Annotated in this window: 87 protein-coding genes, 1 tRNA gene and 3 rRNA genes (1 of these 91 running past the window's edge); 49 read left to right on the plus strand and 42 right to left on the minus strand. The window is 51.5% G+C overall.

What is annotated here, in order from left to right; translation table 11 throughout:
* The first annotated feature begins 248 nt into the window (after nt 1–248).
* From AC0IWZ_RS00005 to aceK, 8 genes are all read left to right on the plus strand, one after another.
* Nucleotides 249–1,788: ribosomal RNA gene (locus AC0IWZ_RS00005) — 16S ribosomal RNA — on the plus strand.
* Nucleotides 1,789–1,878: 90 nt separating this feature from the next.
* Nucleotides 1,879–1,954 (plus strand) — tRNA-Glu (locus AC0IWZ_RS00010).
* Nucleotides 1,955–2,172: 218 nt separating this feature from the next.
* A 23S ribosomal RNA gene (locus tag AC0IWZ_RS00015) occupies nt 2,173–5,081 on the plus strand.
* A 113-nt stretch (nt 5,082–5,194) separates the two neighbouring features.
* Nucleotides 5,195–5,310 (plus strand): 5S ribosomal RNA (gene rrf, locus AC0IWZ_RS00020).
* The 16S, 23S and 5S rRNA genes sit together here with 1 tRNA gene alongside, the layout of an rRNA operon.
* A 279-nt stretch (nt 5,311–5,589) precedes the next feature.
* The gene (metA, locus tag AC0IWZ_RS00025; RefSeq protein ID WP_034492341.1) at nt 5,590–6,519 is read left to right on the plus strand and encodes a homoserine O-acetyltransferase MetA; all 930 of its coding nucleotides are present in this window, start codon (nt 5,590–5,592) and stop codon (nt 6,517–6,519) included.
* A 259-nt stretch (nt 6,520–6,778) separates the two neighbouring features.
* Nucleotides 6,779–8,377: a malate synthase A gene (gene aceB, locus AC0IWZ_RS00030; protein WP_471678446.1), complete on the plus strand. Its 1,599-nt coding sequence runs from the start codon at nt 6,779–6,781 to the stop codon at nt 8,375–8,377.
* A 34-nt stretch (nt 8,378–8,411) separates the two neighbouring features.
* Nucleotides 8,412–9,719: an isocitrate lyase gene (aceA, locus tag AC0IWZ_RS00035; protein ID WP_034492345.1), complete on the plus strand. Its 1,308-nt coding sequence runs from the start codon at nt 8,412–8,414 to the stop codon at nt 9,717–9,719.
* 158 nt (nt 9,720–9,877) lie between these two features.
* Complete coding sequence (gene aceK / locus AC0IWZ_RS00040) at nt 9,878–11,620, plus strand: bifunctional isocitrate dehydrogenase kinase/phosphatase (protein ID WP_471678445.1); 1,743 nt, start codon at nt 9,878–9,880, stop codon at nt 11,618–11,620.
* On the opposite strand, the gene iclR is transcribed toward aceK, so the two are convergent.
* The 3 genes from iclR to AC0IWZ_RS00055 all read right to left on the minus strand — a co-directional run bounded on the left by iclR (nt 11,617) and on the right by AC0IWZ_RS00055 (nt 13,685).
* Nucleotides 11,617–12,450 carry a glyoxylate bypass operon transcriptional repressor IclR gene (gene iclR, locus AC0IWZ_RS00045; RefSeq protein WP_471678444.1) on the minus strand — a complete coding sequence of 278 codons (834 nt, stop codon included), beginning with the start codon at nt 12,448–12,450 and terminating at the stop codon, nt 11,617–11,619. The genes aceK and iclR overlap by 4 nt on opposite strands.
* Nucleotides 12,451–12,560: 110 nt before the next feature.
* Nucleotides 12,561–12,974: a hypothetical protein gene (locus AC0IWZ_RS00050; protein ID WP_471678443.1), complete on the minus strand. Its 414-nt coding sequence runs from the start codon at nt 12,972–12,974 to the stop codon at nt 12,561–12,563.
* Between the two features lie 63 nt (nt 12,975–13,037).
* Complete coding sequence (locus tag AC0IWZ_RS00055; RefSeq protein WP_471678442.1) at nt 13,038–13,685, minus strand: hypothetical protein; 648 nt, start codon at nt 13,683–13,685, stop codon at nt 13,038–13,040.
* A 335-nt stretch (nt 13,686–14,020) separates the two neighbouring features.
* Between AC0IWZ_RS00055 and metH the strand changes: the two genes are divergently transcribed.
* The 3 genes from metH to AC0IWZ_RS00070 all read left to right on the plus strand — a co-directional run bounded on the left by metH (nt 14,021) and on the right by AC0IWZ_RS00070 (nt 20,018).
* A complete protein-coding gene (metH, locus tag AC0IWZ_RS00060; RefSeq protein WP_471678441.1) occupies nt 14,021–17,704 on the plus strand; it encodes a methionine synthase in 3,684 nt (1,227 codons plus the stop codon).
* A 216-nt stretch (nt 17,705–17,920) separates the two neighbouring features.
* Entirely contained in the window at nt 17,921–19,549 is a 1,629-nt protein-coding gene (locus tag AC0IWZ_RS00065; protein WP_034492358.1) for a Na/Pi cotransporter family protein, read from the plus strand.
* Between the two features lie 61 nt (nt 19,550–19,610).
* Complete coding sequence (locus AC0IWZ_RS00070) at nt 19,611–20,018, plus strand: hypothetical protein (RefSeq protein WP_172895859.1); 408 nt, start codon at nt 19,611–19,613, stop codon at nt 20,016–20,018.
* A gap of 43 nt (nt 20,019–20,061) precedes the next feature.
* On the opposite strand, the gene AC0IWZ_RS00075 is transcribed toward AC0IWZ_RS00070, so the two are convergent.
* Together AC0IWZ_RS00075 and AC0IWZ_RS00080 are read right to left on the minus strand one after the other, a co-directional pair.
* Nucleotides 20,062–20,355, minus strand: coding sequence for an addiction module antidote protein (locus tag AC0IWZ_RS00075; RefSeq protein WP_034492363.1), 294 nt, complete (start codon nt 20,353–20,355; stop codon nt 20,062–20,064).
* Nucleotides 20,342–20,656, minus strand: a complete 315-nt coding sequence (locus tag AC0IWZ_RS00080) for a type II toxin-antitoxin system RelE/ParE family toxin (RefSeq protein ID WP_471679105.1) — start codon at nt 20,654–20,656, stop codon at nt 20,342–20,344. Before AC0IWZ_RS00080 ends, AC0IWZ_RS00075 begins: the two co-directional genes overlap by 14 nt.
* 219 nt (nt 20,657–20,875) lie before the next feature.
* On the opposite strand from AC0IWZ_RS00080, the gene rluF reads away from it, so the two are divergent.
* Nucleotides 20,876–21,754 carry a 23S rRNA pseudouridine(2604) synthase RluF gene (rluF, locus tag AC0IWZ_RS00085; protein WP_471678440.1) on the plus strand — a complete coding sequence of 293 codons (879 nt, stop codon included), beginning with the start codon at nt 20,876–20,878 and terminating at the stop codon, nt 21,752–21,754.
* 1 nt (nt 21,755) lies between these two features.
* Here rluF and AC0IWZ_RS00090 read toward each other — a convergent pair whose 3' ends face one another.
* Nucleotides 21,756–22,028: a YjbD family protein gene (locus tag AC0IWZ_RS00090; RefSeq protein WP_034492372.1), complete on the minus strand. Its 273-nt coding sequence runs from the start codon at nt 22,026–22,028 to the stop codon at nt 21,756–21,758.
* A 207-nt stretch (nt 22,029–22,235) separates the two neighbouring features.
* Here AC0IWZ_RS00090 and psiE point away from each other — a divergent pair, with 207 nt between their 5' ends.
* Complete coding sequence (psiE, locus tag AC0IWZ_RS00095; RefSeq protein ID WP_034492374.1) at nt 22,236–22,643, plus strand: phosphate-starvation-inducible protein PsiE; 408 nt, start codon at nt 22,236–22,238, stop codon at nt 22,641–22,643.
* Between the two features lie 92 nt (nt 22,644–22,735).
* On the opposite strand, the gene malG is transcribed toward psiE, so the two are convergent.
* The 3 genes from malG to malE form a co-directional block, all read right to left on the minus strand.
* A complete protein-coding gene (gene malG / locus AC0IWZ_RS00100; protein WP_471678439.1) occupies nt 22,736–23,626 on the minus strand; it encodes a maltose ABC transporter permease MalG in 891 nt (296 codons plus the stop codon).
* Between the two features lie 12 nt (nt 23,627–23,638).
* Entirely contained in the window at nt 23,639–25,183 is a 1,545-nt protein-coding gene (malF, locus tag AC0IWZ_RS00105) for a maltose ABC transporter permease MalF (RefSeq protein WP_471678438.1), read from the minus strand.
* Nucleotides 25,184–25,285: 102 nt separating this feature from the next.
* Complete coding sequence (gene malE, locus AC0IWZ_RS00110; protein WP_034492387.1) at nt 25,286–26,476, minus strand: maltose/maltodextrin ABC transporter substrate-binding protein MalE; 1,191 nt, start codon at nt 26,474–26,476, stop codon at nt 25,286–25,288.
* A 363-nt stretch (nt 26,477–26,839) separates the two neighbouring features.
* Here malE and malK point away from each other — a divergent pair, with 363 nt between their 5' ends.
* The 5 genes from malK to ubiA all read left to right on the plus strand — a co-directional run bounded on the left by malK (nt 26,840) and on the right by ubiA (nt 31,953).
* A complete protein-coding gene (malK, locus tag AC0IWZ_RS00115; protein ID WP_034456987.1) occupies nt 26,840–27,949 on the plus strand; it encodes a maltose/maltodextrin ABC transporter ATP-binding protein MalK in 1,110 nt (369 codons plus the stop codon).
* 45 nt (nt 27,950–27,994) lie between these two features.
* Entirely contained in the window at nt 27,995–29,305 is a 1,311-nt protein-coding gene (locus tag AC0IWZ_RS00120; protein ID WP_034492393.1) for a maltoporin, read from the plus strand.
* Between the two features lie 145 nt (nt 29,306–29,450).
* On the plus strand, nt 29,451–30,398 hold the full coding sequence (malM, locus tag AC0IWZ_RS00125) for a maltose operon protein MalM (protein WP_471678437.1): 948 nt from the start codon (nt 29,451–29,453) through the stop codon (nt 30,396–30,398).
* Nucleotides 30,399–30,571: 173 nt separating this feature from the next.
* On the plus strand, nt 30,572–31,081 hold the full coding sequence (ubiC, locus tag AC0IWZ_RS00130) for a chorismate lyase (protein ID WP_034492397.1): 510 nt from the start codon (nt 30,572–30,574) through the stop codon (nt 31,079–31,081).
* Complete coding sequence (ubiA, locus tag AC0IWZ_RS00135; RefSeq protein ID WP_034492399.1) at nt 31,081–31,953, plus strand: 4-hydroxybenzoate octaprenyltransferase; 873 nt, start codon at nt 31,081–31,083, stop codon at nt 31,951–31,953. Before ubiC ends, ubiA begins: the two co-directional genes overlap by 1 nt.
* Before the next feature lie 89 nt (nt 31,954–32,042).
* On the opposite strand, the gene plsB is transcribed toward ubiA, so the two are convergent.
* Entirely contained in the window at nt 32,043–34,472 is a 2,430-nt protein-coding gene (gene plsB, locus AC0IWZ_RS00140; RefSeq protein ID WP_259268608.1) for a glycerol-3-phosphate 1-O-acyltransferase PlsB, read from the minus strand.
* Nucleotides 34,473–34,598: 126 nt separating this feature from the next.
* Between plsB and AC0IWZ_RS00145 the strand changes: the two genes are divergently transcribed.
* The 4 genes from AC0IWZ_RS00145 (at nt 34,599) to AC0IWZ_RS00160 (ending at nt 37,456) form a co-directional block, all read left to right on the plus strand.
* Nucleotides 34,599–34,967, plus strand: coding sequence for a diacylglycerol kinase (locus AC0IWZ_RS00145; RefSeq protein ID WP_034492402.1), 369 nt, complete (start codon nt 34,599–34,601; stop codon nt 34,965–34,967).
* 108 nt (nt 34,968–35,075) lie between these two features.
* Entirely contained in the window at nt 35,076–35,684 is a 609-nt protein-coding gene (lexA, locus tag AC0IWZ_RS00150) for a transcriptional repressor LexA (RefSeq protein ID WP_034492403.1), read from the plus strand.
* Nucleotides 35,685–35,757: 73 nt separating this feature from the next.
* Complete coding sequence (dinF, locus tag AC0IWZ_RS00155; protein ID WP_034492404.1) at nt 35,758–37,089, plus strand: MATE family efflux transporter DinF; 1,332 nt, start codon at nt 35,758–35,760, stop codon at nt 37,087–37,089.
* Nucleotides 37,090–37,246: 157 nt separating this feature from the next.
* Nucleotides 37,247–37,456 carry a CsbD family protein gene (locus tag AC0IWZ_RS00160; protein WP_034492637.1) on the plus strand — a complete coding sequence of 70 codons (210 nt, stop codon included), beginning with the start codon at nt 37,247–37,249 and terminating at the stop codon, nt 37,454–37,456.
* A gap of 62 nt (nt 37,457–37,518) precedes the next feature.
* On the opposite strand, the gene zur is transcribed toward AC0IWZ_RS00160, so the two are convergent.
* Complete coding sequence (gene zur, locus AC0IWZ_RS00165; RefSeq protein WP_034492406.1) at nt 37,519–38,034, minus strand: zinc uptake transcriptional repressor Zur; 516 nt, start codon at nt 38,032–38,034, stop codon at nt 37,519–37,521.
* A gap of 109 nt (nt 38,035–38,143) precedes the next feature.
* Between zur and AC0IWZ_RS00170 the strand changes: the two genes are divergently transcribed.
* The 3 genes from AC0IWZ_RS00170 to dusA all read left to right on the plus strand — a co-directional run bounded on the left by AC0IWZ_RS00170 (nt 38,144) and on the right by dusA (nt 41,216).
* Nucleotides 38,144–38,647 (plus strand): cupin domain-containing protein, encoded by a 504-nt coding sequence (locus AC0IWZ_RS00170; protein WP_034492408.1) that lies wholly within the window; start codon nt 38,144–38,146, stop codon nt 38,645–38,647.
* A 168-nt stretch (nt 38,648–38,815) separates the two neighbouring features.
* Nucleotides 38,816–40,123, plus strand: a complete 1,308-nt coding sequence (locus AC0IWZ_RS00175; protein ID WP_471678436.1) for a conjugal transfer protein TraF — start codon at nt 38,816–38,818, stop codon at nt 40,121–40,123.
* A gap of 94 nt (nt 40,124–40,217) precedes the next feature.
* Nucleotides 40,218–41,216, plus strand: coding sequence for a tRNA dihydrouridine(20/20a) synthase DusA (gene dusA, locus AC0IWZ_RS00180; RefSeq protein ID WP_471678435.1), 999 nt, complete (start codon nt 40,218–40,220; stop codon nt 41,214–41,216).
* A gap of 214 nt (nt 41,217–41,430) precedes the next feature.
* Here the strand turns inward: dusA and AC0IWZ_RS00185 are convergent, their stop codons facing one another.
* On the minus strand, nt 41,431–42,414 hold the full coding sequence (locus AC0IWZ_RS00185) for an NADPH:quinone reductase (protein WP_471678434.1): 984 nt from the start codon (nt 42,412–42,414) through the stop codon (nt 41,431–41,433).
* Between the two features lie 78 nt (nt 42,415–42,492).
* Between AC0IWZ_RS00185 and dnaB the strand changes: the two genes are divergently transcribed.
* From dnaB to AC0IWZ_RS00210, 5 genes are all read left to right on the plus strand, one after another.
* Nucleotides 42,493–43,899: a replicative DNA helicase gene (gene dnaB / locus AC0IWZ_RS00190; RefSeq protein WP_034492420.1), complete on the plus strand. Its 1,407-nt coding sequence runs from the start codon at nt 42,493–42,495 to the stop codon at nt 43,897–43,899.
* A 170-nt stretch (nt 43,900–44,069) separates the two neighbouring features.
* Complete coding sequence (alr, locus tag AC0IWZ_RS00195; protein ID WP_471678433.1) at nt 44,070–45,149, plus strand: alanine racemase; 1,080 nt, start codon at nt 44,070–44,072, stop codon at nt 45,147–45,149.
* A gap of 59 nt (nt 45,150–45,208) precedes the next feature.
* A complete protein-coding gene (gene tyrB, locus AC0IWZ_RS00200) occupies nt 45,209–46,402 on the plus strand; it encodes an aromatic amino acid transaminase (protein WP_471678432.1) in 1,194 nt (397 codons plus the stop codon).
* 170 nt (nt 46,403–46,572) lie between these two features.
* On the plus strand, nt 46,573–47,286 hold the full coding sequence (gene aphA, locus AC0IWZ_RS00205) for an acid phosphatase AphA (RefSeq protein WP_471678431.1): 714 nt from the start codon (nt 46,573–46,575) through the stop codon (nt 47,284–47,286).
* 288 nt (nt 47,287–47,574) lie between these two features.
* Nucleotides 47,575–47,928, plus strand: a complete 354-nt coding sequence (locus AC0IWZ_RS00210; RefSeq protein ID WP_034492428.1) for an MmcQ/YjbR family DNA-binding protein — start codon at nt 47,575–47,577, stop codon at nt 47,926–47,928.
* Here the strand turns inward: AC0IWZ_RS00210 and uvrA are convergent, their stop codons facing one another.
* Nucleotides 47,929–50,760, minus strand: coding sequence for an excinuclease ABC subunit UvrA (gene uvrA / locus AC0IWZ_RS00215; protein ID WP_471678430.1), 2,832 nt, complete (start codon nt 50,758–50,760; stop codon nt 47,929–47,931).
* 227 nt (nt 50,761–50,987) lie between these two features.
* Here uvrA and ssb1 point away from each other — a divergent pair, with 227 nt between their 5' ends.
* The 11 genes from ssb1 (at nt 50,988) to AC0IWZ_RS00270 (ending at nt 63,277) form a co-directional block, all read left to right on the plus strand.
* Nucleotides 50,988–51,524, plus strand: coding sequence for a single-stranded DNA-binding protein SSB1 (gene ssb1 / locus AC0IWZ_RS00220; protein WP_115631525.1), 537 nt, complete (start codon nt 50,988–50,990; stop codon nt 51,522–51,524).
* A gap of 202 nt (nt 51,525–51,726) precedes the next feature.
* Entirely contained in the window at nt 51,727–52,905 is a 1,179-nt protein-coding gene (locus tag AC0IWZ_RS00225) for a M20 aminoacylase family protein (protein ID WP_471678429.1), read from the plus strand.
* A 15-nt stretch (nt 52,906–52,920) separates the two neighbouring features.
* Nucleotides 52,921–53,697, plus strand: coding sequence for an ABC transporter substrate-binding protein (locus AC0IWZ_RS00230; RefSeq protein WP_471678428.1), 777 nt, complete (start codon nt 52,921–52,923; stop codon nt 53,695–53,697).
* Nucleotides 53,698–53,943: 246 nt separating this feature from the next.
* Nucleotides 53,944–55,539: an FGGY-family carbohydrate kinase gene (locus tag AC0IWZ_RS00235; RefSeq protein WP_471678427.1), complete on the plus strand. Its 1,596-nt coding sequence runs from the start codon at nt 53,944–53,946 to the stop codon at nt 55,537–55,539.
* A gap of 21 nt (nt 55,540–55,560) precedes the next feature.
* Complete coding sequence (locus tag AC0IWZ_RS00240) at nt 55,561–57,207, plus strand: signal transduction protein (RefSeq protein ID WP_471678426.1); 1,647 nt, start codon at nt 55,561–55,563, stop codon at nt 57,205–57,207.
* 12 nt (nt 57,208–57,219) lie between these two features.
* Nucleotides 57,220–58,146: a dihydrodipicolinate synthase family protein gene (locus AC0IWZ_RS00245; protein WP_471678425.1), complete on the plus strand. Its 927-nt coding sequence runs from the start codon at nt 57,220–57,222 to the stop codon at nt 58,144–58,146.
* A gap of 11 nt (nt 58,147–58,157) precedes the next feature.
* Entirely contained in the window at nt 58,158–59,207 is a 1,050-nt protein-coding gene (locus AC0IWZ_RS00250) for a sialidase family protein (protein ID WP_471678424.1), read from the plus strand.
* Nucleotides 59,208–59,223: 16 nt separating this feature from the next.
* Complete coding sequence (locus AC0IWZ_RS00255) at nt 59,224–60,195, plus strand: tripartite tricarboxylate transporter substrate binding protein (RefSeq protein WP_471678423.1); 972 nt, start codon at nt 59,224–59,226, stop codon at nt 60,193–60,195.
* Nucleotides 60,196–60,253: 58 nt separating this feature from the next.
* Nucleotides 60,254–60,721 carry a tripartite tricarboxylate transporter TctB family protein gene (locus AC0IWZ_RS00260; protein ID WP_471678422.1) on the plus strand — a complete coding sequence of 156 codons (468 nt, stop codon included), beginning with the start codon at nt 60,254–60,256 and terminating at the stop codon, nt 60,719–60,721.
* Nucleotides 60,722–60,730: 9 nt separating this feature from the next.
* Nucleotides 60,731–62,239 carry a tripartite tricarboxylate transporter permease gene (locus tag AC0IWZ_RS00265; protein ID WP_034492458.1) on the plus strand — a complete coding sequence of 503 codons (1,509 nt, stop codon included), beginning with the start codon at nt 60,731–60,733 and terminating at the stop codon, nt 62,237–62,239.
* A 12-nt stretch (nt 62,240–62,251) separates the two neighbouring features.
* Nucleotides 62,252–63,277, plus strand: coding sequence for a LacI family DNA-binding transcriptional regulator (locus AC0IWZ_RS00270; RefSeq protein ID WP_471678421.1), 1,026 nt, complete (start codon nt 62,252–62,254; stop codon nt 63,275–63,277).
* Nucleotides 63,278–63,338: 61 nt separating this feature from the next.
* Here the strand turns inward: AC0IWZ_RS00270 and AC0IWZ_RS00275 are convergent, their stop codons facing one another.
* Both AC0IWZ_RS00275 and soxS read right to left on the minus strand, forming a co-directional pair.
* Nucleotides 63,339–63,620, minus strand: coding sequence for a YjcB family protein (locus AC0IWZ_RS00275; protein ID WP_034492460.1), 282 nt, complete (start codon nt 63,618–63,620; stop codon nt 63,339–63,341).
* Between the two features lie 236 nt (nt 63,621–63,856).
* Nucleotides 63,857–64,180: a superoxide response transcriptional regulator SoxS gene (gene soxS, locus AC0IWZ_RS00280; RefSeq protein WP_034492462.1), complete on the minus strand. Its 324-nt coding sequence runs from the start codon at nt 64,178–64,180 to the stop codon at nt 63,857–63,859.
* Nucleotides 64,181–64,266: 86 nt separating this feature from the next.
* On the opposite strand from soxS, the gene soxR reads away from it, so the two are divergent.
* From soxR to AC0IWZ_RS00300, 4 genes are all read left to right on the plus strand, one after another.
* Nucleotides 64,267–64,725 carry a redox-sensitive transcriptional activator SoxR gene (soxR, locus tag AC0IWZ_RS00285; protein WP_115631514.1) on the plus strand — a complete coding sequence of 153 codons (459 nt, stop codon included), beginning with the start codon at nt 64,267–64,269 and terminating at the stop codon, nt 64,723–64,725.
* A 284-nt stretch (nt 64,726–65,009) separates the two neighbouring features.
* Nucleotides 65,010–65,672, plus strand: a complete 663-nt coding sequence (locus AC0IWZ_RS00290) for a glutathione S-transferase family protein (protein ID WP_471678420.1) — start codon at nt 65,010–65,012, stop codon at nt 65,670–65,672.
* 376 nt (nt 65,673–66,048) lie between these two features.
* On the plus strand, nt 66,049–67,398 hold the full coding sequence (locus AC0IWZ_RS00295; RefSeq protein WP_034492470.1) for an NCS2 family permease: 1,350 nt from the start codon (nt 66,049–66,051) through the stop codon (nt 67,396–67,398).
* Between the two features lie 373 nt (nt 67,399–67,771).
* Nucleotides 67,772–69,418 carry a Na+/H+ antiporter gene (locus AC0IWZ_RS00300; RefSeq protein ID WP_410373537.1) on the plus strand — a complete coding sequence of 549 codons (1,647 nt, stop codon included), beginning with the start codon at nt 67,772–67,774 and terminating at the stop codon, nt 69,416–69,418.
* 50 nt (nt 69,419–69,468) lie between these two features.
* Here AC0IWZ_RS00300 and AC0IWZ_RS00305 read toward each other — a convergent pair whose 3' ends face one another.
* Nucleotides 69,469–70,356, minus strand: coding sequence for a LysR family transcriptional regulator (locus tag AC0IWZ_RS00305; protein WP_034492474.1), 888 nt, complete (start codon nt 70,354–70,356; stop codon nt 69,469–69,471).
* Between the two features lie 103 nt (nt 70,357–70,459).
* On the opposite strand from AC0IWZ_RS00305, the gene AC0IWZ_RS00310 reads away from it, so the two are divergent.
* Both AC0IWZ_RS00310 and AC0IWZ_RS00315 read left to right on the plus strand, forming a co-directional pair.
* A complete protein-coding gene (locus tag AC0IWZ_RS00310; RefSeq protein WP_034492476.1) occupies nt 70,460–70,885 on the plus strand; it encodes a CidA/LrgA family protein in 426 nt (141 codons plus the stop codon).
* On the plus strand, nt 70,878–71,567 hold the full coding sequence (locus tag AC0IWZ_RS00315; RefSeq protein WP_471678419.1) for an LrgB family protein: 690 nt from the start codon (nt 70,878–70,880) through the stop codon (nt 71,565–71,567). The genes AC0IWZ_RS00310 and AC0IWZ_RS00315 overlap by 8 nt, the downstream gene beginning before the upstream one ends.
* Here AC0IWZ_RS00315 and AC0IWZ_RS00320 read toward each other — a convergent pair whose 3' ends face one another.
* The 5 genes from AC0IWZ_RS00320 to fdhF all read right to left on the minus strand — a co-directional run bounded on the left by AC0IWZ_RS00320 (nt 71,568) and on the right by fdhF (nt 79,490).
* Nucleotides 71,568–72,860 (minus strand): Gfo/Idh/MocA family protein, encoded by a 1,293-nt coding sequence (locus AC0IWZ_RS00320; protein ID WP_471678418.1) that lies wholly within the window; start codon nt 72,858–72,860, stop codon nt 71,568–71,570.
* A gap of 134 nt (nt 72,861–72,994) precedes the next feature.
* A complete protein-coding gene (actP, locus tag AC0IWZ_RS00325; RefSeq protein ID WP_034492480.1) occupies nt 72,995–74,653 on the minus strand; it encodes a cation/acetate symporter ActP in 1,659 nt (552 codons plus the stop codon).
* Nucleotides 74,650–74,964: a DUF485 domain-containing protein gene (locus AC0IWZ_RS00330; RefSeq protein WP_034492482.1), complete on the minus strand. Its 315-nt coding sequence runs from the start codon at nt 74,962–74,964 to the stop codon at nt 74,650–74,652. Before AC0IWZ_RS00330 ends, actP begins: the two co-directional genes overlap by 4 nt.
* Before the next feature lie 213 nt (nt 74,965–75,177).
* Entirely contained in the window at nt 75,178–77,136 is a 1,959-nt protein-coding gene (acs, locus tag AC0IWZ_RS00335) for an acetate--CoA ligase (RefSeq protein WP_471678417.1), read from the minus strand.
* A 206-nt stretch (nt 77,137–77,342) separates the two neighbouring features.
* Nucleotides 77,343–79,490, minus strand: coding sequence for a formate dehydrogenase subunit alpha (gene fdhF / locus AC0IWZ_RS00340; RefSeq protein ID WP_081908361.1), 2,148 nt, complete (start codon nt 79,488–79,490; stop codon nt 77,343–77,345).
* Between the two features lie 271 nt (nt 79,491–79,761).
* Between fdhF and AC0IWZ_RS00345 the strand changes: the two genes are divergently transcribed.
* Entirely contained in the window at nt 79,762–80,496 is a 735-nt protein-coding gene (locus tag AC0IWZ_RS00345) for a response regulator (protein ID WP_034492491.1), read from the plus strand.
* A gap of 85 nt (nt 80,497–80,581) precedes the next feature.
* Here AC0IWZ_RS00345 and AC0IWZ_RS00350 read toward each other — a convergent pair whose 3' ends face one another.
* From AC0IWZ_RS00350 to AC0IWZ_RS00425, 16 genes are all read right to left on the minus strand, one after another.
* Entirely contained in the window at nt 80,582–80,731 is a 150-nt protein-coding gene (locus AC0IWZ_RS00350; protein ID WP_072011121.1) for a Hok/Gef family protein, read from the minus strand.
* Between the two features lie 341 nt (nt 80,732–81,072).
* Entirely contained in the window at nt 81,073–81,558 is a 486-nt protein-coding gene (locus tag AC0IWZ_RS00355) for a GNAT family N-acetyltransferase (RefSeq protein ID WP_058675171.1), read from the minus strand.
* Nucleotides 81,546–81,812 (minus strand): type II toxin-antitoxin system TacA family antitoxin, encoded by a 267-nt coding sequence (locus AC0IWZ_RS00360; protein ID WP_032611697.1) that lies wholly within the window; start codon nt 81,810–81,812, stop codon nt 81,546–81,548. The genes AC0IWZ_RS00355 and AC0IWZ_RS00360 overlap by 13 nt, the downstream gene beginning before the upstream one ends.
* A gap of 172 nt (nt 81,813–81,984) precedes the next feature.
* On the minus strand, nt 81,985–83,742 hold the full coding sequence (locus tag AC0IWZ_RS00365; RefSeq protein WP_471678416.1) for a hypothetical protein: 1,758 nt from the start codon (nt 83,740–83,742) through the stop codon (nt 81,985–81,987).
* A 770-nt stretch (nt 83,743–84,512) separates the two neighbouring features.
* On the minus strand, nt 84,513–85,592 hold the full coding sequence (locus tag AC0IWZ_RS00370) for an MBL fold metallo-hydrolase (protein WP_471678415.1): 1,080 nt from the start codon (nt 85,590–85,592) through the stop codon (nt 84,513–84,515).
* A 327-nt stretch (nt 85,593–85,919) separates the two neighbouring features.
* Complete coding sequence (locus tag AC0IWZ_RS00375) at nt 85,920–86,210, minus strand: hypothetical protein (protein WP_471678414.1); 291 nt, start codon at nt 86,208–86,210, stop codon at nt 85,920–85,922.
* A 340-nt stretch (nt 86,211–86,550) separates the two neighbouring features.
* A protein-coding gene (locus tag AC0IWZ_RS00380; RefSeq protein ID WP_471678413.1) for an IS3 family transposase occupies nt 86,551–87,920 on the minus strand; the annotation gives its coding sequence in 2 pieces (ribosomal slippage) (nt 86,551–87,440 and nt 87,440–87,920; 1,371 coding nt in all).
* A 271-nt stretch (nt 87,921–88,191) separates the two neighbouring features.
* Nucleotides 88,192–89,199, minus strand: a complete 1,008-nt coding sequence (locus AC0IWZ_RS00385; protein WP_471678412.1) for a carbohydrate kinase family protein — start codon at nt 89,197–89,199, stop codon at nt 88,192–88,194.
* Between the two features lie 9 nt (nt 89,200–89,208).
* The gene (locus tag AC0IWZ_RS00390; RefSeq protein ID WP_034492507.1) at nt 89,209–90,069 is read right to left on the minus strand and encodes a ketose 1,6-bisphosphate aldolase; all 861 of its coding nucleotides are present in this window, start codon (nt 90,067–90,069) and stop codon (nt 89,209–89,211) included.
* 38 nt (nt 90,070–90,107) lie between these two features.
* Nucleotides 90,108–90,791, minus strand: coding sequence for a D-lyxose/D-mannose isomerase (locus AC0IWZ_RS00395; RefSeq protein ID WP_471678411.1), 684 nt, complete (start codon nt 90,789–90,791; stop codon nt 90,108–90,110).
* Between the two features lie 188 nt (nt 90,792–90,979).
* The gene (locus AC0IWZ_RS00400) at nt 90,980–91,912 is read right to left on the minus strand and encodes an ABC transporter substrate-binding protein (protein ID WP_172895793.1); all 933 of its coding nucleotides are present in this window, start codon (nt 91,910–91,912) and stop codon (nt 90,980–90,982) included.
* 76 nt (nt 91,913–91,988) lie between these two features.
* Complete coding sequence (locus AC0IWZ_RS00405; protein ID WP_471678410.1) at nt 91,989–92,984, minus strand: ABC transporter permease subunit; 996 nt, start codon at nt 92,982–92,984, stop codon at nt 91,989–91,991.
* On the minus strand, nt 92,977–94,500 hold the full coding sequence (locus AC0IWZ_RS00410; protein ID WP_471678409.1) for a sugar ABC transporter ATP-binding protein: 1,524 nt from the start codon (nt 94,498–94,500) through the stop codon (nt 92,977–92,979). The genes AC0IWZ_RS00405 and AC0IWZ_RS00410 overlap by 8 nt, the downstream gene beginning before the upstream one ends.
* 424 nt (nt 94,501–94,924) lie before the next feature.
* Nucleotides 94,925–95,281 carry a putative T6SS immunity periplasmic lipoprotein gene (locus AC0IWZ_RS00415; RefSeq protein ID WP_471678408.1) on the minus strand — a complete coding sequence of 119 codons (357 nt, stop codon included), beginning with the start codon at nt 95,279–95,281 and terminating at the stop codon, nt 94,925–94,927.
* Nucleotides 95,278–95,826 carry a type IV secretion protein Rhs gene (locus AC0IWZ_RS00420; protein ID WP_471680482.1) on the minus strand — a complete coding sequence of 183 codons (549 nt, stop codon included), beginning with the start codon at nt 95,824–95,826 and terminating at the stop codon, nt 95,278–95,280. Before AC0IWZ_RS00420 ends, AC0IWZ_RS00415 begins: the two co-directional genes overlap by 4 nt.
* A 78-nt stretch (nt 95,827–95,904) precedes the next feature.
* Nucleotides 95,905–96,336, minus strand: a complete 432-nt coding sequence (locus AC0IWZ_RS00425; RefSeq protein ID WP_246864843.1) for an Hcp family type VI secretion system effector — start codon at nt 96,334–96,336, stop codon at nt 95,905–95,907.
* A 273-nt stretch (nt 96,337–96,609) separates the two neighbouring features.
* On the opposite strand from AC0IWZ_RS00425, the gene AC0IWZ_RS00430 reads away from it, so the two are divergent.
* Complete coding sequence (locus AC0IWZ_RS00430) at nt 96,610–99,174, plus strand: ATP-binding protein (protein ID WP_471678406.1); 2,565 nt, start codon at nt 96,610–96,612, stop codon at nt 99,172–99,174.
* A gap of 212 nt (nt 99,175–99,386) precedes the next feature.
* On the opposite strand, the gene AC0IWZ_RS00435 is transcribed toward AC0IWZ_RS00430, so the two are convergent.
* The 5 genes in view from AC0IWZ_RS00435 to AC0IWZ_RS00455 are tightly spaced (at most 25 nt apart) and all read right to left on the minus strand, a layout consistent with a single transcriptional unit that may run on beyond the window.
* The gene (locus AC0IWZ_RS00435; RefSeq protein WP_471678405.1) at nt 99,387–101,492 is read right to left on the minus strand and encodes a site-2 protease family protein; all 2,106 of its coding nucleotides are present in this window, start codon (nt 101,490–101,492) and stop codon (nt 99,387–99,389) included.
* A complete protein-coding gene (locus tag AC0IWZ_RS00440) occupies nt 101,489–102,841 on the minus strand; it encodes an efflux RND transporter periplasmic adaptor subunit (RefSeq protein WP_034492525.1) in 1,353 nt (450 codons plus the stop codon). Before AC0IWZ_RS00440 ends, AC0IWZ_RS00435 begins: the two co-directional genes overlap by 4 nt.
* Entirely contained in the window at nt 102,838–103,734 is an 897-nt protein-coding gene (locus AC0IWZ_RS00445; protein ID WP_471678404.1) for an efflux RND transporter periplasmic adaptor subunit, read from the minus strand. The genes AC0IWZ_RS00440 and AC0IWZ_RS00445 overlap by 4 nt, the downstream gene beginning before the upstream one ends.
* Nucleotides 103,735–103,741: 7 nt before the next feature.
* On the minus strand, nt 103,742–105,649 hold the full coding sequence (locus tag AC0IWZ_RS00450) for a TolC family protein (RefSeq protein WP_471678403.1): 1,908 nt from the start codon (nt 105,647–105,649) through the stop codon (nt 103,742–103,744).
* 25 nt (nt 105,650–105,674) lie between these two features.
* Nucleotides 105,675–115,343, minus strand: partial view of an Ig-like domain-containing protein gene (locus AC0IWZ_RS00455; protein WP_471678402.1) — the 3' portion only. The gene runs 3,054 nt beyond the window's last position; only the last 9,669 of its 12,723 coding nucleotides appear in the window; its start codon lies off the right edge, out of view; the stop codon is at nt 105,675–105,677.

Genomic DNA, 115,343 nt, shown 5'->3' on the forward strand with positions numbered 1-115,343 from the left:
TGACTCTGAAAGAGGAAAGCGTAATATACGCCACCTCGAGTTAGCAAGCGAAAGCGCGTAACTCACTGCTCTTTAACAATTTATCAGACAATCTGTGTGGGCACTCGCAGGATTGATATCTCAGATACCTTCGGGTATCAAAAAAATATCAAGTCTTGAAGAGTGACCAAGCAGTAATTCATTTAGTTGAATTATTACGAAAGTTAATTTTTGAGCACCGCTTCACGAGTTGAAGCAAATCAAGCTTTTAATTGAAGAGTTTGATCATGGCTCAGATTGAACGCTGGCGGCAGGCCTAACACATGCAAGTCGAGCGGTAGCACAGGGAGCTTGCTCCTGGGTGACGAGCGGCGGACGGGTGAGTAATGTCTGGGAAACTGCCTGATGGAGGGGGATAACTACTGGAAACGGTAGCTAATACCGCATAACGTCTTCGGACCAAAGAGGGGGACCTTCGGGCCTCTTGCCATCAGATGTGCCCAGATGGGATTAGCTAGTAGGTGAGGTAATGGCTCACCTAGGCGACGATCCCTAGCTGGTCTGAGAGGATGACCAGCCACACTGGAACTGAGACACGGTCCAGACTCCTACGGGAGGCAGCAGTGGGGAATATTGCACAATGGGCGCAAGCCTGATGCAGCCATGCCGCGTGTATGAAGAAGGCCTTCGGGTTGTAAAGTACTTTCAGCGAGGAGGAAGGCATTGTGGTTAATAACCGCAGTGATTGACGTTACTCGCAGAAGAAGCACCGGCTAACTCCGTGCCAGCAGCCGCGGTAATACGGAGGGTGCAAGCGTTAATCGGAATTACTGGGCGTAAAGCGCACGCAGGCGGTCTGTCAAGTCGGATGTGAAATCCCCGGGCTCAACCTGGGAACTGCATTCGAAACTGGCAGGCTAGAGTCTTGTAGAGGGGGGTAGAATTCCAGGTGTAGCGGTGAAATGCGTAGAGATCTGGAGGAATACCGGTGGCGAAGGCGGCCCCCTGGACAAAGACTGACGCTCAGGTGCGAAAGCGTGGGGAGCAAACAGGATTAGATACCCTGGTAGTCCACGCCGTAAACGATGTCGACTTGGAGGTTGTTCCCTTGAGGAGTGGCTTCCGGAGCTAACGCGTTAAGTCGACCGCCTGGGGAGTACGGCCGCAAGGTTAAAACTCAAATGAATTGACGGGGGCCCGCACAAGCGGTGGAGCATGTGGTTTAATTCGATGCAACGCGAAGAACCTTACCTACTCTTGACATCCACGGAATTCGGCAGAGATGCCTTAGTGCCTTCGGGAACCGTGAGACAGGTGCTGCATGGCTGTCGTCAGCTCGTGTTGTGAAATGTTGGGTTAAGTCCCGCAACGAGCGCAACCCTTATCCTTTGTTGCCAGCGGTTCGGCCGGGAACTCAAAGGAGACTGCCAGTGATAAACTGGAGGAAGGTGGGGATGACGTCAAGTCATCATGGCCCTTACGAGTAGGGCTACACACGTGCTACAATGGCGCATACAAAGAGAAGCGACCTCGCGAGAGCAAGCGGACCTCATAAAGTGCGTCGTAGTCCGGATCGGAGTCTGCAACTCGACTCCGTGAAGTCGGAATCGCTAGTAATCGTAGATCAGAATGCTACGGTGAATACGTTCCCGGGCCTTGTACACACCGCCCGTCACACCATGGGAGTGGGTTGCAAAAGAAGTAGGTAGCTTAACCTTCGGGAGGGCGCTTACCACTTTGTGATTCATGACTGGGGTGAAGTCGTAACAAGGTAACCGTAGGGGAACCTGCGGTTGGATCACCTCCTTACCTGAAAGATACGAACTTGCGTAGTGCTCACACAGATTGTCTGATAGAAGTAAATGAGCAAAAAGCGATATCCTGCAAAGGATCATTCGTGTCCCCATCGTCTAGAGGCCCAGGACACTGCCCTTTCACGGCTGTAACAGGGGTTCGAATCCCCTTGGGGACGCCATCTTCGATAATGATGTGAAAGACATTATCAATAAATATCTCAAAACTGACTTTCGAGTCACGTTTGAGATATTGCTCTTTAAAAATCCGGAACAAGCTGAAAATTGAAACGACATGTCGTCTCATTCCTCCGTAATAAGGAATGGGAATACGATATGTTCGAGTCTCTCAAATTTTCACAACATCGATTGTGTCTCACGAGACATCTTCGGGTTGTGAGGTTAAGCGACTAAGCGTACACGGTGGATGCCCTGGCAGTCAGAGGCGATGAAGGACGTGCTAATCTGCGATAAGCGTCGGTAAGGTGATATGAACCGTTATAACCGACGATTTCCGAATGGGGAAACCCAGTGCAATTCGTTGCACTATCGTTAAGTGAATACATAGCTTAACGAAGCGAACCGGGGGAACTGAAACATCTAAGTACCCCGAGGAAAAGAAATCAACCGAGATTCCCCCAGTAGCGGCGAGCGAACGGGGAGCAGCCCAGAGTCTGAATCAGTTTGTGTATTAGTGGAAGCGTCTGGAAAGTCGCAGGGTACAGGGTGATACTCCCGTACACAAAAATGCACATGCTGTGAACTCGAAGAGTAGGGCGGGACACGTGGTATCCTGTCTGAATATGGGGGGACCATCCTCCAAGGCTAAATACTCCTGACTGACCGATAGTGAACCAGTACCGTGAGGGAAAGGCGAAAAGAACCCCGGCGAGGGGAGTGAAACAGAACCTGAAACCGTGTACGTACAAGCAGTGGGAGCCTCTTTTATGGGGTGACTGCGTACCTTTTGTATAATGGGTCAGCGACTTATATTCTGTAGCAAGGTTAACCGTATAGGGGAGCCGCAGGGAAACCGAGTCTTAACTGGGCGTTAAGTTGCAGGGTATAGACCCGAAACCCGGTGATCTAGCCATGGGCAGGTTGAAGGTTGGGTAACACTAACTGGAGGACCGAACCGACTAATGTTGAAAAATTAGCGGATGACTTGTGGCTGGGGGTGAAAGGCCAATCAAACCGGGAGATAGCTGGTTCTCCCCGAAAGCTATTTAGGTAGCGCCTCGTGAACTCATCTTCGGGGGTAGAGCACTGTTTCGGCTAGGGGGCCATCCCGGCTTACCAACCCGATGCAAACTACGAATACCGAAGAATGTTATCACGGGAGACACACGGCGGGTGCTAACGTCCGTCGTGAAGAGGGAAACAACCCAGACCGCCAGCTAAGGTCCCAAAGTCATGGTTAAGTGGGAAACGATGTGGGAAGGCACAGACAGCCAGGATGTTGGCTTAGAAGCAGCCATCATTTAAAGAAAGCGTAATAGCTCACTGGTCGAGTCGGCCTGCGCGGAAGATGTAACGGGGCTAAACCATGCACCGAAGCTGCGGCAGCGACGCTTATGCGTTGTTGGGTAGGGGAGCGTTCTGTAAGCCGTTGAAGCTGGACTGTGAGGTCTGGTGGAGGTATCAGAAGTGCGAATGCTGACATAAGTAACGATAAAGCGGGTGAAAAACCCGCTCGCCGGAAGACCAAGGGTTCCTGTCCAACGTTAATCGGGGCAGGGTGAGTCGACCCCTAAGGCGAGGCCGAAAGGCGTAGTCGATGGGAAACAGGTTAATATTCCTGTACTCGGTGTTACTGCGAAGGGGGGACGGAGAGGGCTATGTTAGCCGGGCGACGGTTGTCCCGGTTTAAGCATGTAGGCGGAGAGTTTAGGTAAATCCGGACTCTTATCTAACGCTGAGGTGTGATGACGAGGCACTACGGTGCTGAAGTAACAAATGCCGCACTTCCAGGAAAAGCCTCTAAGCATCAGGTAACAACGAATCGTACCCCAAACCGACACAGGTGGTCAGGTAGAGAATACCAAGGCGCTTGAGAGAACTCGGGTGAAGGAACTAGGCAAAATGGTGCCGTAACTTCGGGAGAAGGCACGCTGTCGGTAGGTGAAGTCCCTCGCGGATGGAGCTGAAGGCAGTCGAAGATACCAGCTGGCTGCAACTGTTTATTAAAAACACAGCACTGTGCAAACACGAAAGTGGACGTATACGGTGTGACGCCTGCCCGGTGCCGGAAGGTTAATTGATGGGGTTAAGCGCAAGCTGAAGCTCTTGATCGAAGCCCCGGTAAACGGCGGCCGTAACTATAACGGTCCTAAGGTAGCGAAATTCCTTGTCGGGTAAGTTCCGACCTGCACGAATGGCGTAATGATGGCCAGGCTGTCTCCACCCGAGACTCAGTGAAATTGAAATCGCTGTGAAGATGCAGTGTACCCGCGGCAAGACGGAAAGACCCCGTGAACCTTTACTATAGCTTGACACTGAACATTGAGCCTTGATGTGTAGGATAGGTGGGAGGCTTTGAAGTGTGGACGCCAGTCTGCATGGAGCCAACCTTGAAATACCACCCTTTAATGTTTGATGTTCTAACGTAGACCCGTGATCCGGGTTGCGGACAGTGTCTGGTGGGTAGTTTGACTGGGGCGGTCTCCTCCTAAAGCGTAACGGAGGAGCACGAAGGTTAGCTAATCACGGTCGGACATCGTGAGGTTAGTGCAAAGGCATAAGCTAGCTTGACTGCGAGAGTGACGGCTCGAGCAGGTGCGAAAGCAGGTCTTAGTGATCCGGTGGTTCTGAATGGAAGGGCCATCGCTCAACGGATAAAAGGTACTCCGGGGATAACAGGCTGATACCGCCCAAGAGTTCATATCGACGGCGGTGTTTGGCACCTCGATGTCGGCTCATCACATCCTGGGGCTGAAGTAGGTCCCAAGGGTATGGCTGTTCGCCATTTAAAGTGGTACGCGAGCTGGGTTTAGAACGTCGTGAGACAGTTCGGTCCCTATCTGCCGTGGGCGCTGGAGAATTGAGGGGGGCTGCTCCTAGTACGAGAGGACCGGAGTGGACGCATCACTGGTGTTCGGGTTGTCATGCCAATGGCATTGCCCGGTAGCTAAATGCGGAAAAGATAAGCGCTGAAAGCATCTAAGCGCGAAACTTGCCCCGAGATGAGTTCTCCCTGACCCTTTAAGGGTCCTGAAGGAACGTTGAAGACTACGACGTTGATAGGCTGGGTGTGTAAGCGTAGCGATACGTTGAGCTAACCAGTACTAATGATCCGTGAGGCTTAACCTTACAACACCGAAGGTGTTTTGGTTGAGAGACTAAGATATTTAATTTTCAGCTTGAACCGAGATTTTAAGTCAATGGTTGTGTGAACAGCATAACGGTTGATGAAACAGAATATGCCTGGCGGCAGTAGCGCGGTGGTCCCACCTGACCCCATGCCGAACTCAGAAGTGAAACGCCGTAGCGCCGATGGTAGTGTGGGGTCTCCCCATGCGAGAGTAGGGAACTGCCAGGCTCCAAATAAGTGTAAAGCCCTGTACTGACGTACAGGGCTTTTTGCTGTCTGCGATTTATGCGATCACCCTTCATAATCCCCTCTCTGCAAGTCAACTTCAGCCTTATAATTCACTGCAAAACAAGCTATTACCCAGTCTATTCCACTGCCCGTAAAATCTGTGCTTAAATGAAACATTTTCAACTATCTTATGAATACTCGACATTTGACAGGCGGCGAGTTATCTTCAGCTATCTGGATGTCTAAACGTTTATACGTATGCTGTGAGGATAAAAGGTTATGCCAATTCGGGTACTGGATGAGTTACCAGCCGTCAATTTCCTGCGTGATGAGAATGTTTTTGTCATGACAACATCGCGCGCAAGCAATCAGGAAATCCGTCCGCTAAAAGTGCTCATACTTAATCTGATGCCGAAAAAGATTGAGACGGAGAACCAGTTTTTACGTCTGCTTTCTAACTCTCCTCTACAGGTTGATGTCCAGCTGTTGCGCATTGATTCTCGTGAATCCCGTAATACACCGACTGAACACCTCAACAACTTCTACTGTAATTTCGAAGATATACAGGATGAAAATTTTGATGGCTTGATCGTGACCGGCGCGCCATTGGGTCTGGTGGAATTTAATGATGTGGCTTATTGGCCGCAAATAGAACAGGTCATTCACTGGGCAAAAGATCACGTTACCTCAACGCTATTTGTGTGTTGGGCTGTGCAGGCAGCGCTAAATATCCTCTACGGGATTCCGAAGCAAACGCGTAAAGATAAGCTCTCTGGCGTATATGAACACAATCTCACTTATCCACACGCCCTGTTAACACGCGGCTTTGATGACTCCTTCCTGGCACCACATTCACGTTATGCAGATTTCCCGGCATCTTTGATTCGAGACTATACCGATCTCGAAGTTCTGGCTGAGTCAGAAGAAGGGGATGCTTACCTTTTTGGTAGCAAAGATAAACGCATTGCTTTTGTCACGGGCCATCCGGAATATGATGCACACACGCTGTCAGGCGAATATTTCCGTGACGTCGAAGCAGGCCTAAATCCTGATGTGCCGTACAATTACTTCCCGAATAACGATCCGCAGAGAAAGCCGCATGCTACCTGGCGTAGCCATGGGAATTTACTGTTCACAAACTGGCTAAATTACTACGTTTACCAGATCACGCCATTCGATCTGCGCCATATGAACCCAACGCTCGATTAAGCGTTTCAGCATCCCATCAGCACTGAGATCAAGGCACCTTCGGGTGCCTTTTTTGTTTTCTAAAAACACATTCCCCAAATGAATAAATTTTAATCTCATATATATCAATGTGATAAACGATTTTCATTTCAAAAATGGAAATAGTTTTTGATTTTAGAAAATCATGAAGTAGTCTTAAACCTGTTGAGTGAAAACACCGCACTGGACGTACCAGATAAAATCGGTTTTAGCGACGGGATGAGATGAGGGGATAAATCCAATGACACAACAGACAGTTAGCGAAGAGTTGGCCTTTAGCCAGCCGTTTGGTGAACAAGAGCGGCAGGTTCTGACGCCCGATGCAGTAGAGTTTCTCAGTGAACTCGTCACCCGGTTTACCCCACAACGTAATAAGCTGCTGGCGGCACGCACCGTTCAGCAGGCAGAAATCGACGGCGGTAAACTTCCAGGTTTTATTTCGGAAACAAGTTCCATTCGAGAATCTGAATGGACTATTCGTGGAGTGCCGAACGATTTACTGGATCGACGGGTCGAGATCACAGGGCCGGTCGAACGCAAGATGGTGATTAACGCGCTGAATGCTAACGTCAAAGTGTTTATGGCTGACTTTGAAGATTCGCTCGCACCCAGTTGGAGCAAAGTTATCGATGGGCAAATCAACCTGCGCGATGCCATCAACGGCACCATTAGCTGGACCAACGAAGCCGGCAAAATATACCAGTTGAAGCCAGACCCAGCGGTGTTGGTTTGTCGCGTCCGTGGTCTTCACTTGCCGGAAAAACACGTGACCTGGCGTAATGAGCCGATCCCTGGCAGCCTGTTTGATTTTGCGCTCTACTTCTTCCACAACGTGGATGATTTGCTGGCAAAAGGAAGCGGCCCCTATTTCTACCTGCCTAAAACCCAATCCTGGCAAGAAGCAGCCTGGTGGAGTGAAGTATTCAGTTTTACCGAAGATCATTTCTCCCTTCCGCGCGGCACCATCAAAGCGACGCTGTTGATTGAAACGCTGCCTGCGGTATTCCAGATGGATGAGATCCTGCACGCACTGCGCGATCACATCGTTGGGCTGAACTGTGGTCGCTGGGACTATATTTTCAGCTACATCAAAACGTTAAAAAACCATCCGGATCGCGTTCTGCCAGATCGTCAGTCAGTCACCATGGACAAGCCTTTCCTGAACGCTTATTCACGCCTGCTGATCAAAACGTGTCATCGCCGTGGGGCTTTTGCCATGGGCGGCATGGCGGCATTCATTCCGAGTAAAGAAAGTGCCCGCAACGAATGGGTGCTCAATAAAGTTAAAACAGACAAGCAAATGGAAGCGACCAACGGCCACGATGGCACCTGGATTGCGCATCCAGGGCTTGCTGACACGGTAGTGGAAGTTTTTGATAAAGCGCTGGGTGACAATAAAAACCAGCTACATGTTTTACGTGAGGAAGATGCACCGATTACTGCGGCACAACTGCTGGAGCCTTGCCCAGGTGAGCGCACAGAAGCAGGCATGCGTGCCAATATCCGCGTTGCTGTGCAATACATCGAAGCATGGATTTCGGGCAATGGTTGCGTGCCGATTTACGGCTTGATGGAAGATGCCGCGACGGCAGAAATTTCCCGTACCTCTATCTGGCAGTGGATTCACCATCAAAAAACGTTGAGTAACGGCGAAACGGTCACTAAGGCGCTGTTCCGCAAGATGCTGGCCGAAGAAATGTTCGTTATTCAGGAAGAACTCGGCGACAAGCGTTTCAGTCAGGGACGCTTTGATGAAGCGGCTCGCCTGATGGAGCAAATCACCACTTCCGAGACGTTAATCGACTTCCTGACGCTGCCGGGCTACCGCCTGCTTGCTTAAACCCTACGACATAAAAAAATATGGAGCATCTGCTATGAAAACCTCACGCAACCAACAAATTCAACAATTACAAGAAGACTGGACGCAAGCTCGCTGGGACGGTATCAAGCGCCCATACAGCGCGGAAGAGGTCGTGAAATTGCGTGGTTCTGTGAACCCGGAATGTACGCTAGCGCAAAATGGCGCGGCCAGAATGTGGCGCTTGCTGCATGGTGAATCGAAAAAGGGTTACATCAACAGCCTTGGCGCGTTAACTGGCGGGCAAGCGTTGCAACAAGCGAAAGCGGGTATTGAAGCCATTTATCTGTCTGGCTGGCAGGTGGCGGCAGATGCCAACCTCGCATCCAGCATGTACCCGGATCAATCGTTATATCCGGCAAATTCCGTACCGGCGGTGGTCGATCGGATCAACAACACATTCCGTCGCGCCGATCAGATCCAATGGGCATCCAACATTGAGGAAGGTGATCCGCGCTATGTCGATTACTACCTGCCGATCGTAGCTGATGCGGAAGCCGGTTTTGGTGGCGTACTGAACGCATTTGAGCTGATGAAATCGATGATTCAGGCCGGTGCAGCAGCGGTACACTTTGAAGACCAACTGGCATCCGTGAAGAAATGCGGACACATGGGCGGCAAGGTGCTGGTGCCGACTCAGGAAGCCATTCAGAAACTTGTCGCTGCCCGCCTGGCTGCGGACGTGATGGGTGTTCCAACACTGGTCATTGCCCGAACCGATGCCGATGCTGCGGATTTAATCACCTCGGATTGCGACGAATACGACCGCGAATTTGTAACGGGCGAGCGCACGCAAGAAGGTTTCTACCGTACTCGTGCTGGCATTGAGCAGGCTATCAGCCGTGGCCTGGCTTACGCGCCATATGCCGATTTGGTGTGGTGCGAAACGTCCAAACCTGACCTTGAACAGGCGCGTCGCTTTGCTGATGCCATCCATGCTCGCTTCCCAGGAAAACTGCTGGCCTACAACTGCTCGCCATCGTTTAACTGGAAGAAAAACCTCGACGACAAAACCATTGCTTCGTTCCAGGAAGAGTTATCAGCAATGGGCTACAAATATCAATTCATTACGCTCGCTGGCATTCACAGCATGTGGTTCAACATGTTCGATCTGGCGCACGCTTACGCGCAGGGTGAAGGGATGCGCCATTACGTGGAAAAAGTGCAGCAGCCAGAATTTGCCGCAGCACCTGAAGGCTACACCTTCGTTTCCCATCAACAGGAAGTGGGCACCGGTTACTTCGACCGTGTGACGACGATTATTCAGGGTGGTGCTTCTTCAGTGACTGCATTAACGGGTTCAACGGAAGAAGAGCAGTTCTAAAACAACCCTCATCCCAACCTTCTCCCTGAGGGAGAAGGAGAAAAATACGATCAATCCTTTCTTCCTCAGTTCACAGGGAGAAGGAGAAAAACTCGATCAGTCCCCTCTCCCTCAGGGAGAGGGCCAGGGTGAGGGGGAAATTCGCGACGGAGAAACCTATGACGCGACGGCTGGAATTGTTAATCGCCCACACCATCCTGCAAGGTTTTGACGCGCAGTATGGCCGCTTTCTTGAAGTCACCTCCGGAGCGCAGCAGCGCTTCGAACAAGCCGACTGGCATGCGGTACAGCGGGCGATGAAAAGCCGTATCCATCTCTACGATCACCACGTCGGTCTGGTGGTCGAACAATTGCGCTGCATTACCGACGGCCAGCATACGGACGACGAATTTTTATTGCGTGTCAAAGCGCAGTACACCCAGTTATTGCCCGATTACCCTCGCTTTGAAATTGCCGAAAGCTTTTTCAATTCAGTTTATTGTCGGCTCTTCGATCACCGCTCGTTATCTCCCGAGCGGCTTTTTATTTTCAGCTCTCAGGATGAAACGCGCTTTCGCGCCATTCCTCGCCCGCTGTCAAAAACCTTTACCCCAGCTTTAGGCTGGCAGCCGCTTTTGCGCTCAGTACTGCGGGATTTGCCTTTGCGCCTGCCGTGGCAAGATCTAGCCCGAGACGCCGGTTACATCATTGCGCATCTGACTGAAACCTTTGGTAATGAAGCTTTGCAGCAAGCATCTCTCGAAATTGCCAACGAATTATTTTATCGGAATAAAGCCGCCTGGCTGGTTGGGAAGCTGGTTCTTCCGACGGGCAAGGTGCCTTTTTTGTTGCCGATACATCGCACCGATGACGGACATTTAGTGGTAGATACCTGCTTAACCAGCAGCGCTGAAGCCAGCATAGTTTTTGGTTTTGCCCGCTCATATTTCATGGTTTACGCCCCGCAACCTGCGGCATTAGTCGAATGGTTACGTGAACTCTTGCCCGGAAAAACCACAGCTGAGCTGTACATGGCGATTGGTTGTCAAAAACACGGTAAAACAGAAAGTTATCGTGAATATCTGACGTATATCTCAGCCACTGATGAGCAGTTTATTGAAGCGCCGGGTATTCGCGGCATGGTGATGCTGGTATTTACACTTCCTGGTTTTGACCGGGTTTTCAAGGTGATTAAAGATAAGTTTGCCCCGCAAAAAGAAGTCACTGCCGAGCGCGTTCGCGAATGCTATCAACTGGTGAAGGAACACGATCGTGTCGGGCGTATGGCTGATACTCAGGAGTTTGAAAATTTTGTGCTGTCTAAACATCAAATAAGCCAGCCGCTGCTCGAGCTGCTAAAGCAGGAAGTACCTGAAAAACTCACCGATCTTGGTGACAGTATTGCCATTAGCCATCTGTATATTGAACGCAGGATGGTGCCGCTGAATCTGTGGCTGGAACAGGTGGAAGGCCAGCAATTACGCGATGCCGTTGAAGAATATGGCAACGCTATCCGCCAGCTTGCGGCGGCGAATATTTTCCCCGGCGACATGCTATTTAAAAACTTTGGCGTCACCCGTCACGGGCGCGTGGTGTTCTACGATTACGATGAAATTTGCTATATGACCGAAGTGAATTTCCGTAACGTTCCTCCGCCGCGTTACCCGGAGGACGAACTCTCAGCCGAACCGTGGTACAGCGTGGCGCAAGGCGATGTTTTCCCGGAGGAGTTTCGCCACTATTTATGCGCCGACCCGCGTATTCGCCTGATATTCGATGAAATGCACGGCGACTTATTCCGTGCTGATTACTGGCGCGCGTTGCAGGAGAGAATCCGCAACGGGCATGTGGAGGATGTTTTTGCCTACCGCAAACGGCAGCGTTTTTGCTCTCGTTTTGGCGATTTAAAGCAGGCGGGTTAGCGCCCGCCGCCGTAAGCCTGAGTAATCTCTTTCGCCGCTTTGATCACTAACGCGCCCAACTCAGTAACGCGGTCATCTGTCACGCGTGAAATTGGGCCGGAAATCGAAATCGCGGCGAACGCTTCATGGTGCTCGTCATAAATACACGCCGCCACACAACGCAGCCCCAGCGCATGTTCTTCATCATCAAACGAGTAACCGCGCTTGCGAGTCTGCGCCAAATCTTCTTTCAGATGTAGCGGAGAAGTGAGCGTTGCAGGCGTGTAACTGTGCAGCCCTTTGCGATGCAGTAAAGTCGCGACCTGATCGTCACTCAGATTTGCCAGAAACACCTTCCCGGCACCTGAAGCGTGCATCGGTAGCTTGCCGCCAATCGGCGCTGACATACGCATCAGCTGCGCGCATTGTACCTGGTCAATGATAATCGCCTGGTGATCGCTATGGTCGAGCACCGCAAGATTCACGGTTTCACCGGAATCTTCCATTAGTTTGCACAGGATAGGGTGAACAATGGCGAGCAGGTTGCGGCTTTGCAGGAAGCTACTGCCGACGACAAACGCATGTGCGCCAATTGTCCAGTGGCCGAGATCGCCAATCTGGCGAACAAAGCCGAGTTGCTGCATGGTAGTGAGCAGTCGGTGGGTGGTGGAGTTAGGTAAACCAGCTTGTTGTGCCAGCTCGGTGAGCGCAACGCTACCATGCGATTCGGCAATCCATTCAAGCAGTTTCAGGCCACGCGTAAGTGACTGAACTTGCCCGGTTGGCTGAGGTGCAGCCACTGTGGCAGCGCGTGGTTTTTTTCCACGTTTGGCGGGAACGGCAGCAACCATAACTGACTCCTGTTTTCGTATCGTGGAAATCATTTTCGTTTTATTTGGCGATAATGCAACCAGCATCAGACTCATCGGAGCAGTCAGGGAGTGAATTCAATAATGGTGATTTAAAATTGAATAAGCCAATTCAACCCAATTAGCAGTTCATCAATATTTAACTCACCTAAAGTGGTCTCACCCTCAATAAATGTGCTGGATCGTATTTCGGTATAAAATTTGTATTTGAGATAATAAGTGCTGCCGTTTTTATGTTTATGGAATAATAATGTAATCATTCCTTCGTTAGGGCTGAATTTTATTTCTGAGTGACTTGTGTTGTTTTTTAATGCTAATAACGACTGTTTCAATTCATTAAGTTCAGATGAATAACATCCCCAGTTAGCTTGATACGTGAGGCCTTTGGATTTAAATTCGACATACATATTCAGCCATTCATGATAAAAATTTGGTTCCGGAGTGTTGATTACTTTTTCTATCGGAGTTATTTCTAGTTCAATATCACTATTAATTATTTTTAACATGTAAACCTCAAGATTTGTAGGCGAAATGAGTAATTGTCCATGTTATTTCATCAACAATGACTTCTAAAGTATAGTCTTTTTTTCAAATGATTCAGTATTCTTATTATACCTGGAACGGAGAATCTTTATTTCATAGCGTTTAAGTATTCGCCCAGAATTCCCTTTTAAATCTGGCAATCTTTTACCATAACGTATTGCCTTTTCAAGAATGTAAACAGGAACATATCTGCCCGATTCGCTCATGTGAAGAGCTGGATTAGGTGTGAATTTTAACACTTTTGCAGATAAGCCGGCCTTTAGCCGTCCACGAAGCATGCCGATAATCTGCTCGGTAAATGCTGATGAGAATTTAACGGCGATCCCACGTTTTGTTAATGCTTCAAAAGTGTGAAACCCCAGGCGGATACCTTTATATAATAGTGCGCCTAATATTAAAATATCTGTGGGGTCAATGAGTGGTGATTCTAAAGGTAACTCATGGTAGGTAACAAGTTTCCCTTCTGCGTCAAAAATATCATAAAGACCGCCTCCGTGCTTACGTGCGTAACCAAGACAAATGCCACTCTCATTATCAATAATAGGTGCTGAAAATGGAGGTAGTGGAGTATCAGGTTCGGTCCAAAAGTACTCACCAGGCAATAAAGGTGAAGTGAAGGTATATTCCTTTGCATTGGATAAGGAAACAAAGAGTTCATCAGTAGAGTAAGTCATCTTTTTCCACTTTCGATATAAAAGAAAAGATGTTATTCCCTTCGCTTGAAGACAAGTTGATTTCAATCACGAAAAAGATGTTGATAATGTCAGAAATAAAAGAGAGTAACCATATAAATAATTTGTATAGTTCAGTGCTATTGAAAGGATATAAATATAATTCGAGGGGTTATTAACTGCTGAAGCACTCCATTTTACCCTTCTAGTCACCCTGAAAAACTCTCAAGCAGACCTCGAAGGCACCTGTGATAGGATGAAACTACCTCCGCCAACAAAGACGATGTGTGGATGAGGTGCACACAATGCTGGTATGTAGCGCGCAATAGGAGCCTGAGTTGAGCAATAAATTAGAAAAACTGCATCAGCAGTTGCAACAACGCATTTTGGTACTGGATGGTGGCATGGGAACCATGATTCAGAGCTACCGTCTTGATGAGAGCGATTTCCGGGGTGAGCGCTTTGCTGACTGGCCGTGTGACCTGAAAGGGAACAACGACTTGCTGGTGCTGAGCAAACCGGAAACGATTGCCGCCATTCACTACGCCTACTTTGAAGCCGGTGCCGACATTGTCGAAACCAACACCTTCAACTCAACGACCATCGCGATGGCGGATTACCAAATGGAATCCCTGTCGGCAGAAATAAACTACGAAGCGGCGAAGTTAGCCCGCGCCTGCGCCGATGAATGGACCGCACGCACACCAGAAAAACCACGCTACGTGGCAGGTGTATTAGGCCCAACCAACCGTACCGCCTCCATTTCTCCAGACGTTAACGATCCCGCATTCCGTAACGTGACCTTTGATCAACTGGTGGAAGCGTATCGCGAATCCACTCGTGCGCTGGTGGAAGGTGGCTCTGACCTGATAATGATTGAAACGGTGTTCGATACCCTGAACGCCAAAGCGGCGATTTTTGCCGTGAAAACTGAATTTGAAGCGCTGGGCGTTGATCTCCCGATCATGATTTCCGGCACCATTACCGATGCCTCTGGCCGTACGCTATCCGGGCAAACGACCGAGGCGTTCTATAACTCATTGCGCCACGCGGACGCGCTGACTTTCGGCCTGAACTGCGCACTGGGGCCAGATGAATTGCGCCAGTACGTGGCAGAACTTTCGCGCATTGCCGAATGTTACGTTACCGCGCACCCGAACGCCGGGCTGCCGAATGCTTTCGGTGAATACGATTTGGATGCCAGAGAAATGGCAAAACAAATTGGCGAATGGGCGCAGGCCGGGTTCCTTAATATCATCGGTGGTTGCTGTGGCACCACGCCGGAACATATCGCCGCGATGAGCAAAGCCGTTGAAGGTGTTGCGCCGCGTAAACTGCCTGACCTGCCAGTCGCCTGTCGTTTAGCAGGGCTTGAACCGCTAAACATCACCGCAGAAAGCCTGTTTGTTAACGTCGGTGAACGTACTAACGTCACGGGTTCTGCCAAATTTAAGCGGCTGATCAAAGAAGATAAATATAACGAAGCGTTGGAAGTGGCTCTCCAGCAGGTAGAAAGCGGCGCGCAAATCATCGACATCAACATGGATGAAGGGATGCTCGACGCCGAAGCGGCGATGGTGCGTTTCCTCAACCTGATTGCCGGTGAGCCAGACATCGCCCGCGTGCCAATCATGATTGACTCCTCGAAATGGGATGTCATCGAAAAAGGCCTGAAATGCATTCAGGGCAAAGGCATCGTGAACTCGATTTCCATGAAAGAGGGGATCGAGCCGTTTATCCACCACGCAAAACTGGTGCGCCGCTACGGTGCCGCGATGGTGGTAATGGCGTTTGACGAAGTCGGTCAGGCCGACACCCGCGAGCGCAAAATCGAAATTTGCCGTCGCGCCTACAAAATTCTGACCGAAGAAGTTGGCTTCCCCCCGGAAGACATTATTTTTGACCCGAATATTTTTGCCGTCGCGACGGGTATTGAAGAACACAACAACTACGCCCAGGACTTTATCGGCGCCTGTGAAGACATCAAACGTGAACTGCCACATGCGATGATTTCCGGCGGTGTATCGAACGTGTCGTTCTCTTTCCGTGGTAACGACCCGGTACGCGAAGCGATTCACGCTGTGTTCCTCTATTACGCCATTCGCAATGGTATGGACATGGGGATTGTGAACGCCGGACAACTGGCGATTTACGACGATCTCTCTGAAGAACTGCGTAATGCCGTTGAAGACGTGATTCTGAACCGTCGTGATGACAGCACCGAACGCTTGTTGGATTTGGCTGAAAAATATCGCGGCAGTAAAAGTGACGATGGCGCGAACGCTCAACAAGCCGAATGGCGCAGTTGGGATGTGAAAAAGCGTCTTGAATACTCGCTGGTTAAAGGCATCACCGAGTTTATTGAACTCGATACAGAAGAAGCCCGTCAGCAGGCTGAACGCCCGATTCAGGTTATTGAAGGCCCGCTGATGGATGGTATGAACGTGGTCGGCGACTTGTTCGGCGAAGGGAAAATGTTCCTGCCGCAGGTAGTGAAATCAGCCCGCGTAATGAAACAAGCCGTGGCGTACCTCGAACCGTACATTGAAGCCAGCAAAGAAAAAGGCTCCACCAACGGTAAAATCGTGCTGGCGACGGTGAAAGGCGATGTTCACGACATCGGTAAAAACATCGTCGGCGTAGTGCTGCAATGTAATAACTACGAAATCATCGACCTTGGCGTGATGGTGCCAACCGAGAAGATCCTGAAAACCGCCCGTGAAGTGGGGGCCGATATTATCGGTCTGTCTGGCCTGATTACGCCGTCGCTGGACGAAATGGTTAACGTTGCCAAAGAGATGGAGCGCCAGGGCTTTACGCTGCCGCTGCTGATTGGCGGGGCGACGACTTCTAAAGCGCATACGGCGGTGAAAATCGAGCAGAACTACAGCGGCCCAACGGTTTACGTGCAAAATGCCTCGCGTACCGTCGGTGTGGTTTCAGCGCTACTTTCTCCGACTCAGCACGACGATTTTGTAGAACGCACGCGCAAAGAATACGTCACGGTGCGTACTCAGCATGCGCGTAAAAAACCACGCACGCCGCCAGTGTCACTTGCCGCCGCGCGTGAAAACGATCTGGCCTTCGACTGGACAAGCTACACGCCTCCGGTTCCCCATCGCCCTGGTGTACAGGAAGTGACTGCCAGCATCGAAACGCTGCGTAATTACATCGACTGGACGCCATTCTTCATGACCTGGTCGCTGGCCGGGAAATATCCGCGCATCCTGGAAGATGAAGTGGTCGGCGAAGAAGCGCAGCGTTTGTTCAAAGACGCGAACGACATGCTCGACAAACTTCATGCAGAAAAATTGCTGACGCCGCGTGGCGTTGTCGGGTTGTTCCCGGCAAACCGTGTGGACGACGACATCGAAATTTATCGCGATGATTCCCGTACTCAGGTGAAAACTGTCGCGCACCATCTGCGCCAGCAAACCGAGAAAGTCGGTTTCGCCAACTACTGCCTTGCCGATTTCGTCGCGCCAAAACACAGTGGCAAAGCGGATTACATCGGTGCCTTTGCCGTCACCGGCGGCATGGAAGAAGACACGTTAGCGGAAGGCTATGAAGCACAGCATGATGATTACAACAAAATCATGGTGAAAGCGCTGTCTGACCGCCTGGCGGAAGCCTTTGCCGAGTATCTGCATGAACGCGTGCGTAAAGTTTATTGGGGCTATGCGCCAACGGAAAACCTCAGCAACGAAGAGCTTATCCGCGAAAACTACCAGGGGATTCGCCCGGCGCCAGGTTATCCAGCCTGCCCGGAACACACTGAGAAAGCGACCATCTGGGAGCTGCTCGACGTAGAAAATGTCGTGGGCATGAAACTCACTGAATCCTACGCCATGTGGCCCGGCGCATCCGTTTCCGGCTGGTATTTCAGCCACCCTGACAGCAAATATTACGCCGTGGCGCAGATTCAACGCGACCAGGTGGAAGACTACGCGCGTCGCAAAGGGATGTCAGTCACTGATGTTGAACGTTGGTTAGCACCAAACCTGGGCTACGACGCGGACTAACATTCACACGCCCTCATCCCAACCTTCTCCCCCAGGAGAAGGAGCACACCGTTTATGCCCCCTCCCTCGTGGAGAGGAGCTTCCCGCTTTATGCCCTCTCCCTCAGGGAGAGGGCCAGGGTGAGGGTGGTTTACATCCCGAAACGTTTAATTCTCGTCAGGCGTTATATACTGGAAAGAGAAGGAATTTCTCGTCTTATCATTTCCAGGAGAAAGTGTGCTGACATTACTGCATCTACTTTCTGCGGTGGCGCTATTGGTATGGGGTACGCACATTGTGCGTACCGGAATCATGCGCGTTTACGGTGCAAATCTCCGTAGCGTACTCAGCCGCAGTGTTGAAAAAAAACCGTTCGCCTTTTGTGCCGGGATTGGTGTTACCGCGCTGGTGCAAAGCAGCAACGCCACCACCATGTTGGTCACCTCTTTTGTGGCACAGGATCTGGTGGCGCTTACCCCTGCGCTGGTGATTGTGCTGGGGGCCGATGTCGGTACTGCGCTGATGGCGCGAATCCTGACCTTTGATCTCTCGTGGCTCTCGCCGCTACTCATCTTCATCGGCGTTATATTCTTCCTCAGTCGCAAACAAACTCGCGCCGGGCAACTTGGCCGTGTAGGCATTGGCCTTGGGCTGATTTTACTGGCGCTGGAGCTGATTGTTGCCGCTGTGACGCCGATAACCCAGGCCTCCGGTGTGCAGGTTATTTTCGCCTCGCTGACGGGCGATATCATGCTTGATGCGCTGATTGGCGCGATGTTCGCCATCATCAGTTATTCCAGCCTTGCCGCTGTGTTGTTGACCGCCACGCTGACATCCGCCGGTATTATCTCGTTTGATGTCGCACTGTGCCTGGTGATTGGTGCCAACCTTGGTTCTGGCTTGTTGGCGATGATCAATAACAGTACCGCCAATGCGGCTGCTCGTCGTGTTGCGCTCGGAAGTTTGTTATTCAAGCTGGTGGGCGGCGTGATTGTGCTGCCGTTTATTCATATTCTTGCAGACGCGATGCAAAAACTCTCGCAACCGGAATCTGAACTGGTTATCTATTTCCACGTGTTCTACAACCTGATTCGCTGCCTGGCGATGGTGCCATTTGCGGGTGCGATGGCGCGTTTTTGCCGGAGTGTAATCAGCGAAGTACCAGAAGTTGATGCGCGGATGAAGCCAAAACATCTTGATGTCACCGCTCTGGATACACCAGCGCTCGGGCTTTCCAACGCAGCACGTGAAACCCTGCGGATGGGCGATGTTCTTGAGCAAATGCTGGAAACCTGGAGCAAAGTGATGCACGGGGAGCCGCGCCAGGAGAAGGAACTGCGTAAGCTCGCCGATGATGTCGATGTGCTCTATACCGCAATCAAACTGTATATGGCGCAAATGCAAAAAGAGGAACTGGCGGAAGTCGAATCCCGTCGCTGGGCTGAAATTATTGAAATGTCGCTCAACCTTGAGCAGGCAGCGGATATTCTGGAACGTATGGGGAGCGAAGTGGCGGATAAATCGCTGGCCACTCGTCGGGCATTCTCGCCAGACGGCCTGAAAGAGCTGGATATTCTGCTCCAGCAATTAACCAGCAACCTGAAACTCAGCCTGTCGGTATTTTTCTCCGCAGACGTGAACAGCGCTCGCCGTTTGCGCCGTAATAAACATCGCTTCCGCATTCTGAATCGCCGCTTCTCACATGCGCACGTGGATCGCCTGCATCAGCAAAACGTGCAAAGTATCGAAACCAGCTCGCTGCACCTCGGTTTGCTCGGAGATATGAAGCGCCTGAACTCACTATTTTGTGCCGTTGCTTACAGTGTTCTTGAGCAACCTGATGATGACGAAAGAGATGAATACTAATTATTCTGACGTGGCTATCTGTTTATAATCTGGACGTTAATTTTTATAAAAAAGGAATTTAATGATGAAGCTAAAACAGATACTTGCCAGTGTGCTTTGCGTTGCAGCGCTAGCAGGGTGTGCAGCACTCGAACGAACCGAGCCAGTGCGCACGCCGCAGACCATTATCACTCAGCACGTAACCGCAGAGCAGGTTAAAAACGCGATTATCAATGCCGGGCAAGGGCGAGACTGGATCATGTCCGTGGCAGGCCCAGGAGTCATTAATGCGACGCAAAATATCCGCAAGCACAGCGTGACAGTTCGCATTAACTACAGCGAAAGAAACTACTCAATTAACTATGTCAGCAGTGTGAATTTGTTGGCATCCGATGGCGAAATACACCGTTCTTATAATCACTGGGTGAATAATCTGGATAAAGATATTCAGAAGAAATTAGCAGTGATGGCGGCGACGCCTGCCAAATAACCCCCTTTGCGGGCAATGAGCTTCGAGTTTGTTGCCTTTTTTGTCAGGAGCGTGGGGACTTAATCGTCAATTCAATCCCCAGCGCTTTCATCACTGCCAGAGTGCTTTTGAGCGTAGGGTTTCCCTCTTCACTGAATGAACGATACAACTGCTCGCGAGACAAGCCCGTCTCAGTAGCAACGGATGTCATCCCTTTTGCCCGCGCCACAACGCCCAGTGCCTGGGCTATGAATGCTGCATCGCCTGTTTCTAGTGCGTCGGCCATGAAAAAGGCAATTTCTTCGTCATCTACTAAGGCTGCTGCGGGATCATAATCCGTTACTTTAATCTTCTTCATCCTCGCCCTCTATCATGGCTCTGGCTAGCATTTGTGCCAGCCGTATGTCTCGTGATTGTGTACTTTTATTGCCACCGCATAGCAGCAGAATAATAACTTCATCACGTTGCTTGAAATATATGCGATAGCCTGGACCATAATGAATTCTTAATTCGCTTAGGCCGCCACCAACAGGTCGTACATCTCCGGGCAAACCATCTTTCAAACGCAATAGGCGAGTGCCAATGATCGTTTTTATTCTTCGATCTTTAAGACTCGCTTCCCACAAGCGAAACGCATCCGTTTGTTTCAGGGTTTTTATCGTCATTGTAGTTTATAAAATACGTAATGAATAGTGGCCAGGAACCCGAACCTATTCGTTTACGCAGGCGCGTTACAACTGAGTCGTTATCAATCTGGAAAGCACGCCGCAACTTACATTTCCGTTATGCGAGATATGCCGGGATAATCAGACAATCTGCGCTCTGCCTGTTCGCATCGCCCCTCAGGTAAGGTATATTCCGGGTTTTACGGAGGAACCATGCTGCCTAACTCATCTATACGTCTGAACAAATACATTAGCGAGAGCGGCATTTGCTCGCGCCGTGACGCCGACCGTTACATCGAACAGGGAAATGTTTTTATTAACGGTAAACGCGCCGCGATTGGCGATCAGGTATTTGCCGGAGATGTGGTGAAGGTTAATGGCCAGCTCATTGAACCCCGTGATGAAGACGATTTGGTGCTGATTGCGCTGAACAAGCCTGTGGGCATCGTGAGTACAACCGAAGACGGTGAGAAAGATAACATTGTCGATTTCGTTAACCACAGCAAACGCGTTTTCCCGATTGGGCGTCTGGATAAAGATTCTCAAGGGCTGATTTTCCTCACCAATCATGGCGATCTGGTGAATAAAATCCTGCGGGCCGGGAACGACCACGAAAAAGAATATGTTGTTACTGTCAACAAACCGGTCACTGACGATTTCATTCGCGGCATGGGGGCGGGCGTTCCGATGCTGGGAACCGTCACCAAGAAATGCAAAGTGAAGAAAGAAGCTCCATTTGTGTTCCGCATTACGTTAGTGCAGGGGCTGAACCGCCAGATTCGCCGGATGTGCGAACACTTTGGTTATGACGTGACGAAGCTTGAGCGTACCCGCATCATGAATGTCAGCATGAAAGGGCTGCCGTTGGGTGAATGGCGTGATTTAACCGACGATGAATTGATTGAGTTATTTAAGCTGATTGAAAACTCTTCTTCCGAAGCGAAGCCAGCCGCTAAGGCAAAAGCAAAACCTAAGGCAGTTGCTGTTAAAAAGCCTGCCGTGAGTGGGCCGAAGAGCAGCGCTAAAACCCCGGCGGAGCTTGCTTCACGTAAACGCTTCGCTCAGCCAGGACGCAAGAAAAAGGGACGCTAAGTTAGCGTTTCCCACGAGAGTGGCTGTTTGCAGACCAGGAATAGGTTGCAGACGTATCCGGTTTTAACGCTTTCTGTTTTTTAATCTGGCGGACTTTTTTGGCCGCCAATTCACGTTCTGCTATCAGTTGGTCGATATAAGTTTTTTTAACGTGGTTAATTTCTGAGTTTGTCAGAGGGCGGCCATGGGCGATGCGGGAGCGATCAAGGCGTGTTTTTAATTCGCGTTGCTCGGCTTCGGTCATATCTTGTTGTGTCAGTCTTGATGTGGACATTGTTGCGGCCTCTTAAGAAGTGGCGACCAGTGTAAAGCAAACTGCCCGCAACCTCAGTAAAAATCAGCATCCTCTCAATTATTACTTATCAAATCCTGCCATAGATTGTTGCCTTGGGCACTTTGCGTATATAAGTAAAAAATCTAGATCCAGATCACACTTTCAACGTATAACAACTCCTCGGTATCCTAACCCTCGAGGTGTTTTATGACATCTATCGCCCGCGTCGAGTTAATCGCTACCGTTATGCAAACGGTCCTTAATCTGGCTCTACTCACTCTTGGCCTGATTCTCATCATCTTTCTTGGCAAAGAAACGCTGCACCTGGCTAATGTGCTCTTCGCACCCAGCGAGCAGGCCAGCAAATATCTGTTTATCGAAGGGCTGGTGGTTTACTTCCTGTATTTCGAATTTATTGCGCTGATTGTTAAGTATTTTCAGTCGGGTTATCACTTCCCGCTGCGCTACTTTATCTACATCGGTATTACCGCCATTGTGCGGCTGATCATCATTGACCATAAGCAACCGTTGGATGTGCTGATTTATTCCGGGGCGATTTTGTTGCTGGTGATTACGCTGTGGTTGTGTAATAGCAGCCGCTTAAAACGAGAGTAAAAAAGGCGGCCCGCAGGCCGCCGAAGAAAATACAAAGTCAAATGAGGGGTACAGTGGCTTTACATCAGGTAGAGCAAGAACAACAGGAAATCTTAACCTTTCACCCCGCCAGCCGTCAGGCCGCTCACCAGCCAGCGTTGCGCCAGTAAGAACACGACAGTAATCGGAATGGCTGAAAGCATAGCGGCTGCGGCAAAGTCGCCCCACAAATAGTTCTGTGGATTGAGGTATTGCTGCATACCGACCGCCAGGGTGTAACTGTTCACATCGCGCAGCAGCAACGATGCGACCGGGACTTCGGTAATCGCGGCAATGAATGACAGAATAAATACTACCGCCAGAATCGGTACGGAAAGTGGCAGTAACACCAGGCGGAAGGCCTGCCATGGGGTTGCACCGTCCAGCGCTGCCGCTTCTTCCAGCGAGTTATCAATCGTTTCGAAATAGCCTTTAATCGTCCACACATGCAGCGCGATACCGCCAAGATAGGCGAAGATCACCCCACCGTGAGTGTTCAGGCCGATAAACGGAATGTACTGGCCGAGGCGGTCAAACAAGGCATACAACGCCACCAGTGACAGCACCGCCGGGAACATCTGGAAAATCAGCATCCCTTTCAGCAGCGTCGCTTTGCCAGGGAAACGCATACGGGCAAAAGCGTATGCACACGTCGTTGAAAGCGTCACGATACCCAGCGCGGTAATCGCCGCGATTTTGATCGAGTTCCACAACCACAACAGCACCGGGAACGGCGGTGGCGTTACGCTACCATCGGCATGTTGCACGCTGAAACCAAGCGCTAATTTCCAGTGCTCCCAAGAAATTTGATCCGGGATCAGGCTGCCGGTAGCGAAGTTACCCGGACGCAGTGAAATCGCAATAACCATCAGCAGCGGGAACATGATCGCGGCGATAAACAGTAGTAATAAAAGGTGCGTGGTAAATAAACGCAGCTTTTGAGATTTGGGTTGAACCATAGCCATGTTTGTTGCTCCTTAATCAAACTTCATGCGGGTGGCTTTCAGGTTAACAATCGCTAATGCGCCGACCAGGATGAAGATAAGCGTTGCGATAGCCGCAGCTAAACCAAAGTCTTGACCGCCGCCGCCTTCAAAGGCGATGCGGTAGGTGTAGCTCACCAGCAAGTCCGTGTAACCCGCAGGCGTGGTGGTACCAAGTCTATCCGGGCCGCCGTTGGTTAACAGTTGAATCAGCACGAAGTTGTTAAAGTTAAAGGCAAAACTGGCAATCATCAGCGGCGTCAGGGGCTTAATCAGCAGCGGCAGCGTAATCTTAAAGAAGTTCTGGAATGGGCCTGCACCGTCCATTGCTGAAGCTTCGTAAAGGTCATCTGGAATTGCTTTCAACAAGCCCATGCACAGAATCATCATGTATGGATAACCGAGCCAGGTATTCACGATAATAATCATTGAACGCGCGGTGGTCGGGTCGCTAAACCAGGCGGGTTTGATACCAAACAGCGAACTCAACATCATGTTGATTTCACCAAAGCTTTGGTTGAACAAACCTTTGAAAATCAGGATGGAAATAAACGATGGTACCGCGTAGGGCAGAATCAACATCACGCGATAAATCGCTTTACCCTTCAGGGATTCCCACTGTACGACGCAGGCCAGAATCATGCCGACGGCTACGGTCAGAATCACCGTCAGGATGGAGAAGATCACCGTCCAGACGAAAATCGCCATAAATGGTTTCTGGATGCCTTCATCGTGGAATACACGCAGGAAGTTCTTCCAGCCGATAGTCACGGTGTAGCCTGGGCTTAACTGTTCGTTGCCCCAGTTGCCATCGGCGTTAACAGACTGGTAGAAACCAATTTCGTTATTCGGACGGTACTTCACGCCGCTTTGGTTGTTTGTCATCTCCCCGTTATCAGCCACAGTATACAAAGGGCGAGTGCCGGAGAACTGACGCAGGGAACTCATGGTCAGCGTGCTTTCATCAGGCATTTCAGCCGTGATTTGGGTCAGTGCCGCACGGTTTTGCGTAATCACGCGCAGATTGGCTTTTTCACCTTCTGGCAGCGCATCCGCTTCTTTCAATTTCAGGTGCTGTTCGCCACCAAATTTAAAGGCATCGGAGATGAAATTCTTGCCGGATTCACCATCGGTGAGGGCCAGTTGCCACTCGTCACCCGCCGGGTACAGGCCGAAGTTAAAGGTTTTTCCCGCCTGATACTGGCGGTCCATCAGCACTTCTTGTGCACGTTCCTGCGTCAGCTGGTTGGTGCTGCTGTAGTTAGTGAAGGCGATGGCGATGGTACAGACCAGCGGGAACAGGACGAACAGCCCCATGCCGGCAAGACCGGGGTAAACATAACGCCAGGCATAAGCCTTGCGGTTAGCGTAAATATATAAGCCAAGTGAGCTTAAAATCAGCGTCATAATGGCAAACAGGTACTCCCCCTGGGCGTACATTAATACGACAAGATAACCAACCAGCAATCCTAACAGGCCGATGACTGACCACTTCAGCACATCGCTTTGCCACCAGTGGCTCTTTTTAATTACATCCATGGGGTGTTCCTCAACAGCTTTTCAAAGCGGTGGATGACACTACGTTTATCCACCCTACGGGGTTACGTAGGGCGGATAAGCAGCGCGCCATCCGCCATTTTTTTACTTAGTAATACGTCCCTGAGCGTCTTTCATCGCTTCGTCAACAGTCTGGCGACCGCTAACGGCGTTGATAACAGCGGTACGAACGGCATACCAGAACGCAGACATTTGCGGCACGTTAGGCATGATTTCGCCTTTCTGGGCGTTATCCATGGTGGCGGCGATACGTGGGTCTTTCGCCAGTTGATCCTGGTAAGATTTCAGTGCAACGGCACCCAATGGCTTGTCTTTATTGACTTCAGCCAGACCCTGATCGGTCAGCAGGTAGTTTTCCAGGAACTCTTTCGCCAGCTCTTTGTTCGGGCTGGCGGCGTTGATACCTGCACTCAGCACGCCAACGAACGGTTTAGATGCTTTGCCTTTGAACGTTGGCAGCAGCGTCACGCCGTAATTGATTTTGCTCTTATCAATGTTCGACCAGGCCCACGGGCCGTTGATTGTCATCGCCGTTTCGCCTTTGTTAAAGGCCGCTTCTGCGATGGAGTAATCGGTATCCGCATTCATTTCTTTGTTTTTAATCATGTTGACCAGGAAGCTCAGGCCCGCTTTCGCGCCCGCGCTGTCCACGCCCACATCTTTCACGTCATATTTGCCGTTTTCGAGTTTGAAGGCATAACCGCCGTCAGCGGCAATCAGCGGCCAGGTGAAGTACGGTTCTTGCAGGTTGAACATCAACGCACTCTTACCTTTCGCTTTCAGCTGCTTATCCAGCGCCGGGATTTCTTCCCAGGTTTTCGGTGGATTAGGTACGAGGTCTTTGTTGTAAATCAGAGACAGTGCTTCAACCGCAACTGGGTAAGCGATGATTTTGCCGTTGTAACGAACGGCGTCCCAGGTAAACGGATACAGCTTGTCCTGGAAAGCTTTGTCTGGAGAGATCTCGGCCAGCAGGCCAGATTGTGCGTAACCACCGAAACGGTCGTGCGCCCAGAAGATGATATCCGGGCCATCGCCTGTCGCCGCAACTTGTGGGAATTTCTCTTCCAGTTTGTCCGGGTGTTCGATGGTGACTTTAATACCGGTATCTTTTTCAAACTTCTTACCGACCTCGGCCAGGCCGTTATAGCCTTTGTCACCGTTAATCCAGATGACCAATTTGCCTTCTTCTATTTTTGCCAGTGCAGAGGCGGAAAACATCATCGTTGTCAGGGCAGACAGAGCGAGGATGCGGGCGCCAGTTTTAATTTTCATATGTCCCTCGAATTTTTGGATTTGTAGGCAGAGCGAATTGACGTTGCCAGTTTGCGCAGATGGCAAGTGCTTCTCATCCTCCTTAGCCCTACGCCCCCACCCTGGTATCTGTGATCTGCATTCCATAACTGACAGTTATGCGTGCTGGAGCACACAAAACCACCCAGAAATTTGAAACCACGATCACGAAAAACTGTCGCCCCCGCTGCAACCGGTTGCAGACCAGCCCCTCTCATCCTCCCGCCTCCTCCCCCATAAAAAACAGCAGGGTGGAGGATTCACGGAATGTATGAATCCGTCATAGTCCGACACATCTTGAATCACCTGCCACTCAGCAGCGTGACGGAATGAAGGGAGAAGTACATGGCAAGCGTACAGCTACGGAACGTAACAAAAGCCTGGGGTGACGTGGTGGTATCGAAAGATATCAACCTGAACATTCAGGAAGGTGAGTTCGTGGTTTTTGTTGGACCGTCAGGCTGCGGTAAATCCACTTTGTTGCGCATGATTGCGGGGCTGGAAACTATCACCAGCGGTGATTTGTTTATCGGTGACACTCGCATGAATGACATTCCGCCCGCTGAACGCGGCGTCGGTATGGTGTTCCAGTCTTATGCTCTTTATCCCCATCTTTCTGTTGCTGAGAACATGTCCTTCGGGTTGAAACTCGCGGGCGCGAAGAAAAGTGATATCAATCAGCGTGTCACCCAGGTTTCAGAAACTTTGCAACTGGGTCATTTATTAGAACGTCGCCCGAAAGCACTTTCTGGTGGGCAGCGTCAGCGAGTAGCTATTGGCCGTACGCTGGTGGCTGAACCGCGTGTATTCCTGCTTGATGAACCTCTTTCAAACCTTGATGCGGCACTGCGGGTGCAGATGCGCATTGAGATTTCCCGACTGCATAAGCGCCTCGGGCGCACCATGATTTACGTCACCCACGACCAGGTTGAAGCGATGACGCTTGCCGACAAAATTGTGGTGCTGGACGCCGGGCGTGTCGCGCAGGTCGGCAAACCGCTCGAGCTGTATCACTACCCGGCTGACCGTTTTGTTGCGGGCTTTATCGGCTCGCCAAAAATGAACTTCCTGCCGGTGAAAGTCACCGCCACGGCTATCGATCAAGTGCAGGTTGAATTACCGAACCGTCAGCAAGTCTGGCTGCCGGTTGAAAGCAAAGAAGTTCAGGTCGGCGCAAACATGTCTCTGGGGATTCGCCCGGAGCATCTGCTGCCAAGCGACATCGCTGACGTGACCCTTGAAGGTGAAGTTCAGGTTGTCGAGCAGCTCGGCCATGAAACTCAGATTCATATTCAAATCCCCGCCATCCGTCAGAACCTGGTGTACCGCCAGAATGACGTGGTGTTGGTAAAAGAGGGTGCCACATTCGCTATTGGCTTGCCGCCAGAGCGTTGCCATCTGTTCCGTGAGGATGGCACTGCTTGTCGTCGGCTGCATCAAGAGCCAGGTGTTTAAGCACTCCCATAAAAAAGAAAAGCAATGATCTCAGGAGATAGAACGATGATTACTCTGCGCAAACTCCCACTGGCAGTCGCCGTAGCAGCAGGCGTTATGTCTGTTCAGGCAATGGCAGTGGATTTCCACGGTTATGCCCGTTCTGGTATTGGCTGGACCGGCAGCGGCGGCACACAGGAATGTTTCCAGGCAACTGGTGCTCAATCTAAATACCGTCTTGGTAACGAATGTGAAACCTATGCGGAATTAAAACTGGGCCAGGAAGTGTGGAAAGAAGGCGACAAGAGCTTCTATTTCGATACTAACGTGGCGTACTCCGTTGCTCAGGATAATGACTGGGAAGCAACTAGCCCGGCATTCCGTGAAGCAAACGTGCAGGGTAAAAACCTGATTGATGCACTGCCAGGCGCCAACATGTGGGCCGGTAAGCGTTTCTATCAACGTCATGACGTACACATGATCGACTTCTACTACTGGGATATTTCAGGTCCTGGTGCGGGTCTTGAAAACATCGACGTTGGCGTGGGTAAACTGTCCTTCGCAGCGACTCGTTCTTCTGAATCAGGCGGCTCGGCTGCATTCAATGATTTCAATGCTGATGGTTCTCGTAACTACAGCAATAAAGTACCAAACGATGTATTTGACGTGCGTTGGGCGGGGATCGAAACCAACCCTGGCGGTACTTTAGAACTGGGTGTTGATTACGGTCACACTAACATTCCTGACGATTATTACCTGCAGCCTGGCGCATCTAAAGATGGCTGGATGGGGACAATCGAACACACCCAAAGCATGATGAAAGGCTACAACAAATTTGTCGTCCAGTACGCAACTGATTCCATGACCTCGCAAGGTAAAGGTCAGGCGCAGGGCGGTTCTCTGAACAACGATGGCAGCATGATTCGTGTTATCGATCACGGTGCGATTACTCTGGCTGACCGCTGGGATCTGATGTACGTCGGTATGTATCAGAACCTGGATATGGATGATAACCAGGGGACTGAATGGTACACCATCGGTGTTCGTCCAATGTTCAAATGGACGCCTATCATGAGTACCCTGCTGGAAGTGGGCTACGACAACGTGAAATCCCAGGAAACTGGCGATCATAATGGTCAATACAAAATTACCCTGGCACAACAATGGCAGGCAGGCGACAGCATCTGGTCCCGTCCGGCACTGCGTGTCTTCGCAACCTACGCGAAGTGGGATGAGAAATGGGGTTACGCTAAAGATGCCAACGGCGACTCAACTCGCTTTGCTATCGCTGATTCTACCGGCAACGGTACGTTCTCTACCAGCCGTGGCGACAACGACGAGTTCTCCTTCGGTGCCCAGATGGAAATCTGGTGGTAATACAGCAGTAGCTTAAAGTAAGAAGTGATAAGGGGCTCGCCACTGAACCCCTTGTTATTACCCTTGTATGCCAATGCTTGTTTCAGGTGGAAAGGGCTATTGCCTGGCCAACTTTCCACCGACTTTCCATTCGAGGTTTATAACAATGAAAATGAAAAAAAGTCTCCTCGCACTCTGCCTTTCCGCAGGGCTGCTCGCCAGCATTCCCGCAGTGAGCCTGGCTGATGTGAATATCGTTCCACAAGACATTTCTGCGGCGCCAGCAGTGCCGAGTTCAGCGTTACAACAGCTACAGTGGACGCCCGTCGATCAATCAAAAACATTAACCACCACACTGGCTACCAGTGGTCAGAGCCTGAGCGCAGGTGATATTACTGGCCCGGTCGCGGCTTATAGTGTGCCTGCAAATATTGGTGAATTGACCATCACGCTCACTAGTGAAATCAGTAAAAACACGGTATTTGCGCCGAACGTACTGGTTCTTGACCAGAATATGACGCCCGCGGCTTATTTCCCGTCAAGCTACTTTACCTACCAGGAACCGGGCGTGATGTCCGCCGATCGCCTGGAAGGGACGATTAAGCTGACGCCAGCATTGGGGCAGCAAAAACTCTATTTGTTAGTGTTCACCACCAACAAAGACACACAGCAAACCACCAAAATGCTCGACCCGGCAAAAGCCTATGCAAAAGGCACGGGTAACGCTGTACCGGATATTCCAGACCCGATTGCCCGCCATACCACCGACGGTCTCTTGAAAGTGAAAGTCAAAACCTCTTCAAACTCCAGCATTCTGGTTGGGCCGTTATTTGGTTCATCAGGCCCAGGCCCGGTTACTGTGGGTAATACCGCAGCGCCAGCCGCAACCTACGTTGCCCCGGTAGCCGTTGCCGCACCAGTAGCGGCACCCACGCCAGCCAAGAAATCTGAGCCAGTGCTAAGTGACACAGAAACGTACTTCAACCAGGCAATCAAAGATGCCGTAGCGAAAGGCGATGTAGACAAAGCCCTGAAACTGCTCGACGAAGCTGAACGCCTGGGATCGACGACTGCCCGTAAAACTTTTATCAGCAGTGTAAAAGGCAAGGGGTGACCGTCTCCCCGCAGTGCTGATGTTTGAGGTTTGGTGCGCCTGCGGGCGCACCTTTTTTCCTTCTTCATCCTTCAAGTTGACTCGGCGTTGTTAAACGCTTGTTGTGCTTTTCCTGCCCCGCTATACCTATTCTGCGTTACAATGATTTTCGGTTTTGTTTCGGAGAAATTCACATGTCTGACGCGCTTTCGCCACTGCGCGCCTTACGCTTTGAGGCTACGATCCCCGAGGGGCTGAGTGCATCGCTTCTTGACTGGTTGTTGCTTGAAGATTCAATGACCAAGCGCTTTGAACAATATTGCTCGCGTGTCAGCGTGCGTATTGTGCGTGAAGGTTTTTTCGATTCGCGTGCCGATATTCCTGAAGCTGATTTGCTGCCTGAAGCCAAACGTTACTGGTTGCGTGAAATCATGCTCTGCGGCGATGATGAACCCTGGCTTTTAGGGCGTACCATCGTTCCTGAATCTACCCTCGAGGGGCCAGAGCTTGCATTGCAGCAACTCGGAACCACACCTCTTGGGCGTTACCTGTTTAGTGCATCTTCCCTGACACGGGATTTCATTGAGATTGGCCGCAATGAGGAGCTGTGGGGGCGTCGTTCCCGCCTGAGATTAGCCGGAAAACCATTAGTGTTGACCGAGCTGTTTCTCCCCGCATCCCCGCTGTATGTAGAGGAAAAATAATGGAGTGGAGTCTGAAACAGGGCAAATGGCAGGCCTATCAACGCCTGATGCGGCTTGATAAGCCGATTGGCTCGCTTTTATTGCTATGGCCCACGTTATGGGCGTTGTGGTTAGCGACACCGGGTGTGCCGCCGCTGACCATTTTATGTGTGTTCATCGCTGGCGTCTGGATGATGCGAGCTGCGGGCTGCGTGGTAAACGACTACGCCGATCGTAAATTTGATGGGCATGTCAAACGCACTGCGCACCGGCCACTGCCTAGTGGGGCAGTCAGCGAGAAAGAAGCACGCATCTTATTTGCTGTGTTGGTTCTGCTGTCGTTTTTACTGGTGCTGACACTCAATACCATGACAATTTTGTTATCGGTAGCGGGGCTGGCATTAGCCTGGGTTTACCCGTTTATGAAACGCTATACCCACCTGCCACAGGTGGTGTTAGGTGCGGCATTCGGTTGGTCAATTCCAATGGCATTTGCGGCGGTGAGTGAATCTGTACCGCTGAGTTGCTGGCTGATGTTTTTGACCAATATCTGCTGGGCCGTGGCTTACGACACGCAATACGCGATGGTCGATCGCGATGATGATTTAAAAATTGGCATTAAATCCACGGCGATACTGTTCGGGCGCTATGACAATCTGATCATCGGCATTTTGCAGATTACAGTGATGGTACTGCTGGCGGTGATTGGCTGGCTGAACGGGTTGGGTGGAGCGTTTTACTGGTCGATTGCTCTGGCGGGCGCGCTATTTATCCATCAACAACGTCTGACTGCGAACCGCGATCGCGACGCCTGTTTCCGCGCATTCCTGAATAATAACTACGTTGGGCTGGTGTTGTTTATTGGTCTGGTGCTGAGTTACCTGCACTTCTAAAACATGTCCCTCATCCGGCCTTCTCCCCAAGGGAGAAGGAGAAAACCGGGCAATACCCTCTCCTGTGGGAGAGGGTTAGGGTGAGGGCATTACTCAGTCGCAGCCTGCGACGTCGCACTTTCAATCGTCAAACGCACATCCGGCATGATCAGCTCTGCCAGCATCTGGTAGACCTTCATGGTTTCGGTTGGCTCCGCATCTCCGGTATCGCTGATATAGCCTTCATCACGCAGGGTTAACACCAGCGAGGTGAACACGGCTTTATCAAAGAACTCCGGTGCGTTAATACCATGCAAAACAGACAAGCGCTGGGCAACGGTGCGGCTTTCGCGCTCCAGTGTCCCGCGGTTGATGGATGGATTAGCGCTCAACAGCCAGAAAGTAATCGCATAACGTTGCAGCGTTTCACGAACACCCGCAGCCAGAAGCTGCATAGTGCGTGAACGAGCCGGGTTAATCAGCACTTCATCACCCGCAAGAGTAATCAGTTCCTGACGAACCATCTCATTGAGCAGCGCATCCATTTCACTGACAAGCTGCGCCTTCTCCCAGCGCAGGAAAAGCTCAGCTTTCAGCATCGGGTAGAGTAATTCGACCTGACGCAGAAGCTCTCCGCGTGAAATGTGGCGATGCTGCGTGATAATCGCGGCCAGTAGAGAAGGCAACACCAACATATGCAAAATGTTGTTACGGTAATAAGTCATCAGTACCGCCTGCTCACGCGGCAGAATGATGATGTCACCGATAGTATCTTTCTCTACTTCAAACTTGTTCATTTGCAACGCGTGTTCAATCAGCGCTTCTGCTGGCTGGTCTGGCGTGGTCGCATCTGGTGAATACGGCACATTACGCAACAGGCTCAGGTAGCAGTTGAGCTGCTCGGTCAATTGTTCACGAGTAAGTGAACGCTGACGCGAAGCGAGTAATGCGGTACAACACAGGTTCATGGCATTTGCCGCCCCTGCATTGTTGATACGCACCATCAGCTCGGCAGCAATTTCATTGACCGTTGGCGTCAGCCACGCCGGGCGAATCGCTTCGATTGGATCGATTGAATCACGCCACTCAGGAACACGTTGATTGAGGAATGTCATCAACGGCATCGGTTCGCCGAAGTTCACATAGCCCTGGCCGAGATTACGCAGCTTGCTCAGCCCGCGCACCATCTGCATAAAGCTCTCTTTCTCTTTGGTCGCTCCACGCAGTTCTTTGGCGTAAGTCCCCACTTCCATTACATGCTCGTAGCCAATGTAAATTGGCACCAATGTAATTGGACGAGTACCACCGCGCAGCATGGCCTGAATGGTCATCGACAGCGTGCCGGTTTTCGGATCAAGCAAACGCCCGGTACGGGAACGCCCACCTTCCACAAAATATTCAACGGAATAGCCACGGCTAAACAGCTCGCCAAGATATTCACGGAACACGGTGGAATAGAGTTTGCTGCCTTTAAAGGTACGGCGAATAAAGAACGCTCCCAGGCGACGGAAAATCGGGCCTGCTGGCCAGAAATTCAGGTTGATACCCGCCGCGATGTGCGGAGGAACTAGCCCCTGGTGATAAAGCACGTAAGACAGCAGCATGTAGTCCATGTGGCTGCGGTGGCAGGGCACATAGACAATCTCATGGCCGTCATGAGCCAGTTGGCGCACACGCTCAGCGTTGTGAACGTTAATGCCCTGGTACAAACGGTTCCACGTCAGTCCTAACACGCGGTCGGTCAAACGAACGGCTTCATAAGAGAAGTTGGCGGCAATCTCTTCCATCAGCGCGACAGCATTTTGCTGTGCTTTTTCATGGGAGATTTTCTTGCTACGCGCTTCGTCTTCTACCGCGCGAGCGATAGCTTTTGATGCCAGAAGTTTGTTAAACAGATCCTGACGCACCGGCAGACGCGGGCCAACAGTCGCTAAACGCTGGCGAGCGAAGTGCATACGTGCCACTCGCGCCAGTTTCTGAGCGATTTTTTTATCTGTGCCGTGATCGGTTGCCATCTGGCGCAGCGAAACCGGTGCGGAAAAACGCACAAAGCTGTCGCGCCCAAGCCAGGAGACGGCGAAGAATTTTTGAATGCCGTTGAGCATTCTTAATGGCGGATTCACTTCGCCTTTTTCGCGCCCCGGTGAACGGCCAAACATGACCGAAACAGGCACCATCTGCACGTCCAGATTTGGATTGCTACGGTGTAAATCGAGGTAATCATGGAACAGCTTGATCGACTCTTCTTTCGGCGTGTAATAAGTGAATACACGCGGCCCACCATGGATAAAGACATAGCGCGGCAGCACCGCTCCGTCGATTTCTAACGGCTCGAGAGGGTCGGGCAAGTTATGCGCGAGGCATTGAGCGCGCAGCGTTAATAAGTCCGCCTTTGAGTTATAGGGCAGCACGTACATTATTGGACGTGTGGGATCTAAGCCCAGTTCGGCTTGTGGATCTGCCGGAATAGACTTGCTCTTTACCAGAACGCCTAATGGTAAATTAAGTAATTTGTAGTAGATTCTTGGCCAGCCTGACATAAACGATGTAAAGCCTCAGGTTAATGATGCAAATTCGCCGCAAGAATATCAGAATCTGACCCAGATTTCTGTGGCGTTATAATTTTGACAAGCATTGATGCAAATAATTTGAAAAGGTTGCCCAAAATGGCGAGTAGTACCACTGGACTTACCCGTATTATCAAAGCTGCAGGCTATTCATGGAAAGGGCTAAAAGCGGCCTGGATCAACGAAGCTGCTTTCCGCCAGGAGGGCGTTTCGGCTGTCATCGCCATTGCTATTGCCTGCTGGTTAGATGTTGACCCTATTACCCGTATTTTACTGATTGGTTCAGTGGTGTTGGTGATGATTGTCGAAATCCTCAATAGCGCTATTGAGGCCCTCGTTGACCGTGTTGGTACTGACTATCACGAGCTTTCCGGGCGAGCAAAAGATATGGGCTCAGCCGCTGTATTAATCGCCATTATCCTTGCAGTAATTACCTGGGTCACGCTGCTTTGGCAGCATTTGCGATAGTCTTTCCAGAATAGTTAAGTGCCTGGTTTTTTGCTCAATTTGTGGTTCCAAATTCGCCTTTAACTGTATATACTCACAGCATAACTGTATAAACACCCAGGGGGCGGAATGAAAGCGTTAACTACCAGGCAGCAAGAGGTGTTTGATCTTATTCGGGATCATATCAGCCAGACCGGCATGCCACCGACACGTGCCGAGATTGCTCAACGTCTGGGGTTCCGTTCTCCGAACGCTGCTGAAGAACATTTAAAAGCTCTCGCCCGTAAAGGCGTGATTGAGATTGTTTCCGGCGCTTCGCGTGGCATTCGTTTGCTGGTGGAAGAGATCACTGGTATCCCGCTGGTTGGGCGCGTCGCTGCGGGTGAACCACTCCTTGCGCAGCAGCATATCGAAGGCCATTACCAGGTAGATCCTTCATTGTTCAAACCGAATGCCGACTTCCTGCTGCGCGTCAGCGGGATGTCTATGAAAGACATCGGTATTATGGACGGTGATTTACTGGCGGTGCATAAAACTCAGGATGTGCGTAACGGCCAGGTTGTGGTTGCGCGCATTGATGATGAAGTGACCGTTAAACGTTTGAAACAGCAAGGGAATACCGTTCATCTGCTGCCAGAAAACAGCGAATTCGAGCCGATAGTGGTTGACCTGCGCGAGCATAACTTCTCGATTGAAGGGCTGGCTGTTGGGGTTATTCGCAACGGCGACTGGCTGTAAAATCTCTTTAGGTGATGCGTATTTAAGTACGCATCACTGTCTTAATTCTCTTTGATCTCCTTCAGGAGAGGTCATGCAATTATTCTCCACAGCGGATCGTGCGCTCTGGCGCCTCGCTTTACCCATGATTTTCTCCAACATTACCGTCCCGCTGCTTGGCCTTGTCGATACGGCTGTTATTGGTCATCTGGATAGTCCTGTTTATCTCGGTGGTGTCGCGATTGGAGCGACGGCAACCAGCTTCCTGTTTATGTTATTGCTCTTTCTGCGCATGAGTACCACCGGCTTAACCGCCCAGGCCTTTGGCGCAAACAACCCCTCCGCTTTAGCTCGCGCACTGGTTCAGCCTTTATTGCTGGCACTCGGAGCGGGTATTGCCATTGTCTTGCTGCGCGAACCACTAATCTCGCTGGCTCTGCGTATTGTCGGCGGTAATCAGGACGTGCTCTTTCAGGCGCAACGTTTTCTTGAGATTCGTTGGTTAAGCGCCCCGGCCTCCCTGGCTAATTTGGTCTTGCTCGGCTGGTTGCTGGGCGTTCAATACGCACGCGCGCCGGTTATTTTGTTAGTGGTCGGTAACGTTCTGAATATTGTGCTCGACGTGTGGCTGGTGATGGGGCTGCATATGAATGTTCAGGGGGCGGCACTCGCTACTGTCACGGCTGAATACGCCACATTTATCATCGGCTTGCTCATGGTGAAAAAGGTCATGGGCCTGCGTGGAATCAGTGGTGAAATGCTCAAACAGGCGTGGCGCGGTAATGTTCGGCGTTTGTTGGCGCTTAACCGCGACATCATGCTCCGCTCGCTGTTATTACAGATCTGTTTTGCCTCCGTGACCATCTTTGGCGCGCGTTTGGGTAGCGAAATCGTCGCGGTGAATGCGGTACTAATGACGTTGCTGACCTTCACCGCTTACGCGCTCGATGGTTTTGCTTATGCCGTTGAGGCACATTCCGGGCAGGCTTATGGGGCAAAAAATCGGGGGCAATTACTCGAAGTCTGGGGGGCTGCATGTCGCCAGGCCGGTTTAGTCGCACTGGCATTCGCCGCCGTTTATGCCTTATTGGGTGAGCAAATTGTTTCCCTTTTGACCTCAATTGCTGAGCTGCAACGGCAAGCGGATATCTATTTGTATTGGCAGATAATTTTACCCGTTGTCGGCGTGTGGTGCTATTTGCTCGATGGCATGTTTATAGGCGCAACTCGAGGGACTGAAATGCGCAATAGCATGGCTGTCGCGGCGTTGGGCTTTGGCCTGTCGATGTTTACCGTACCGTATTTAGGCAACCACGGGTTGTGGCTTTCGTTAGCTGTATTCCTTGCGCTAAGAGGTTTGTCGCTGGGATGGATCTGGCGTCGCCACTGGCAGAAAAATACCTGGTTTAACAATGTTCAAGATTAAGCCGTTAGGTTAAACATTCTTAGTTTTCCCCATACCACCATATCCTTGACTACAATTATTCCCACGTCCAGCAGAAACAGGGTGTCAGCCAAACGGAAGCACCCGGACGATGGTAATTTTTGTTAGTAATTTTTCACCGAACGATGAGGATATTATTATGAATAAAGACGAAATCGGCGGTAACTGGAAACAGTTCAAAGGCACAGTAAAAGAGAAATGGGGCAAACTGACTGACGATGATATGACCGTCATTGAAGGGAAGCGCGATCAGCTTGTCGGCAAAATCCAGGAACGTTATGGATATGAAAAGGATAAGGCAGAGGAAGAAGTCGTTGATTGGGAAACTCGCAACAAATACCGTTGGTAATTAGTTTCCCTCAGATGTGTTAACTCTCAGCCCTGCCCAGGTACACGGACGTACCCATACCCCTAACGCGACTTCTTCTTTGACTGAATCGAATGGTCATGCCCACAGGCTTCCGGGTGGCTACACGCTTCAACCTCCGCACAAGCACTGCATAATCCATGCGCCTCAATAACATTATGATGCAGAGCAAAGCCTAACTCGGCTGCCAACTGCTGCATAATATCTTCTACGCCTTCCGCACCCTGTTCTTTCACCGCGCCACATCGGTCGCAGATAAACATGGCTGATGAGTGAGTCGGTTGATCAAAAAGATGGCATAAAACATAGCTGTTGGTTGACTCTACACGGTGTACAAAACCTTGTTCGAGAAGAAAATCGAGCGCACGATACACCGTCGGGGGTTTAGCTTGCGGTTCGCTGGCACGCAGTAAATCCAGCAAATCATAAGCGCTGATTGCACCTGCCTGCTGTGTCAGCAAACGCAGTACTTCAAGGCGTTGTGGCGTCAGGCGCACATTACGCTGCTCGCATAGTTTTTCAGCCTGCGCTAACACGTTTTGTGAAGTCGTGATGTCCATCAGCATTCCCCTGTAGATTAGCCCTACACTTTACCACAATGCGTAAAAAACGCCGAATGGTGCGCCATTCTGGTCAAATCCTTTTGAGATGACTATCCCGGAGTTTGTTATGAATAAACCTGATTGCATTCGCCACTGGAAAGAACTGGAAGGTGAAGATGATTCAACCTATCCCGATAGCACTGAATTATTTTCCATTGGCGCACCGCTGGCTCGTAAACTGGGTTTAACACGCCTGGGAATACATCATGAACGCTTGTTGCCTGGCCGCCGGACTTCTTATCCGCACGCCGAAAGCAGTGAAGAAGAGTTTGCTTATGTCCTGGAAGGGCATCCGCAAGTGTGGATTAACGGGCACCTCTATGCGCTGGAACCTGGAGATAGTGTCGGCTTCCCGGCAGGGACAGGCGTTTGCCATACTTTTATTAATAACACCGAACATGAAGTGCGACTGCTGATTGTCGGCGAAGCCAATAAAGCGGAAAACAGAATTTACTACCCCTTAAACCCCTCTTATGCAGCACAACGTAAAGATCGCTGGATTGACCATCCACCGCAATTCTTTGGTCAGCACGATGGTCTGCCTTCCCGAAAAACGAACGGTAAACTATAAATAAGTCTGCAAAGGAATTTTGAACCGATAATCCTGATGGATAGAAACAGGATTTCTATGGGCGAAACAGCTCACTTTTTAGCTTTTTATTCACAGCAATAGTCTGCCTGCGTTCAGTCATAACTGGCGGGGGCTAGTTATTACAACTGATCAACAGACGAGCGGTGAATGAAAAAAATTAAAACTTTGGTGGCGCTTAGCGCTGCATCTTTATTTGTGGCAAATCCGGTCTTCGCGGCTGGTACCTGGGCTGAAGCACGTAGTGATGCAATGGGGGGCACGGGTGTTGCCTCCGGAAGTTACGGAAGTGGTGTTCTCACCAACCCCGCCTTGCTGGCAAAAGCAAAGCAGGATGATACGGTAACGGTAATTCTGCCTGCGGTCAGCGGTCAAATTACTGATAAAGATAACCTGCAGGATCAGATTGATGAAATTAGCGATACGGTCGATCAATACAAAAACGTTTTCGACAATCTTACCCTGCAGGATATCCTTTTAAATCCAAATGGATCGCTCAATCAGCTTCAGGGGGCGGCGGGCGATCTGGCTGGTGAACTAAACGATCTGAAAGGGAAAACCGCAAACGCTAAAGCGGGGGCGAGCATCGCAGTCAGTATTCCGAATGACGTGCTTTCGGTGGCATTTGTTGCAAAAGCTTATGCGCGTGCGCACGTCAGTTCCTCTATTGATCAACAAGATATTGATTACCTCAACGGCATCGCTAATTCTAATGTTGTTGCAGGTGGCGTGGCGTTGGACGCCGCTATTAACGGCTCCGATGCTATTACCAGCCAGCTGAACTCCACCGCCTCAGGCCGCGCCGCTATTGTCTCCGACTATGGCGTGGCGCTGGCGAAACAGTTTGATCTTGGTGGCGTACCGGTCTCTTTTGGCATCACGCCAAAGCTGCAAAAAACCTGGTTATACAACTACACCACGTCGATCTATTCCTACGACAGCAACGACTGGAAAAATAGCCGCTATCGTAATGACGACACGGGTTTCAACGTCGATGCGGGCATGGCAGCCGATTTTGGCGAAAACTGGACGGTAGGTTTGAGCGGCCAGAACCTGGTTTCGCGTGACATTGATACCAAAGACATCTTGATCACCAATGGCAGAACCGGCGAGACGGTCAACTACAAAGACACTTACCAAATTCGTCCGTTAGTGACCGCAGGTGTCTCCTGGCATAACGACCTCATTACCCTTAGCGCCGATGGCGATCTCACCGAAACCAAAGGCTTCAAAAGCGAAGAAGACTCGCAGTACGTTGGGGTCGGTGCTGAAATTACGCCGCTGTCATGGCTTGCGGTGCGGGCGGGCTATCGCGCAGATGTTAAAGCAAACGATAGCAACGTCTTTACCGGCGGTGTTGGCTTCGCGCCCTTTAATCGCGTGCATGTCGATTTAATGGGGCTGTACGGCGAGGACCAGACCTGGGGTGCAGGCGCACAGCTTAGCGTCACCTTCTGATAAAAATAGCCGTCGGGACGAGCGGGTGTCCCGACGCTGCTTTATGCTATAGTACCGACCCTTTTTTAACCGTAGCCCGTAAACGCCAGTGCCTATGTCCTCACAAATCAGCCACACTCCTTTCCAGCCACATCGTTTTTCTATTGCACCGATGCTCGACTGGACCGATCGCCACTGCCGTTATTTCTTGCGTCAGTTATCAAGCCAGACACTGCTGTACACCGAAATGGTGACCACCGGTGCGATTATTCACGGCAAAGGGGATTATCTGGCGTACAGCGAAGACGAGCATCCCATCGCTTTGCAATTAGGCGGAAGTGACCCGGCCGCGCTGGCACAATGCGCGAAACTGGCTGAAGAACGTGGCTACGATGAAATTAACCTGAACGTCGGTTGCCCGTCTGATCGGGTGCAAAACGGTATGTTCGGCGCATGTCTGATGGCGGATGCTCAGCGCGTTGCTGATTGCATTAAAGCGATGCGCGACGTGGTATCTATCCCTGTCACCGTCAAAACGCGTATCGGCATTGATGACCAGGACAGTTACGAATTTTTGTGTGATTTTATCGGTACGGTTGCCGGGAAGGGCGAATGTGAAATGTTCATCATTCATGCCCGTAAAGCCTGGCTTTCGGGTTTAAGCCCGAAGGAAAACCGTGAAATTCCACCGCTGGATTACCCCCGTGTTTACCAGTTGAAGCGTGATTTTCCGCATTTAACGATGTCGATTAACGGCGGTATCAAATCGCTGGAAGAAGCGAAAGCGCATCTCGAACATATGGATGGCGTGATGGTTGGGCGCGAAGCCTATCAAAACCCAGGCCTGCTGACGGCGGTTGATCGTGAGATTTTTGGCATTGACTCGCAAGAAGTCGACACCGTTGCGGCGGTTCGCGCCATGTACCCGTACATCGAGCGTGAACTGGCAAACGGCACTTACTTAGGCCATGTCACTCGCCATATGCTCGGTCTGTTCCAGGGGATCCCCGGTGCGCGCCAGTGGCGTCGTTACCTGAGCGAAAACGCCCATAAAGCGGGTGCCGGAATTGATGTTGTAGAACATGCACTGTCATTGGTTGCCGACAAACGCTAGGTTTTGTTTGTAATAACCCGGCAGATTGCTCAGGTATTGCGGAGTTGATCACAACCTCGCATCTTTCTGGCTAAGTTTGCGGGTCGTGGGATATCAATTATTTACCAAACCTGACATTATTAACGGGTTGCGAAAATACGAATTCATCGCGCTGTACCCTACATACCGTGCGAACAAAAAAAGAATGGGCTTCCCTCGGGAGGCCCAAATTCTTTTATGGAATCAGTAAACTAGAGCCTTGTGTGCTGCGACTCTCCAGCGTTGTATGAGCCAGAGCGGCATCGCTCAAGGCAAACTTCTGGTTATCAGACACATCGACTTTTATCACGCCGCTGGCAATCAACGAGAACAGTTCGTTGCAGGCTTCCTCAAGCTCTTCACGCGTGGTCACGTAACCATTTAGTGACGGACGAGTAACATACAGCGAGCCTTTCTGGTTCAAAATGCCCAGATTCACACCCGTAACCGGGCCGGAGGAGTTGCCAAAACTCACCATCAAACCCTGGCGCTGAAGACAATCCAGCGATGATTCCCAGGTATCTTTCCCAACCGAGTCATAAACCACCGCCACTTTTTTGCCGCCGGTAATCTCTTTTACCCGCTCGACAAGATTCTCTTCACGATAGTTAATGGTCTGCCAGGCGCCGGCTTGTTTGGCGCTTTCTGCTTTTTGCGCAGAGCCGACCGTACCGATTAATTTGGCACCCAACGCTTTCGCCCATTGGCATGCGATCAGCCCAACGCCACCGGCCGCAGCATGGAATAAGAAAACTTCATTGGGTTTGATATCGTAGGTTTTACGCAGCAGATAATAGACCGTGAGACCCTTGAGGAACGACGCGGCAGCTTGCTCAAAAGAGATAGCATCAGGAAGTTTTGCGGCTTTATCGGCGGGCACATTATGCACGCTGCTGTAAGCGCCAAGTCCTGACTGCGCATACACCACGCGGTCGCCGACTTTAAGATGTGTTACCGCACTGCCAACTTTAGTCACGACCCCTGCAGCTTCTGTACCGAGGCCGCTGGGTAGCATCGGCGGTGGGTATAAACCGCTGCGAATGTATGTATCAATGTAGTTGATACCAATCGCTTTATTCTCAACTTGCACTTCGTGCTCTGCGGGGGCCGTTGGGGTGAATTCCGCGACTTTTAGCACTTCAGGCCCGCCGTGTTGACTAAATTCAATGCGTGTTGCCATGAGAACTCCTTCTGTTTCCTCGGAGGGAGATAGAGTAAACTCTCGTCTCTCTTATCTGATTTTGGTAACTCCCTCACTATGGCAGGAAATAAACCCTTCAACAAACCGAAAGAACCCCGCGATCGTCAGATGGAAGGGCTGAAAATGCCGCCACATTCTCTGGAAGCGGAGCAGTCGGTGTTGGGCGGTTTAATGCTGGACAACGAACGCTGGGATAACGTTTCTGAGCGCGTCGTGGCTAACGATTTTTTCAGCCGTCCACACCGCATGATCTTCACCGAGATGCAGCGTTTGCTCGAAATGAGCAAGCCCATCGATCTGATCACGCTTTCTGAATCTCTTGAACTTCAGGGCAATCTGGAAAGCGTTGGCGGTTTCGCCTATCTGGCCGAATTATCAAAAAACACGCCAAGTGCGGCGAACATTAGCGCTTACGCCGATATCGTGCGTGAACGTGCCGTAGTTCGTGAAATGATTTCTGTGGCGAATGAAATCGCCGATGCCGGTTACGACCCGCAAGGGCGCACCAGCGAAGACTTGCTCGACCTCGCCGAATCCCGCGTGTTCCAGATTGCTGAGAGCCGCGCGAATAAAGACGAAGGGCCAAAAAGTATCGACCAAATCCTCGAAGCGACAGTCTCGCGTATCGAAACGCTTTACCAGACGCCGCACGATGGCGTAACAGGCGTGGATACGGGCTACCAGGATTTGAACAAGAAAACAGCAGGTCTGCAAAAATCGGATCTGATCATCGTGGCGGCGCGTCCGTCGATGGGTAAAACCACGTTTGCGATGAACTTGTGCGAAAACGCCGCGATGTTGCAGGAAAAACCGGTGCTAATTTTCAGCCTCGAGATGCCCGGCGAACAAATCATGATGCGTATGCTGGCGTCGCTGTCACGCGTTGACCAGACCAAAATCCGTACCGGTCAGCTCGATGATGAAGACTGGGCGCGAATTTCCAGCACCATGGGCATCTTGCTTGAAAAACGCAACATGTACATTGATGACTCATCCGGCCTGACGCCAACGGAAGTGCGTTCACGTGCGCGCCGTATCTACCGCGAACATGGCGGCCTGAGCCTGATCATGATCGACTACCTGCAATTGATGCGTGTGCCGTCGCTGTCTGATAACCGTACGCTGGAAATCGCCGAGATTTCGCGCTCGCTCAAAGCGTTGGCAAAAGAGCTACAGGTGCCGGTGGTGGCGCTCTCGCAGCTTAACCGTTCTTTGGAGCAACGTGCTGATAAACGCCCGGTCAACTCCGACTTGCGTGAATCCGGCTCTATCGAGCAGGATGCCGACTTGATTATGTTTATCTATCGTGACGAAGTTTATAACGACAACAGTGACGAGAAAGGCATCGCGCAAATCATCCTCGGCAAGCAGCGTAACGGCCCAATCGGTACCGTGCGCCTGACGTTTAACGGGCAGTTCTCGCGCTTCGATAACTATGCTGGTCCTCAATACGACGAAGATTAAATCCTCGTTATCCTTCACGCTGCAAGTGCGTTGGCTGCACTCGCTTACCCCAATCGCTTACTTGTGTAAGCTCATGGGGATTCACGAGTTTGCCGCCTTCTTGCAGCCCGAATGATTTAGAGGATTTGGGCATTCCAATTCCATATACAAAAATTTCGCAAGGAACGAACATGCAAGCGGCAACCGTAAAAATTAACCGCCGCGCTCTGCGACACAACCTGCAACGTCTGCGCGAACTGGCTCCAGCCAGCCGTATGGTGGCGGTTGTGAAAGCAAACGCATACGGGCATGGTCTGCTGGAGACGGCCCTTACCCTGACTGATGCCGATGCTTTCGGCGTTGCCCGTCTTGAAGAAGGTGTTCGGTTGCGTGCAGGGGGAATTACCCAGCCCATTCTGCTGCTCGAAGGTTTCTTCAATGCAAGCGACCTGCCGACGATTGCCGGGCAGAATTTCCAGACTGCCGTCCACTGTATTGAACAGCTCGAAGCGCTGGAGCAGGCCGAGTTAAGCCATCCGATTACCGTGTGGATGAAGCTGGATACCGGCATGCACCGCTTGGGCATCTTGCCTGAAGAAGCAGAAGCCTTTTATCAGCGCCTTTGCCGCTGTAAAAACGTCAGCCAGCCGGTAAATATCGTTAGTCATTTTGCGCGGGCTGATGAGCCGGAATCTGACGCCACGCTGCGCCAGCTCGATATTTTCAATTCATTTACCGCAGGCAAACCAGGGGAGCGTTCCATTGGCGCATCTGGCGGCATCCTGTTGTGGCCGGACTCGCATCTGGACTGGGTTCGCCCTGGCATTATCTTGTACGGCGTTTCTCCGCTGGAGCAAAAACCGTGGGGCACGGATTTTGGTTTTCAGCCGGTGATGTCTCTCACTTCCAGCCTGATTGCCGTTCGCGAACACAAAGCGGGTGAAGCGGTAGGTTACGGCGGCACCTGGATTGCGCAGCGCGATACCCGCCTGGGTGTGGTGGCAATTGGCTACGGCGACGGTTATCCACGCGCAGCACCATCCGGTACGCCAGTCCTGGTGAATGGCCGCGAAGTGCCGATTGTCGGGCGTGTTGCCATGGACATGATTTGTGTCGATCTTGGCCCGAACTCAGCAGAAAAAGTGGGCGATAGCGTGGTGATGTGGGGCGATAACCTGCCGGTCGAACGCATTGCGGAAATCACAAAAGTGAGTGCTTACGAACTTATCACGCGCCTGACTTCAAGGGTGGCGATGGAGTATCTGGACTAGTTGTCCTTCCCTGGTTTACATTGGTTGTCCGCGACACTGTAAACCAGGAGAACCTCACCGTGTTTCAAAAAGTTGACGCCTATGCTGGCGACCCAATCCTTTCCCTTATGGAACGTTTCAAAGTTGATCCGCGTAGCGACAAGGTAAACCTCAGCATTGGCCTCTATTACGACGAAAATGGGGTCATCCCGCAGTTACAGGCTGTCGCTCAGGCAGAAGAACGTCTGAATTCTCAACCACATGGCGCGTCGATTTACCTGCCGATGGAAGGCCTGAATACCTACCGCAGCGCGATTGCTCCGTTGCTGTTTGGGGCAGATCACCCGGCTTTGCTCGAAGGGCGTATCGCGACGATTCAAACACTTGGCGGCTCTGGTGCGTTAAAAGTCGGTGCGGATTTCCTGAAAACTTATTTCCCAAATTCCCAGGTCTGGGTCAGTGACCCGACCTGGGAAAACCATGTCGCCATCTTTGGCGGTGCTGGTTTTGAAGTGAACACTTATCCATGGTTCGATTCTGAAACCAATGGCGTGCGCTTCGAGGCATTGCTGGAAACACTGAACATTCTGCCTGCGCAAAGCATCGTGCTGCTGCATCCTTGCTGCCATAACCCGACCGGCTCTGACCTGACTGATGCGCAGTGGGATGTGGTGGTCGAAATCCTCAAAGCTCGCGAACTGATTCCTTTCCTCGACATCGCCTATCAGGGCTTTGGCGCAGGCATGGAACAAGACGCTTACGCCATTCGCGCTATTGCCAGCGCGGGTCTTCCGGCATTGGTCAGCAACTCATTCTCGAAGATTTTCTCGCTATATGGCGAGCGTGTCGGCGGACTGTCGGTTGTGTGTGAAAACGCCGAAACCGCAAGCCGTGTATTGGGCCAATTGAAAGCCACCGTGCGCCGAAACTACTCCAGCCCGCCAAACTTTGGCGCGCAGGTTGTGGCTTTGGTGCTCAATGACGAACAACTGAAAGCCAACTGGCTGGCGGAAGTCGAAACCATGCGTCGCCGTATTCTCGATATGCGCCAGGCACTGGTGTCTGTTCTGAAAGCTGAAATGCCAGACCGCAACTTTGACTACCTGCTGCAACAACGCGGGATGTTCAGCTACACCGGTTTGAGCGCGGAACAGGTTGACCGCCTGCGTGATGAGTTTGGTGTCTATCTGATTGCCAGCGGACGCATGTGTGTTGCCGGGTTGAACAGCAACAACGTGCAGCGCGTAGCGCAGGCGTTTGCCGCAGTAATGTAAGTACTCACTTACTTTTTTCCCAAAAAGGCGATGTGTGATCATCGCCTTTTTCTATGACAAATCTTGAAAAAAACCTTTCTCTGGCGCTTAGGCCTCGGTATTGTCGATCTGATTTTTGACCACTTGTTCCGATTTATAATCATAAAAATTAACGAGAAAGAGGGAAAATAATGCGTAAGCTAACGATGGCACTGAGTGCCGCGTGTTTGTTACTTGGATTGAATCAGTCTGCTCTCGCAAAAGAATCAGCTCCCGCTCCACTGAATCCTGGCGTCACTGTTGCGCAACTGGCGCAGCAAGTACCTGTGCACTGGGTGTCGGTCGCACAAATCGAAAATAGCCTGTCAGGGCGTGCGCCGATGGCGGTAGGTTTTGATATCGACGACACGGTTCTGTTCTCAAGCCCTGGCTTCTATCGCGGGCAAAAAGAGTATTCACCAGGTAAACAGGATTACCTGAAAAACCCTGCGTTCTGGGAAAAAATGAACAACGGCTGGGATGATTTCAGCATGCCAAAAGAGGTGGCGAAAAACCTGATAGCCATGCACCTGAAACGCGGCGACAGCATTTACTTCGTCACCGGCCGCAGCCCGACTAAAACAGAAACCGTGACTAAAACGCTGCAAAATGATTTCAAGATCCCGCAGGCCAGCGTGAACCCGGTTATCTTCGCGGGCGACCAGCCAGGGCAAAACACCAAAACGCAGTGGCTGAAAGATAAGAAAATCAAAGTGTTTTACGGCGATTCAGACGGTGATATTACTGCCGCGCAGGATGTAGGCGCGCGCGGTATTCGTCTGTTACGTGCTTCTAACTCCAGCTATCAGCCATTGCCAAAAGCAGGGGCATTTGGCGAAGAGGTTATCGTTAACTCCGAATACTAATTTTACCCGTCATACTTCAAGCCGCAGGCGCGTTGGCTACACTCACTCACCCCAGTCACTTACTTTAGTAAGTGACTGGGGTGAGTTCACTTGCCGCCTTTCTTCAGCTCGAATTATTTAGGGTAAAATCGGTTTTAATGACGCTACACCCATCCCGCTGCCGTTTTTTTCATCAAAATTTCCCCGTTGAGTTTTACCTTTTGGCGAGTTGCTCGCACACTTAGAGGTGCCGGTTTCTTAAACTGGCTAGCACATCCTTTTCACGGGAGTCTCTCAAGGGGAATTAAAATGACCAATTCGGAGTTATTGCAATACTGCATGAACAAGCCCGGAGCCGAACAAGCGGTTCATAGCGACTGGAAGGCGACACAAATAAAAGTGGCGGATGTGATGTATGCGATGGTGCATGACGTGGAAGCGCGCCCGGCAGTGTCGTTAAAGGCAAGCCCGGCACTTGCCGACTTATTACGTGAACAACATAGTGATGTGCATCCTAGCGCGCATTTGAATAAAGCGCACTGGAGCACGCTTTACCTGGATGGCACACTTCCTGACTCGCAGATTTACTACCTGGTGGATGCTTCGTATCAGCAGGCATTATCGCTGCTGCCCCAGGAAACCAGGCAGCAGCTTTCTGACTGACTATTTCAATTTCAGCAAAGGCTTGAGGAAACGAGCGGTATGTGAAGTTTCACACTCTGCGACGGTTTCTGGCGTACCAGAAACGAGGATTTCGCCGCCGCCGCTACCGCCTTCCGGGCCAAGGTCAACAATCCAGTCCGCGGTTTTAATCACGTCCAGGTTATGCTCGATAACCACAATGGTGTTGCCCTGGTCGCGCAACTGGTGCAGAACTTCCAGCAATTGCTGAATATCTGCAAAGTGCAGGCCAGTCGTCGGCTCATCGAGGATATACAGCGTTTGTCCGGTGCCGCGTTTAGAAAGCTCACGCGCCAGTTTTACACGTTGTGCTTCACCGCCCGACAGCGTGGTCGCAGACTGACCCAGGCGAATGTAAGACAGGCCCACGTCGATTAACGTTTGCAGCTTACGCGCCAGCGCAGGTACGGCATCAAAGAATTCACGAGCGTCTTCAATGGTCATATCCAACACTTCGTGGATGCTTTTGCCTTTGTACTTAATTTCCAGCGTTTCGCGGTTGTATCGCTTGCCACGGCACTGATCGCACGGCACGTAAATATCCGGCAGGAAGTGCATCTCAACTTTGATAACACCATCACCCTGGCAGGCTTCACAACGCCCACCACGCACGTTAAAGCTAAAACGCCCTGGCGTATAACCCCGCGCACGGGATTCAGGCACGCCCGCAAACAGCTCACGCACTGGCGTAAACACGCCGGTATAAGTTGCCGGGTTTGAACGCGGTGTACGCCCAATCGGGCTTTGGTCGATATCAATAACTTTGTCGAAATGCTCCAGACCATGAACTTCGCGGTACGGCGCAGGTTCTGCAAGCGTTGCACCGTTCAATTGGGTTTGAGCAATCGGGAAAAGCGTATCGTTAATCAGCGTCGATTTACCGGAACCTGAAACCCCGGTCACACAGGTAAACAAGCCGACGGGCAGCGTCAACGTTACATCTTTCAGGTTGTTGCCCTTCGCGCCAACCAGCTTCAACACCTTCTCGGGATCTGCCGGAACGCGGTGTTTCGGCAGCGCAATTTCACGCTTACCGCTAAGGAACTGTCCGGTCAGTGATTCCGGCGCGTCGATAATATCCTGCATCGTGCCTTCAGCAACGACATGGCCGCCGTGAACACCCGCACCTGGGCCGATATCAATAATATGGTCTGCGGCACGGATCGCATCTTCGTCGTGCTCGACCACAATCACGGTATTCCCGAGGTCGCGCAGGTGAATCAGCGTTTCCAGCAGGCGCTCGTTATCGCGCTGATGCAGACCAATTGACGGCTCATCGAGCACATACATTACGCCCACAAGACCTGCGCCAATCTGGCTGGCCAGACGAATACGCTGCGCTTCACCGCCGGAAAGTGTCTCTGCGGAACGAGAAAGCGAAAGATAATTCAGGCCGACGTTCACCAGGAATTTCAGGCGATCGCCAATCTCTTTCAAGATTTTTTCAGCGATTTGCGCACGTTGCCCACTGAGCTTCATGTTGTGGAAGAATTCCATCGCATGACCGATGCTCATATCAGAGATCGTTGGCAGCGGCGTGTTTTCAACAAACACATGGCGTGCTTCACGGCGCAGACGCGTACCTTCGCAGCTTGCGCATGAACGGTTGCTGATAAATTTCGCCAGTTCTTCCCGCACCGCGGAAGACTCGGTTTCTTTATAGCGACGTTCCATATTATGCAGAACGCCTTCAAACGGATGGCGGCGTACAGACGTATCGCCACGGTCGTTAATATATTTAAATTCAATGCTCTCTTTGCCAGAACCATTGAGCACCACGTTTTTCACGCTGGCGCTCAGTTCATTCCACGGCGTTTCGACATCAAATTTATAATGCTCCGCAAGCGATCGCATCATGGTGAAGTAGTAGAAATTACGGCGATCCCAACCACGAATCGCGCCGCCGGCAAGGGAAAGCTCGCCGTTTTGTACAACACGCTCTGGGTCGAAATATTGCTGCACGCCAAGCCCGTCACAGGTTGGGCAGGCACCGGCCGGGTTGTTGAACGAGAACAGACGCGGTTCCAGCTCGCGCATGCTGTAGCCGCAAATCGGACAGGCGAAGTTTGCCGAGAACAGCAACTCTTCTGCTTTTTCATCGTCCATATCGGCGACAACCGCAGAACCGCCGGATAAATCCAGCGCGGTTTCAAAGGATTCAGCCAGACGCTGCGCGATATCTTCGCGCACTTTGAAACGGTCAACGACCACTTCAATGGTATGTTTTTTCTGTAATTCTAATTTTGGCGGATCCGAGAGATCGCACACTTCGCCGTCGATCCTGGCGCGGATGTAGCCCTGGCTTGCGAGGTTTTCCAGCGTTTTAGTGTGCTCGCCTTTCCTGTCTTTAATGATGGGGGCAAGCAGCATCAGGCGTTTGCCTTCCGGCTGCGCTAAAACGTTATCGACCATCTGGCTGACGGTTTGCGCCGCTAGCGGCACGTTGTGATCCGGGCAGCGCGGCTCACCCACGCGGGCATACAGCAGGCGCAGGTAATCATGAATTTCTGTAATAGTGCCGACGGTTGAACGCGGGTTGTGCGAGGTGGATTTCTGCTCGATAGAAATCGCAGGCGACAAGCCTTCAATGTGGTCGACATCTGGCTTTTCCATCAACGACAGGAACTGACGCGCATAGGCGGAGAGGGACTCAACGTAACGACGTTGCCCCTCGGCGTATAAGGTGTCGAAAGCCAGTGAGGATTTGCCAGAACCCGAAAGCCCAGTCACGACAATCAGCTTGTCGCGCGGAATAACGAGGTTAATATTTTTGAGATTGTGGGTGCGGGCGCCCCGAACTTCGATCTTATCCATTCACCTTTCCCGGTTTAAACGCTTTTTGCCAGGCCGCACAGGAGGCCGCCGACGATCACAAACGGCTAATTATGACACAATAAAACCTGAATGGATATCCAGTGCTTTAATGCAATAATGTATATCCTGCCGACATTCTGGAATGCATCCCGCAGCTATAAAGATTAGGGGTGGCGTGGTAGAATCGAGGGTTTACACTATTAATAAACGTTTCAGGAGACACGATCATGGCCAGCAGAGGCGTAAACAAGGTGATTCTCGTCGGGAATCTGGGTCAAGACCCGGAAGTGCGCTACATGCCAAATGGTGGCGCAGTTGCCAACATTACTCTGGCCACGTCAGAGTCCTGGCGCGATAAGCAAACCGGCGAAACTAAAGAAAAAACTGAATGGCACCGTGTTGTGCTGTTCGGGAAACTGGCAGAAGTTGCAGGCGAATACCTGCGTAAAGGCTCCCAGGTTTATATCGAAGGCGCATTGCAGACGCGTAAATGGACCGACCAGGCTGGCGTTGAAAAATACACTACCGAAATCGTGGTTAACGTGGGTGGCACCATGCAAATGTTGGGCGGCCGTGCAGCGGGCGGTGCTCCTGCCGGTGGTGGCGCTCCAGGCCAGCAGCAAGGTGGTTGGGGTCAGCCTCAGCAACCGCAGCAGGGTGGCAACCAGTTCAGCGGCGGCGCGCAATCTCGTCCGCAGCAGAGTGCTCCAGCGCCATCTAACAATGAGCCACCAATGGACTTCGATGACGATATTCCATTCTAAGATCATTCGTTAGAGTGAGTGCATTATAAGGCCCGCGGATATTGATAATATCCGCGGGTTTTTTTATCCGGTCAGATTAAATTAACTATTAACAATCTGAATGTATTGCTCCGCGTCATAAGTATTCCTGCTTGCATTAAAACGTTATCCAGCTAAGTTGTTTATGCAAACACAAACACTTATAACTCCACCGGAGAGCAGCATGACGGATTTCGTAATTCCAGAAATAAAAGCCTCAGAAGATGAGATGATTGCTATACGGCATTACTTACACGCTAACCCGGAATTAAGTCTGGAGGAGTTTAAAACCAGTGAATTAGTAGCAAAGCAACTTGAATCCTGGGGATATAAAGTCACGCGAGGAATTGGCACCACTGGGGTTGTGGGTTCTTTGAAAAAAGGGGATTCGAATAAATCTATTGGCTTGCGGGCTGATATGGACGCACTCCCTATTTTTGAAGAAACGAATTTACCCTGGGCCAGTACCGTGGCCGGGAAAATGCACGCCTGCGGCCACGACGGGCACACCACTATTTTATTGGCGGCGGCAAAATATATCGCCTCTGAATCCTGCGAATTTAACGGCACAGTCCATCTCATTTTCCAGCCAGCCGAAGAAGCCATTGGCGGCGCGGACTTAATGATTAAAGAGGGATTGTTCGAGCGTTTCCCATGCGACCGTGTCTTTGCCCTGCACAATATGCCAGGCTTGCCGACCGGAAAACTAGGTTTCTACTCAGGCAACTTTATGGCCTCGGCAGACACCGTAAAAATCACCATCAAAGGCTACGGCGGCCATGGTGCTTATCCGCAACGTACCGTTGACCCCATTGTGACGGGCGCGGCGCTAATCACCGCATTGCAAACCATTGTTTCCCGCAATGTCACACCTGGCGAAACCGCCATTGTTACCGTTGGAACCTTCCAGTCGGGTATTGCCTCCAACGTAATTCCCGATAGCGCGGTAATGGAATTAACCGTGCGCGCCATGAAACCAGAAATTCGCGACCTGCTGATTAAGAGAATTGAAGAATTAGCTGACTTCACGGCGAAAAGCTTTGGCGCCAGCTGCGACGTGGAAGTTTACGACTCCTATCCCGTCTTGATTAACGATGATGAACAAACGGCCTTTGCCCGTGAGCTGGCTGTCGAGTTTTTCGGTAAAGATGCGGTGCTCGATACGGTGCTTCCATCCACCGGCAGCGAAGATTTTGCCTTTATGCTGCAAGAAAGACCGGGCAGTTATTTCTTATTAGGCAATGGCGAAAAAGGGGAAAAAGGCGGCTGCATGGTACATAACCCGGGTTATGACTTTAACGATGCGATTATTTCCACCGGAGCCTCATTCTTTTCCCGTTTAGTACAAACTTACTGTCGTTAATATCCAGGAGCTAATATGAAAAAATATATTCTGCCATTAATTGCTCTGCTGGCGACAAGCTCGGCATTGGCAAATAATATTAAAGAAATCCGTTTTGGTGTCGATCCGACATTCGCTCCCTTTGAGTCAAAAGATGCCGCGGGGAAAGTCGTCGGGTTTGATATTGATTTAGGTAATGCTATTTGTGAAAAACTTCAGGCTAAATGCGTATGGGTGGAAAATAACTTTGATGCCATTATTCCCGCGCTGCAAGCCAGAAAGTTTGATGCCATTCTTTCCGGCATGTACATGACGGAAAAACGCAAAGAACAAATCGCCTTTACCGATAAAATATATAACGGCCCGGTGTTCCTGGTGGCTCACAAAAACAGCCCGATCAAACCGGAAATTGATCAGCTGAAAGGTAAAACCATCGGCGTTGAGCAAGGCTCTGCCCAAGAAACGTACGCGAATAAAAACTGGCGCAGTGCCGGGGTTAACGTGGTGGCTTATCAGGGGGCTGATTTAGTGGTGCAGGATTTGGAGTCCGGACGCATCGACGCGGCAGTGCTTTCTGGGGTGATGGCGGAATATAGCTTCCTGAACAAACCGCAGGGCAAAGATTTTGCTATGGTCGGTAAAGCATTACAGGACCCGGAATTATTTGGGGCAGGCGCGGCGATTGGCCTGCGTAAAGATGATGCGCAATTACGCGAAGCGCTAAATGCCGCGATAAGCCAAATCATTGCGGACGGAACCTACAAGAAACTGGCGGATAAATACTTCAGTTTTGATATCTATTCCGGGACGTAATTTCAGTATCGCACCAGGCGCAAACTGGCCTGGTGCTTTTCTTCAGTCGCTTCGTTGTGCGCTAAAAAATAGTCTAAAAATCGCGCATCATTAAACAATTCAAAAACAACATCTTAACCTTTAATCTTCATTTGAAGCTCCTTCCAGCTTGTCGAGCTGATCACAAATTAAACAGTGAGCAGTTGTGTTTAACTATTCACTTAACCAATATGCTTTCTCGACGCAGTAGCCGATGAGAGCACAAAAATGACGAAATTATTTGTTGGCGTTGATGTGGGTTCCGCAAGTGTCAGAGCCGGTATTTACACGATGGAAGGCACCCGCCTGGCATTTTCTGTTCGTCCCATCCAGCAGTTTCACTACCAGACTAACCGAGTCGAACAATCCTCCAGTGATATCTGGCAGCAGGTGTGCACCACGGTGCGCGAGGCAATAAGCCTTGCCGGTGTGCAACCACAGCAAGTGGTCTCGATTGGATTTGACGCGACATGTTCACTGGTGGCGGTGGGCGAACGCGGGCAGCCGGTGGCGGTAGGCGAGGAAGGTGATGCTGACCACGACATCGTGATGTGGATGGATCACCGTGCAGGCGAAGAAACTCAACGTATCAACGCCACGAATGATTCCGCGCTGCAATACGTCGGTGGACAGGTCAGCATTGAGATGGAATTGCCTAAAATCCTGTGGCTGAAAAACCATTTTCCTGAGCGTTATGCCTCCATCTGGCGGTTCTTCGACTTAGCCGATTACCTGGTATGGCGTGCCACGGGTGCGGATGCAGCAGGCGTTTGTACGCTGACATGCAAATGGAACTATCTGGCGCATGAAGAACGGTTTAGCCAGAGTTTGCTGGAGTCCGTCGAATTAGCGGATTTGATGAATAAAATCCCACCGAGCATTATTCAAGTGGGGCAGCCAGTGGGCACTCTGCGCACTGATGTGGCCGCGCAGTTAGGCTTAACGCCTGATGTCGTTGTCGCCAGCGGTTTGATTGACGCCCACGCGGGCGGCCTGGCATTAGTGGCGGCGGCTCCTGAAGCCAATCTTGCGATTATCAGCGGCACCTCGAATTGCCACATGATTGTCAGCAAAGAGGCGAAATCGGTGCCTGGCGTGTGGGGACCTTATTTTGCCGCGATGTACCCAGGCTGGTGGCTCAACGAAGGCGGGCAAAGTGCTGCCGGGGCGCTGGTGGACTGGGCATTGATGCAAAGCGACGCCTGGCCTGCATTAAAAAATGAAGCCGACGCGCTGGGCTGTAGCGTTTACCAAATCCTGAACCAATGGGTCGCGCAACTCGAATCCTGCGAAAAATACCCTACCAGCCAACTCCATATTCTGGCGGACCACCACGGCAACCGCTCACCACGATCCGACGCTAACGCCCGTGGCATGATCGCCGGGCTGACGCTCGAGAAAGGTCAGTCTCAGCTTGCGCGGTTGTACCTCGCCACCTTGCAGGCCATTGCTTACGGCACGCGCCACATCATCGACACCATGGAACACAACGGCCAGGGCATTGACTCAATAACGCTATGCGGCGGCGCGAGCAAAAACCCGCTCTGGTTGCGCGAATACGCCAACGTCACCGGGCGCGCCATCCATCTGGTTGAAGAAGAAGATGCCGTTACGCTTGGGGCGGCACTTAATGGCGCTGTTGCCTGCAAGGCATTTAGCAGTTTTTCAACGGCGGCTGGTGCCATGGTCAGGCGCGATAAAACCATTGAGCCCGACGCTGCACACCGTGCATTCCACGACGCGAAATATCAGGTTTACCTGCAAATGTACCAGGACCAGCAGCGCTATCAGGCTGTGATGCAGCAAACCCTCGTGGCCCCTTAATTACATAAAAGGAAAAAGAAAGTGCTTACACAAACTCTGCCTTCTGTGTCGCAAAAAATCACTGCGGGTAACAATGAAATCCTGATGGTGACCAATGCAGATTTACGCGAATCAGCGAACCTCGCCTGCTGGCCGGTACAACAAAAATACGAAGCGAAATTGCACGATGCCCTGAGTTCGCTGGGTTACAGCATGAAGCGCGCTCATCCGATAGATGAAGAACGTGGCCACGGGTTTATCAGCAGCCAGCGCCAGGGCAGCTCGCTGTTCGCTCAAATTGACGAAAACGCGCCGGTGATAGTGCTGCTGACCGCCTGGCAATATTCTCATCACGTTGCACCTTCGTTGGTTCATCACAAAGGGCCGGTTTTGCTACTGGCAAACTTTGACGGCACGTGGCCAGGTCTGGTGGGCATGCTCTGCTTGGCGGGATCGCTGACCAGCCTCGGGAAATCGTACTCGCGTTTGTGGTCAGAAAATTTTGATGACGACCTGTTCATCAATGGCCTGCAAACCTGGTTGCGCTATGGTTCTTTGCAGCACTCTACCGGCTACCTGCAAGAGATAGCGCCTACCCACCCGGTGATGGCGACGCAAGCCGGGGCAATGGGGCGAAATGCCGGTGAATTTATCCTGAAAAACAAAGAGATCCTCGGCCTGTTCGACACCTTCTGTATGGGGATGATTAACGGCGTATTCCCGCAGCAGGCGATGGTGAATATCGGCATGCCAATCGAATCCCTTTCGCAATCGGCGCTGCTGGTGGAAATGGCAAAAGTGCCTGACGACCTGCGTGAAACGTGCCTGGCCTGGTATCAGGAACGCGGCATGAAATTCCAGTTTGGTGAAAACAGCCGCGAAGAACTGACCCGCGAACAAGTTAAAGAGCAGTGCGCCATGATGATTGCGATGGCGCGATTTGTGCAGCGTTTTGGTCTTTCTGCGGTGGGTGTGCAATACCAGCAAGGCCTGAAAGACAGCTGCGCGGCTTCTGATTTTGCCGAAGGTGCGATTGGCTCAACCGAGCGTTTCCCTATCCCGGACGAGCAGGGAAATATCATCAACGAAGGCCAGCCGATCCCGTGTATCAACGAAGTGGATATGGGTACCGCCATCCCGCAAACCATGCTGTGGCGCTTGCTGACCTCCTTCTCCTTACCTGCCGAAACTACGCTGCACGACATCCGCTGGGGCAGCGTTTATCAGGATACATTTTACTGGGATCTGGAAATTTCTGGCGCCGTACCGTTTGAACACCTGAAAGGGGGAATTGCCGGGGCGACAGGTTATCGCCAGCCAGCGATGTACTTCCCTTATGGCGGCTCCACCATTAGCGGCCAGGGCAAAGCCGGGCGCTTTATCTGGGCGCGTGCGCACTACGAAGGGACTGACGTCATCATGCATATCGGCACCGGGCACGCGGTGGAATTACCGGCCGACGAGTTCGAACGCCGTCGCCGTGCGACCTGCTACGAATGGCCTTTACTTAACGCCGTGTTGGATGGGGTCGGGCGCGACGACCTGATGGCAGGCCATCAAAGTAACCACCTGACGGTGGCGTATGTTCCAGAAAATGAACTGCAAACGGTTTTGCAGGCCTTCGTTGCTCAGTCGCTGACCCAGGGTATTCGGGTTCACGTTGCCGGTGACGCAATTCGGTTGTTGTAAGAGGACGAGTGGATGAACGAGCAAAAATACCGTGGTATCTGGCCGGTGATGTTAACGCCATTTACCGAACAAAAAGAGATCGACTGGACATCGCTGGAACGCTTAATCGAGTGGTATCTGTCGGCTGGCGTGCATGGTTTATTCGCCGATTGCCAGTCGAGTGAAATGTTCTTTTTAAGCGACGAAGAATCTCTCGAACTGGTGAAATTCGTTGTGAAGTGCGTGAAAGGTCGCGTGCCGGTGGTGGCTTCCGGCCATACTGCCAACGCCTTCAATCACCAGCGTGAGCAGTTGATCAAGATGTCTGATACCGGCGTGGATGCGGTGATTCTCATCAGTAACCGCCTGGCATTGGCCGGGGAAAGCGACGCACTGGCACTGGAAAATCTACAGCGCCTGACCTTAGATGTGCCAAAGCATGTCGATCTCGGTATTTACGAATGTCCGTTCCCTTATAAGCGTTTGTTGAGTGAAGAAACGGTGGCGTGGTGTGCGCAAAGCGGTCGCTACACCTTTATCAAAGACACTTGTTGTAGCTTGCCAATAATCAAGCGCCGCCTGGCATTAACCAAAGGTAGCCGCCTGCATCTGGCAAACGCGAATAGTCAGACGTTGCTGGCCTCCTTGCAGGAAGGTTGCCAAGCCTACAGCGGCGTGATGGCGAATTTCCATCCTGAGCTGTATGTCTGGCTGTACGAAAACTTCCAGACACAGCCAGAAAAGGCCCAACGCCTGGCGGATTACCTCTCTACGGCGGCGCTGGCAGAAAACCTGGATTACCCGGTTTGTGCGAAATCTTTCCAGCAGCAAATTGGTAATTTCTCAACTCATACCTGCCGGGTTCGCAGCAGCCAGGGCTATCGTGAAACCTTCTTCCCACAGGCTATCGACAGCATGGTGCAGTTGGGGCGCGATATTCAGAAAACGCTGGCGATATAAGGAGATAACCGATGCCGTTTACTCAGCAAAGCCGCCAGTTTTTACTGTCCGAAACGCAAACGGATTTTGCCCAATGCCATGCCTCTACGCTGGTGGCGTTGCCGGAGCATAATTCCGTGCTGGTGGCTTTTTTTGCCGGAACAAAAGAAGGCAGTGGCGACACCTCCATCTGGCTGTCGCGCTCTGAAAACGGTGAATGGCACCCCGCGCAGCGCATCATGGCGGAGCCGGGTCTGGCGCATTGGAATCCGGTGCTTCACTACCAGCAAGGCGCGGTCTGGCTTTTCTATAAAGTGGGGCCGGACGTCCACACCTGGACGACGCGCGTGGCGGTTTCGCACGATGGTGGCCTGAGCTGGAGCGCGCCACACTCACTCATAAACGGCGATACACAGCCACGCGGGCCGGTGAAAAATAAAATTCTGGTGATGAGTAACGGCGAGTGGTTAGCGCCAGGTTCAACGGAAAATGACCAGCACTGGGATGCGTTTGTCGATGTTTCTGCGGACTGCGGGCAGTCCTGGTACAAAGTCGATATGCCTTTTGAGCACCAGTCACCGGGGCAAGGCGCGGACGAAAACACCTGGCAGGGGCTTAAAGATAATGCGCTGTGGGAGTGCAATTTAAAGCAAGTGTTTGCCTGGGATGGTGTGATTCAGCCCACGTTGTGGGAATCCCAAACGGGGAATATTCATGCGTTACTACGCAGCACGCGTGGAAAGATCTATCGTACTGATTCTGTTGATTATGGTCGTAGCTGGTGCGCGGCCTATGCCACAGCGCTTCCTAATAATAACAGTGGAATTGATGTGGTGAGACTCAGCTGTGGAACGCTGGTTCTGGCATGTAATCCCATCGAAGGAAACTGGGGGCGCCGTTATCCGATTGCTTTACTGGAATCGCAGGATAATGGCGCAACGTGGTCGCAACCCTGGGCTTTAGAACACAGCAAAGGTGAGTTTTCCTATCCAGCCATTATTGCCGAGGGGGAGGTTTTACATCTGACCTGGACTTTTAACCGTACAAACATCGTTTATCAGACAATTACACACAACAAATAAAAACAGTGGAGACCCTATGAAAAAGAACCTGTTATGTGCCTTATTGATGTTGCTACCGTTTGGTGCCGTTCATGCCGAACAAACTCTGACCTACCCGAAAAAGAACATTGATGTCGTTATCCCTAAAAACCCAGGTGGTGGCACGGATACTTCCGCGCGTACCGTCATTGAATTTGCACGTGACAGAATGCCGTCTGGCACCATGATGGTTCCTGTCAACAAGCCTGCGGGCAACGGAATTACGGGCCTGCTGGAAGTCGCAAAAGCGCGTCCGGACGGTTATAAACTGGTGATGACGACCGTTGAGCTGGCGATGTTCCCGCACCAGGGGAAATCACCGGTAACGTATAAAGATTTCACCCCCATCGTCACTACCATCGCTGACCCCGTTGCGGTAGTGGTAAATGCCAAATCGCCATACAACACGCTGCAAGAATTTATTGATGCCGCGAAAGCGAACCCAGGGAAAATTAAAGTGGGTAACTCAGGCATGGGCGCCATTTACGATCTTGCGACCATCAACATCGAAAAGATTACTGGGGCTAAATTCAACCGTATTCCTTATAACGAAGGCACCGGTCCTTCCATCGCCGCATTAGTGGGCGAGCACATAGACGCGGTGTTAACCACTCCGGGTTCAGTTAAATCTCAGGTTGATGCCGGTATTTTAAAAGTGCTCGGTGTGATGGATGAAAAACGATTCCCGTTATTCCCGGATGTCCCGACATTTAAAGAAGCGCTGAATCTGGATGTGAACGTAAAAATGCGCGCCTGGGCGGTTCTGGCGACCACAGCAAAAGTGGACGACAACATCAAGAAACAACTGGTTGATACGTTTACCGAAGTGGTGAAAACCCCGGCATACCAGGAAGCATTGAAGAAACAAGGCATTATGCCAGTCGTGATTACCGGTGACGATGCCTATGAAATGATGAAAGACGACCACGAGTTGTACGGCAAACTGATTGCCGAAACCACGAAGAAATAATCGATAAAAATATCACCCATCTCCTGTCGGTGAATGCCGGCAGGAGGGAGATTCGACAATGCGAACGCAGAATTTTTTTGTTGGGATGTTCTCTCTGGTATTGGGGATAGCGATTATCTTCCTCTCGCGCAATATGCCGATGTTTGATGAAAGCGGCATATTAGGTGAGCGTTTCTGGCCCTATACCCTGGCCTGGTTATTTATTGGCTTAGGCGTTATCCAGTGGATAAGTATTTATTTGCAGCGTGGCACTACAGATGGCGAAAAAGCCGATCTTAGCTCTTATCCGGTGCGTAAAGCCTATGGTGTCACGGTTCTGATGGTGATATACGCGGTGGCCCTTTGTTATGCCGGATTTATTGCTTCATCGGTAATTTTGATTCCCGCAATTATGTGGGTAATGGGTGAGCGGCGTCCGCTATTTTTAGCCATTACTACCGCGCTGATTGTGCTGTGTATATATGTCTCATTTGAAGTTGTCTTTAATTCACCGCTGCCGGAATCCATATTTTCCGAGTCATTCTAAGAGGCTAAGATGAACGAAATTCTTGATGCCCTGATGATTGTCTTTAGCTTAGAAACGACCGGCATGATTTTGCTTGGCGTTCTGGCGGGGATCATCATTGGTGCGCTACCGGGTTTAACGGTGAATATGGGTATCGCCCTGCTGCTGCCGCTGACGTATTCCTTCCAGGGAATGACCGGCATCCTGATGCTGCTGGGGGTTTATTGCGGTGCGGTATATGGCGGTTCAATTACGGCGATATTAATCAGCACGCCAGGCACGCCTGCTTCTGCGGCAACGGTGCTTGATGGCTATCCGATGGCAAAACGTGGCGAAGCGGGACGCGCGCTGGGTTTATCCACGCTGGCATCAATGTTCGGTGGCGTCTTCAGTACCATTGCACTGGTTTTAATTGCGCCGCTGCTGGCAAAAGTGGCGACTGGATTTTCATCCGCAGAATATTTTGCTCTCGCCATTTTCGGTATTAGCATTATTACCAGCGTGTCGTCGCAGTCGGTTATTAAAGGTTTAATTGGTGGTGTACTGGGCTTATTTATTGCCACCATTGGTCTGGACCCGATGACCAGCGGCATGCGTTTTACCTTTGATTCAATTTACCTGATGGGCGGCATTTCCTTTATTCCCGTGCTGGTTGGCCTGTTTGCTTTCTCTCAGGGTTTATTAAGCCTTGAAGAGGATCACCGCGAAAAGCTGGCGGGAATTGTTCGCCAGACCAAAAGTAAAATTGACCGCATTCTGCCCACCTGGTCTGATATTAAACGCGTGATGCCAACCTATATTCGCTCGTCGGTGATCGGTACGGGTATCGGCGCAATTCCTGGGACTGGCGGCGATATCGCCTCGTTTATTGCTTACAACGAAGCCAAGCGCTGGTCAAAACACCCGGAAGAATTTGGGCACGGCTCACCGGAAGGCGTTTCAGCGCCGGAAGCGGGTGCAAACTCTGTGGCCGGTGGCGCAATGGTTCCACTCATGACACTCGGTATTCCAGGCGATGGCGCGACGGCAATTATCATGGGCGCGTTTATGGTACAGGGGCTGGCGCTCGGGCCGCAGTTATTCACGGATCATCCGGTTGAAGTCAATTCCATTTTCATCGGTTTGTTTGCGGCGAATATCTTTATGGGCATCATGGGCTTTATGGGGATGCGCTTATTTGCCAAAGTGATGAGCGTGCCGCGCCGCGTACTGGTGCCGATTATCTTTGTGCTGTGCTCGGTTGGGGCATATTCCGTTAACCATGATATGACCGATGTGTTTGTCATGATGGGCGCAGGGCTTGCGGCGTATATCCTGATTAAGCTGGATTTTTCGATGTCGCCAATTGTTATCGGTATTATTCTTGGGCCGATGGCCGAGTCGAATTTCCGCCGCACGCTGGTTATCTCCGAAGGCGACCCGATGATATTCCTCACGCGCCCGGTCTGCGCAGTGTTTTTAGGTATCGCAATACTGACGCTGTTGTTACCGATTTTTGGCCCGCGTTTAAAAGCCTTATGGCGTAAACAACCCAGCTAAGGAAGAGTCAGATTGGCAAAGACAATTGAGCAAATCGCCACGGATCTTGGCGTTTCAATCACCACGGTGCGAGCCGTGTTGAATGGCAATGCGCAGAAATATCGCATTAGCGAAAAGACCCAGGAAAGAATCAATAGTTACGTTAAAAAACATAGCTATACCATCAATCTTGCTGCGCGGAGTTTAAAGCTTAATAAGACGGACACCTTTGGCCTGGTGATCCCGCGCCTGTCTAACCCCTTCTTTTCTGCATTGGCCGAATTACTGGAAGCACGCTGTCGTGAGCAGGGTTATCAGTTAATGATTAGCTGCACCAACAACGATACGGCGTATGAAAATTTGTTAGTGAAATCGCTGGAGAATCGCAACGTTGATGGGATTTTTGTCGTCTCGACCAACGCAACAAGCCAGGCGCATTACCTGAAAAACTGCCAGAAACCGCTGGTGTTTCTTGACAGGGATTTTGGCGTTGAAGGGGCGTGTTGCGTGGTGACGGATAACGTGGATAGCGGGTTTCGGCTGACGGACGCGATGCTGAACCATACTCATGCGCCGATTCAGTTCTTCGTGGGCGACCCGAATTCACCGTCAATCATTGACCGCCTGACCGGTTATCGTGCGGCCATGAAACAGCACGGCATCAAAATTATGCCCGAGCACATCAGCAGCGCCGGGCATAACCAGCTAAGCGACGGTGAAAAAATGATGGTGGATTATATTGATACCCATCACCACTGGCCGCAGCATTTTATTGCGTCGTCGTTGCCAATTTTACAAGGTGCACTGGGGGTATTGCGCGAGCGATACGGCTATATTCCGCACGAGATAAACATTGGCACCTTCGATGACAATATTATGCTCAGTTTCCTTGCGAATAATATTTGGGCGATGCGCCAAAACGAGAAGCATCTTGCGCAAGAAGCCTGCCAGTTGATGCTGGAAAAACTCGCCCGGCATGATGAACCGCCAGGTAGCAGAGCTAAAGCGGAATTGGTATTCAGGCAAAGCACGGTGAATGCGCGCGACGCAAAACGCTGATCGACAAAAACAAAAAAGGCCTCGTATATAACAGAGGCCTTTCACATTTCTGGCTGACCAATCAGGTCAGCACCATCGGCCATTCAGGTGGTGCGTGGCTTGAGATCTCAATCATAATGTCTTTGAACGACGCCCAGATGACCGGGAAATCGGCCCACTCCAGCCCCAATAAGCCGGTCGCAAACCACAACGCAGAGGCAATCCCCAGCATGCTGCTGACGATAGCAAAAAACGTGTAGTCGGATTTGCGAAACTGGATATTCAACGTGCTGGCTAAAAACATCAGAACCGCACTGACTAAAGGCCAGCGCATTAATAAAACGCTGGTAGTAATTGCCGCCATGAAAATTGTTCCTTAATCACATAACTCATTACGCTAAACGGTTATGCGCGACATAAGGCGCAACAATGACAACTCAGGACCGTCAGGGAAATAAGTGGGTACAAAAAATGTAAGAAGAATCCTGTCTCACAGGATTTGTGAACTATATCACATTTGTTCTTTTAATCGCCAGTTCTGTGGCGCATTTTCTGACCCATTTCTCGAATGTTCAGGCAACAATACTGCGGCAAATACCGTCAGGCGTGGTGACGATAATCAGTCGGTGTGCGGTCAAACTCACGGCGGAAAACGCGGGAAAATGTTTGCTGAGAAACGTAACCGTAGTCCATCGCGATATCAAAAATGGGGCGCTGGGTATTTCGCAGCTCTTTCGCTGCCATCAGCAGACGGCGCTGGCGAATGTATTCACCTAACGTCTGGCGCTTAACGGTACGGAACATTCGTTGAAGGTACCATTTTGAATAGCCTGATTTTTTTGCCACAACGTCAATGTTCAGCGGTTGATCAATGTGATCGTCAATCCATTCAGTCAAAGTTTGAATAATGTCCTGGTGTGCCATAAGTCATCCTCAAGCCTGTGTGTTCGTTAGCAGGTTTTGTTGGCAGCGAGTATAATTCCTCAAGTTAACTTGAGGTAAAGAGGATTATGGAAAAGAAAACACCGCGCTTTAAACCGTTACTCAGTCCTGGAGAAGTGGCAAAGCGCAGCGGCGTGGCTGTTTCCGCTTTGCACTTCTATGAAAGCAAGGGGCTGATCAAAAGCAGACGAAATAGCGGAAACCAGCGGCGTTATACGCGTGATGTGCTGCGAAACGTCGCCATTATTAAAATCGCCCAGCGAATCGGCATTCCGCTGTCGACTATTGGTGAAGAGTTTGGCGTGCTGCCGGACGGCCATAAAATCAATAAAAACGACTGGAAAAAAATGTCGTCGCAATGGCGTGAAGAACTTGATCGGCGCATCAACATGCTGACTGCGTTGCGTGACGAACTTGATGGCTGCATCGGCTGCGGTTGTTTATCGGGTGCCGACTGCCCGCTGCGAAATCCTGGCGATAAACTGGGTGAAGAGGGGACTGGCGCACGTCTTTTAGAAGATGATTAAGGTGAATCGCAGGCAAAACTAAAGCGCCCAACTTCGGCGCTTTAGTTTATTACCCGGTCTTTGTCTTTCGATCTATCCCGCTTTTCGCAAGGAGGGTTTCCCCCGACATCAGCGTCCCTCAATCACTCATTCTCAGGAGGTTCCGGATTGCACTGACAATTTAAGTGTAGCCAGGCATCGTCAGGTTTCAAGGTGAATTTGCATGTTTTTTGAACAACTCTAATGCGCCACATTGCGCAACGTTTCCTATAGTTAACTCATCTTGCTAAACAGAAGGTTAACTCATGCTTACCGTTCATCATCTCAATAACTCCCGCTCGCAGCGCATATTATGGATGCTTGAAGAGCTTCAGGTGCCGTACCAGATTGTTCGTTACCAGCGCGAACCCACGATGCTCGCACCAGAGTCATTAAAAGCCGTGCACCCGCTAGGGAAATCGCCGGTGGTGGAAGATAACGGCAATATCCTCGCGGAATCTGGGGCCATCATCGAATATCTGCAAGAAACCTATGACCCCGAAAGTCGCCTCAAGCCGATTTCCTGCGAGGACAAACTGCGTTATCGATTCTGGCTGCATTACGCCGAAGGATCGTTGATGCCCTTGCTGATGATGAAACTGGTCTTTGGTAGCCTGGGCAAAGCACCTGTACCGTGGTTGTTACGTCCGGTCGGCAATGTTTTGGGGCAGGGCGTGCAAAAGGCATATCTGAACAAACAGATTTTGACGCATGCGCGTTACCTCGAAGATTGTCTGCAAAAAACGCCCTGGTTTGCCGGGCAAGCGATAAGTGCGGCGGATATTCAAATGAGTTTCCCGGTTATCGCTTTGCTGTCTCGCGGTGGCATAAACGACCTGCCGAATTTGCAGAATTGGTATAACCAGGTGCAAATGCGCCCCGCCTGGCAGAGGGCCATTCAGCAGGGTGGGTCTTTCGAGATCCCGTAATCTTATCTATCGAAAAATCCTATGAGCCAGGAAAATGCATTACCCGTATCTTGCATCATTGTTGCTAAATTGCGCATCAACGATAACGTTTGCGCATGAGGTGGCGATATTTTGACCGGCTAACGCATTTTTCGGCAAAAAGCGGCAAAGTTCGGTTGAAAATCCATGTAAGAAGGCCGGATAATCGTTTGCCTTAATTTTGACGCACAGTTTGTATGCGCGGAGTTAAACGTTTGCTTTTTTTGTGACGCCCTTTTTTGTCGCAAACGCAGCACAGGGATTTATTCGTCGTTTTTTAGAATATGAACGTTTAATTAGAAGCGGATTCCGCCACGCATACCGACTTAATCATAAAAATCTCAGGGGATTTTTCACTATGTCTAATCATTCTCCGCGTGCAACCAGCGGCATCGACGCCTGGTTCAAAATATCTGCACGTGGCAGCACCGTTCGCCAGGAAGTTGTTGCGGGTTTAACGACCTTCCTCGCGATGGTGTACTCCGTGATCGTGGTACCGGGCATGCTCGGTAAAGCAGGTTTCCCTCCTGCGGCGGTCTTTGTGGCAACTTGTCTGGTCGCCGGTGTTGGCTCTCTGCTGATGGGCTTGTGGGCGAATCTGCCGCTGGCCATTGGTTGCGCTATTTCACTGACGGCGTTCACCGCATTCAGCCTGGTGCTCGGCCAACACATCAGCGTTCCGGTTGCGTTAGGTGCCGTGTTCCTGATGGGTGTGCTGTTCACCATTATCTCCGCAACCGGTATTCGTAGCTGGATTTTGCGTAACTTACCGATGGGTGTTGCGCATGGCACCGGTATCGGTATCGGCCTGTTCCTGCTGCTGATTGCAGCAAACGGTGTCGGTTTGGTTATCAAAAACCCACTGGACGGCTTGCCTGTTGCGCTTGGCCATTTCGCCAGCTTCCCGGTCATTATGTCTTTGATTGGCCTGGCGGTAATCATCGGTCTGGAAAAACTGAAAGTCCCTGGCGGCATTCTGCTGACCATCATCGGGATTTCTATTTTCGGCCTGATTTTCGATCCGACAGTGCATTTCTCCGGCATCTTCGCTATGCCTTCGCTGAAAGACGAAGCGGGTAATTCGCTGATTGGTAGCCTGGATATCATGGGCGCGCTGAACCCAGTGGTGTTGCCAAGCGTTCTGGCGTTGGTCATGACTGCGGTATTCGATGCAACCGGCACCATTCGCGCCGTTGCGGGCCAGGCAAATCTGCTGGATAAAGACGGCCAAATCATTGATGGCGGCAAAGCGCTGACCACCGACTCCCTCAGCTCCGTATTCTCGGGCCTGGTGGGTGCGGCTCCGGCGGCTGTTTACATCGAATCTGCGGCAGGTACGGCGGCGGGCGGTAAAACTGGCCTGACGGCAATCACCGTTGGCGTATTGTTCCTGCTGATCCTGTTCCTTTCTCCGCTCTCTTATCTGGTTCCTGCTTATGCCACCGCTCCGGCGCTGATGTATGTGGGCTTACTGATGTTGAGCAACGTAGCAAAAATCGACTTCGCTGATTTCGTTGATGCTATGGCGGGCCTGATCACTGCGGTGTTCATCGTGCTGACCTGTAACATCGTTACCGGCATCATGATTGGTTTCGCCTCCCTGGTGATTGGCCGCATCGTATCGGGTGAGTGGCGTAAGCTGAACATCGGAACGGTGGTGATTGCGATCGCGCTTGTAGCCTTCTACGCAGGCGGCTGGGCCATTTAAGCTATCGTTATGTCGGATGACGCTATCGCTTATCCGGCCTACGTAATGCAGCCCTTGTAGGGTGGATAAGCGTAAGCGTCATCCACCAGTAATTCGGGTGGGGGAGTTCAAACTTTCCCGCCCTGCAAATCCTCCCAAAAACACCTCAAATCTTTTCCTGTTTCCTTCCGGTGAACCCCTAAATAATTCGAGTTGCAGAAAGGCGACAAGACCGCAAGTCCCCAGGAGCATAGATAACTATGTGACTGGGGCGCGCGGATGCAGTCAACGCACCTGCAACTTGAAGTATGACGGGGGTAAAAAGTTGTTTTACTATTGGGTATAACAACATCCTGCAAAAAGGGTTTCACAAAACACCGCGACTAAGGAAAGCATGGAAATCTTCTTTACTATTCTCATCATGACCCTTGTGGTTTCGCTCTCTGGTGTGGCTACACGCATGCTGCCATTCCAGATCCCGCTCCCGTTAATGCAAATTGCGATTGGTGCACTGCTCGCCTGGCCGCACTTTGGATTACACGTCGATTTCAACCCGGAACTGTTCCTGGTGCTGTTTATTCCGCCGCTGCTATTTGCCGATGGCTGGAAAACGCCGACGCACGAATTCCTCAACCATGGGCGGGAAATTATCGGCCTTGCGCTGGTGCTGGTGCTGGTCACGGTGGTCGGTATTGGCTTCCTGATTTACTTCCTGGTGCCGGGCATTCCGCTCATTCCTGCGTTTGCGCTGGCGGCGGTGCTCTCGCCGACCGATGCCGTGGCACTTTCCGGCATTGTCGGAGAAGGGCGCATACCGAAGAAAATCATGGGCATTTTGCAGGGCGAAGCGTTAATGAACGACGCATCCGGCCTGGTATCGCTGAAAATGGCGGTCGCGGTGGCCGTCGGCACGATGGTGTTTACCGTCGGTGGTGCAACCGTAGAGTTCTTCAAAGTGGCGATTGGCGGCCTGCTGGCGGGGATTGCCGTGAGCTGGCTGTATGGTAAATCACTGCGCCTGATGAGCCGCTGGAGCGGCGACGAACCGGCCACGCAAATCCTGCTGTTGCTGTTGTTGCCATTTGCTTCTTATCTGATTGCCGAACATATCGGCGTTTCCGGTATCCTGGCCGCCGTTGCGGCAGGTATGACGATTACCCGTTCCGGCGTGTTACGCAGCGCACCACTGGCGATGCGCCTGCGTGCGAACAGCGTCTGGGCGATGCTCGAATTCGTGTTCAACGGCATGGTTTTCCTGATGCTGGGCCTGCAATTTCCGGGGATCCTGAAAACCTCTGTCGCGGCTGCGAATGCCGATCCGAACGTTGAATTATGGATGCTGTTTGTTGATGTCGGGCTAATCTATTTCGCGCTGATCGGCGTGCGTTTCTTATGGCTGTGGACCATGAAACGCATCAGCCTGCGCTTTATGAAAAAGCGCCCGCTGGAGTTCGGCAGCTACTCAACTCGCGAGCTTTGCATTGCGTCATTTGCCGGTGTGCGAGGGGCGATTACGCTTGCGGGTGTGCTCTCGATTCCGCTGCTGTTGGGCGACGGTACGCCATTCCCGGCGCGTTACGAGCTTATCTTCCTCGCGGCGGGGGTGATTCTGTTCTCGTTATTTGTGGGCGTTATCATGCTGCCGATTTTATTACGTAACGTGGAAGTTCCCGATAAATCAATGGCACGCCAGGAAGAGCGTATCGCCAGGGCCGCCACGGCAGAAGTGGCGATTACCGCCATTGAGAAAATGGAAGAGCGTCTGCATGCCGATGTGAACGAAAACATCGACGATCAGCTGCTAAAAGAGGTGAGTTCGCGAGTTATCGGGAACTTGCGCCGCCGTGCTGATGGGCGTAACGATGTGGAAAGCAGCGAGCTGGAAGAAAATCTTGAGCGACGCTTCCGCCTGGCGGCATTACGTTCCGAACGCGCCGAGCTGTACCATTTACGCGCCACGCAGAAAATCAGTAACGAAACGCTGATGAAACTGCTGCACGATCTCGATTTGCTCGAAGCGTTGCTGGTCGAGCAGCAATAAGCGGCGATTCCTCTCCCTCTCCTGGGGGAGAGGGTCGGGGTGAGGGCAAACTAATCCACTACCGGCCAAAACTCCTTACAGCACGCAATCCACGCCTGCGCACTCTGGGAAATATAAACTCCTTCACGCCAAATCATTGCCAGTTGCCAGGTTAAATCGCTATTTAACGGCAGCCACATCAGCGTGTTTTTATCCAGCTTCTGGCAAATAGTTTCCGGCAAAATGGCAATCCCCACGCCTGCCTGCACCATCGCAGCGAGGAAATCCCATTGCCCGCTGCGCACCGCAATGCGCGGCGTAAAACCGTGTTCGTGGAATAGCTGGATGAGCTGGCGGCTCAGGGCGAAATCTTCGTTATAGATAAGCAGGGGATGTGCGGCGAGTTCTATCGGGTCGATACTTTCGCGCTTCATCCACGGGCCGGAACGCGGAACCAGAACGCACAAGGGATTGTGCAGCAGAGGGAGCGAGGAGAACGTGTGTTCGTCATCAACGGGAAGTGCGGTCATGGCTAAATCCAGCTCGCCATTGAGCACGGCTTGTTGCACCGTCAAACCGCCAAATTCGGAAATCTTCAGCTCGACGCCGGGGTAGCGCTGGCGATAAAGGCTAATCGGCCCGGCCATAAGCATGCCCACCATGGGCGGAATACCGAGGCGCAGCACGCCTTTATTCAGATGGTTAATATCGCCAAGTTCGGCTTCTAACTGACGAAACTCTGCCAGGATCGCCAAACCGCGCTGATAAACCACTTCGCCAGTATCCGTCATCAAGAGCTTGCGGCCATCACGAATCAGCAACGTACAACCCAGTTCATCTTCGAGATTGCGCAGCATCTTGCTGATGGTCGGCTGAGTCACGAACATCTTCTGGGCAGCGCGAGTAAAACTTTGCTGGCGAACCACTTCAACAAAATAACGCAGCGTCCGGATGTCCATAACTATTCCTGTTGACTATACCTTTGATGATTTTAATTCATTTCTATCATTGAAGTGAGCTAACTATAATCGCTACCTCACATTTCTTTGGAGTGCCACTCTCATGGCCGTGGCGTTACGTGGTTTTACGCCTGTTCTTTTTCGCCGCATTCAGGTGCCGGTGCAAGTCGCGTTATATGCAGGGTTGTTTATTTTCGCCCAACAGCTGGTTGACTGGTGGCACTTGCCGCTGCCTGCAAACCTGGTCGGAATGCTGCTGTTACTGGCGCTGATTGTTTGCCGCGTGGTGCCGTTGAAATGGGTGCGAGCCGGTTCTCGCTGGTTGCTGGCAGAGATGCTGCTGTTCTTCGTGCCTGCCGTAGTTGCGGTGGTGAATTACGCCGAATTACTGATGGTCGATGGCTGGCGTATCTTCCTGGTTATCGCCATTAGTACCTTGCTGGTACTGAGCACCACCGCCCTGGTAGTGGATAAAGTCTACCGTTACGAACTGGCGCGTATTGCCCGTAGGCAGGCGAGTGGTGAGTAATTTCCAGTTAAGTATTCTCTGCCTGCTCGTCACGCTCGGCCTGTATTTTGCCAATAAAAAACTCTATCGCCGCTTTCGCAAATTGCCGTTAATGCCTTTGGTGTTAACGCCACTTTTGCTGGTGGCGATACTGATTTTTGGCCATATCTCTTATCAAAATTATATGGGTGAAGCGCACTGGCTGCTGTGGCTACTTGGCCCGGCGACCATCGCCTTTGCGGTACCGGTGTATGACAACCTGAATGTGATTAAGCGCCACTGGATGTCACTCTCCGCAGGGGTTATTACGGCGACGGTGGTGGCAGTCACCAGCTCGGTTTGGCTGGCACGTTTGTTTACCTTATCCGATGAAATTCAGCGCAGCCTGGCGGTGCGTTCTATTACCACGCCATTTGCGCTCGCCGCGGCCAAACCGCTCGGTGGGCAGCCGGAGCTGGTGGCGTTATTTGTCGTCGTGACGGGGGTATTTGGCATGGCGGTGGGCGACGTGCTGTTTTTGCGCCTCGCTATCCGTGAAGGAATGGCAAAAGGCGCGGGTTTTGGTGCCGCTTCGCACGGCGCAGGTACCGCACGTTCCTACGAGCTAGGCCCGCAGGAAGGTGTGGTCGCCAGTCTGGTGATGATGTTTTCCGGCGTAGTCATGGTGTTGATTGCACCATTGGTGGGTTGGCTCATGTTTTGATTACTTTTTTAACCGCGACACCAGTTCAAACTCCTTAAACTGCACCGGGCGTTGCTGCTGCATCGAAATATTCCCGGCGATTCCGGTCAGAATCGACATCGCTCCGGCGCGGTGATCGGCGGCTCGCTTCAGCGGGTCGTTGCCCGGCTTGCCAAATAAATCAGCCAGCATCGCGTTATCGCCCCCGCCATGGCCGCCTGCACCAATATTGAAATCGGCTTTAAAAGGCGCGGCAAACATCGGGAATACGGTGATATCGCAGCTTTCCAGGCTACCTTCGTTTTCGCGGTCGCCACCGGCATTCACGTACGACATTTCCACCAGTTTCATTTCCAGCCGCCCACGGCTGCCGTTGAACACCACATTCAGCCCTTCCCACGGCAAATACGCATTCAGCGAGTAAGTCATCTGCACCTGGTTTTGGTATTTCACCAGCACCGATAGCGTGTCTTCGATAGTGATGCCGTCGCTAAAAACGCTCTGATCGCGGTAATAGTTATCTTCGTGTTCCGCATCCAGATACAGCGCTTTGAGCTGCTCGTTCTCTTCCATATGCAACGCGAACGGGTCATCTTTTGCGGCATCGAAACCGTGCGCGCGTGGGTAAAACTGCGAGACGCCTCGCATCTGCGCATTCTCTTTGCCATAAAAACGCAGCCCACCTTCGGCATAAACGCGTTCCGGATAACTGTCTAACCAGAAGTTCATCAGGTCGAAATGGTGAGTGGATTTATGTACCAGCAGGCCGCCGCTGTTGCGTTTCTCGCGGTGCCAGCGACGGAAGTAATCCGCGCCGTGCTCGGTATTGAGCAGCCATTCGAAATGCACTGAAAACACCTCGCCAATGGTGTCGTTCATTAGCAATTCACGGATTTTGCTGTGATGCGGCGCGTAACGGTAATTAAAGGCGACACGCACCTGACGACCCGTTTCTTCAATGGCATCGAGAATGCGCAGCGCACGCTTTTCATCAATGGTCATCGGTTTTTCGGTAATCACGTCGCAACCGGCATGCAGCGCCCGCACAATGTACTCGTCGTGCGTGCGGTCCATGGTGGTGACGATGACAATATCCGGGCGTGTTTCATGAATCATGGTGTCGAAATCTGCCGCTTTCCAGGTTGATGCCGGAGCGGCACCCGCCTGACTCAAAAGCGTATTGGCATAATTCATTCGCGTCTGGTTGGTGTCGCAAAATGCGACCAGTTGCGCGTTATCTTTCCATTTACCGCTAATGGCTTCGATATATAACCCGGCACGTCCGCCGGTTCCTACCAGGGCATACTTTTTCATCCAGTCCTCGCCAGTTATTAAATAAAACATCGTTTCATTTATGAGCTACTGTAGCCCTCTGGAGCGGGATTGAAATGCTGGAAAGGCGAAAATGTGATCCCCGGCTCGAACGAACCGGGGAGAGTTAATGCTAATTAATGCGCACGACCTTGTTCAATGCCGATCCCGGTCTGGGAGCGGATGAACTGTGCACGGAATTTCTCACGTTCGAGATTGCCTTCCGGGCTGTTATCAGTCGCTGAGAATACCCAAATACCGACGAACGCCACCAGAATCGAGAACAGTGCCGGGTATTCGTACGGGAAGATTGCTGTTGCGTGGCCCAGAACCTGCACCCAAACCGTTGGGCCGAGGATCATCAGGATCACCGCTGTCAGCAAGCCAAGCCAGCCGCCAATCATCGCGCCACGCGTGGTCAGTTTCGACCAGTACATCGAGAGCAGAATAATTGGGAAGTTACAGCTCGCCGCAATCGAGAACGCCAGGCCGACCATGAAGGCGATGTTTTGTTTCTCGAACAAAATCCCCAGCAAGATAGCCACCACGCCCAGCACCAGAACGGTGATTTTGGACACTCTCAGCTCGTCGCGTTCAGAAGCCCCTTTGCGGAACACGTTGGCGTAAAGGTCGTGCGAAACCGCAGACGCACCCGCCAACGTTAAACCGGCAACCACCGCAAGGATGGTGGCAAAGGCAACTGCCGAGATAAAGCCTAAGAACAAGCTGCCGCCTACCGCATCCGCGAGGTGAACCGCCGCCATGTTGTTGCCGCCAATCAACGCCCCTGCGGCATCTTTAAAGGCGGGGTTTGCACCGACCAACATGATGGCACCAAAGCCGATGATAAAGGTCAGGATGTAGAAATAACCCATGAAACCGGTAGCGTAGAGCACGCTTTTACGCGCTTCGCGAGCATCGCTGACCGTGAAGAAACGCATCAGAATGTGCGGCAAGCCCGCCGTACCAAACATCAAACCTAATCCCAGCGACAGCGCCGATATCGGGTCTTTCACAAGCCCGCCCGGACTCATGATTGCCACCCCTTTCGGGTGCACGGCAATCGCTTCGGCGAACAAATTGTTGAAGCTAAAGCCGACGTGTTTCATCACCATAAAGGCCATGAAACTTGCGCCGAACAGCAGCAATACGGCTTTGATGATTTGCACCCAGGTGGTGGCTAACATGCCGCCGAACAGGACGTACATCACCATCAACACGCCGACCAGCACCACCGCGACGTGGTAGTTCAGGCCAAACAGCAGCTCGATAAGTTTGCCTGCGCCAACCATCTGAGCAATCAGATACAGGGCGACAACCACCAGAGAACCGCAGGCTGAAAGAATACGGATTGGCCCTTGTTTTAAGCGATAAGAAGCGACGTCGGCAAAGGTGTATTTGCCGAGGTTACGTAAGCGTTCGGCAATCAGGAACAGGATAATCGGCCAGCCGACCAAAAAGCCCAAGGAGTAAATCAGGCCATCGTAGCCGGAGGTAAATACCAGCGCCGAAATACCGAGGAACGATGCGGCAGACATATAGTCGCCCGCAATCGCCAGGCCATTCTGAAAGCCGGTAATATTGCCGCCCGCAGTGTAATAATCGCTACGGGTACGGGTGCGTTTCGAGGCCCAATAAGTGATGCCCAGGGTGAACGCGACGAACACAATAAACATGATAATCGCCTGCCAGTTGGTAGGCTGGCGCTGCACAGCCCCCGTAATGGCATCCGCGGCAAACGCAGAGGCTGGCAGGCTTAACAGCGGTGCGGCAGCAAGGCCGAGAAGACGTTTCATGATACCTTCACCTCGCGCAGCACAGCGTTATTCAGACGGTCAAATTCACCGTTCGCCCGCCAGACATAAACGCCCGTGAGGAAGAATGAAATCAGAATCACGCCGACACCAATCGGAATGCCGCGTGTGACGGTGGTGCCTTCGTGCAAAGGCGTACCCAACCAGCCGGGGGCAAAGGCAATGAGCAGGATAAAGCTGATATAAATCACCAGCATGATGATGGACAAAATGGTGGCAAACCGTTGCCGTTTAGCGACTAACTCCCTGAAATGCGCACTGTCTTCTATCCGTTGATAAAGTTGATCACTCATCACAGATCTCTCCAGAGAAATTCCCTTCGTCTTTTACGCCACAGGGGTGTTGGCTGCATTCGCGCACCCCAGTCACTTACTTGTGTAAGCTCCTGGGGATTTGCTCGTTTGCCGCCTTCCTGCAACGCAAAATCCTTTGGGAATTAGGGTTAGGTTGGGTTGAGGTTTTTTTATTGTGTTTTCCCCTCTCTTTGAAGGAGAGGGGCAGAGATATTACGAAGGCATGGTAATAGATTGTTTTTCTTCCAGTAACTTCTCAACAACGCCCGGATCGGCAAGCGTTGAAGTATCACCAAAGTTACTGGTATCCCCGGCGGCAATTTTGCGCAAAATGCGACGCATAATTTTGCCGGAGCGGGTTTTCGGTAGTGAATCTGTCCAGTGCAAAATATCCGGCGTGGCAAGCGGGCCAATCTCTTTACGCACCCAGTTTCGCACTTCGGTATACAGCTCAGGCGTCGGCTCTTCGCCGTGATTGAGTGTCACGTATGCGTAAATCGCCTGGCCTTTAATGTTATGCGGAATGCCGACCACAGCCGCTTCGGCGACTTTCGGGTGAGACACCAGTGCCGACTCGATTTCTGCGGTACCCAGACGGTGGCCGGACACGTTCAGCACGTCATCCACACGTCCGGTAATCCAGTAGTAACCGTCTTCGTCACGGCGTGCGCCGTCACCGCTGAAATACATATTTTTGAAGGTCGAGAAATAGGTTTGCTCGAAACGTTCATGGTCGCCAAACAGCGTGCGCGCCTGGCCCGGCCAGGAATCGGTGATCACCAGGTTACCTTCGGTCGCCCCTTGTTGCGGATTACCTTCGTTATCCACCAGTGCAGGCTGCACGCCGAAGAACGGGCGCGTAGCAGAACCGGCTTTCAGCTCGGTCGCGCCTGGAATCGGGGTGATCATGAAACCGCCGGTTTCGGTCTGCCACCAGGTGTCCACCACCGGGCATTTCTCGTTACCGATTTTCTTCCAGTACCATTCCCACGCTTCCGGGTTGATAGGTTCGCCTACCGAACCCAAAATGCGCAGCGACGAACGGTCGGTGTTTTCAACGGCTTTATCACCTTCGGCCATCAGCGCACGAATCGCGGTTGGTGCGGTGTATAGAATATTCACCTTATGCTTATCAACGACTTGTGCCATGCGGTTTGGTGCAGGCCAGTTTGGCACGCCCTCGAACATCAGGGTGATCGCGCCACACGCCAGCGGGCCATAGAGCAGATAGCTGTGTCCGGTGACCCAACCCACGTCGGCGGTGCACCAGTACACGTCGCCCGGATGGTAATCAAAGACATATTTAAAGGTGGTTGCGGCATAAACCAGATACCCGCCGGTGGTGTGCAGCACGCCTTTTGGCTTGCCGGTTGAACCGGAGGTGTAAAGGATAAACAGCGGATCTTCGGCGTTTACTTCGACTGGCTGGTGGTGAGCACTGGCTTTCTCAACCAGTTCGTTCCACCACAGGTCACGGCCTTCGTGCCATTCGATATTACCGCCGGTACGTTTAAGCACGACAACGTGTTCGACAGTTTTGACGCCTGGGTTTTTCAGCGCGTCATCGACGTTTTTCTTCAGCGGAATGGAGCGCCCGGCACGAATACCTTCGTCAGCGGTAATCACCAGTTTAGAGCTGGAATCGATGATGCGCCCGGCGACCGCTTCCGGTGAGAAGCCACCGAATATCACGGAATGCACCGCGCCAATGCGCGCGCAGGCCAGCATCGCAACGGCCGCTTCCGGCACCATCGGCATATAAATCGCCACCACATCGCCTTTCTTGATGCCCAGTTCCACCAGAGTATTGGCGAAACGGCAAACTTCACGATGCAGTTCACGGTAAGTAATGGTTTTGCTCTGAGTGGCGTCATCGCCTTCCCAGATAATGGCGGTTTGATCGCCGCGTTCTTTCAGGTGTCTGTCCAGGCAGTTGGCGGCCAGGTTTAGCGTGCCGTCTTCATACCATTTGATTGAGACGTTTCCCGGTGCGAAAGAGGTATTTTTCACCTTCTGATAAGGCTTGATCCAATCGAGGATCTTCCCTTGTTCGCCCCAAAATGCGTCTGGATCATGTACCGAATGTTGGTACATGGATTGGTATTGCTCCGGATTTATCAGGCAGTTGTCCGCAATATTTGCGGGAATGGCGTGTTTATGTATTTGGCTCATGCTTTTTTTCTCCTTTTAGGATGTTAATAATATGTCACATAAACGTTAATCGCAGAGTGCCTGGGAAGCTTTGTTTATTATTTGGGCGACAGATCACGCATTAATTAAATGGTTGAAAATTTAATCAATGCATCCCGTGCAGAGAGGGGTGAAAAGCAAAAAAAAAGCTGCCAGGCAGGCAGCTTTCGAGTGTTTCCTGGGGATTATTAACCCGCCGCGCTTTCGCGCAAACTGGCTTTTAACTTGCTGTATTCGTCAATCACATACTGTTCGGCAGCTTTCTGATCGGCGATGGGCTCGACGCGCACGGCGCAGTATTTATACTCCGGCGTTTTGGTAATCGGGCTGAGGTTTTCAGTCACCAGCTCGTTACACGCGCCAATCCACCACTGATACGTCATGTAAACGGCACCTTTATTAGGACGCTCGCTCACATTCGCCCGTGTGATAACTCGGCCTTTGCGTGAATTGACCCACACCAGCGCTTCATCTTCGATACCCAAACGCGCGGCATCGTCGGTGTGGATTTGCGCATAGCCTGGTTCATCTGCCAGAGCTGCCAATGCCGCACAGTTGCCGGTCATCGAACGGCAAGAGTAATGGCCGACTTCACGCACCGTGGAAAGTACCATCGGGTACTCTTCGGTGACTTTGTCGATTGGCGGCGCCCAGTCGCAGGTAAAGAACTCGCCAAGGCCGTTTGCACGGTCGAACTTACCGTCGTACAAGAACGACGTACCCTGGTCGCTTTCAGCAACATCGCGGCAAGGCCACTGGATATAACCCAGCTCGCCCATTTTCTCGTAAGTGGCACCGTAGAAATCAGGGCACAGACCACGCAACTCATCCCAAATTTCCTGGGTGTTGTTGTAGTGCATCGGGTAGCCCATACGAGTGGCGATTTCACTGATAATCTGCCAGTCCGTTTTCAAGTCCCACTTCGGTTCTACCGCTTTAAAGAAGCGCTGGAAACCACGGTCAGCGGCGGTATAAACGCCTTCATGTTCGCCCCACGAAGTGGACGGCAAAATCACATCGGCGGCAGCCGCGGTTTTGGTCATGAAGATGTCTTGTACAATCACCAGCTCGAGTTCTTCAAATGCTTTGCGAACAGCTGAAAGCTCCGCATCGGTTTGAAGAGGATCTTCGCCCATGATGTACGCCGCATACACTTCGCCATGTGCCACACGGTGCGGCAGTTCGCTAATGCGATAGCCAGTGTGAGCAGGCAGCGATGGCACGCCCCATGCTTTCGCGAATTTCTCGCGGCTGAAATCATCTTTAACGTACTGATAGCCAGGATAGGTATCCGGCAGCGCGCCCATATCGCAGGCGCCCTGAACGTTGTTTTGACCACGAACCGGGTTAACACCGACGTTCGGTTTACCCAGGTTGCCAGTCATCAGCGCAAGGCTTGTCAGCGAGCGAACAGTTTCCACGCCCTGATAGAACTGGGTCACGCCCATGCCCCACAGAATCGTGGCGGTTTTCGCCTTCGCATACATGCGTGCAGCGCTGCGAATTTCCGCCGCAGTAACGCCAGTAATTTCTTCAACAGATTCAGGCGTGTAGCCAGCAACAATTTTGCGATACTCGTCGAAACCTTCGGTACGTTCGGCCACGAATGACTGGTCGTACAGGTTTTCTTCGATAATCACATGCCCAATTGCGTTAAGCAGGGCGATGTTAGAACCATTTCTTAACTGCAAATGCATATCAGCGATGCGCGCGGTTTCAATTTTACGCGGATCGACAACAATGATTTGCGCCCCTTTTTGCTTTGCGCGAATCACGCGGTTAGCAACGATAGGGTGTGAATCTGCCGGGTTATACCCGAACACAAACACTAAATCGGTATCCTCAATCTCGACGATTGAGTTGCTCATAGCGCCGTTACCGACCGATTGGTGCAGACCTGCAACCGATGGGCCGTGTCAGACGCGTGCGCAGCAATCGACGTTATTAGTACCAATAACGGCGCGCGCAAATTTCTGCATTACATAGTTAGTTTCGTTGCCTGTCCCACGGGAAGAACCGGTGGTCATGATGGCATCGGAGCCGTGTTTCGCTTTGATTTCACTCAGACGGGTGCTGACGTAGTTCAGCGCTTCATCCCAGGAAACGTTTTCGAGTTTGCCGCCTTTCTGGCGACGAATCATCGGAGATTTCAGGCGTGGAGTGAGGATTTTAGTATCGTTAATAAAATCCCAGCCGTAGTAACCCTTCAGGCATAAATCGCCCTGGTTAGTTTTACCCTGAGCCGCTTCCGCCTTGACGACTTTGCCGTTATCGACCACGAGGTTGATTTTGCAACCCGAGGCACAATAGGGGCAAACCGTGACGACTTTTTTCATCAGTGTTGCTCCAGTCAATATTACTTACCTTGCAGCTCTCTATGCATTATCTATGCCACATAGAAAGAGTGGGAATTACAGGCATCTTACGGCGATAAAAGCAGCAAAACCCTGACGAAAAACAGGACATCGTCAAAAGTGACGTGTCGACCCACTTCCGGTTTGTGACACTGGTTGAAAATTCGGCACGGTCTATTGGGATTTATGCGGTACTCCATCAACAATCACCCACACTTATAATTTCCTAATGCATCCATCGCGGAGTACAACCATGAAACCTGCAATTTTGCTGGTGGATGACGATCTGGCAATCTGTGACGTACTACGAGACGTGCTAAACGAACACGTTTTTGAGGTGCGGGTCTGCCACACAGGAAATGATGCGCTGACAGCCATCGCGCAGTTTCCAGAAATTGCGCTGGTGCTGCTGGATATGATTTTGCCGGATATTAACGGACTGCTGGTGCTGCAACAGATTCAACGCCAGCGGCCAGATTTGCCGGTGGTGATGCTCACTGGGTTGGGTAGCGAATCTGACGTGGTGGTCGGGCTTGAAATGGGCGCGGATGATTACATCGGCAAACCATTTAACCCGCGAGTGGTGGTGGCGCGAGTGAAAGCGGTGCTGCGGCGTTCCGGCGCATTAGCGATTGAAACTCCGACAACCAAAACCAACGGCGTACATTTCAACGGCTGGCGACTCGATACCGGGCGTTGCCAGCTATTCAATTGTGCGCATGAACAAGTTGATCTCACCCAGGGCGAATACGGCCTGCTGCTGGCCCTGGTACAAAACGCCCGCAAAGTGTTATCGCGTGAGAGATTACTGGAACTGACCCACAGCGAAAGCCTGGAAGTGTTCGACAGAACGATAGATGTGCTGATTATGCGCCTGCGTAAAAAAATAGAACCGAACCCACATCAGCCAGCATTAATCAGAACTATTCGCGGTGTGGGATATGTATTTTCGGCTGATGTTATTCAGGCGGAGAATAGTGCGGCTTGAATTATATATAATAAATGGGTGCTTAAGACTACTCCCTTCATTCCTTCACAAGTTGGGCGGGGCGAACCCCGCCCGGATAGCTTTACTATTCGGAGCAGGCCAGCCTGGCCGCTACCTCCTGTTTATCATTCCTTATTTTCACTTCGCATAAATTACGGCGTGTTAATAAGGTAATTGCTATTAATGTTAAGCAAACAATTAATAAACATATGACAACAGTTCTTGTAGGCTTCATGCCTTTTTACTCCTTGCCTTGCGGCGAGTAAGAGGCTAACCTCAACTTGTTCAGGGTTGAGGATCAGCCTCGGTTGTACTGACCCCATTTAGTTGGACAGATTAACCGAGGCATCAGAGAAAGAGTCCATTTAATACATGGGCTCTTTTTTGTTCCCTATAAAGCTAAATAATCAATTTCGCAGCCGTATTATCCATTCCACAGCATTCCTACTGCACGTGCATTCTTGTCTAGCCATTAACTCGTTCACCATCTTCTCTCATGAAGTATGTCTATTGAACTAACCGCATGCGCACCATTTAATTATTGCTCATAAATTCCGAACATAAGGTCCTTTCGCATTACTGAGGGAGTCTGAGGAACAATGTCCGCGGCTGAGTTTGTGATGGTTTGAAACCATGGTGAATGTAGAAATTTTTGGCTTCTTCTGTGAGCGCATGAACCATGATTGCACGTACACCTATATTCTCGGCAACCCGATAGCAACGAAGCACTGCATCATGAAGTAAATCAGCGCCAAGCCCTTTTCCGCGCAATGAGAGATCGACAGCAAGGCGGGCAAGTATGATGACAGGGATGGGATCTGGCATATTACGCCGAAGATTCCCTGTCGCTTCAGTATGATTGACGCTCCCGGTGGCCAGAGAGTAAAAGCCGGCTATTTGCTTCGTATCTTTCTTACATACCACAAACGTTCTGGCCGCTCCGAGAGCCTGGTTTTTAAGGCCTTTCTGCTTTAACCAGTCATCGAGCACAGTCTCACCGCTGACGAACTCAGCCACTTGATGAAAAGCGGACAGAGGTTCTGGTGCTGTTACATGTCCCACTGGGGTTTCCTTGCCAGCAGTTTTTCGATAATGGGATCATCTGCGACCGGTGCATCAAGCATATCGATGAACTCCGCATATTGCTCATCGTTAAAGTTAAATACCCGGCGATCGAGGATCACATTCTCGGCAGCCTGACAGGCCATTTCAAGAATGAAATCTGTACGTGACTTGTGGAGGATTTCCGCAGCCGCATCTATGAGCGCCCGCTGCGATTCCTTAGCTCTAAGGTTAAGTTGAACATCTGATTTCATAAGACACCCCTGTATAGCGTTTGCTTTACAAGAATAGCACAACGACCACGTATAGCAAATGCTATACAGAAAGTTATCTTTTTTCAAATTTTTGAATACTGATGTCCGCTGTGTGCCAGGAGCGGACATTGCTGGCACATGGTATGTTAGTTTAAGGGGGCAGGTCAGCTCTTTAGTGGATAACAAAAAGAGATATGTTTTGCGGCCAGCCTTCGCTATTCATGAAATACTCTTCATTACCCAAGTGTCTCAACGAACCAGCCATTGTATATCCCAAATCCAAAGATTCTTTCTCTAGCTTTTCAATAGCACCAACAGACACAAACTCATTCTTAGCGAGACCGTAAAACTTATCCAGAGAAATTATATCATATTCTATTGTGTAATCACCGACAGATATTTCCTCAGTTGCACGGTTGGTACATTCATCAATAAACTTACTATGTCCTCTTAGGTGGAACAGGATATAGTTAGTATCGCCATCACTTTCTTCTATAATATGACCTAATGTTTCCCCATCTATAATTGGAATAGTATTTTCGGGGAAAAACATCCCTGTGCTTTGAGAAGAGATTATTAGTGTATCAACAATGATGCATATTCCATGTGGGAAAAGGTGGTCTATTTCTAGACTCGGAAATGCTTTAACAGCGAACTTATGAATCAACTTTAACCCATCATCTGTTTTCAAGAAGCCACTTATATTCTCTATTTGCGATATGGCTTTTGTGATAAATCCCTTTGCTCCGTTGGCTTTGAGATAATCTTTACCCCACGCGGCGGGTAAATTGTTTTTCACTTCGCCAACAAAAACATGAAACCCGAGTGATGGCTCATATGATATTGCTAATAAGTCGATATCTGGCAGTTTAGGATCAAATTCATCTAGTTTCACATCGCTAAACAATTTGTAGTTGGCATATTGCTCGAACTTGGACCTAATCTTCTTAACTAACCCTTTACCCATTATTTCAGAAATGTTGTTCGAAAAACCATCTGGATTATTCTTGGCAAAGTGCCTCAACATGTTTGAAATACCATCTACTAGTGAAAAACAAGTAGGGTTCAGCAGATACTTATTTTCGGACGGTATGTAGTTGAATGTTGATCTTGATGACACTGCTATATCTTGGAATATCTTCTTCACCCTCTCTGGACTTTCTTCGGGATATTGTTGCATAGCTTGTCCCAAAAGTTCATCTTCCTTATAGGTAATGACTCCAGAAACGTTGTTTGCTTTGGAGAAATATCGTTCATACAACGCTAGTATTAACAAGGATTTGTAAATACCAATGAATGTAGAATACTTATATCCATCAAGCATCACATCACTATCTTCAGGTATATAAGAAAAATAAAACTTTATTTTCCAGTCCGCAATGCTCTCTATAGCGGCAAAAGCCTTTTCTACATTAGGGTTACTCAAGTCGAAATGTTTAGTACCTTGAAGGAGTTCTTCTGGATTAGCCTGTACTTGATCGTAAGGCACGCACCGTGAGTTTAAACTAAAAGTCATAAATTCCGAAGCATGTTGTCTTAAAATTGAATCGTCATTTAAAGTAACCTTGATATTGTTGTTTTCCTTACTCCACGCAACAACTTCATCATCGGCATATGAATAAAACACTGCATCTTTCAATGTATTATATGCCCTCAAGAAATTAAATACCTCGACATAATCTGAGGGTTCGTAATTTTTTTGTGGACCATCTTTAGATTTATAACGTCCCAGTAGTAAAGGGACAAGAATTTCATTTGCAGTCCTAATTTCCTCTCCTTCAGTAAAGCGATTTTTTCTATACATAAACTCAGCAAATTCACCTAGCATGTGAAGGGTATCTGAGCTTGCACCAATATTCGTCACTATGGCTTGCAATTCTAACTCAAAGATACTAGCTACCAAATTTCTAACTGGGTTTTCTTTTTTCATTTTCATCTACCATCGCTATAAGGAGAGTCAATAGGTGTATTATGGAGCAAAAGTAACATACATCGAACAAAGAAATAATTTAAAATTGGCAACAAGGGTTTACTCATCATTTTCTCCGTTTATAAATTCCGGTGTAAAAGCCAAACCACAATCTTATTGCATGCGTCAATTTTCTCAATCATTCATGTTGGGGAATAGTTGATAAACATGTTTCATGTGAGGCATATGCTATGCTAACGGAAAATACATAATCCCACTACTGTTCCAGTAAACCAAAGCTTGACTTTAACAGGCCTGACTTTGCCCTGCAGCAGTACCTCCCAGTTTGGTACTACTGCCAAGGATACTAGAGAAATTCAAGGCTGATGTTAAGTAAGCATCTTATTATATTGAGCGATTTACTTTTATAAAACTTCGGCAAACTAACTTCCGCAGATCACTCATAGCAGACCTCATAATCATACTGCCTGTCCGCTGCGTGTCAGGAGCGGACTTTGTAAATAAAAATCCTTCTTAATATTAATTTAGAATGATATTAATGGATTATTTTCGATATTTATATCAATAGAGGAACTGTGGAATAAATACTGACGGAGTTTGTTCGAACATGAAATTCCTATAACAGAAATGAAAACATTATAGATATTTATCTGCTGATAAGATAATTTGTGGTTCTAAAAAGAGATCATTTATATTTTTTACTGAGTAATATAAATGATTCTTTTATCTTTTTAATAATCTAATTATTTAATGGGAAGAGGTTAGCATTTTCATTCCACAAAGAAATGTACCCTCGTAGATGGATTCTCTGTAACCCCCAATAAAATCCCATAGTTTTTTGTAACCGATGCAGTGGTAAAAGAACCTGGATGCCCGTGTTTATTGGTAGTTCCGTATGATATAACTGAATATAGGAACTTCTTCATATTAATTTCATCTCTGTAGTTCTCTGATGAACCATGATGTGGAATCTGTATAACTCCAGTTAAACTGTAATACTTATTAAGAATACGGTCTATTGTCCTCCATGCATCATCATGAACCTCATAGTCTCCAAAATATATACAGCCAGCATGTGTCGAGATAAATGGAATAAAGGGTGGGAAATGTATAGCTAACGATAATTGCATATGCTGTCTATATTTTTGCTCCACATTAGGTCCTGAATAAACAACCATTGAGTTTTCATTTTGATTTTTTGGTAGCTTCTCAAATGCTTGTTTTATTTCTTTTTTTATCTTTTTGGAACTCCATGCAGTAATAAAATCTGCCGAGCTATTAAATTCAATGCCATGATGTTTTAAGAATCGTTTGAAAATTGAAGAACGATTGCTATTGTCATAATTGATCGGAATAAAAATCCAGTTAGGAATACATGAATGCAATAAAGTACCGCTATTAATAACATCACCATCATCTAAAATATCGATAGCCCTCTCCTCTGGATCGTCCCTATTCGTATATTTTTTTATTAAAATAACTTTTGTTTTGGGTGAGATGGACTTTATCGTTTCGACAGGGTTTATTGTTAATTTCGTATCAAATGAATTTAGATTGCCATCAGTATACATAAAATCAAGAACATGTTCATATACATCGTATTGGGGGATAAACACTTTCTCAACTTCGAATTTAGAAAGCAAACATTCCAATCCATTAATATGATCTCTGTGAAAATGCGATATGAACAAAGCATTAATGATGTCATTTTCTTTAAAGTGATTTCTTATATATTTTTCGACTCTTTTTTTACCATCAGTATCGGTTCCACAATCATATACAAACTTAAAATTATCAAACTCCTCTGTATAAAAAGCGCCTTGACCTATTGAATGAAAAGTTCTAATCATTATAACTCCACCTTTGTGATATGAAATTGATCATGTTGACTTTATAGTACTTATATTTCATGGGAATACAAACCCTTTAAATTTTAAAATTTAAAGGGTTTGTATTATTGGCAATATACTAAAATTAAATATATTAGCTTGAGCATACAACTACTATGAGACAATAAATTTTCATGTCCGCTTCTCGCTGTGCTTCGGGCGGTCCGCTTCGTGCCAAATCGGAAGTAGGCGACTCTGTTTAGGCCGCCAGGTTTACTGTTCCACTACAGGACATCAGTAAAACTCAATAAGTCGCGTGTCCACTATTGTTGGTGGGATTATTACCAATCAGTCGTCACCGTACTCAACACTATGAATGTCACAATAAGCCTTACCAGGATAGGTAGGGTTAGTACATCCCTTAATGGAACATCTTTCAACACATTGCGGGATCATTCCATTATCAAAATGCAAACGCTGTTTATCTGAGAGACTACGGATACCTTTCTCTTTGATTTGGCGATAAATTCCACGTTCAATGTCACTCATCGCTCCATCTTCATACAGAGTTTCTAATCTCTTCAGAATCTCATTATGCGGCAGTTTTGATGCTTCATGAACGAAAAAAGGATCTGTCATTTTACTTCCCCAATTTATGTCGAATATCCATAGTATTTCTTACTCTGCAAAACACATTGTTTTAGCTCAAGACACGGCACTAATTTTTCCAAATGTAAAAAGAGTCTATCGCTGACCTGAATCGGTGTGGCTTTCGTTGTCATCTTTTAAGTTGTTAGATAAGAGCCAACTTCCGCTCCTCGCTCATAGCGGAAATGAGCGTCCTCGTGTCCTATGGCGCTTCGGCAACGGCATCTGGATGGTGTTTTAAACTCATTAGCCTGAAACATAAGAATCCAGAGCATGCAACTGGCTCTTATCTAAACGTTTTCCAGACAACCTCCTTGATAAAGTCATTGGTTTAAATTCGTAGTGGATAGGTCTGTAGGCGATACTCAAGCGGGCTGAGGCCGTTGAATTTAAGGCTAATGCGGCGGGTGTTGTAGTAACGAATGTAATCCTCGAGGGCAACCTTCAGTTCGTCAACATCATTGAATTTACGGGTGTAAAAGCATTCCGATTTTAACGTTCCGAAAAAGCATTCTGCACAGGCATTATCCAGACACTTTCCTTTTCTGGACATACTTTGCAAAACCCCGAACTCGCGCAACTGATACTGATACCACCTGTGCCGGTATTGCCAGCCCTGATCAGAATGAAGAACAGGATTGCTGTCAGCGTCCATTCTGGCAAATGCCTTAAGGAGCATTTCATCGATCATCGGCATGGTTGGTCGTTCGGAAATACTGTAGGAAATCACTTCGTTATTGAAGAGATCCAGGATGGGAGAGAGATAGAGTTTCCGGCCGTTTACAGCAAACTCAGTGACATCAGTGACCCACTTTTCGTTAGGTCGGCTGGCCTTAAAGTTTCGTTGAAGGAGATTGTCGACTGTTTCACCGCGTTGCCCGCGCCATGAACTGTAACGCTTAACTCTGATCGCTGCCTTAAGCGTCATAACATTCATAAGTCGTTGAATAACTTTATGATTGATTACACAAACTTCTCTTTTTAAAGCCATCGTTATTCTGCGATAGCCATAACGACCGTAATTGTCGTCGTAGATTTCCCTGATTCTGCATTTTAGCTCAGCATATTTTTCCGGTAACTTAAGTGCTTTCAGGTGATAGTAAAAAGTACTTCGAGGAATGCTGGCGATTTCAAGAAGTTCATCAAATGGATAGTGCAGCCTCAGTTCATCAATAACTTTGACTTTCTCCCTCACCGAACCAAGGCTTTCAGCTTTTTTAGATACAAAACCTTTAATTCCAGATACTTGACTCTCCTTTCAAGTTCCTTGATACGCTGAACTTTTGAACGTTCAATTGCAGCCTCAACCGCTTCAGGGGTTTCTATCATATGAAGTGCCCTTCTTTTCCCAACGCGAAGAGATCGGAGGCCGTCATATCCATTTTTATCGAAAACTTTCAACCATTTAGCTATAACCCCAGGGCCTGCGATCTTATATTTAATAGCGACCTGATTATAGGACATCTTCCCTTCCAGCACGTCCTTTATAGCGGCCACCCGGATCTCAGGGTCTACTGAAACGCCTTTATATTTGGGTCTTAGCCCCTCTTCGCCATAGGCATCATAGGCAGCCACCCACATCTTCACCTGTGTTCTAGGGATGTTAAAACGTGCAGATGTTAAACGGTAACCTTCATCAGTAGTGGAATAGTGCATAACCACTGCCAGGCGCATTTCGAAAGGATATTTACGTTTTGACATGGGGCTCTCCAGTAAGAGAGTCCAACTAAATGGGTGCAGTACAGGTTAACGTAAAGTTGCCCGGGGCTTTCTTATTCTTAACGTTCAAGAATATCCCTCACTTATGCTCAGGACTGAAAGCCCTAAGCACCCGCCGCATAGTTTACTCAATTTTTATTTATTTAATATGAAATCCACAATGTAATTTATTGATTGAAATTACATTGTTATGGAACGTCTCTCTCAAATAATATATTCACGCCATCATTATTAGTCGATGACGTAATAAATATTAACTCTGCTCACTAATAAAACTCTGTAATTCCGTTAATGTTTTTGCGCCATCTATCGCATTTGCGCATAAAAGATTAGAGCGCGCGCAGGCGTGGGCTAATTTCAGGCTGTCAGCCAACGACCATTTTTCATGGCAGCCATATAATATTCCGGCGCAAAATGCGTCACCCGCGCCGACGCTGCCGATAATTTCATTCCGGGCGAGCATAAACGAAGGCACCCACATACCTTCTTTTCCTTTTTCCACACCCCATGCGCCTTCCGGGCAGTGAATGACGACTCTTTGCTTTACGCCCGCTTCGAGTAATTGCGTCGCCGCAATGGCAATATTTTCGATGTGTGGCGCTCCGTTGGCGTGACGAATTTCCAGCCCGCTAAACTCACCGGCTTCCAGCTCGTTTATCACCAGATAATCGAGCCAACGCAGGGCAGGGAGCACCATCGGGCGGTAACGTGGGTCGCCCTGGCGCGAGACTAAATCCAGCGAGGTTTCATAGCCTTGCTGCGTCATCATCGCCAGCAATCTGGCGCTGCGCGTGCCGTATTCCGCATCCTCCATATCGAGGCTATCGAGCAGTAATAAATAACCCAAATGGAAGATTTTGAACGACGATTCAAGACGGTCAAAAGCGGGTAAATCAAGCAGGCGATTCGCACCTGGCGAGTGGAAAAACGTGCGCTGCCCGTCAGGGTCGGTCATCACTTGCGACATCGACGTTGGCGCAAAGGTGGTGCGGTGCACATGCTGGCGATTCACATGATACTGATCGAGCATGGCCATAATGTAATCGCCGTCGTGGTCGTCACCGACTAAACCCACGGCCTGGAGCGGCAGGCCGACATGCATTTTTGCCAGTGTCAGCAGAACGTTAAGCGGAGCGCCGCCGGTGGAGCGTTCGCTGTGGACAATTTCCGCGAGCCAACCGCGCTGCGGCCACTGCACAATTTGATGCACATGATCGACTAACATGTTTCCGGCGGCGATAATGCCGCTGCGCTCTGTCATACCTACTCCTTACGCTTTACCCGAACTGCCAAAAATCTGCATCTGTTGTGCGACGACATCCGTAATCGCCTCTTCTATACCCAGTAATAACTCCGCGAATTCGTCATAAATGGCATGACGCTGATTCATTCTCTGCTCGACGGCACTCAGCGCTGCCTGTGACATCCCGGTGTAGAAATTAATTTTGTGAATGCCGAGCGTTATCGCTTTTCTGAAATCTTCATCGCTGATGCCGGAACCACCGTGTAGCACCAGCGGGAGACCGGTTTGGCTACGAATCGCGGCCAGTCTGTCGAAATCGAGTTTTGGTTCGCCTTTATATTTGCCGTGCGCATTGCCGATGGCGACGGCCAAAGTGTCGATGCCCGTTCTGTCGACAAAATCACGCGCGATTTTGGGATCGGTAAACTTGTTGCTGTCGGCTTCGCCATACAGCGCACCGCCTTCGTCACCGCCGACGGCACCCAGCTCCGCTTCAACCGAAACACCCACCGCGTGGCACATTTTCACCACTTCACGCGTCTGGCGAACATTCTCCTCATATTCAAGTGTAGAACCATCAAACATGACTGAGCTAAAACCGAGGCGTAAAGCGCGAACGACCGCTTCAAAATGCAGGCCGTGATCGAGATTGAGCACCACCGGAATATCGTGGCGAGCCGCTTCGAATTTGACGGCTTCGACCAGAGAATCCAGCGAGACATACTTAAAATGCACTTCGGCGATGTTAATGATAAACGGTGAGTTTTCCTGCTTTGCGGCAGCAAAAAGCGCGCGCAGAAAATGACTATCGAGGACATTAAACGCGCCTAGCGCGTAGCCATTTTCCCGCGCGTGTTTCAGCCCATCGGCGAGCGATATCAAAGCCATAAAAGTTTCCCCTGGTGTTGGAAAATAAGGTCTGGAAATTAAAGGGTCTGGCGATATTCGTTGCACAGCAATTGCCGCGCGGGTTCGTCTTCAACAATGGCGTTAAAGCGCTCGAGCGGCTTGAGAAAACGGTTGTCATGGTCATCGTCATTCACCATCGACACTTCCCCAACCAGCACATCGCCATAACCCGGCTCGCCCCAAAAACTGTGGTAAATGCCCGGCACCAGACAAATGCTCTCCCCCGGTGAGAGACGTAGTTGGCTGCCCGCCGCGTGCGTCTGGCGGCAACCATCAATCACTACGGTGACGTCGCTTTCTTCGGCCTGTTCAAACTGATCGGCATTCCACAATTCGACAATCAGATTGCCGCCGCCGCGATTGATAATGTCCTCGCGTTTGCGCCAGTGAAAATGCATCGGCGTGATTTGGCCGTCGCGAACATGCATTATTTTTTCGGCATAACACTTGGCATACGGCGCGCCATCGGGTGAACCATTACGCAGCGTGAAAAGCGTCAGACCCTGAGTGAGAAAATCATTGCCACCGAATGCGGTAACATCCCAGCCGAGCTTGAGATCGAAGACTTCCTGCCAGATTTGTTTATCAACCTGCTGCCATTTCGCCAGGTCGAATGAGGCAAAAGGAGGCAAATGGACATCGTGCTGCATAAAGAAATGGCGCGTTTGCGCGAGGATCTGGTTTACTTCAGAACGTTTCATTTTCCCTCCTTTTACCCGTCATACTTCAAGTTGCAGGGGTGTTGGCTACGCTCACTTACCCCAGTCACTTACTTATGTAAGCTCCTGGGGATAAGCTCGCTTGCCGCCTACCTGCAACTCGAATTATTTAGGGTAAATATGCATTCCATAACCCGAAGGATTATTCACCTACGAGTTTGGAAAATCGGTTATTTCACCGTCCAGCCCTTATACGTGCCGATATTGTTTTTATCGATCATCGTCACCGGGATCAGCACAGGCTCTTTAGGCGCTGGTTTGCCTTGCAGAATGTCGTAACCAATCTCCACCGCTTTCGCCGCCATCACTTGCGGATCTTGCGCAGGTGTTGCGACAAACAGCGTATTTCCACCGCGTTTCAGCGCTTCTTCCGCATCCGGGCTTCCATCCACGCCGACGATAAAGAATTCGTTACGTTGAGCTTGTTTCGCTGCCAGATCGGCACCGATCGCGGTTGGATCGTTGATGGCAAACACGCCGTCGATCTTCGGATTAGCCGCCAGTAATGAGGTCATCACTTCAAGTCCTCCTTCACGGCTGCCTTTGGCGTTCTGGTTAGAAGAAAGGATCTTAATGCCCGGGTGTTTTTTAAATTCGGTTTCACAACCTTCAACACGGTTTTGTACCGCAGAAACCGGCGGCCCGTTGATGATCACCACGTTGCCTTTTTCTTTCAGGCGATCCGCAATGTATTTACAGGCCATCTCGCCCGCCTGGGTGTTGTTCGAGGTGATCGTTGCATCGGCACCTTCCGCCGCCACGTCCACCGCCACTACCACGATCCCGGCGTCTTTAGCGCGTTTCACCGCCGGGCCGATCCCTTTAGAATCCGCCGCGTTCAGAATGATCATGTCCACTTTCGCGGCAATAAAGTTATCAATTTGCGATACCTGCTGGCCGAGATCGTAGCCGCTGGAAACCAGCGTCACTTTCACGTTGTCGCCCGCCAGTTTTCGGGCTTCAAGCTCTGCACCTTTGGTTATCTGTACGAAGAACGGGTTGGCGAGGTCGCCCACCGTCACCCCGATGGATTTCAATTCTTTTGCCTGAACGAAAGGCACAGCGGCAATCATGAGTGCAGCAGCGAGTAGTTTTAAACGCATGGTGAATCTCCTGTCTGGTTTTGTCGGATGACGCTCACGCTTATCCGACCTACGACTATTGTTGTGTTGTGTTTTGTTATGCACTTTGATGGTGACGGGTACGGTATTTATCGATCAGCACCGCAATGATGATCACCGCACCCTTGATCACCAGTTGCCAGAAATACGAGACGCCCATCAGCGTCATGCCATTGTTGAGCGTGGCGATAATCAGCGCGCCGACCAACGTGCCGGTAATCGTGCCGATACCGCCGACGAAACTGGTGCCGCCAAGAATCACCGCAGCGATGGCGTCCAACTCATAACCCATCCCAAGATTGCCATTGGCGCTGTAGAGTCGCGAAGCACTCATCACGCCGCCTAGCCCGGAAAGCAAACCGCTCATGCCGTACACGAACAGCAAAACCAGCCAGACTTTGATGCCTGTCAGGCGTGCGGCCTGCATATTGCCGCCGACCGCGTAGATATGAACGCCAAGCGTGGTGCGGCGCAGAATGAACCAGCAGACCACAATTACCGCCAGGGCAATAACAACCAGCCACGGAATCGGCCCGAGATACGAGTTGCCTATCCATTCAAAATTGATATTGGAGTTAATCACCGTGGTGCCGTCGGCCAGCAAATAGGCCGCTCCGCGCAGCGCGGTATAAGTGCCGAGCGTGACGATAAACGGCGGTAGTCCGGCCCAGGCGACCAACATGCCGTTAAACAGCCCCAGCCCGGTGCCCATCATCAGCGCGGCAGGAATCGACAGCGATTCCCAACCCGGCATCAGCGAAACCACCATCGCGGTCACCGCCGTGGTGCCCAGAATGGAGCCAACGGAAAGATCTATCCCACCGGTTAAAATAATGAAGGTCATCCCGGCGGCGAGCACGATGTTGATCGACGACTGACGGGCGATATTCAACAAGTTAGATTCGGTAAAAAAGTTTGGCGTGATAAAGCCAAAAACGGTGACGATTAGGATCAAAATCGGCAAAATTCCGACGGTTTGCATCAAATCGCCAAACAGCGCTTTTTTCAGCGAGGCAGATTTGGCGACTTGTTGTGGCGTGGTTGGGCTAGCCATGGTGAACCCCTTTTTTATGGGCATCTTCAACGCCGGTTGCCAGCGTCATAATCTTCTCTTGCGTGATATCAGCGGCGTGCAACTCCCCGGCGATACTGCCTTCACGCATCACATACACCCGGTCGCTCATGCCGACCACTTCAGGCAATTCACTGGAGATCATCAAGATCGCCACGCCCTGTTTTGCCATCTGACTCATGATCCGGTAGATCTCACTTTTCGCACCGACATCTACCCCGCGCGTTGGCTCATCAAGGATCAAAATGCGCGGGCCGATCGCTACCCAGCGTGAAATCAAAAGTTTTTGCTGATTGCCGCCAGACAGCCCGCCAGCCCGTACTTGCGCGTGTGGCACGCGAATATTCAGCAAACTGATGGCATCGTCAGAAATGGTCTGGGCTTTTTTGCGATCCAGCCAGCCGTAGTGCGCGTCACGCTCAAGGGTCGCCATGGTGATGTTGTCTTGCGCGGCGAGTTCGAGGAACAAACCCTGCTCTTTGCGGTTCTCGGTCAGGAAACCGATCCCGTGGCTAATCGCTTCGCGTGGTGAATGGATTTTGACGGGCTTGCCGTCGATTTCGATGCTCCCACCCGTCGATTTGCGCACGCCAAAAATCAGCTGTGCGAGTTCAGAACGCCCGGCACCGACTAGCCCCGCAAGGCCGACTATCTCGCCGGATTTCACTTGTAGACTGACCGGCTGGACTTTTACGCCGTCCGTCAGGTGGTGAACGTTCAGACGCACACTGCCGAGCGGAATATCGCGCTCTTTATTAAACAAATCGCTGAGTGGGCGGCCGACCATCATGCGCACCAGCTCGTTGGCATTGAGGTGTTCACGCGTCAGGCTGCCGACATATTGCCCGTCGCGCAGCACGCTCACGCGGTCAGAAAGCTCGTACACTTCCGCCATGCGGTGGCTGATATAGATAATCGCCATGCCTTCATCGCGCAGCCGCATAATCAGCTCGAACAGGCGGTGCGTTTCACGCGAGGAAAGGGCAGCGGTGGGTTCATCCATCACTAAAATGCGGCTGTTGCGGTGCAGCGCGCGGGCGATCTCCACCTGCTGCTGTTCGGCAATCGTCAGGCGCGAAACCAAATCGCTGGCCTTAAACTGCGCGCTGAGGCGGTCGATAACCGTCTGGGCCTGCATCACCATCTCTTTGCGCTTGACCAGACCGCCGTGAGAAAGCTCGCTGCCGAGGAAGATGTTCTCAGCGACCGTAAGATTCGGCGCAAGCTGCATCTCCTGGTAAATCAGCGTGATGCCTGCGTTGAGTGCGTCTTTCGGCCCTTTGATGCTGTAGGGTTCGCCGTTAATTAAAATCTCGCCGCTGGTGGCGGTATAGGCTCCGGCGAGAATCTTCATCAGGGTACTTTTCCCGGCACCGTTTTCCCCCATCAGCGCGTGAATTTCGCCGGGGAACACCGTTAAGTCGACACCTTTCAACGCATAGAACTTGCCAAATGATTTGGCAATATTGCGCATCTCCAGAATGGGAACGCTACTCATGGTGCGACTCCTGCGGGTGAAGGTTCGATTGCTGCCAGTTGAACACGTCAAAGTAAATGCAGAATGTCAGAGGCTGTTCACATTTGTCATATACCCATCATTCTTCAAATACCGGTACGTTGATTGCGCCTCGGAGAATGTTGGAAATATGAGTGAAGAACTTTTAGATGGAAGGTTATTTTTCTATATGCTTCGCTATTTTCCAGACCGCGACGATGACAATAAAAATTGAAAACAACGTTGACTTCCCCCAATGCTCAGGAAAATATCTGTAAAAAGTGCAGGACAAAATAATAATAATGGCCAACGGTAAATATGAATACAATGTTTCGGTTTTTATCCAGTCAAAAAAGAACTGTTTCATGAATCGTTTCATTTTACTCTCATCATATAGATACACATCAGCTGCTTAAGGTATTCTTAATCATTGGTTTAATCCTGTGACACTCCCGTTATTATCGATAAAAAAATCATAGTGATAATTAATACCATTCAAGTTATAACTTGATGAATACTGGTAGCCCATATTCAGGTCTACATTTATACAGGTATCAGGATAGGAGAGTTTAACTCTATCATTAACGACGAGTCTTTTTTCCCCACCTTGATTAGAATACAAAGTATAGCGACTTAGCACATCATTTTTATTCACACTGAAACATATATTTCCTCGTGTTACGTAGAATGGTTTATAATCTCCGATTTCTTTCCCTTCTCTATTTCCACCAGGGCAACCTGTTAATAATGTACATAAAAGAATTAAAAAAAATAAGTTTTTCATTTAGGAAAGATCCCTAACACATTTTCGTATATAGCCAACAGATTTATTTCTGGTGCATCAGCATTATAATCTCTGTAAGCATAAAGATTACTGTTCCCAAAGAATCCATAATTTTTTAACAACCAGTAATCACTCACAATACTTGCTTGTTGTTCTAACCCATAATCAAGCAATCTAGCCTTGTCTAAACTATAGGTGTAATCAGCAACCCAAGAGAAAGCTCCTCTGGTTCTTACCCACATTCCTCGTTGATGTTGCCAGACATGCATCATTTCATGAAGAAAAAGATGCTTAAAACTTGGCCCATGAGAAAGAGAGAAGTCATCCCGATATTTTTCCTGCCTAAACCACATTTCACCGTTAGGACTCATAGCTTGTCCTGGGTTCTGCAGATTAAAAGGTAGGTAACTTTCTAAGTGAATCCATACTTGATTGTAGTGAATACTGAAACCATAAAGTGTAGAGGCTAATTTAATCTCACCTAATGTTAATCGCCTCAGCCCTCCTTCCGATATAGCATTATATTTTGTTTGCCCTTGATACATATCTTGAATCCTACTTAGCTAATGAGTTGTCTTAGCGTCGTTTAATATTATACAAGTTAGTCATTACTTCGCATGCTGTTAGAGGACACGATCCATCCACAAACTATAAGAACTTGTTCCTGCGGTGCAATGTTCCCAACTAATTGCTTCATAAACAAATGAAACTGTCTCTTCCGCAAGCCCTTTGCTGTCGTCAACTACATGGGGGACGTGGAGCTGTAAGTCACAAATACGCGCGTCGGTCAATTTTATAATGTAATACAGCTCATTTATACCAAAGCGATTGGTCCTATACACAGGAAATTCACAAGTTAATATTTCATTGTCATTAATTGCTTTACTCAATAATGGTGAGGATTTATCAATAGGTTTTCTGATGGTTAGGCAGTGATGATTGACGTTATCAATGCGTGTTAGTCGGTGGTTTAACTCATATACCATAATTTGATCAAGATGTGAGATCTGCGCTTTATTTCCAATTGAATCAAGGGACATACATCCTACAGATATTAACCCCTAATTTTTTCCATTAAGTGTCAGATAAATTGAATTTGCCATGTTGCACCTTACTTTAGTGTAAATAATTAGTAATTTAATGGCTGCTTATTTATTGGATATTGAATTTTGAATTTCGAATAAATAATTCTACCGACTTGTCGAGGGAGCTATTAAGGTTTCCATGCTTTATTGCAGTGATTGCCTTTGAGTGGAGAATACTAGACACCAGTTGGAGAATATGGCAATTCTGTTTTCATACATTCGGCTACAACCCGGAGCCAAACCATGCCAACACCCCACACACCCTTTCTCACCAGCGCCCGTGGACGTTTGCTGTCCTTTAACCTGCTGGTAGTAGCGGTGACTTTGCTGGTGTGCGGCGTGGCGATTTTAGGTTTTGATCACGCCAGCCGCTTGCAGGAGCAAGTTCAGGGGCAAACGCTGAGTGATATGTCCGGCAGCATGGAGCTGGCGCGGGATACCGCCAATGTGGCGACGGCGGCGGTGCGTCTCACGCAAGTGGTGGGTGCGCTGGAATATCAAAGTGAAGCGCAGCGTTTGCAACAAACGCAGCAGGCGCTACAAAACTCGCTTAATCATCTGGCTAATGCCCCGCTGGCTAGCCACGAGCCGGAGTTGGTTACACGCATCACGGAGCGCAGCAACGAGCTGGAAAGCAGCGTCACGCGGATGCTGGAACTCGGTCATCGTCGGCATCTGGAGCGCAATGCGCTGCTCAGTGCGCTGTATCAAAACCAAAGTTACTTGCATCATATTCAGGATATCAATGCCCGTGACGGGTTAGCGCTGCCGGAGGCGCGGCTGCTAACGGAAATGGACCGCTTGATTCTGATTGCCATTCAAACGCCATCGCCAAAAGCGACCGTAGTGCAGCTTACGGACGTGATGGCGCAACTCCCGAAGCACGCCGATTCACCGCTGGTTGATGGGATATTGCAGGATTTAACCGCTCATTTGCAGCAATTGCTGCCACTTGCGGATCAGCTTGAAAACAGCGATCTCGGGATTTCCTGGTACATGTACCACATCAAAGCGCTGGTCGCGTTTTTGAATCAGGACATCAACCTGTACGTGCAAAAAGTGGCGCAGGAGTCGCTCAACCGTACCGAGCAGAGCCACAAAGAGCTGCAATCAATGATTGCGTTTATCGGGCTATTTGCCCTGCTGGCACTGGTGATTACGGGTTTTGCCGGGTGGTATATTTACCGCAACCTCGGCTCGAACCTGACGGCGATTTCCCATGCGATGACGCGGCTGGCGCGGGGCGAGCGCGATGTAAGCGTGCCTGCGTTGCAGCGGCGTGATGAACTGGGCGAGCTGGCGCGGGCATTTAACGTTTTTGCGAGAAACACCGCATCGCTGGAACACACCTCGAAACTGCTGAAAGAAAAAAGCACGCAACTGGAAACCACCTTCCACGCCATGCGCGACGGTTTTGCGCTGTTTGATAACGATGGATTCCTGGTGGTGTGGAACCCGCAGTATCCGCTGCTGCTGGGGCTTTCGCCGGAGCATCTCCAGCGTGGGCAACATTATATGAACCTGCTAAAACAGGTGACGCCGCTCCAGGAACATATTGTTGAGAACCTTTCGCGCCCGCTTCCTAAACCGCAGGAGCTAAGGCTTGCGGACAATCGCACTATCGAGCTGCGTTTTAGCCCGGTGCCGGGGCGCGGCATGGTCAACGTGGTGCTGGATCGCAGCGAGCGTAAAGCGCTGGAGGAGGCGCTGGTTCACAGCCAGAAGATGAAAGCGGTGGGGCAGTTAACGGGCGGCCTGGCGCATGATTTCAACAACTTGTTGGCGGTGATTATCGGCAGCCTGGAACTGACATCTGTGGATTCGCCTGATGCCATACGCATTCAGCGCGCCTTAAAAGCCGCCGAACGTGGCGCACAACTGACCCAGCGCTTACTGGCGTTTTCCCGCAAACAGTCACTGCACCCGCACGTGGTGTCGATGAAACATCTGCTGGAAAACCTCGACCCGCTGATTCGTCATTCGCTGCCTGCCGCTCTGACGCTTGAAATTGAAGCCCAGCATCCGGCGTGGCCCGCCTGGATTGACGTTAACCAGCTTGAGAATGCGATTATAAATCTGGTGATGAACGCACGTGACGCGATGGACGGGCAAAGCGGCAGCATAAAAATTCGTACCTGGAATCAGCGTGTGGTGCGTTCGGGCGGTGGAAAGCAGGATATGGTGGCGCTGGAAGTGATCGACAGCGGGCAGGGGATGTCTGCGGAGATAAAAGCCCAGGTCTTCGAGCCGTTTTTCACTACCAAACAGACGGGAAGCGGCAGCGGTTTGGGGTTGTCGATGGTGTATGGATTTGTGCGCCAGTCCGGTGGACGAGTGGAAATTGAAAGTGCGCCAGGGCAGGGAACGTTGGTACGTTTACAATTGCCGCGCGCGCCCGCGCAGGCGGTCAGCGAAGTATTACCGGAACCAGCAGGAGCTAATGCTGAAGAGAACCCGTTAGTGTTGGTGCTGGAAGATGAACACGATGTGCGCCAGACGCTCTGCGAGCAATTGCATCAGCTTGGCTATCTGACGCTGGAAACCAGCGACAGCCAGCAGGCCATGCAATTGCTGAAAGATGTGCCGGATATTCAAATTGTTATCAGCGATTTAATGCTTCCTGGGCCGATGAGCGGGGCAGAGGTGATCCAGCACGCTCGCGAGCATTATCCGCATCTGATTTGCTTGTTAATCAGTGGCCAGGATCTGCGCCGCAGCGGGCAGCAACTGCCGCCGGTCGAGCTTTTGCGTAAGCCTTTCAACCAGCAAAAACTGGCGCAGGCTTTGCGCCTTGCACGGAATCCATAACATTTTGTGTCAGGTTTGCAAATCAATGAAAAGGTCATCGTCAAACAATTGACTAAAAGTCTGGAAACGGACATTAATAGAACGACCCCTTCCAGTATCGCAGGAGGAAGTGGGTGGGTCCAGGACACAACTTAGCTGCCACATGTATTGATATGCACCTCACTGATCATCCTGTAGCAAGGACTTAGCCCCTCTGCAAAGAGGGGCTGACTTTACCCGTCTTTCCCCATACCCGTCTGCTGAATTAACATCAATGACACGCTATTAAACCAGCGATGCGCAAGACTCTGGCGTTGGCTCTCAACCGAAATTTCGGCGAGATTCTCCCGGTTAAGCTGCGCGGTTTTCCCGTCACCTTCAATCGACACGCGATACCACACGCCTTGCGGGCGCAGATCTTTTGCCTGAGCCGTCGGGTTCAGCTGCACCGGGCCGCCATGATCTTTAGCCAGCAGCAGCGAGGGCAGGCGCGTCACTACGTTATGATCGATAGAAACCACACGCCCGATAAGCGGATGCCATTCACCGTTCTGATAAATTTTGGCGGGTGAACCCACACGTAATCGCGCCAGATCTTCCTCGCCCACCAGCGCTTTCACTCGCCAACGGTCGGCATTCACCAGGGTCGCGATGTGTGACGTTGGCGAAACCCAGCTTCCAGGCTGCAACGACAAATCACGGTCTTCAATCCTTCCCGCAGACGCCGCCACCAGCCGCAGACGCAGCAATTCGCTGTTGCCCGCACTTTGCTGAAGCGAATACTGGCGTGCCATTTGGTCTGCCAGCACCTGTTTTGCCGGGCCGTCTTTATCCAGACCCAACGCACCCCGCGCGCTGAATTCCCAGGCCCGGCGCATCTCTTCGGCCTTGCGCTGCGACGTTTCCGGCAGCGGGGCAATCAACTCAAACAGCGGCTGCCCGGCTTTCACTTCTTGCCCGTCGGTGACAAAAACCTTCTCAAGTTTTGCACTGTAAGGCGTATAAATCGGCTGCACAAAACCGGCTTCTATCACGCCCGGCAGGCTCACTTTATTCGACCACGGCACAAAAATGGCCAGCAACACGACGGTTGTAATCAACAGTAATCTGCGGCGATAAAACGGCTGGCTTTCCTGCCGACGCGCCCAAATAGTTTTGATTTCTCTGATCATCGGCTGCACCACAAAAGTCACAATCTCTATTAAAAACAGCACCACGCCCAGCGCCTTAAAGAAGGCGTGATAGACCAAAACCGCGATGCCGATAAACAGTAGCAGGCGGTAAATCCAGGTTGCGAAAGCAAATACCGTCAGAAAGCGGGCGAAGGCCGGAGTGACGTTATCGGGCTTTGGGTCGTTGATGCCAAACAAATGCCAGCGCATCGCCCGCTTCGCCCAGTTTCCGGCGCGTTCGTGAAGGCCTGGAAAATCGAGAATATCGCTCAGAATGTAGTAGCCATCGAAGCGCATAAACGGGCTGGCGTTGACTACCACCGTCATAATCCAGGCGGTGGTGGCGAGGAAAAACAGTGCGTTCTTTACGCTGCCTTCGGGGGCGAATGACCACAGCAACGTCGCCCACGCCGCCAGCACCAGCTCAGAAACAATCCCGGCGGCGGCGATTTTTAGCCGGTCGCGCGAACGAATCAGTTTCCAGCTTTCGCCGGTGTCGGTGTAGGCCATCGGCAACATTACCAACAGCGCGACGCCCATATGCCCGACCCGCACGCCATGCTTTGTAGCGGTCAGCGCGTGGCCCATTTCGTGCCAGCATTTGGAAAATACCAGCGCGATGGCAAACGCTACGGCACCGTGCCAGTTCACCGAATTATGCAGCGTGGCGACGACGGTATCCCACTGGCGAGCCGCCAGCACAATACCGGTGATTGCCACAAACAGCGTCAGCCAAAGAAAGGTTTTGCTGAACAGCGGTTGCACCCACGGCAGCGCTTTGCGCAGGGCTTTTTCCGGGTGAACCAGCGGAATGCGGATAAACAAATAGCTGTGCAGCAGCCATTTCCACGCCGACGATGCCGGGCGAAAACGGGCGGTGCGCAGCAGTTGCTGTTGCTGCAAAAACAGCACAAAGGCTTTGATATCTTCTTCTTCGACATTCAGCGTGGTTTGCTGATTAATTGCCTGCGCGATCTTCCCGGCATCGGCTAATTGCCAGCGTTTGAGGATTTCAATTTCCAGCCAGCCGAGACGGAAAAACAGGTTTCGCACCGGGTCTGATAAATGCCACGCCGGGGAGCCGTCGCGGTTGCTGCCCGCGCTGTTGAGGCGCAGTTCATCGCGCAGCGCAGGCCACGGTGGAGCGGTGGCAGCGGCGTTGATCACCAGCCGCTCCCGGCACGCAATGTGGCGATGGGGCGGCGCAGCAGCAAGTAACCGAGCAGCGCCCAGTCACCTGTCACGCGAGCCGTACCCTGCAAGCCGATACGCGCCACCGCCGGTTTACCATCAAGCGTGCCGCGCAGCAGATAACTGGCGATGCCGTTCGGCGCTTCGACGGTTTGATAGCCCGCGTAATCCAGTTTCGCGGTAAACGAGTCCAGCGGCGCGACTTTCAAAAACACTTTCATTGGCGCACCGTGATCAAGGTTGGTGGACTCGCTCACGGGTGCCCAGGCGCGAACGCCTAAATTGTTCGGATCGGCGAGTAAACCAATGCGCTCGCCGGTCTGTACCGGGCGGCCAGCCCAGTCATCCGGGTCGGAATAGACAAACACGCCGTTGCCGGGGGCGCGAATCGTCAGTTTTGCCAGATCGCGTTTTATCGACTCGACTTCGACTTTTTTCTCGCGATATTTGCCTTCTGCCATCGCCAGCTCTGATTTCGCCTGCTGATCTTCAATGGCTTGTTGCGAAGCCTGATGCAGCGTGGTTTCTGCGGTTTCCAGTTCCGCCTGCGCCACTGCGAGACGATTGTGTAGCGTGGTGTCGTCAAGCGTCGCCAGCACCTGGCCTTTCTTCACATCACTATTAGGCAAAACCACCATGCGTTGAATCACGCCGGAATCCGGGGCGGCAATCACTTCACTTTGTAGCGAGATAATTTCAGCGGGAACCAGCGTGTATTCCCGCACCGGAATACACATCACCAGCACAATCGCCAGCAGGATATAAGCCAGACGCCGCCCGGTATTACGCTGCCAGAATTGCCGGAACCGCGAGGGCTTTGCGGTCAATGCCCACCAGGCGTAACCGTATAAACCGCTCAGTTGCAGCAGCGCAAATTCCGGTGAATCCGGGGCAAGCGAGGTCGGCCAGGCGTCATCGCGCCCTAAAAACCACAGCGCGTGAATTTCGCCGTCGGCACCGGTTAACGGCAGCACCCAAACGTGCGGCGGCAGCCATTCGCTCCACTGGCGGGCGAGCGGTTCACTGAGTTGTGCAGGAGCCAGCGCCAGCACGCGGGCTTCGGGCGGCAGCGCCCGGCAATGGGGGGCGATTTCTTTGGCCACATCCGCCAGCCACAAGGCGTACGGTGTGTTGTTGTCGGTATCACTTAACCCGGAATGGGCGACCAGTTTTGCGCGGTTTGATGCACTGAGGGACAGCAGCGCCGCCTGGCGATATTCCACCAGTTGGCGTGTTTCATTACATATCGCGAAGCCTAACTCTGCGCAGTGGCTTATCGCTTCTACCCTTGCTGCAAGCTGGTAGAAGGCTGTTGGGGAAGTCACGAATTTGCAGCTCCGCTTTTCAGGCAACGGGTTTCATCCGGCGGGCAAATCGCCACGGCTTGCCCACTCATCCCTGGCAGCACGTCGTCCGTTTTTTCCGGGAAGCGGGTTTCGATTTCGATGGTCTGGCTGACGGCGTCCACTTTGCCGCTGATATTGGTCACGGTGAGCGGATATTGTTTGCCCGTTTCACCGACCGAGGCATTCAGTTGCGAGCCAATTTTCAGCCACGCCACCCAGTTTGATGGCACGTTTAAACGCGCGCGCAATGTGCCGCTGCCGACGAGATCAATCACCGGCGCTCCCGCACCAATGCCCTGGCCTTCTTTGACGTAGATTTTCGCCACCCGTCCGTTAAACGGTGCGATGAATTTGCACTGCGCCAACTGGGCGTCAAAAATCCCCATCTGGCCTTTGGTACGGTTCACTTCGGAGGCGGCTAAACCCACTTCCAGTGCGGCGGCAGACTGCAAACCTTGTAGTTTTGCTTTGGCTTCGTAACGCAATTGCGCGGCGTGATATTCCGCTTCGGCGGCATTTTTACGCGCCACCAAATCGCTACAGTCCATGGTCGCCAGCACTTTATTTTGCGTGACGGAATCGCCGAGCTGCACGTTGATTTTCGCCATGCGTCCGGGAACCACGCTGGAAAGCGGGCTTTCGCGGTTGGCGAGCACCAGGAAACGCACCTGGGTGTTGCCGTCCTGGGCAAACGCAGGAACAGACAGGCAGGAAAGGGCGCAGATTAACCCGGCGATAAATTTTTGTCGGATGGTGCTGCGCTTATCCGACCTACGAAGACCATTCAAGGATGCATTCACCGGACTAAAATGATTCGCATGTTTTGTAGGGTGGATAAGCGTAGCGTCATCCACCATTGTTTTTGTATTCATAAAAGCCTCATGGCGTCGCGGTCAGAACAGGGGGCGCTCCTGCGAGCCTCTGCAAATCACTGGTAATGGATAACGTCGCGGCTTCTGCCAGGGCGGTAATGGAACGCGTACTGGTTTCGTTTGGCAGGTAACTGGTGTACTGGCGCGTCAGCACTTCGGCTCCGCTCGCATCCTTCACGCGCATCGTCCACACGCCTTTACGCGTGCCGCTGCTGGCTCCGGTGCTAAAGCTCATTTGCAGATTTAGGCTATTTGGCGACGGTTCCAGCGACAGGTGATTGGCTTCAATCACACGGCCAACCGACTGTTCGACAGCACCACGCGACACGCCTGACGGCACGCGAGTAATCTGAATCGCAATCGGGTGTTTTTCCACGCTGATGCCCGCGGTACGAGCAAATACGCTGCTTTCTTGCTGGCGCAAACTGGTGGCGATTTGTCGCGATAAGCTGGCAACGTCGGTTTTTGTGACCTGATCCGGCAGCAAATCAATCCCCACGGAGTTCAGCACGCGCCCGTAAGCGGCCTGGGCTTCGGCATACGATGAGGCTTCCTGGAAGCGCGACACAATCGAACGCGCCTGAGTACGCAATGTTTCGAGGTCACTGGTCAGCGAGTTGTCAGATCCGGCGCGGGAAATACTCGCCAGGCGTTGATCGACCTGTGCGGATTGCTCGGCAATCTGGAAGTCATACGAGGCAAGTTTGTAGCGCTCGGTGGCTACCCGCACCTGGGTCAGAACCGCCATACTCAGCGCCATGCGGCGAGCGTCGTCGGTTTGTGCGCGGGCATCGTTGGCGGTGCTGATGGCCGGAATACTCAGCAGCTTGAACAGGTTCATCGAGACACCCACGCCGCCTTCAATCCAGTCATTGTTGTAGAGATAATCGTTGGAGTCGTAATTCAGCCCGGCGAACAAGTTCAGGCTCGGGAATAACGAGGCAATCTGGCGCTTGGTTTCGTAACTATCGATACGCGTTTTGTAATCTTCTTCGCGCAGCTCAGGGCGGCGTTCGAGCGCCATTTGCTCAAGCTTATCAATATTTGTCGGGGCCGGAGCCAGCGGCGTTGGCGTGTCTTGCAACACCAACGGCGTGCCTGGCGGCAAGTTGATAAGCGCGGTTAGTTCGCTTTTTGCCAACTCCATTTGCTGGCGCTTCTGGTTCAGCAAGGTCATGGCATCAAGCAGGGCGCGTTGATATTCCAGCCCTTCAATTGGCGGCAGGATCCCGGCCTGTTCGGCTTCACGCGTTTTATCCAGCGCCTGGGCAATTTGCTCGGCCAACGGTTGAGTTTCGTCGAGTAAACGCTGCGCACCCAGCGCACGCCAGTAGGCATCACGCACTTCCTGGACGATGTTTTGCAGCACTTTACGGCGGCGTTCTTCGGCAATGTTAACTTCATCGGCCTGCTGTTTGGCTCGGAAGTAGCTCATCCCGAAATCGAGCAGATCCCAGGAGAAGGTGGCGCTGGAAAGATAATGTTCGCGCTCTTCAGATGTGGACGGACGCAAGCTGACCAGCCCGTCATCAATGCCGACGCTGGTGCCGCCGGAGTCGTTATTACGCCAGCGATAGCCCGCATCTGCCATCAGTTTTGGCAGCATGTCTTGTTGCGAAACATCCAGCAAACTGCGCGACAGCGCGGTTTCCATCATTTTCAGGCGGTAGTCGAGGTTGTATTTCAACGCGCGCGCCATGGCGTCGGACAACGTCATCGGGCCGCTGAGTGCTTCCTGCCCACGGTACATTTCCGCCCGGTCACGATTCACTCGCGCGGTTATTTCATCCTGAGAAAGCGGTTCCGGTTTAATGGTGCCACAGCCTGCCAAAATCAGCACCGCAATCAACCCGGCAACAGGCTTGATTAACGGCACGCCACGTTTTTTTTGTTCAGTTATCACGTATGCGTTCATCGTTGTTATTTCCATCTTAAAGCCTTTACCGGCGAGTCATTGTCGGGACCGCAATGTGTTTTCCAGATGCCAAAGTGTGTTTCTCTAAAGCCGCGAGCTGCGCCGTGAGTGGTTGTGCCCCCAGTGCGATAACCGGAGGTTGTTCAACTGTTTGTTCAATTGTTTGTTCAACGGGTGCTTCAACGGCTTTTTCAGGCTGCCCTACGGCGAATGGGCCAAATGAGTTCCCCAGCGAGTTTTGCCCCAGTCCGTTGCTTTCAAGGCCTGGCAACGTGCGTTGTTCGCGCGTGTCGCTGTACCAGCGAGAGAACAGCACCGCTTGTTGCATGACTGGCGCATTGGCATGTTCGATGCCATAACCGTAGGCGGCAAACCGACTGTTAAGGCGAGTTTGCAGACCTACGGAATCGCTTTGTAAATCATAGACCAACGGCAGAATAAACAAGCCCGGCTCGTAGCTTTGGCTATAAGGCGACAGCTGTTCCTCTTCTTCGCGACCGAAAATCTGGTCGCCGTCCCGGTTGTCGGTGTTTGGCATGGCGGTGATGCCATGAATCAAAATGGTCAGACGCGCTTCGCTTGTGTTCCCATCGCTGTCGGTGATGGTGTAAACGAACACTTCGCTCAACGACGCGTTGGCTTCAAGGGCTGCAACACGCGGATCGCTGCTGTTCACCTGGTAACGCCAGTTGCCCTGGCTGTCGAGTGTCAGCGTGCCGTATTGCCCGGACGTATTGCCGCCAATGATGCCCGCGCTGCCGGTATTTTCGGAACTCACCCCGGTGACTGGCCCGTTGTTTGCCGCCCCATCTGCCCCGATGCGGTCATCGTTAAACAGGTTGCCGCTGGCAGATTCCTGACCCTGGTCCTGCAAGATGTCGGCGTTGTCATCGGTGGCGGTTGGCGAATCGTTAAACACCGTAATGCGTAACTGACCGATGGTGGCTCCGTTCACCTGCACGGCGTAATCGTTGTACGTGCTGACAAACCCAGGCTGCGACACCGCTCCGCGCAGGGTGAAGCGGTAATCAATGCGGCCTTCGCCGTCGGCCGGGCTGTAATACGCCAGCAGCGTGATGGTGCCGGTCACGGTTTCGATAGTGATTGGCGACAGCGGATTGAGCTGCAAAAGCTGCTCGGCGGTGATCACCCGCCCCTGGAAGGTGAGGGTGCGCAGTTTATCCAGCGACAGCACATCCAGCGTGCCGCTGACTTCCTGAGCGCCAGGGTCAAGCGGCGTCAGGCCAGATTCTCTGACCTGAATTTCCGCCGATGGCGCGACCAGAATGCGCAATGTGCCGTTGGTTTCGCCCCCTTCATTGCCATCGCTCACGGTGTAGGTCACGGGCGGAACGAAGCCGAATTTACTGCTCACTGGCGTAAAGGTGTAACTGCCGTCGCGCAGCACCGTCAGGCTGCCAACGCCCGCCAGCACAGCGGTTTCGCCCGCGGCGTAACGTTGGCCACCAACCTGGAAGCTGGACAGATGAATCGGGTCGCCGTCCGGGTCCGAATCGTTCGTTAACAGGTTGCCGGAAACCGCATCTCCTTGTGGGGTAATGACCCCTTCCGGGTTGACGACGGGCGCGCTATTAATCACATGAACGGTGACGGTGGTGGTTTCAGTGACGCCGCCGCTGGTCACGGTGTAGGTGTAGGTATCGGTGCCGACAAAGCCCGCGCGAGGCGTATAGGTTATCTGCCCGTCTGGCTGCAAGACGGCGGTGCCGTTTGCGCCGTTAGTCACGGCGGTGATGATGGCGTTCGGGTTCTCGAAGTTATCGTTGGCGAGGACATCCGTCGTCACCGGGTTCCCGGCGTGGAGGGTGGCGTCGTCAGCATTAATATCAGCCACTGGCGAAATAATAATATTCAGCGTGCCGATGGAATTGCCGCCAATCAGCGCGTCGTTAACGGTGTAAGTGACGGTGGGCACCACGCCGTTCCAGTCGGCAATAGGGGTTAGCGTGTAACTACCGTCGCTGCGTAAGGTGAATGCCCCCACGCCCGCGATAATCACCGGATATCCTGCAGGCGCAGTTTGCCCGCCGACGCTAAATTGCGTGACGGTGAGCGGGTCGCCGTCGGGATCGGTGTCGTTATCCAGCACATTGCCGCTGACGACATTATCTTCCGGCGTAATGTTGAGATCCGGGCGCGTCACGGGGAGAGTGTTTTCCACCGTCACGTTAACCGTCGCCCTTTCGACAATTCCGCCGCTCAGTACGGTGTAGGTATAGGTGTCGGGGCCGACATACCCCACGTTCGGCGTGTAGGTGATTTTGCCGTTGACGATGCTCACCGTGCCGTGGCTGCCCTGGGTCACGCTCTGAATAATTTTATCGCCGTTGGCGAAAGTGTCGTTGGCGAAGACATCGGTGGTCACGGAAGTGTTGCCGTGTACCGTGACGTTATCGTCAAAAGCATCTTTTACCGACGTGATGATGACCCGCAGTTTGGCTTCGGATTCGCCGCCATTATTGCCATCGCTGACGAAATACGTCACTTCCGGCAAAGTGCCATTCCAGTCGGCGACCGGGGTGAACGTCCAGTTACCGTCCTCCTGCATGACTAACACGCCCATATTGGGGATGTTGAGCGCGCCGCCCGCCGCGTAAATCGTCGTGCCATCCACGGTAAAGCCGGTGAGGGTCAGTTTGTCGTTATCAGCATCGGTATCGTTGGTCAGCACATTACCGCTCGCCACGCTATCTTCTGGCGTGGAGTTACTGTCGTCAGCCGCCTGGGACGGGGTGTTGGTAATGTTGACGGTGACAAAGGTGGTTTCACGCACGCCGCCGCTGGTTACGGTGTAGCCAAAGATATCGGTTCCCACAAAACCCGCGACCGGGGTGTAAACCACTTTCCCGTTCACAATCGTTGTGGTGCCGTGCAGGCCGTTGGTGGTGGCGGTTATCTGATGGTCGCTATTTTCAAAGGTGTCGTTGGCCAGGACGTCAATTTCGACAGGCGTTCCGGCATGTGTGGTGGCGCTGTCGCGGGCGATGTCCTGCACTGGCGTGACGGTCAGCGTCAGGGTGCTGCTGCTGGTGCCGCCGTTTCGCCCGTCGCTAATCTGGTAGGTAATCACCGGCAGCGTGCCGTTCCAGTCTTTGACCGGGACAAACGTGTAGGTGCCATCCGCGTTGAGGGTGAATTGGCCTTGCCCGGAGATAAATACCGGGCTGCCGACCACGCGAGAAAGCGAATCGCCAGCCAGGGTGAAGCCTGTGACGGTCAGCCTGTCCTGAACGGCGGGGCTGTTATCGGCGTCGGTATCGTTGGTTAAAACGTTCCCGGTGATGGTCGTGTCTTCGTCACCCGCTTTGACATCAGGCTGTGCCACCGGAGGGGAGTTGATGACGGTGATGTACACCGTGGCGGTTTCGGTAATGCCGCCGCTGGTGACGGAGTAGGTGTAACTGTCGTTACCGACAAATGCTGGCGCTGGCGTATAGACAATACTTTTGCCGTCAGCGCTTAAGCTAACGGTGCCAAATTTGGCGGTCCCTAAATCGGTGATTTCTTTGTCTGGGTTGATGAACGTGTCGTTGGTAAACACGTCCGTCGTCGTGCTGGTTCCGGCGTGTATCGTCACGTTGTCATCGGCGATGTCCGTTACCGGATTTACCGCAATGTCGATTTTACCGACCACCAGCGCGCCGCCGTTGTCATCCGTCACGGTGTAGCTAATTTGCGGCACGATGCCATTCCAGTCGGCGACCGGCGTGAAGGTGTATTGCCTGTCGTAACTTAGCGTAAACGTCCCAACGCCTGGGATCACTGCAACGGTTGGGCTGCCCAGATTCAGCACCGGGAAACTGCCCGCCATGCCATCCACCTCGAACGAGGTCACACGCAGGACGTCGTTGTCCGGGTCTGTCACATTCAGCTCACCACTTAGCGGCGTGCCATCTTCGTTCATCGTCAACTGCATGTCGCCGGTCAGTGGCGAAGTGTTCGTGACCAGAATCGAGACAATTGTGGTTTCAGTTATGCCGCCGCTGGTGACGGTGTAGGTGAAGCTATCGCGCCCCGCGTAGCCCGCAGGTGGCGAATAACGCACCGTGTTATTCGACAGCACTTCCAGCCTGCCACCCTGGGCACTGATCCCGGAAACCGAGACCTGGCGGTCGGCGTTGGTGAAGGTGTCATTGGCTAACACGTTAATAATCACGGCGTCATCAGAGTGCGTGCTGGCCTGGTCTGCCTGAATATCTACCACTGGCGTCACGGTAATCACCAGCGTGCTGCTGACTTCGCCGCCCTGGTTGCCGTCACTCACGGTGTAATTTATTGGTGGCATGATGCCATTCCAGTCAGCGAGCGGGGTAAATAAATACAGCCCTTCCTGGGTGATGGTGATTCGGCCCATGCCGGGGATATCAACCGGGGTCAGTCCCGCGGCGTAATCGGTGCCGTTAATCGTGAATTTAACAATGCTCAGATTATCGTTGTCGCCATCCGTCGCACCGCCGAGCAAGGTGTCGAGAATCGGGCGGTCTTCCGTGGTGGTGATATACACATTCGGCACCGTCGGCGCGACGTTGGTCATCGTGACCGTGACCGTCGCGATTTCGGTGACGCCGCCGCTGGTGACGGTGTAGGTGAAGGAATCTTCGCCGACATAACCCGCATCCGGCGTATAAACCAGTTGGTTATTCACAATACTCACCGAACCATGCGCAGGCACGCCGGTGCCGGTGATGGTGGCATCGGCATTACTGAAACGGTCATTGTTTAGCGCGTCGATGGTGACAGGTGTCCCGGCATGTGTGGATACCGAGTCGTTCACCGAGTCCTGAACCTGCGTGACGGTGATATCCAGCGTGCTTTGGGTCGGCGGGTCGAAGGTATTATCCGACACGTTAAACGTGATGGTTGGCACTTTGCCGTTCCAGTCGGCAATCGGCACAAAGGTGTAAGTGCCATTGGCGCGCAGGATAAAGGTGCCTTTATCGGCAATAACGACGCTATCGCCCGCCTGGAATGTTCCTGTGATTCCCGCAATCTGGAAATCGGTCACGTGTAGCGGGTCGTTATCGGGGTCAACAATGGTATGCAGCACGTCGCCATTCAGCGCCGTATCTTCCGGCGTTGAAGCCACCTGAGCGGTTGGCGTTGGCGGTGTGTTGGTCAGCAGAATAAACACCGTGGCGGTTTCGGTAACGCCGCCGCTGGTGACGGTATAGGTATATTTATCCTGGCCGACATAGCCCGGCGTCGGGGTGTAAATCAGCGTGTTACCGGGGCCGCGAGTCACGGTGCCGTGCGTACCCTGGCTGAAATCGGTGACGGCCCGATCCGGGTTTACAAATCTATCGTTCGCCAGCACATCGGTGGTAATGACGGTACCGGTATGCTCTTTTTCGATGTTATCGACCGCATCGTCTACGGCGGCAATGTGCAGCCCTAAGGTCGCGGTTTTGTCACCGTTCATGTTGCCGTCGGTCACGACGTAACTGACCAGAATATCGCCGTGCCAGTCGCCGCCAGGAGTGTAGTTGTACGTCCCATTGGCATTAACGGTCAGAGTTCCGTGGCTGCCTGCCAGCGTCACGGTGGTGCCCGCGCTGTAAGTTTGCCCTTCAACGGTGAAGGTTTTCACCGTGAGGGTATCGACTGCGCCATCCGGGTCGCGGTCGTTGGTTAAGACGTTGCCCGAGGCCGACGTATCTTCGTTGAGCGTCTGGTTTTCGTTGGCAACAATCGGCGCCTGGTTGGTGACATTAATCGTCACCGTTGCCTGTTCCGTTACGCCGCCGCTGGTGACGGTGTAGGTGTAAGAATCGGTGCCGACAAAGCCCTGGTTTGGCGTATACGTCAGCACGCCGCCGACGTAAGTCAGCGTGCCGTTTGTCGGTTGCGTCACCGTGGTAACGGTTTTATCCGCGTTGGTAAACGAGTCGTTAGCCAGCAGGTCGCTGGCATTTTTAATCAGCGGCACATTAGCGTGAGTGGTGAAGCTGTCGTTGTTCGCATCGGCCACTGCCGTAATGTTCACGCCCAGGGTGGCGGTATTTGACCAGTGCGAAGTCGGGTCGTTATCGCGAGCAAAATCGAAGAAATTCACCCGACCGCCAAAGATCCCGTTGGCGGTGGTGTCGGTGGTGTCGGAGGCGCGTAAATGCAGGCCACCGCTGACTGAACCGTTGTAATCGGCGGTCGGCACAAATCGCATCTGCGTGTTGCTGGCGAGCACAAAGGCGCGGTTCTCGCCCAGATCGGACGGGATCGCCTGCCAGGTGGTGCCATCAAAATATTGCCATTGGCCTTTGCTGGCATCGGTGTCATTGGCGTAAATCGCCACGTAACCCAATGCGCCGCTGGCGTTTCCGCCGCCTGCAATCGCGGTCTGGTTATCGGTAGCATCACCATAAACCGACTGGAACAGTTGCCCAACCGTCTGCGTGCCGTTGGTGTCTTCGGCGATAGTCAGCGTTTTATCACCCAGCGTTGGGCGGTCGTTAATGTTGGTGACGACGGTGCTGAGGGTGATGACGGTTTCACTGTAGATTGAGGTGCCGCCATGCCCGCCCATGGTGTTGATATCGGTGACGCTGCCGTTGGGAATAACCGTCGGCGTGGAAGATATATCGCCGTTGACGTTGGTTTCTACCAGCCGGACACCCAGCGTTGCCGGGTTGCCAAAATAGTTTGCGGCAGGCACAAAACGCAGTGACGAACTGGCCGTAAGGATTAACGCGTTACTGTCGCTGCGGTTGCCCACGGCAAGCCAGTTCACGCCATCGAGGGAATACTGCCATTCGCCCTGAGCGGCGTTGGTGGTTAATTGCGTGATAGCCACGCCGTAGAAGTTATCCGCCAGGGAGCCGCCCGCGCCGCCATTGGTGCTGTTATCCACGGTGTCGTGCTGGTCGTTGAAGAATCCGCTAAACAGGCTGTTAACGCTTTGACCGTTCACTGAACTTCCGGGGGTGTCCTCTTCGAGCGTCGGAATTGTCACCGTCGGCGTGCCGACGACCACGGGCGCGTCATTCACCGGATTGACCGTGAAGGTAAAGGTGCGCGTTGTGATCAGTGCCGACGAGGTGCCGCCAGGGCCATCTTCGTATTCGACCTGGCCTGGGTCGGAATTAGGATCGGTCAGATTGGGTAATGTCACCGGACGCGAACCGGAGTTGCCGCCATCGTTGACCGCCACCGTCACGCCAAAATTGCCGTTCCAGTCCGACGCCGTGGCACTTCCAGGTACGTCAGGCAGCGAGACTTTTAGCCCCGCAAGATAAGTATTAATTTGCGCGTATGAGCCGGTAAACGTCAGCGTGTCGGTGCCTGCTCCGGTGACGGTGCCGCCGCTGCCGGTTGGCGCGACAAAGGTAAATCCGTTCGGGAGTTTAACCGTCACCGTCATGGTCTGGCTGCCCGCATCCACATCACTGAGGGTGATCGGTGGCAGCGTGACCGTGGCACTGTTTTCATTGGTGTTAAGCACCGGACTGCCGCCCAGATCGATATGCGCCGGGTCGTTGATACTGCTCTGGAAAACAGTGCGATACGTGGTTGCGACGTTTAGCTCAAGCCCGGTTGGGACTTTAGCGTAAGGGCTGACTTCAGTGGTCGGAACGGGTGATGTCCCATCGCCCGTAGGATTGGCATTATTCCCACCGTTGGCACCGGTCGTCAGTCTGCCGTTTGCATCGCGCATGCGGTCATCAACAATCACTTCAACGCGGAAATACTGGTCAGCATCATCAACCTGGATGCCGTTCATTCTTACCTGTAATTGCGCGAGATAAGCGTTGATTTGGTCGATAGTACCGGTGATCACCAGCGGTGCATTGACGCCATTTGCTGGCGGATTGACGCCATCCGGGCTGGTGGATTGCACCGTCACGCCCGATGTGGTGTTCAGCGAGGAGATAGTCACCGCCGAGTTTTGTTGGTCACGATACTGTAAAACATCGAACGGATTACCGTTTTGATCGGTGATCCGCACCGTCACTTGCACGATATTTTGTTCGCCTGTCGCAATGCCGCCCGCATCCGAAACATCCGGGTCGCTTATCACAAACCCGCCGACGCTGTTGCCGCCGGGCGCGTTGTTATCAAGCAGAATCGTGTCTGTTGGCGCGGTCACGGTTGGCGCATCGTTAACCGGCGTAATGGTAATGGCGACTTGCACATCTGCCGGCACTGCGCTGGTGGTGTTCCCGACGCTAGACGCCGAGGTATCCAGATGAATATTGAGCGTCACATCGCCTGCCGCCGCCGCGTTTTGATCGTGGTTGGCATCTTTATCGCTGAGGTAAGTCAGGCCACGGGTCGGGTCATTGAGCAACGCCTGAATGGCGCTGGCGGTGCCGGTTAGCACGAGTTGCCCGCTGTTATCGCCCGTAATCGTGACGCCATCAATAATAAAACCGCTGTTGTCATCTGCGCCTGCAATCCCCAGTTGGCCCTGGGCGACGGTCAGCGTCACGGTCACGTTTTTGCCGAAAGCCGCTGACTCGTCATCCGCGATGGTGATATCGCCCCCGATAATCGTCGGCTGATCTTCGAAGGTGGTTTTGTCGGTGTTACCGACCACCAGGGTGCCGGGGTCATTGGTTTCGGAGGCGTTAATCACCACCTGATTAGCAGAGATGTTACCGTTACTGGCGGGAACGCCGTCCAGATACCAGTTGTAAGTGGTGCCATCAACCGCGCCGGGCAGGGTGCCGAATGCCGGAGTCGCAGGCTGGTTTACCGGGCCGCCGTTAGCCGCCCCATCTAAATTACCGTTGTCGTCACGCAGGCGGTCATCGGTGATGACCTGCACCTGGTATTGCGCGTTGCGGTCATCAGGGAAGGTGACGGTCAAACCCGCCAGCGCCGCGTTAATCTGGGCGACGGTTCCGGTGATCACCAAATAGCCATTAATACCGCCTGTGACGGTCGCTCCGGTGTTTGCCGCCGCCGTCAGCACGATGTTGTTGTATTCGGCCTGGCTAAAGGCGGTGCCATTGCTGTGCAGTAAGCGCACGGTCGTTTCGAGGATATTGGTAGCGCTTGTATCGCTTGTGATATCCGGGTCGGCCACGGTAAAACCGTTAACGGTGTGTGAACTGCCGCCGATATCAATCGGGCCGGAAGGCGCGGTGACGGTGGGTTTGTCGTTGGTCGGCGTGACATTAATCGTGAAGTGATTCCCCGTTTGCTCTTTATCGCCATCCGAAAGCGTGAAGTTAAAACCGTCGGCATTTAGCCCGGCACCAGCAGTTTCATCGCCGTTGTTCAGGTAATAAATACGGCCATTGTTGATGTCCGCCTGGGTAAAGGTGGAGCCATTGCCGAGGAAGCTAAAATTCACGCCGTCGGTGGAGTACGCCAGGCGTCCGTGAGCCGGGACGGTGGAAACCGTATATTGCACCTGCTCGGGCGAGCTGTCCGGGTCGTAGGCCTGAAGCTGAGAGCTGTCGAGCTGGATGTAGCCGCCTTCCACCACCGTAGCCGGGTTGTTAGCGGGCTGACCGCCGATGTTATTGGGCGAGTCCGGCGGCACGGTGATATCCGGGCTGTCAGGCGTTGCCGGGATCATCGGGCCATCGTTAACGTTGGTGATGATAATCCCCACCGTCGCGTTGGTCGCAGACGCAGTACCCCAGCGATCCACCGCCGCGACAATAAAGCTGGTGCTGCGGACTTCAGAGCCATTACTGACAAACCGCAGCCCGCTGCTGTTATCGTTTTT

The organism is Buttiauxella sp. AC142, assembly GCF_979253435.1.

Coding starts and splice junctions, on each gene's coding strand:
- dinF (WP_034492404.1), top strand. CDS start 35,758: ATGCAATTATTCTCCACAGCGGATCGTGCGCTCTGGCGCCTCGCTTTA.
- iclR (WP_471678444.1), bottom strand. CDS start 12,450: ATGGTTGCTGCCGTTCCCGCCAAACGTGGAAAAAAACCACGCGCTGCC.
- actP (WP_034492480.1), bottom strand. CDS start 74,653: ATGAAACGTCTTCTCGGCCTTGCTGCCGCACCGCTGTTAAGCCTGCCA.
- AC0IWZ_RS00075 (WP_034492363.1), bottom strand. CDS start 20,355: ATGAAGAAGATTAAAGTAACGGATTATGATCCCGCAGCAGCCTTAGTA.
- AC0IWZ_RS00450 (WP_471678403.1), bottom strand. CDS start 105,649: ATGAACGCATACGTGATAACTGAACAAAAAAAACGTGGCGTGCCGTTA.
- AC0IWZ_RS00420 (WP_471680482.1), bottom strand. CDS start 95,826: ATGTATCAAGGGCAAACAAAATATAATGCTATATCGGAAGGAGGGCTG.
- dnaB (WP_034492420.1), top strand. CDS start 42,493: ATGGCAGGAAATAAACCCTTCAACAAACCGAAAGAACCCCGCGATCGT.
- aceB (WP_471678446.1), top strand. CDS start 6,779: ATGACACAACAGACAGTTAGCGAAGAGTTGGCCTTTAGCCAGCCGTTT.
- rluF (WP_471678440.1), top strand. CDS start 20,876: ATGCTGCCTAACTCATCTATACGTCTGAACAAATACATTAGCGAGAGC.
- acs (WP_471678417.1), bottom strand. CDS start 77,136: ATGAGCCAAATACATAAACACGCCATTCCCGCAAATATTGCGGACAAC.
- AC0IWZ_RS00405 (WP_471678410.1), bottom strand. CDS start 92,984: ATGGCTAGCCCAACCACGCCACAACAAGTCGCCAAATCTGCCTCGCTG.
- soxS (WP_034492462.1), bottom strand. CDS start 64,180: ATGGCACACCAGGACATTATTCAAACTTTGACTGAATGGATTGACGAT.
- AC0IWZ_RS00385 (WP_471678412.1), bottom strand. CDS start 89,199: ATGACAGAGCGCAGCGGCATTATCGCCGCCGGAAACATGTTAGTCGAT.
- AC0IWZ_RS00235 (WP_471678427.1), top strand. CDS start 53,944: ATGACGAAATTATTTGTTGGCGTTGATGTGGGTTCCGCAAGTGTCAGA.
- AC0IWZ_RS00275 (WP_034492460.1), bottom strand. CDS start 63,620: ATGGCGGCAATTACTACCAGCGTTTTATTAATGCGCTGGCCTTTAGTC.
- malM (WP_471678437.1), top strand. CDS start 29,451: ATGAAAATGAAAAAAAGTCTCCTCGCACTCTGCCTTTCCGCAGGGCTG.
- AC0IWZ_RS00305 (WP_034492474.1), bottom strand. CDS start 70,356: ATGGACATCCGGACGCTGCGTTATTTTGTTGAAGTGGTTCGCCAGCAA.
- AC0IWZ_RS00350 (WP_072011121.1), bottom strand. CDS start 80,731: ATGAAGCCTACAAGAACTGTTGTCATATGTTTATTAATTGTTTGCTTA.
- AC0IWZ_RS00310 (WP_034492476.1), top strand. CDS start 70,460: ATGGCCGTGGCGTTACGTGGTTTTACGCCTGTTCTTTTTCGCCGCATT.
- AC0IWZ_RS00320 (WP_471678418.1), bottom strand. CDS start 72,860: ATGAAAAAGTATGCCCTGGTAGGAACCGGCGGACGTGCCGGGTTATAT.
- AC0IWZ_RS00255 (WP_471678423.1), top strand. CDS start 59,224: ATGAAAAAGAACCTGTTATGTGCCTTATTGATGTTGCTACCGTTTGGT.
- ubiC (WP_034492397.1), top strand. CDS start 30,572: ATGTCTGACGCGCTTTCGCCACTGCGCGCCTTACGCTTTGAGGCTACG.
- AC0IWZ_RS00365 (WP_471678416.1), bottom strand. CDS start 83,742: ATGAAAAAAGAAAACCCAGTTAGAAATTTGGTAGCTAGTATCTTTGAG.
- aphA (WP_471678431.1), top strand. CDS start 46,573: ATGCGTAAGCTAACGATGGCACTGAGTGCCGCGTGTTTGTTACTTGGA.
- malG (WP_471678439.1), bottom strand. CDS start 23,626: ATGGCTATGGTTCAACCCAAATCTCAAAAGCTGCGTTTATTTACCACG.
- AC0IWZ_RS00050 (WP_471678443.1), bottom strand. CDS start 12,974: ATGTTAAAAATAATTAATAGTGATATTGAACTAGAAATAACTCCGATA.
- AC0IWZ_RS00245 (WP_471678425.1), top strand. CDS start 57,220: ATGAACGAGCAAAAATACCGTGGTATCTGGCCGGTGATGTTAACGCCA.
- AC0IWZ_RS00070 (WP_172895859.1), top strand. CDS start 19,611: ATGATGAAGCTAAAACAGATACTTGCCAGTGTGCTTTGCGTTGCAGCG.
- ubiA (WP_034492399.1), top strand. CDS start 31,081: ATGGAGTGGAGTCTGAAACAGGGCAAATGGCAGGCCTATCAACGCCTG.
- plsB (WP_259268608.1), bottom strand. CDS start 34,472: ATGTCAGGCTGGCCAAGAATCTACTACAAATTACTTAATTTACCATTA.
- ssb1 (WP_115631525.1), top strand. CDS start 50,988: ATGGCCAGCAGAGGCGTAAACAAGGTGATTCTCGTCGGGAATCTGGGT.
- AC0IWZ_RS00430 (WP_471678406.1), top strand. CDS start 96,610: ATGCCAACACCCCACACACCCTTTCTCACCAGCGCCCGTGGACGTTTG.
- AC0IWZ_RS00415 (WP_471678408.1), bottom strand. CDS start 95,281: ATGAAAAACTTATTTTTTTTAATTCTTTTATGTACATTATTAACAGGT.
- AC0IWZ_RS00300 (WP_410373537.1), top strand. CDS start 67,772: ATGGAAATCTTCTTTACTATTCTCATCATGACCCTTGTGGTTTCGCTC.
- zur (WP_034492406.1), bottom strand. CDS start 38,034: ATGGACATCACGACTTCACAAAACGTGTTAGCGCAGGCTGAAAAACTA.
- AC0IWZ_RS00345 (WP_034492491.1), top strand. CDS start 79,762: ATGAAACCTGCAATTTTGCTGGTGGATGACGATCTGGCAATCTGTGAC.
- AC0IWZ_RS00375 (WP_471678414.1), bottom strand. CDS start 86,210: ATGACAGATCCTTTTTTCGTTCATGAAGCATCAAAACTGCCGCATAAT.
- lexA (WP_034492403.1), top strand. CDS start 35,076: ATGAAAGCGTTAACTACCAGGCAGCAAGAGGTGTTTGATCTTATTCGG.
- AC0IWZ_RS00160 (WP_034492637.1), top strand. CDS start 37,247: ATGAATAAAGACGAAATCGGCGGTAACTGGAAACAGTTCAAAGGCACA.
- AC0IWZ_RS00370 (WP_471678415.1), bottom strand. CDS start 85,592: ATGATTAGAACTTTTCATTCAATAGGTCAAGGCGCTTTTTATACAGAG.
- malF (WP_471678438.1), bottom strand. CDS start 25,183: ATGGATGTAATTAAAAAGAGCCACTGGTGGCAAAGCGATGTGCTGAAG.
- AC0IWZ_RS00230 (WP_471678428.1), top strand. CDS start 52,921: ATGAAAAAATATATTCTGCCATTAATTGCTCTGCTGGCGACAAGCTCG.
- aceA (WP_034492345.1), top strand. CDS start 8,412: ATGAAAACCTCACGCAACCAACAAATTCAACAATTACAAGAAGACTGG.
- alr (WP_471678433.1), top strand. CDS start 44,070: ATGCAAGCGGCAACCGTAAAAATTAACCGCCGCGCTCTGCGACACAAC.
- AC0IWZ_RS00145 (WP_034492402.1), top strand. CDS start 34,599: ATGGCGAGTAGTACCACTGGACTTACCCGTATTATCAAAGCTGCAGGC.
- AC0IWZ_RS00090 (WP_034492372.1), bottom strand. CDS start 22,028: ATGTCCACATCAAGACTGACACAACAAGATATGACCGAAGCCGAGCAA.
- soxR (WP_115631514.1), top strand. CDS start 64,267: ATGGAAAAGAAAACACCGCGCTTTAAACCGTTACTCAGTCCTGGAGAA.
- AC0IWZ_RS00250 (WP_471678424.1), top strand. CDS start 58,158: ATGCCGTTTACTCAGCAAAGCCGCCAGTTTTTACTGTCCGAAACGCAA.
- AC0IWZ_RS00410 (WP_471678409.1), bottom strand. CDS start 94,500: ATGAGTAGCGTTCCCATTCTGGAGATGCGCAATATTGCCAAATCATTT.
- AC0IWZ_RS00445 (WP_471678404.1), bottom strand. CDS start 103,734: ATGAATACAAAAACAATGGTGGATGACGCTACGCTTATCCACCCTACA.
- aceK (WP_471678445.1), top strand. CDS start 9,878: ATGACGCGACGGCTGGAATTGTTAATCGCCCACACCATCCTGCAAGGT.
- uvrA (WP_471678430.1), bottom strand. CDS start 50,760: ATGGATAAGATCGAAGTTCGGGGCGCCCGCACCCACAATCTCAAAAAT.
- AC0IWZ_RS00175 (WP_471678436.1), top strand. CDS start 38,816: ATGAAAAAAATTAAAACTTTGGTGGCGCTTAGCGCTGCATCTTTATTT.
- AC0IWZ_RS00185 (WP_471678434.1), bottom strand. CDS start 42,414: ATGGCAACACGCATTGAATTTAGTCAACACGGCGGGCCTGAAGTGCTA.
- AC0IWZ_RS00295 (WP_034492470.1), top strand. CDS start 66,049: ATGTCTAATCATTCTCCGCGTGCAACCAGCGGCATCGACGCCTGGTTC.
- metA (WP_034492341.1), top strand. CDS start 5,590: ATGCCAATTCGGGTACTGGATGAGTTACCAGCCGTCAATTTCCTGCGT.
- AC0IWZ_RS00170 (WP_034492408.1), top strand. CDS start 38,144: ATGAATAAACCTGATTGCATTCGCCACTGGAAAGAACTGGAAGGTGAA.
- AC0IWZ_RS00120 (WP_034492393.1), top strand. CDS start 27,995: ATGATTACTCTGCGCAAACTCCCACTGGCAGTCGCCGTAGCAGCAGGC.
- AC0IWZ_RS00400 (WP_172895793.1), bottom strand. CDS start 91,912: ATGCGTTTAAAACTACTCGCTGCTGCACTCATGATTGCCGCTGTGCCT.
- malE (WP_034492387.1), bottom strand. CDS start 26,476: ATGAAAATTAAAACTGGCGCCCGCATCCTCGCTCTGTCTGCCCTGACA.
- psiE (WP_034492374.1), top strand. CDS start 22,236: ATGACATCTATCGCCCGCGTCGAGTTAATCGCTACCGTTATGCAAACG.
- AC0IWZ_RS00395 (WP_471678411.1), bottom strand. CDS start 90,791: ATGAAACGTTCTGAAGTAAACCAGATCCTCGCGCAAACGCGCCATTTC.
- AC0IWZ_RS00290 (WP_471678420.1), top strand. CDS start 65,010: ATGCTTACCGTTCATCATCTCAATAACTCCCGCTCGCAGCGCATATTA.
- AC0IWZ_RS00055 (WP_471678442.1), bottom strand. CDS start 13,685: ATGACTTACTCTACTGATGAACTCTTTGTTTCCTTATCCAATGCAAAG.
- dusA (WP_471678435.1), top strand. CDS start 40,218: ATGTCCTCACAAATCAGCCACACTCCTTTCCAGCCACATCGTTTTTCT.
- AC0IWZ_RS00265 (WP_034492458.1), top strand. CDS start 60,731: ATGAACGAAATTCTTGATGCCCTGATGATTGTCTTTAGCTTAGAAACG.
- AC0IWZ_RS00210 (WP_034492428.1), top strand. CDS start 47,575: ATGACCAATTCGGAGTTATTGCAATACTGCATGAACAAGCCCGGAGCC.
- malK (WP_034456987.1), top strand. CDS start 26,840: ATGGCAAGCGTACAGCTACGGAACGTAACAAAAGCCTGGGGTGACGTG.
- AC0IWZ_RS00225 (WP_471678429.1), top strand. CDS start 51,727: ATGACGGATTTCGTAATTCCAGAAATAAAAGCCTCAGAAGATGAGATG.
- AC0IWZ_RS00330 (WP_034492482.1), bottom strand. CDS start 74,964: ATGAGTGATCAACTTTATCAACGGATAGAAGACAGTGCGCATTTCAGG.
- AC0IWZ_RS00360 (WP_032611697.1), bottom strand. CDS start 81,812: ATGAAATCAGATGTTCAACTTAACCTTAGAGCTAAGGAATCGCAGCGG.
- AC0IWZ_RS00390 (WP_034492507.1), bottom strand. CDS start 90,069: ATGGCTTTGATATCGCTCGCCGATGGGCTGAAACACGCGCGGGAAAAT.
- AC0IWZ_RS00260 (WP_471678422.1), top strand. CDS start 60,254: ATGCGAACGCAGAATTTTTTTGTTGGGATGTTCTCTCTGGTATTGGGG.